We start from the raw sequence: 111578 nt of genomic DNA on the forward strand, positions 1-111578 counted from the left end.
TTGAATTTGCATGTTGTCAGCCCCGTCAAGGCGGGGCTGGATCAGGATATTGAGTTGCGGCGGGAAGGTGGAGAGTATCGAGGAGTGCTTGAAGGCCTGTCAGCCGGTCACTGGAAACTCATTCTTGAAGATCAGGGAGGAACCTGGAAGCTGATCGCAAGCGGCGTTTTTCCGCTGGATTCAGTGCTGGATTTCAAGCCCTGAGCGTCTGTTGAAGCGCTTACGAATGTCCGAGAGGAGGGGCTTCTGATGAGCGAATGGATGAAGAGTCGTTTGATTGTGATTTTGTGGCCATCGTTCCTGATGGCGGGTATTGCTGAAGTTGTGTTTTTCACCTTTATCGATCCCCAGCAGCTCTATCTGCTGGGGAGACCAGTTAATTTTTCCCTGACAGCAACCTACTCGATCGGTTTCATCGCGTTCTGGTTGCTGTGTGCGGCCAGTTCTGCGGCGACCCTGTTCTTCATGCGTAGTAGCGCGGAGATCAATCCTCAGCCGGACTGACCTTCGCGCGAGTCACTCCGCTTGCTTTCAGCGGTAGACCAGTACCGGAATCTGGCTATGGGTAACAACCTTATGGGTTTCCGAGCCGATCAGCAGGCCGGCCAATCCGCGGCGTCCGTGTGAAGCCATGAAGATCAGATCGCAGCCTTCAGTTTCAGCGGTGCTGATGATCTCCTCATACGGAATATCGCTCACCGACGTGCGCGAGACGGCAGCAACACTGGCTTTCGCAGCGATCTCCTCCGCTTGGCCAAGAATGCGTTTGGCCTGCTCCTGGGTACTCTGGGCGAATTCTTCACGGCTCTCTGGAACCAGCATGGCCCCTTCTCCCGCAAGTGGCAGCGGAAACTCTGGCTGGATGTAAAGAAACGTGACTCGCGCATTCAGGCTTTTTGCCAGTGTCACGGCACTTTGAACGGCTCGGTTGGATAGCTCGGAGCCGTCGCTTGGAACGAGCAAGTGCTTGTACATACGAACCTCCTGTCATGAAAATCGGAGCTGCGGTTCCGTGATGGATGGCAGCTTCTACTAAATCTTCCGGCCTGTCCGGGTATCTCTGGCTGTAGGGCAGAGATACCTCGGCTATGTTCAGGGTGGTGGGTTGCCAAGTGCACGTGTGGCGGGCTTTCACCATGATTCGATCAGCCGCAGCCTTGATTCATTTTAGGCTCTTCACGCAGGAGGCAAGCCATGAATTCAGCGTGCCGGAATCTGAATGGGCCCGGCCCATCCTATAGCGATTGGCGGGACAAGATCACTGCGACGATCGATCCGTTAGGGGTGGTTGTACCGCTCATGCACGCCCAGCTTGCATGGGTGTTGCATCCGGAAGAGTTGCTTGAACAGATGCTGTGTTTTTCCAATGATCTGCTGACCGTCGGCAATCATGCGTATCGCCGGGCAATTGGGTTCCCGAGTGAAGATCCGGTGATGCCACAACCGGACGACATCCGCTTCGCTGATCCCGTATGGACCGAGCATGCCAGCTGGGATATTGCCAAGGAATGGTACTTGCTGGTTACCCGGCGTATCCAGGATATGCTTTATGAGACTCCCGGGCTGTCCGACAACGAACGTCGCAGAGCAGCGTTCTGGTGGCGGAAATATCTCAATGCGGTGGCTCCGACTAATTTTTTCTGGAGCAACCCAGTAGCTCAGCGCCTGGCCGCAGAAAGCAATGGCGAGAGTTTGCGTCGGGGGATGGAGAATTTTCTGGCGGATCTGGCTGCTGGTGATATCCGCATGACGAATCCGGACGACTTCAAGGTGGGCGAGAATCTTGCGACTACGGCGGGGGTAGTCGTTGCGCGTAACCGCATGCTGGAAGTCATCCGCTATGCTCCAACCCAGCCACAAGTGCATGCGCGGCCGATGGTTATCGTTACGCCCTGGATCAACAAATTCTATGTACTGGATCTGATTCCGAAGAAAAGCATGGTGCGCTATCTGCTTGATCAGGGCATCGATGTTTACATCACCAGCTGGAAGAATCCGGATTTGTCGATGCATGATGTAGGTTTCGACCACTACATCACCGAAGGCATTGATTTCATTGTCGATACCGCGCGCGAGTTGTCGAACGCCGACAAGGTGAATGCTTCTGGTTACTGCATTGGCGGCACGGCCTTGTCGATCTACATGGCTTGGGCCACGCGCCAGTATCCTGCCGAAAAACATCCGGTCGTCAGCTGGACACTTTTCACCACGCTGACCGATTTCTCTGCCCCAGGGGATATCGAAGTCTTCATCGACGAAGGGAGTGTGCGCTTCCTTACTGATGCGATGCGTCGCAAGGGAGTACTGGAAGGCAAGGAAATGGCTTCAGCTTTCCGCTTGCTGCGCTCCAATAGCCTGATCTGGCATTACTACGTGCACGGTTATTTGTATGGAGAGAAGCCACCTGCTTTTGATGTGCTGTATTGGAACATGGATACCACGCGTATGCCGGCCACCATGCATGCCTGGTATCTCAATGAGCTATATCTGCATAATCGTTTGATCGAGCGTGATGCCTTGACGGTGGGTGGGCAGCTTATCGATCTGGAGCGCATCGAACAGCCCCTGTATTCCGTGGGGGCTGAGGATGATCATATCGCCCCCTGGAAACAGACTTTTCGGATCATGAATTTTGTGCGCGGGCCAAAGCGCTATGTGCTTTCCAGTTCCGGGCACATTCTTGGGATCGTCAATCCAGTGATTACGCCGCCGAAGCGCCGCTTCCGGGCTGATCATGTCCACCGTACCGATTCACCGGAAAAGTGGTTGGCCCGCGCAGAGTGGCAGTCTGGGTCATGGTGGGAGGATTGGGCGGCTTGGCTGGCGCCACACTCCGGAGTCTTGCGTCCGGCTCCGCAGGCCGTGAGTCTTGCACCCAAAAGCCTTGGGGCTGCTCCTGGCCGGTACGTGCTGGAAACCTGAGACGCCAGCGCCTTTGGCAGGCACTGAGAACTCAGCGGTCAGCTCGGAGCGTGGTTCAGGAGTGCCTTGAGGCCATCCGCATTAAGGATGCGGATATGTTTCTGTTGAACACCGATCAGGCCTTCGTCGTGGAACTTTGAGAAGGCACGGCTCACGGTTTCCAGCTTGAGGCCAAGATAGGAGCCGATTTCTTCGCGAGTCATGCGCAGGTGGAATTCCGAGGCGGAATAGCCACGCACACGCATGCGCTGAGAAAGGTTCAGCAGAAAAGCGGCAATACGTTCTTCAGCGCGCATCGACCCCAGCAGGATCATCAGGCTTTGGTCACGTACGATCTCGCGGCTCATGAACTTGTGGAACTGCTGCTGCAACGATTTGATGTCGCGCGTCAGGTCTTCCAGCTGATCGTAGGGCATCACGCAGACTTCACTGTCTTCCAGTGCAGTTGCATTGCAGACGTGATGGTCATTGCTGATCCCATCCATGCCCAAGATCTCGCCGGCCATCTGAAAACCGGTTACTTGTTCGAGACCTTCCTCGGTGAGGATGTCGGTCTTGAAAAATCCGGTACGGATGGCGTACATCGCCTCAAAGGCATCACCGGCACGGTAGAGCTGCTGGCCGCGCTTGAGCTTGCGCTTCACGACCAGTTCGTCGAGCTTGTGCAGATCCGCGTCATCCAGACCGACGGCAAGGCACAACTCGCGCAGGTTGCATTGACTGCAGGCGATGCGCATAGCAGGGGGCAGGGGCTTGGTTACTTTTTGATCCACCCTTGAAGTGTACCCTGCGAATTGATCAGCATCAACGTTTTTGGGGTATAAGTCTGCGATCTTGGCTGATTAACTCAAAAGAAATCGAATCGTGCTCCAGACGATCCAGTTCGACCCCGACATGATCCGCCGGTTTGACGTGCCGGGCCCGCGCTATACCTCATACCCTACGGCAGACCGCTTTCTGGCCGAATTTACGCCGGAAAGCCAGGTTGGGCACCTTGCGCGCCTCTCAACGCCGCAGGGTACTCGCCCGTTGTCGCTGTATTTCCACATCCCCTTCTGTAACACCATCTGCTACTACTGTGCCTGTAACAAGGTGATCACCAAGGATCACTCACGTTCGGCGAAGTACATTGACTATCTTGAACGCGAGATGGCCATGCAGGCAGCCTTGCTGCCGGCTCCTCGGCCGGTGGCCCAGATGCACTGGGGCGGTGGTACTCCTACGTTCCTGCAGCCGGAGGAGATCCTTCGTCTGATGAGCGCGATCCGGCAGCATTTCACGCTGCAGGCAGAAGGGGAGTTCTCCATTGAGGTTGATCCGCGCAAGGTGAGCGCCGAGACCGTGGCCTTGCTCGCGCGTGAAGGCTTTAACCGCATGAGTGTGGGGGTTCAGGACTTCGATCCGAAGGTGCAAGCGGCCGTAAATCGTCGCCAGAGCGTCGAGGAAACCCGGTTGGTGATCGATGCTGCGCGTGCGGAGGGTTTTCGTTCGATCAGTGTGGATCTGATTTATGGTTTGCCACACCAGAGTGTGGAGGGCTTCGGCCGTACCCTGGATACGGTTCTGGCGATGCAGCCGGATCGGCTGGCGCTCTATAACTATGCCCATCTGCCGAGTCGCTTCATGCCGCAGCGAAGGATCAACGAGACGGACCTGCCTGCACCGGACGCCAAGCTGCAGATCCTTGCCCTTGCCATCGAGCGCCTTGGGGCTGCAGGGTATGTATTCATCGGTATGGACCACTTTGCACGGCCAGATGACGAGCTGGCGGTGGCTCAGCGTGAGGGGCGCCTGCAGCGCAACTTTCAGGGGTACTCGACGCATGCCGAATGCGATCTGCTGGCCTTCGGGGTGTCCGCTATTGGCAAGGCGGGCGGGGCTTTCTGCCAGAACCAGCGCGAGCTTGATCCCTACTACGCAGCCCTTGATCGCGGCGAATTGCCCGTGATGCGTGGCTGGGCTTTGGGTGCGGATGACGAGCTGCGCAATGCGGTCATCCAGACCTTGATGTGCGACTTTTCGCTGTCCTTTGAGCTTATGTCCAGCCGGTTCGGGGTTTGCTTTGAGGAGTATTTCGCGGCAGAGCTGAACGACTTGCGTGAACTTGGTGCTGCTGGTTTGCTTAGTATTGATGCGCATGGCGTACAGGTCAGCGCGGCTGGGCGCATGCTGGTACGAATCATCGCCATGGTTTTTGACGCCTACTTGCGTAGCGACCGTGAGAAGCGGCGCTATTCCCGCGTGATCTGATGGTAGGAAGCGCCCTGGCTGACTGGGGCGTATCCCTCGAAGGGCTTGGTGTGTCTGATTTTTCCGCCAGCGGTTTTCTCTCCGTTTTTCTGATTGGCCTGCTGGGTGGAGCTCACTGCATCGGCATGTGTGGTGGCATCGTCAGCGCGCTTTCATCGCCGGTTCCGGGTGCTGCTCCGGTGTGGTCGCGTCAGCTAGCCTATAACTTCGGCCGCATTGCAAGCTATACCCTGATCGGCGGGCTGGTCGGCGCGATCGGTTCGGCGAGCATGCTCTTCAATCGCTTCCTGCCGCTGCAGCTGATGCTCTTCGTTCTGGCCAATCTGATGCTGATCGGCATGGGGCTTTACCTGATGGGCTTCACCCGCGTACTGGCTGGCGTGGAGCGTGGCGGGCAGCTTCTGTGGCGGCGTATCCAGCCGCTGAGCAAGCGTTTCCTGCCGGTGCGAAGCTGGCGCCAGGCCCTGCCAGTAGGCTTCCTGTGGGGATTCCTGCCTTGTGGTTTGACCTACAGCGTACTGTCGCTAGCGCTGGTGAATGGCTCGGCTGTGCGGGGGGCCGGGTTGATGCTGGCTTTCGGGGCAGGCACCCTGCCGAACCTGCTCTTCGCTGGCATTCTCCTCGCACGTTACAGAAATCTGGTGCGCAGCCGTTCTTTCAGATTAGTGGCTGGTCTTGTGGTGCTGTTTTTCGGCATATATGGCCTGATCCGTGCGCCTGAACTCGGTGGGTTGTTGTGGGCTGGTGTGATCTGCGAGGTGTGAGTTTTTGATGGGGACAAGGCTATGAACATCCTGCTGGCTGTCGATGGTTCTGAATACTCCGCACGTGTGGTGGATGCCTTGTTGACCTTTTCTGCTCGTTTGCGCGAGATGCCCAAGGTTCATGTGTTGTATGTGCACCTGCCGATTCCGATTGGTTTTGCGACGCGCCACGTGGCCCGCGAGATAGTTGACGCTTACTACCATGAAGAAGGGCTGGCAGTTGTACAGCCTGTAGCCGAGCGTCTGCGTGCGGCTGGGCTTGATGTCGAGCAGCATGTGCGAGTGGGTTCGCCGGGCGAAACGATTGCCAATGCTGTCAATGATCTGGAGTGCGATGCCGTGTGGATGGGGACGCACGGACGCGGAGCAGTGACTCAGGCTTTGTTGGGTTCAGTGGCTGCGCGGGTGGTGGCGTTGGCACACCGGCCGGTGACTCTGGTGCGCTAGGGACGCATGGGTCGGTAGGACTACTGATAGGCAGGGCAGACGAAAAGCATGACAATTGCGCCCGCCTGAGCGTGAAATGAACACATAACGATAAAACCGGACTACACCAACGAGGGGTTTTGCATGGGCTTCAACAATGTACCGCCGGGAAATGTGCCGGATGACGTCAATGTCATTATCGAAATCCCGGCGCACGCCGATCCGATCAAGTACGAGATTGATAAGGATACCGGCGCGGTCTATGTGGACCGCTTCATGGGCACTTCGATGTCCTATCCCTGCAACTATGGTTACGTGCCGCGATCCATTTCCGGTGATGGCGATCCGGTTGATGTGTTGGTGATGGCTCCGTTTGCGTTGATTCCTGGGGTGGTGATCCGTTGCCGCCCGGTAGGTGTATTGCGCATGATTGACGAGGCAGGTGAAGATGCCAAGGTGCTGGCAGTGCCTGTGCCCAAGATCACATCGCTGTACGACAACATCCGCACCTATCAGGATCTTCCTTATCTGCTGTTGCGCCAGATTGAGCACTTCTTCCAGCACTACAAGGATCTGGAGCAAGGCAAGTGGGTCAAGGTGCTGGGCTGGGATGGTATTGACGCGGCACGTCAGGAAATCTATTCCGGTGTTGCCGCTTTCAATGCCAAGGCTGGGGATGAGACGGATTGAGACGCGATGGGTCGTTTTGAATAACCAGGCCTGCGTGAAGCAGGCTTTGTTTTTTCAGGAACGGGCCAGGCTGGCCAGTGCGCAGACCTGATCGCGTATCGGTTGTGGTACCGGAATCTCGCGATCAAGCATGCGCCGGATCAGCGCCGCATTTTCGCTGACCGAGCAAGCCGCTTCACTGCTTGGATCCAGATCGAACTCAGCTGCGGGAAATAACTCTTCTGGTTGTCCGTCGCAGAAACCAAGCAGGCGTGGACGACGGCGCGGGGCTGCGTAAGCCTCTCCTTCTGTGCCCCGCATCAGTAGTGCAGTGGCTTGCTCTGCTTCAAGTAGTGCCTGCATGGATTCAAGATAGGGTGGATGGGTGACGCCTACTACGCGCACGCTGCGGCCTCGGCATGGGTCCAGCAGTTTGGCCAGGGTGTGACCACTGTTGCGTACGCCGAGCACAAGGCGCAGGCCTAGCAACCAGTCCAGGCCGCGCGCCAGCATGTCCAGGCGCAGGCAGGCGATGTGCCGTGTTGCGAGCGCTGTTGAAGCATCGGGCAGGCTGCGTTCGCACTCAACTCCAAGCGCTGATAGCAGATCAAAGGGACTGACGCGGGATTCGAAATCATGCCGTCCCTGAATCAGTACCGGCACACCTTCGCGCGCCAGCAGCAAGGCTACCAGAGGCATTAGGTTGGGTTGTTTGCGGGCGCCGTTGTAGGTGGGCAGTACGACGCAGCGCAGGCCTAGAGGAACTTCTACCTGGCGAGTGCGCTCATCCAGTGCAGCCTTGAAGCCGAGCAGTTCGTCCGGACTTTCTCCTTTGATGCGTAGGGCAAGCAAGATGGCGCCCAACTCCAGATCTGCTACCTTGCCGTCCAGAATCTGGCCGAACAGTTCCTGAGCCTGCTCGCGCGACATGTCGCGCGCGCCCTTGGTGCCCCGGCCAATTTCCTTGATGATCGCTGCGTAATTCATGCACTGATTATCGCTTGGCAAACGTCGTACGCCAAATCGACAGAAAGGCTACACATGAAAGTCGGTTTTATCGGGCTGGGCCTCGCGGGCAGGCCTGTGGATTTTGATCTAGTTCGTGCAAAGCATGAGCAGGTCGTATGGTCGTGCTTGGTGGAGTCGATGGTGCCTGTGCTGGAGGAACTGAGTGAGGAGGCTGGCGATGCGTAAGTGGCTGTTGTGTCTGCTGGCGCTGGCTGCCTGTGCTCCGGTTTGGCGAAGGCCTCAAGTAGCTTTGATGGATGTGAGAATTTCCGGTGGCACTCTCTTTCAGCAGAAATTGCGCCTGCAGTTGCGGGTGACAAATCCGAATGCGCTGGATATTGGTGTCGAAAGCCTGGTGTTTGATGTGTTGGTTGGCGACAGCCAATTTGCCAGTGGGCGATCGAGTGCTCCGGTGACTATCCCGAAGCGCGGCGAAGGTCTGGTAGATGTTGATGCGGATGCGCAAGTGTTGGGGCTATTGCGTCGCTTGCCGGAGCTGACTGGGAGGGATGGCAAGCTCCACTATCGCCTGAAGGGTGAGGCACAGATCAAGGGATATGGCCGTACGCCCTTCGATCAACCGGGCGAACTGGATGTCAGCAAGCTGCTCGGTGCTGCCGCCAAGCCTGCTCCCGCCGGGAGCGGCGAGCGGATAGGGTTTTAGTAAGAGTGTGCGGTCTGGAAAGCCACGCACGCTGGGGATGCTTTCATCAAGGGGCTGACCTGATCCCGTGCAGGGTGAGAGATTGCAATACCTCTGTCTGAATAGCTCGCCAGATCGTTTTCGCCTGGATGTGGAGAGGCGGACTCGTCGCTTGCATGATCAGGGCTTTAAGCATGGTGCTGATCTTGTTGGGGGTGTCTCCACGAGTTGCGAAATGGCCTTCTCCGATCATTACGCCGGGATACGCTGATGGTCTCGGGAGTCCGTCTGCGGCGCCTGATGGATTTGACCGAGCTGGCCTCCGGGATACACTCGCGGTTCCTGAAACGCTGGAGCAAGCATGCGCAATCTTTTGCTGTTTTTCCTCTTGTTGCTGGCGGTTCACTTCGTGCGCCGCTGGTGGCAACGCTCTGATGTGCCGCAAGAGCGGGGGGCGGAGCGGGCTGCACCTGCGGAACCCGAGCGCATAGTGGAGTGCGCGCATTGCGGCCTGCTGGTTCCAGAGAGTGAGGCGGTCAGTGACGGTGGGCGGGACTTCTGTTCGCCCGAACATGCTCATCTTGGTGTGGGAGGCAGCCGCTGATGACTGCAGTACTGACCGGATTCGAGGCTCCGGATGCACGCGCGGTTTCGATCCGGTACTTCAATCTGTACCGGATAGTGGTGGCGAGTGCCTTTGCGATTTTCGGCGGAGTGCTGAGCTTTGGCCAGAAGGCACCAGATGTGTTCATCGTGGCGGTGGTGGCCTACTGGGTGATGGCCTTCACCTTCTTCCTGCTGCATGCTGGCAGCCCGCATTACGGCGAGCGTACGCTGGGGTTGCAGGCGGCGCTGGACATCATTGTGCTAGCCATGTTCATGTATGCCAGCGGGGGGTATCGCAGCGGCGTGCCCTTCCTGATGATGACCTCTATCGCAGGTTCCGGACTCATTGGCCAGGGGCGCATGGTGCTGGGGGCTGCTTCGCTGGCCACGATTGCTGTGCTGATCGATCAGGCCGCCCGTATGCTGAGTGGAGAGCGAACTACTGAAGATCTGCCACAGGCGGCGATCGTCTGCATTGGTTTTTTTGCGGTGGCCATCGTGGCCCGCATGCTGGCCCGGCGTGCGCTGGCCAATGAAGCGTTGGCGAGGGAGCGCGGACTCGACCTGGCACGCCAGTTGCGCGTCAATGCCCGCATCATCGAGGATATGCAAGAGGGCGTAGTGGTGGTCGATGAGCGTGGTCGGATTCGCCAGGCCAACCCACGTGCGGCCGAGCTGCTCGGAGTGAGGTTGGATGTAGGCTCGGCGCTGAGCGCATGTGTGCCGGCGCTGGAGGCTGGAGCGGTGCTGCACGTCGAGACTGATTTCTGCGTCCACATCCAGAACGAGCAGACTGGCGCATCACTCCAGGTGCGACGGCTGGCGACCGGCGAGGGAGCCGATTTATTGTTCTATGTAGAAGACACCGAGCGGGTTTTGGCGCGTGCGCGGCAGATGAAGCTCGCTGCACTAGGGCGACTTACTGCCAATATTGCGCACGAAATCCGTAATCCGCTCTCCTCAATCTCGCACGCTGGTGAGCTTTTGCTGGAAGAGAAGCGAGGAGAGGTCCAGCAGCGCCTGGTGCGGATCATTCATGACAATACGGCCCGCATCGAGCGCATCGTGCGGGATGTGCTGGAACTTGGCCGGCGTGATCGTCTGACCAGTGAGCGCCTCGAGCTGGGGCAGTTCTGCCGGACCTTTCTGGATGAATATGCCCTGCAGCACGCCGATGTGATGACGCTGGTGGTGCTCGATGTACAGCAGGAGGTGTGGGTGAGTTTTGATCGCGTGCATCTCTATCAGATCCTTTCCAATCTGCTCGGCAATGCGCGTCGTTATTGTTGCGGCCAGCCCGGTAGCATTCATCTGAATGTTCAGCGGATCGACGAAGCACGTGGCCTGCTTACCATTCGTGATGACGGCCCGGGCATTCCGTCAGAGGATCGGAGCAAGGTGTTCGAGCCGTTCTTTACTTCCGACCCCAAGGGGACAGGCCTAGGGTTATACATGGCTCGCGAGCTGGCAGAGGCTAATGCGGCTGATCTGAGTTTGCTGGATGCTGCGGGCGGGGCGGAATTTCATCTGATTGTGAGGAGGCTGCATGAGCAGTGAGAGCATGGAGCGTCGCGGCCGTGTGCGGGGTGCCGACGTACTGGTGGTCGATGACGAGGAAGATATCCGCGAATTGATCGAGCTTTCGCTGGTGCGTATGGGCTTGGGTGTGGACGCTGCTGGATCGGTGAAAGACGCGATCCGTCTGGCCAGTGAGCGTCAGTACCGGTTGTGCCTGACGGATATGCGCCTGCCGGATGGTGAAGGGCTGGATGTTGTGCGCTACATCGCCACTCATTGTGCCGACTTGCCTGTAGCCGTGATTACTGCTCACGGCAGCACGGATAACGCGGTGGCGGCACTCAAGGCCGGCGCTTTCGATTACATCTCCAAGCCCGTGTCGCTCGAGCAGCTACGCACACTGGTCAAATCGGCCCTCGAGATTCCGAAGGCTGAGCAGAAGGCTGGCAAACCAGCCGCGCAGCTCACTGGGGAATCGGCCAGCATGCTGCAGGTGCGCAGCATGATCGAACGCCTCGCTCGCAGCTTGGCTCCGGTCTATATTTCTGGCGAATCCGGCAGTGGCAAGGAACGCGCCGCTCGCCTGATCCACAGTTTCGGCGCGCGCTCGGATAGGCCCTTTGTTGGCGTTAACTGCGGTGCTATTCCGGAGAACCTGATGGAGAGTGAGTTCTTCGGCTATCGCAAAGGTGCTTTCACGGGGGCGGATGCCGATCGGGAAGGTTTCTTCCAGGCGGCCGACGGCGGCACGCTGTTTCTCGACGAGGTAGCTGATTTGCCGCTGGCCATGCAGGTCAAGCTGCTGCGCGCCATCCAGGAAAAGCGCGTGCGGCGTATCGGCGACACACAGGAGCAACCGGTTGATGTGCGCATCATTTCAGCGACTCACCAGAATCTGCGAGAGCGGGTAGAGCAGGGCAAGTTTCGTCAGGATCTCTTTTATCGCCTTAACGTGATCGAACTGAAAATGCCGGCTCTGCGAGAGCGGCGTGACGATATCTTGCCGCTTGCAGAAAACATCCTGGCACGTCTTGCGACGGAAGCCGGTTTACGCACGCCGCAACTTACCGATGCGGCACGGCGGGCTTTGCTGGCTTATGCCTTCCCCGGCAACGTGCGCGAACTTGAAAACATCCTTGAGCGCGCCATGGCACTGGCACTGGGGGACCAGGTTGAAGTCGAGGATCTGCATCTTGAGCCACAGGACTGTGAGGGCTCGCCGGGTGCCCACGGTTGCGCTGAGAGCACCTTGCAGGATTACCTTGACCGGGTTGAACGTGAGGCCATCATCGAGGCCTTGGGCAAGACTTCCGGCAATCGCACGGCGGCTGCGCGCGTGTTGGGTGTAACTTTTCGTTCGCTGCGTTATCGCATGGAGCGTCTGAGCATGAAGGGTGACAAGGGGGGCGAGGCCGAGTGAGCGTCCTGCAACTGGATCATGAGGGTTGGCTTCGTGGTGCTCGCTGGATTCCGTCACCGAATTGCGATGAACGTCCGGTTGGCTGTGTGGCGGAGTTGCTGGTGATACATGCCATCAGTCTGCCGCCGGAGGAGTTTGGTGGCCCCGGCGTCGAAGCACTCTTCACTAATACCCTCGACGCTTCCTCTCATCCCTATTACGCAAAGATCCATCACCTGCGGGTGTCAGCACACTTCTTCATCCGTCGGGATGGTGAGTTGCTGCAATTTGTGTCCACCCGTCAGCGTGCCTGGCATGCCGGCGTCTCCTATTGGGAAGGGCGTGAGCGCTGCAACGATTTCTCCCTCGGCATCGAGCTGGAGGGGAGCGACACACAAGCGTTTGAGGCTGCCCAATATGCGCAGTTGAACAGGCTTGTGGCCTGCCTTGCGGGAAATCATCCATTGCAGGCCATCTGCGGGCACAGTGATATCGCGCCTGGACGCAAGACGGATCCGGGGCCTTTTTTCGACTGGAACCAGTTGTCGTCGAGTGTCCTGCATAGCGGCTTACGCATGCGCTGAACACGGCTACCGCCGATAGTAGCCTTGTGCGGCGAGCTCACCATATCTAGTGTGCGCTGATCGGGCAGAGTGGTGGCGACTCGCAATTTTCCGGAAGCGCATGAATTGCCCTGTAGCCGGGCTTTCCGACGAACGTTGATACTTGTGGTGAGTGGGGTGAAGTCATTTGTCATTTTATTTTGGCTTGCTTGAAAGCCTTGTGGTGCAAGCTTTTCCGGCAAGGATGAAATGTTGTGTGCTCGCGACGAGCGTGCAAGTCTTCGCCTAAAGCAAGAAGAAAAGTCTTGATTCCACAAGTTTTTTGCATTAAACGGTAATGACAAGCTCAACTTTATTCACGACCTGAGCCGGTGCATATACAGAACCAGAACCCGACGTCTGTGCTTACCTACACTGCCTTCGACGCAAGGGCTTTCTGTTCTCCGCAAAAACGTGATGTTCATCGCGTCTGCGTGCCGGAATTTTTCGGACTTCCCTTTCCCATTCTTTGCCATGCTGCCGCGATGTTGAGCAGGGTGGTTGACTGTTTTCCCATCGCCGCGTTATCGCGTGGCTTGATCACCATCCGGATGGCATCCGGGGATGGTGTGTTCGTGCGTAGTAACCAACCTGATCGGTGCTAACAAGGAGGTGTGAAGATGGCAACAACTGAGAAAGTAAAGAAAGCAGCAGAAAAAAAACCGGCGCCCAAAGCGGCCGCCAAGCCCGCAGCTAAAAAGGCGGCTCCCGTCAAAGCTGCTGCTAAACCTGTAGCGAAGAAGGCTGCACCAGCTAAAGCTGCTGCCAAGCCCGTGGCGAAGAAGGCTGCGCCGGCCAAAGCTGCTGCCAAGCCAGTGGCCAAGAAGGCTGTGGCTGCTAAGCCGGTCGCCAAAGCTGCTGCCAAGCCCGTGGCGAAGAAGGCCGCTCCCGCTAAAGCTGCTGCCAAACCCGTAGCAAAGAAGGCTGTTGCTGCCAAGCCGGTCGCGAAAACTGCAGCCAAGAAGGCTGTGCCAGTCAAGGCCGCAGCTAAGCCGGTTGCCAAGAAGGCTGTGGCGAAAGTTGCAGTGAAGAAAGCTGCAGCGACCAAGCCCGCAGTAAAGAAAGCCGTTGCCAAACCAGCAGCCAAGCCGGCAGCTAAGAAGGCTGTACCGGCCAAGGCGGCAGCCAAATCTGTCGCAAAGAAGGCTGTGGCTGCCAAGCCTGCCGCGAAAACTGCGGCCAAGAAGGCCACGCCGGTCAAGGTGGCTGCCAAACCTGCCGCTAAAAAGGCTGCTGCAAAGCCTGTCGCCAAGCCGGCCGCCAAGAAAGCTGCGCCGGCCAAAGCCGCTGCCAAGCCTGTTGCGAAGAAGGCCGCTCCTGCCAAAGTTGCTGCGAAGCCGGTTGCCAAGAAGGCTGCTCCGGCCAAGCCTGAAGCAAAGAAGGTTGTTGTTGCCAAACCTGTAGTGAAGAAGGCTGCTCCGGCGAAGGCTGTCGTGAAGCCTGAACCCAAGAAGGCTGTAGTTGCCAAGCCCGCCGCGGCCAAGAAGCCTGCCGCAAAAAAAGCTGAGCCGGTTGCTGCCCCCGCTGCGGCTGCACCGGCTTCGGTAGTTGCAGCGCCGGCCGCAGTTGCCGAGACATCTCAGGCAACTCCTGCTCCGGCACCCAAGCCCGCAACGCCCTCGACGGCGGCTACTCCGGGTATCAAGTCCTCGTTGGATCCGAAGGCTGGCTGGCCTTTTCCGGGTGGTTCGCGCCCCTGATTATGGCCAGTGCTAGTGTGTGAGAACGGGGTCTGCGGACCCCGTTTTTTTGTGCCTGTAAGTACAGGGGGTGGCGGAATCTACCGTCTGGTGCGGCTTTTGAGTGAATGACAAATGAATTGCCGCGTCAGTACTGGCTTTGTGGGCTGATTGACAAAATTCATTGTAATCAATAGACTGCGAACACCTCTGGAAACAGATGGAAACGCTCTTCCCTTACTTAAGGGTGCTGCATAGCAGAATCGAGCGCTCCGTCACATAGAACTACATGCCCTGATGACCCGTTACGCTGTGGTCGCCGATGCAAGAAGCATCGTGTTGCTGCAGTCCAGTCCGGCACCTCCCGGTTGCGGAGATGCGTTACGCAGGATGGCCCTTCCCACTTGGAAGTTTTCGCCATCTGACACTCGAAGAAAACCGGTATGAACTATCACTCTGCGCTGCGCGCGGAGTGTTGTCCGCGCCACTGCGCTGTGCCGGTTTGACTGAACAGGAGAGCCAGAATGACACCCTTAGTCAGACTGACCCGCTTTGCTCAACATCTGCTGACTTTTTTCCTGCACTTTGCTCACGGTGGTTTCGTGATGGCGGGTGTGATCGTGATGGCCGGCATGACTTATCAGCTGGGCCGTTTCGGTGTGGATGGTCTGAATCCCCGCGAAATGTTTGGCTATGGCCAGCAGATGGTGGAAACGACTGAAGTTGCGATGGTGGATGCTGTATATGAAGAGGCCGTGGCTGAACACTCGCGCGGTATGTCTGCTGGTCACGCACGTGTCGCAGCGGCCATTGCCAAGCGTCATCGGGTCTCTCCGCTGGTGGTTGAGACGCTGGTCAAGGCGGCTCAGCGTGAGGGGCAGGCGAACGGTGTGGACCCGCTGCTGATCCTGGCCGTGATCACTGTTGAGTCCGGCTTCAATCCCTTCGCCGAGAGTAATTTCGGTGCTCAGGGCCTGATGCAGATCATTCCGCGTTTTCACGTTGAAAAGATCACCGCTGAGAAGGGCAGTGTTGCGCTCTTCGACCCGGTTGAGAACATTCGAGTGGGCACCCTGATTCTCAGGGAGTACATCCGTTCCACTGGAAGCGTAGATGCAGCGCTGCAACTTTATGGCGGAGCCAGTGCCGATCCGGAGATGGCCTATTCCAGCCGGGTCATGCAGGAGTTTGAGCGCCTGCGTGGTTTCGTGGCGGCACCCGCCACGCGCACGGCAGCGCGCTCTGCCATTGACAAGGCCAGCTGACTACAGGACGCTGCGGATGCGCTCCAGCGCTTCTGCGATGCGTGTTTCGTCAGCGGTATAGGCTAGCCGCAAATGTGCGGCAGCCTGCCAGTCACCAAAGTCTTTGCCTGGAGTGCAGGCCACTCCGGCCTGATCAAGCAGGCGGTGAGCGAACTCCATGCTGTCAGTCGCGAGCCCTGCGATGTTGGCATAGATGTAGAAGGCGCCAGCAGGTTCGTGTCCGATACCGAAACCGAGCTCACGCAAACCTTTCAGCATGCCGTTGCGGCGCGAGGCAAAAGCCTGGCGTCGGAGCTCCAGGATTTCCAGACATTCTGAACTGAAGGCTGTCAGTGCTGCATGTTGGGCAGGGGTTGAAGCGGCGATGAACAGGTGCTGAGCAAGCATCTCCACTGGGCGCGCAAAACCTTCTGGAACTACCAGCCAGCCCAGGCGCCAACCGGTCATGCCAAAATATTTCGAGAAACTGTTCACCACGAAGATGTCCTGGCGCTGCCCCAGGACGCTGCTGGCGGTTTCGCCATACACCAATCCCTGGTAGATCTCATCAACGATAACCTGCTTGCCGGCGGCTCGCGCATTGGCGCACAGCGCGTTCAGTTCTGTTGGGCTGAGTACGCTGCCTGTTGGGTTGGCAGGGCTGGCAAGAAGCAAGCCCTTGGTATGCGGCCCCCAGGCGGCGCCGAGTTGTTCGGCGGTCGGCTGCCAGGCTGTCGTGGCACTGACCGGCAGAGTGCGTACGCTGCCGTTGAAGGCCTGTACAAACTGACGGTTGCAGGGATAGCCCGGGTCTGTGAGCAGCCATTCGTCACCGGGGTTGGTGAGGGCTGCTACCGCAAGTAGTAGCGCGCCGGAAGCGCCAGCGGTAATGATGATGCGTTCAGGATCAACGTTGGCGCTAAAGCGTTCTGCATAAAAACCGGAGATGGCTTCGCGCAAGGCGGGAAGGCCCACCGCTGGCGTGTAGCGCACCTGTCCCTTGGCGAGAAAGGCTTGGGCTGCCCGGATTACGGGCTCCGGACTGGGGAAGTCCGGCTCTCCAACCTCCAAATGAATGATGTCGTGCCCTTGGGCTTCGAGTGCCTGGGCACGAGCCAGCAACTCCATGACATGGAAAGGAGGAATGCCGCGCAGCCGCGCGGCGAGACTGTCGGGAAGAATGGCGGACATGTGGCTGTGGAAGGGCGGACAAGGGGCGAGCATACGTGATTTGTGCCAACAAGCATGTCCGGATGAACAGCAGGGTGTCAGGTGTGCATTGCGGCTTCTAGAATGAGCGGAACATACAAGAACAATCTTCCCGAATCCTACTCAGAGGCCTTCTCATGGATGAAAGAATCCGTGCTGCCGCACTGGAATACCACGCCTTGCCACGCCCCGGAAAAATTGCCGTGGTGCCGACGAAGGCGCTTACTAATCAGCGGGATCTGTCCCTGGCGTATTCGCCGGGGGTTGCGGCTGCGTGTGACGCCATCGTTGATGATCCGGCGACAGCCAGTTTGTACACCGCACGTGCCAATCTGATCGGTGTCGTTACCAATGGCACGGCTGTGCTTGGGCTTGGCGCGATCGGCCCCTTGGCGGCCAAGCCGGTGATGGAAGGCAAGGGCGTGCTGTTCAAGAAGTTTGCGGGCATTGATGTATTCGACATCGAGATTGCCGAGCGTGACCCGGATAAGTTGGTGGACATCATTGCTTCGCTGGAACCGACCTTTGGCGGGATCAATCTTGAGGATATCAAGGCGCCAGAGTGCTTCTATATCGAGCGCAAGCTGCGCGAGCGCATGAAGATTCCGGTCTTTCATGATGACCAACATGGCACGGCCATCGTGGTCGGAGCGGCCATCCTCAATGGCTTACATCTCTTGGGTAAGCCGCTGGACCAGATCAAGCTGGTAACTTCCGGCGCCGGAGCTGCTGCACTGGCCTGTCTGGACCTGCTGGTGATGTTGGGCATTCCGGTCCGGAATATCTGGGTGACGGACATCAAGGGCGTGGTCTATGAAGGCCGCACCGAAGAGATGGATCCGATCAAGTCGGTGTATGCCAAGTCCACCGGCATGCGGACCCTGACCGAGGTGATCGAGGGGGCGGATGTGTTTTTGGGGCTTTCCGCCGCCGGCGTGCTCAAGCCGGCAATGGTGATGAAGATGGCGGCGAATCCGCTGATCCTGGCGCTTGCCAATCCGGTGCCGGAAATCATGCCGGACGAGGTCAAGGCGGTGCGCCCCGATGCCATCGTGGCAACCGGCCGCTCCGACCATCCGAATCAGGTCAACAACGTTCTGTGTTTTCCCTTTATCTTCCGCGGCGCGCTGGATGTGGGGGCGACTACGATCAGTGACGAGATGCAGCTGGCGGCCGTGCGAGCGATTGCTGAATTGGCGCGGGCCGAGCAGTCGGACGTGGTCGTAGCGGCTTATGGGGAGCAGGTAGCGGGTTTTGGGCGTGAGTACATCATTCCGCGTCCCTTTGATCCGCGTCTGATCGTGCGGATTGCTCCTGCGGTTGCCAAGGCTGCCATGGATTCCGGTGTGGCCACGCGGCCGATCGAGGACTGGGACGCCTATCGTCAGCAACTGAATAATTTCGTGTGGCATTCGGGGTTGGTGATGAAGCCGGTGTTCTCCGCTGCCAAGCGTGAGCCGCGCCGTATCATCTTTGCTGAAGGTGAGTCCGAGCGCGTGCTGCGCGCGGTGCAGACGGTCGTGGATGAAGGAATCGCACAGCCGATCCTGATTGGGCGGCCAGATGTGATCAGCATGTACATCGAGCGCTTTGGGCTGCGCATCCGCCCTGGGGTGGATTTTGAGCTAGTGAATCAGGACTCCGATCCGCGCTATCGCGAATTGTGGTCGCACTATCATCAGCTCATGGAACGACGCGGGGTTTCCGTTGAATATGCCAAGCGCGAGGTGCGCCGACGCTCGACCCTGATCGGTGCCTTGATGCTCAAGTTTGGTTGGGCCGATGGAATGATCTGTGGCACCTATGGTCTGCACAACCACCACCTGCGGTTCATCGAGAGCGTGGTGGGGCGACGATCTGGCGTGAAACACTTTTACGCCATGAATCTTCTTGCCCTACCAGGGCGCACGATCGCTTTGTGCGACACCTACGTCAATTACGATCCGAGTGCCGAGCAGGTTTTCGAAATGACGTGCCTGGCGGCTGAGGAATTGCAGCGTTTTGGCATCACGCCGCGTGTTGCACTCCTATCGCATTCGAGTTTCGGTACGGATGACACGCCAACCGCGCGCAAGATGCGTGAAGCGCTTACGCTGCTGCATGAGCGGCGCCCTGATATCGAAGCGGAGGGCGAGATGCATGGAGATGCGGCCCTGGACGCCTGCATCCGGCAGCAGATTTTCCCGAATGCGCGCATGCGGGATGATGCCAACCTGTTGGTATTCCCGACTCTGGATGCGGCCAACATTGCCTTCAACCTGATCAAGACGACGTCTGGTGATGGCATGACGGTTGGCCCTATTCTGCTTGGCGCTGCGCGCCCGGTGCATATCCTCACGCCGACGGCGACGGTGCGCCGGATCGTCAACATGACCGCCCTGACTGTGGTCGATGCTGCGCAGATTGAACGTCGCGGCTGATCGCAGGTCTTCTTTCCGGATGGCTTGACGCAATTCGGTCGCCATCCGGACAAAACCCGTATACTTCCGCCTGCCTCGGACTGGGGCAGGTTTTTTTGCGAGCTGTCCAAAAGCTGCGAAATTACTTCAAGAAATTCGCCTATCTCTTTAATTTGCAAGAATCATTGCTAGAATCAGCAATGATTCAGTAGTCTGGAGTTGCCCCGATGCGCGTCAGCCAAATCCTGCTTGGCCTCATGAGTGCGGTCTTTCTCGTTGTGACACCGCTTTCTGCAGAAGCTGCCAGCAAGAAGCCGGTTGCCAAAACAAGTACTAAAGCGTCTGCCTCCAGCAAGCTCACCAAGCCGGTGGCCAAGAAAGTGAAGCTGGCACCGAGCAGCGTGCGCAGCAAGCAATTCAAGCCGGTACTGGAGAACGATTTCGACAAGGAAGGCAACCCGCTGATCCGCTCGTCCGCTTTCTTTGTGCAGGACGTGAATACTGGCGAGGTACTGCTTGAGCGCAACGCTTCCGCACCGCAGCCGATCGCTTCGATCACCAAGCTGATGACGGCCATGGTGGTCCTGGATGCCCACCAGAATCTCTCTGAAATCATCGAAGTGAGCGACGACGATGTAGATCGGCTCAAGGGCACCAGCTCGCGCTTGGCCGTAGGCACGCAGTTGAGCCGGGAAGACATGCTGCGTCTGGCCCTGATGGCGTCCGAAAATCGCGCGGCCTCCTCCCTGGCGCGCAGCTACCCGGGCGGGATGAATGCCTTTCTGGAGGCGGTCGCAGTCAAGATCAGCCTCATGGGCCTGCATGACACACGGATTTTTGATGGCACTGGCCTGAATAAGAACAACGTCTCCTCTGCGCGTGATCTGGCAACTTTGGTCGCGAATGCCTCGCGCTATCCGCTGATCCGTGAGTTTTCGACTGCCTCCGAGCATACAGTGGCACTGAAGGGCGGACGCTCGCACACCTTTCACAGCACGAACTCGCTGGTGAAGAGTCCGGACTGGCAGATCGACGTGCAGAAAACCGGTTATATCAGCGAGTCTGGCAAGTGTTTGGTGATGCAGGCCTGGATGGGCAACAAGCCGTTGGCCATCGTGCTGCTGGACTCTTGGGGGCGCTATACACGGGTGGGTGATGCACAGCGCATCCGCAAATGGCTGGAGACTATGGCCATGCATCGCAGCCAGCCCGTGGCCAGTGCCGGGCATCCGGGTCTTTCACACAGCAACTGATTGCTGGCAGAAAAACATAAAGGCCGCATGGATCTGATCCATGCGGCCTTTGTTTTTGCTGCGTCGTGTTTGCGGGATGGCTTAGCCGAAGCGGCGACGCTCCGGGGTACGACGGGCAAGCTGCCACAGGGCGATCAGTGCAACAAGCGTGAAGTTCAGCAGGGCCCATTCAGCGATTGTCAGGCCCAGAAAGGGATCGGCTTTGCTGCAGTCGCCCGTGCCTTGGAAAATCATCGGGAAGGCGTCGCCGAGCGGAAAGGAATTGAGTAGGTAGGCCAGATCGGGGCCACAAACCGTTTCGGCCGGAGGATTGCGTTGCAGCATGATCTGGCGGACTGACACGCTGGCTCCAGCAATTGCGCTGGCTGCGATCAGGAAGGCGTAGAGGCGACGCCCCACACCTTGGGCGTTGTGGATGACAGCGATGAGGGCGATCGCGGAGCAAGCGACGAAGGCATAGCGTTGCATGATGCACATCGGGCAGGGCTCGTAGCCACCAAAGTGCTGCAGGATCAGACCGAAACCGATCAGGCCGGCACACCAAGCAAAGATTGCGGAGAAAACAAGGCGCAGCGGGTAACGGGTGTACATGGCGAGCGACTGGAAGTTAGCGGGCCGGTTTCCGGCGGAGGCTGGATTCTAGCCCGGATTGCGTGTGTGGGCTTGCCGCAGGTGCGGGAGTGAGACGCAAAAGACGGGCTGCCGAGAATCGGCAACCCGCACCACATTGAACGGGTCTAGTTGTGCTGGGGGTCTTGCAGCCGGCTTACCGCATCGCGCACGTTCTGAGTGTCGAATTCCGCTCCGGAATCGCCTAGCAGTGTGCGGATTTCCTTGCATCTGGTTGTGGCTGGAACCTGTTGTTCGGAGAAGCCAAGTTCTCGGTAAAGCTTGCCGAGTTCCACGCTATAGGTTTTTGCAATCTCTTCCAGCGTCATGTAGCCGCGGATGGCTTGCGCATCGAGTCGTCCTTCGCTGCTAAGGGCAGCGCTGATCGAAGCCGGTTGGGTACGCCAGTAGCCGGCGAATTGTGCCGTAGCGATCATGCCCAGGAAGATGACCAGTCCGGCCCAGCCGATGACAGCCGGGCGGATCTGTTTGCCGGCGATTGCGGGCAGCAGGAAGGTTTGGCCCTCATGCTCGGTGCCACGCTTGCCGGTGGGGCAGGTGGTGGTGCAGGTGAGGCAACCGATGCATTCTGCCGAGCGCACGGCTGGCGCCGCCATGATGGGGATCGTGACCGGACAGGTTTTCTCGCACTTGTTGCAGGCGAGACAGCTTTCGCCATTGCGCTTGATGCTGAACAGGCCCAGCTTGCTGACGATGCCGAGAAAGGCGCCGAGCGGGCACAGGTAGCGGCAGAAAACGCGATCAACAAAGAGGCCGATCAGCAGGGACGCAAAGAGAATGCTGCTGCCGACTGCAAACTCGCTCCACATTTCGTTCCAACCCGCGAAGCCGTGGGCGTAGGCGGCCCAGGGGTCATAGGGGCGGATGATCAGGCTGCCTGTCTTCCAGGTGAAGACCAGCGCCCAGGCCAGCACGACGTATTTCAACCAGCGCAGGGGCTTGTCGAGCATGGTGGGAACGCTGAGCTGGACTTTGCGGAACAGTTTCTGGCCGATCTTGCGGGCCAGCTCCTGGAGGGTGCCGAGCGGGCAGATCCAGCCGCAGAAATAGCGCCCGAGCACGAGGGCCAGCGCGACGGTGCCGGCCAGCAGCACAAAGTCAGAGGTATTCAGGCGCTGGATGAATTCGCCGCTGCTGACGAATTTGAACAGAGCTTCGAGCCCGCCGAAAGGGCACAGGGCATCGACGGATGCCGCGCCGTCCGGGCCGCCTCCCAGTTTCTGATGGCGCCAGGCTGCAAAACTGGCGAAGGCCAGAAAACCAAGCTGGGCGATGAGGCGTGCGGGCTGCACCCAGGGACTGTGCTGGTAGTGTTTTTTCATGATTCAACTCCCCCGATGGTATGTGGATCGGTCTCTGCTGGAGTTGCGGGTGCGCGGGCAGCTTCCGGGCTGGGGGCTGCCCGTGATGAGGCTTAGCGGCGCGGGCCGCGGCCGGCTGCTTGCTCTTCGGCCGAGAGCTTGCCGTCCTTGTTGGTGTCGAGCGTGTCGAAGCGGTTCAGGGCCTGGGTGGTGAGGTACTTCTCGGCTTCAGCTCGGGTGATGACGCCGTCTTTGTCGGTGTCGGCGTTGAGCAGCATGCCGCCCTGAGATCCTTGCCCACGGTAGCTTGCCTTGTGCATGCCGCCGCGAGCCCCCATGCCTCCTTGTGCGCCGGAGCTTCGGGCATTGTTGCGGAAGGTCTGGAATTCTTCGGTGGTGATCTTGCCGTCCTGATTGGTGTCCAGCGCGGCGAAACGCTCACCGAGCCCTGGCATGCCCTTGCTGGCTTCGTCTTTGTTCAGGGCGCCGTCCTTGTCGGTATCGGCGGCCTGGAAGCGTTCAAGGGCGCGGCCCTGCATGGTGGCAGTGGCAGGCTGCATGCCTCCGCGGCCGGGGCCGGTCTGGGCAATGGCGCCGGCACTGGCAAAAACGGCGGCGATCAGGCTGGCTAGCGTGAGCAGATTGCGGGTGGTGGTTTTCATGGTGACACTCCTCTTGGGATGATTGAGTGGGCGGGGCGTGTGCTCCGTCCGCACTTGCATCCTAGGCCGGGGTGTCGCGCGAGATGTTTCGCAGCGGAAAGCGTGTGTAAGCGGATGTAACAAGGGCCGTCGGCCGGTCACCGGTGGCGGCCCTCAGAAGCTGTTCCCGATCTTACTGCGAGGCCGTTCATTGATCACTGAGAGGGCGCGCGCGCTGCTCGGAATACTCATTTATCAACATAAACTCCGGTCCCTGCGCTGCTCTTCACCCTGCTGACGCCTTCTCGCTACAGATCGTGAACAGCTTGTCAGAACCCTCGCAGAAGGGCGGCCGGGTTAGCGGGTGATCAGGGTGGCGATGGCCGTGTGGCGCGAAGCGATATCGGTCGAGATGCTTTCTTCAAACATCATCATCGACAGGCCGAACACATGAGTGAAGGTCAGTAGCGCCCGGGTATAGGCTTCTTCGGCGCTGAAACCGGCCAGTTCGAAAAGGCGGGTGGAGTTGCGCAGGCGGGCCTGATCCACGGCTTCCACCGCGGCGGCGACCAACGCGTCGCGACGGGCCCAGTCCCGAATGGCTAGTTCCATGCGCATGCGGATCTGGTTGGGCTGGGTCGCGTATTGGTTGATGACCGCGTGAATCTGCTCACGGGCCTGCTGTGGCGCGATGCTGGCCTGAGCTTCCACTTCGGCGATGCGCAAGTCGCGCCAATGTGCAGCGACGGCATTGAGGAGCGCCTGCCGGTCCTTGAAGTGCCAGTAAAAACTGCCCTTGGTCACATTCAAGCGGCGCGCCAGCACTTCCACACGCAAGCCTTCGAGGCCATCTTCGGCCAGTACTGAGAGGGCGAAGTTGATCCAGGCGTCACGATCGAGTGGCTGACGGGGCTGGGCGGTGCCGGTGGCGGGCGATTTCGTTGTGTTCATGTGGGCGATGCGGTGTTGGGCTGGGTGGCGTCGTATTATCCGGCCTTGGCGTAATTGGACAAGTCGCACCGCAAGGTGCTGACCTGATCGTTCGAGCTTTGCGGGAGTTGGCAGCGTGAAAATCCTGGTTCCGGTGAAACGGGTCGTGGACCATCAGCTCAGGGTGCGAGTGAGGCCCGATGGCAGTGGCCTCGAAACGGAAGGCCTCAAAAGAGTCATCAATGCTTTCGACGAAATAGCCCTTGAAGAGGCGGTGCGTTTGCGCGAAGCGGGGCTGGCAAGCGAGGTGCTGGTGGCAAGTTGTGGTCCGGCCGCCTGCCAGGAGAATCTGCGCAACGCACTGGCGTTGGGGGCGGATCGTGCCGTATTGCTTGAGACCGACGAGTGCCTCCAGCCGCTTGGCGTGGCGAAATTGCTCAAGGCTCTGGCCTTGCGTGAGTCGCCGGATCTGGTGCTGATGGGCAAACAGGCGACGGATGATGATGCGGGCCAGGTCGGTCCGATGCTGGCGGCGATGCTGGGCTGGCCGCAGGCCTGCTTTGCTTCCAAGCTGGTGCTGGGTAAGGCAGCGCTGCAAGTCAGTTGCGAGGTGGAAGGCGGGCTGGAAGTGCTGGAGCTGAGCTTGCCGGCACTGGTGACAGCGGACCTTCGCCTCAATGAGCCGCGTTTCGTGAGCCTGATGAATCTCATGCAGGCCCGCAAGAAACCGGTGGAGGTCTTGCCGGCAACCGGCCTGGGCGTGGACTTCAGTCCGCACCTGAAAACCCTGCATTACGCGGAGCCGCCGGTGCGTGCGGCTGGTCGGCAGGTGGCGAGCGCTGGCGAGTTGGCAGACGCCCTACGTGCGCGCCTCGCGGCAGAGGGAGCTGAGGCATGAGGATTCTGGTCCTGGCTGAACATGACAACATTCGCCTCAAACCGCTGACCGCGCGCCTTTTGGGGGCTGCGCAGCAGTTGGGGGCGGCTGCGGATCTATTGGTGATTGGCACCGCATGCCAAGCCGTTGCCGAGCAGGGCGCCCTGTTGGCAGGGGTTGCGCGGGTGCGCCAGCTCGATGCACCGCACTATGCGCACTTCTCAGTCGAAAACCTGGCCATGGTGTTGGCCCAACTGGCAGGCAGTTATACCCATGTGCTGTTGCCGGCGACGCCCTTTGGCAAGGCCTTGGCGCCAAGGGTAGCGGCGATGCTGGATGTGGCGCCGGTGTCAGGCGTGACGGCGATTGTCGCGGGGGACTGCTTTGTGCGTCCGACGCATGCTGGCAATGTGCTCGAGACGGTGCTGTGTCCTGAACCGGTCAAGGTTCTGACCCTGCGTCCCGCCGCTTTTGCGGCGGCAGGCCAGCAGCTACCGGCGGTGATCGAGAGTCTGGCGCCCGGGCCGGAAATGGGCGTGAGCCGGCAGGTGGCGCAGCAGCGGACGAATAGCGCGCGGCCGGAACTGGCGACGGCGCGGGTAGTGGTGGCCGGTGGGCGTGGTCTGGGCAGTGCAGATGCCTTTCGTGATCTGCTTGAGCCTCTGGCCGATTGCCTCGGTGCTGCGCTGGCGGCAACGCGTGCGGCGGTGGATGCGAACTACGCGTCGAATGATCTGCAAGTCGGGCAGACCGGTTGTGCCGTAGCGCCAGAGCTCTACATTGCGATTGGCATTTCTGGCGCACAGCAGCATTTGGCGGGTATGCGCGATGCGAAATGGATTGTTGCGATCAACACCGATCCGGAAGCGCCGATCTTCAAGGTGGCCGATCTGGCGCTGGTGGGGGATGCCCACGAAATTGTGCCGCAGCTGGTTGCTGCACTACGCGGATGACGGTGTTCGTGTTCGACAGTGAGGCCGCCAGCCTTGCCGTCTGCGCTGATCCGGCAGCGGCCCTGCAGGGGCGTGCTGTGGCGGATTTGCGGGCGCAGCGCTGGTTATTCTTTGGTGTGGATGGCGAGCCTTTGCGGGTCGATTGTCTTGCTGACGGGACGAGCCAGCTGCGCCCATGGGCATCCTGTGCGTCCTGCCGACTGGTTCAGGTGCTGCCGTGGGTGGAGCATTTTGAGACTACATCGGAGTGGCCGGATCTGCAGCGCGTGCGCGAGAGCCTGGGGGAGTGAGCCGGGTAGGCCGGCGCAACGCCGCTTCATCATCTTGCGCACAAGCATTCAGCCTGCGGGTTGGTAGCGGGCCAGTGCGGTGTGCAACTGCTGCTCATCGATCGGTTTAGTGAGGAAGTCGTTCATCCCGGCAGCGAGGTAGTCGTCACGGTCTTCCACGCTGGCGTTGGCGGTCAGTGCGATGATCGGAATCTGTGGCTGGCGTACCGGATGCTCGGGCAGGCCGCCGGCACGAATTGCCCGCGTGGCTTCCGGGCCATCCATTTCGGGCATGCGCCCATCCATCAAGACCAGATCGAATTCTTCGCGGGCCAGGGTGCGGACGGCTTCGAGCCCGTTTTCGGCGAATACCGGGCGATGCCCCATTTCTTCGAGCAGGGCGCGCAGGATCAGACGGTTGGTGCTGGAGTCCTCGGCACAGAGAATGCGCAAGGCCTGCCGGGCCGCAGGCAGCGGCATGCTTGCGGTGGCCTGATCGAAGCCTTGCTGTGGCAGGGTGAGGGGCAGGGTGAAGCGGAAGGTGCTGCCCTCCTGCTCGCGGCTTTCTACGCCGATGCTGCCGCCCATGGCTTCGACGAGTTGGCGGCAGATCGCCAGGCCGAGGCCGGTGCCACCGAATTTGCGCGAGGTGGAGGCATCGGCTTGCTGGAATTTATGGAACAGGCGGCCCAGCGCTTCAGGCGGGATGCCCAGTCCGGTGTCCTTTACGGCGAAAAGCAGGCTGGCCTGTCCGCCCACCTCCTGATCGCAGTCGACCTGGACCGAGATCTTGCCTTGCTGGGTGAACTTGATCGCGTTGCCGATCAGGTTGGTGAGTACCTGACGGATGCGCACCGGGTCGCCGCTGATCCAGCGCGGCACCCGTGGCCCCATGTCGAGGGTGAAGCGCAGCCCTTTGTTCTGCGCGTTGTGGCGCATGATCTGCACGGTGTCGTCGAGAAGCCGGTGAAGATCCAGGGAAACACTTTCGATCTTCAGCTCCCCGGCTTCGATCTTCGAGAAATCGAGGATGTCGTTGATGATGCCGAGGAGCGATTCGGCGCTTGACAGGCCGGTGGCGACGAAATCCCGTACCGGGCCGGTGAGTTGCTTGTCACGCATGGCCAGCCGCAGTGTGCCGATCACGCCGGAGATCGGGGTGCGGATCTCGTGACTCATGTTGGCGAGGAACAGGGATTTGGCCGCGCTGGCGCGCTCGGCCTCTTCCTTGGCCTGCTGCCAGCGGGCTTCAGTCTCGCGCAGGGATGTGATATCCGAGAGCACGCCGATGCGCACCGGCTCACCGTCCGCACCCTTGCCGAGCGTGTCCAGCAGCACGTAATGGTGCAGGCTACCGCCCTGCGGGCGCAGGCTCAGCGGGCGCTGCAGGATCTGCTGTTCCTGGCTGGCGTCAGCCATGCCCGGTACCGGAGGCAGGCCGAAAGCCCGTGGCTGCTGGCCGATCAGGGCCACTGGATCACGTGCGAACATGCGCCCCAGGGCGCGGTTGACCATCACGAAGCTGCCGTTTGCGTCCTCTACAAAAAGCGGAGTAGGCAGGGCATCAAACACTTCCTGGAGGAAGGCCAGCAACTGCGTCTGGCTCTGGAGTGCGATCTGCAGTGCGGCTTCGGCGGTGCGCCAGGGCGTGATGTCGAAATTGGTACCGACGATCACTGCCTGTCCGTCCACGCCGGCGCAGGAAGTTTTCGCAATCATGCGGAAGGCTTCCTTGCCGGTATAGGGATGGGTGATGTGTTCTTCCTTGTGAATCTGGAGGGTGCCTTCCAGTACCTGGCGATCTTCCTCACGGACCAGACTGACGTAGTCCGCCCCGGCCCCCAGCTCGGCCGGCCCACAGCCGATCAGCTCGGCTGCGCTGCGGCCGGAGTCCTTGGCCATGGCCGTATTGACCAGCAGATAGCGGCTGTCGGCATCCTTCACGTACACCGGTTGCGGAATCACGTCGATCAGGCGCTGAGTGAATTCCCGGGTGCGCTGCAGGAGCGCCTGTTCGCGTTCCACCGCCGCCTGCAGGGCGCGTTCGGCGAGCTTCCACTTGGTGATGTAAAAATGCGCGCCGAGTACCAGCACCTTGCCGTCGGCATTCTCCAGACGACGCTTGCGCACGATCCGGAAGCATTCCTCACCCCGTGCGTTGGTCGTGTGCTGTTCCTTGTCGATCTCGCCGCCCGCCAGCACCTGATCATCTTCTTTGGCGGCCAGAGCGGCCGAGCCGGGGTCGCTGGCGAGATCGTAGGAGGTTAGGCCCAGCAATTCCTCGCGTGGCCGGCCACGCTCCTCGGCGAAAGCCTCGTTCACCATCACAAAGTGGCGCTGCTCATCCTTGAGGTAGACCGGATCAGGAATCACGTCGATGAGGCGCTGGATGAAGGCCTGGATGCGTCGGCGACGGGCTTTTTCCTCTTCCAGCGCCTGCTCGCTGCTGCGCCAGCGAGTGATATTGATATTGGCACCGACGATGACGGGTTGGCCGTCGAACCAGTCGATGCGCTCCTTGTTGACGAGTTGGTGGCGCTCCTCTCCGGTGACAGGATGCGGGCCATGCTCGTCCTTGAAGATTTTCTGCCCGGCAAGGATCAAGCCGTCTTCGGTGCGCACCATGGCGCCGTACTCGGTGCCGAAAACTTCCTCTGGGGTGCGGCCGATTACTTGTTCGCGCTCCAATCGGTTGGAACGCAGGAAGGCGCGGTTTATCAGCAGGTAACGGCTCTGCCCATCCTTGATGTAAAAGGGTTCGGGCAGTACGTCGAGCAGGTTCTGGATCAGCGCTTCGAGATTGGCTGGCGGTGCCGCGCTGCGTGGGGACATGGAGGCGAGACTGCCAGTGAGGCAGCCCGCCAGCGCCAGGATGGTCAGGCCAAACCCTTCCTGCCCGAGAGACCATGCCAGCAGCACGCCCAGCAGCGTGCCGAGAGCGGGAAGGACGTGTCGGAATAGGTCTGGTTTCACAGGGCGGGCCACCAATAGGGGACAATCCTCTCCGGCTAACGGCCAGCTACGGCCGCTACTTGATGGCGGACGGGAGGATTGCCCGCAGGTGTGCCGCCGCTGGTGGGATCAAGCCTTCTTGCGGCCCTTGCGGTTTTCGCAGTCGGTTTTGGTGCATTCGGCGTAGAGATACATGGCGTGTTCGCGCACCTTGAATCCCTTTTCGATCGCGATGGCGTTCTGACGCGCCTCGATTTCCGGATCGAAGAACTCCTCGATGCGGCCGCAGTCCATGCACACGATGTGATCGTGATGGTCGCCCTTGTTGAGCTCGAACACGGCCTTGCCGGTTTCAAAGTGATGGCGTTGCAGCAGGCCGGCTTGCTCGAACTGGGTTAGCACGCGGTAGATGGTGGCCAGGCCAACATCCATTTCTTCAGCCAGCAAAAGGCGATAGACGTCTTCGGCGGAGAGATGGCGCTCGCTGGTACGCTGGAACAGGTCGAGGATCTTCAGGCGCGGCAAGGTTGTCTTGAGCCCTGACTCCTTGAGGCTATGGGGTGGCGGCATCGCGGTCTCCGGTCAGTAAGGCCCGTATGATATAGTCCGGGCGGTGTTCTTGGAATCTTCCGGGGCCGGGCCGATGGCCGGGCCTCGTCCCTGTTGATGTCACGAGAGTTTGTCCGAATGATCCTGCGTAGCGGCTTCCTGACCCTTGCTGTCTGCCTGCTGGCAGCCTGTTCCTTCAAGCCGTACCGGATCGATGTACGTCAGGGCAATGCCATCACTCAGGAGATGGTGGCGCGCCTCACGCCCGGCATGAGCCGCGATCAGGTGCGCCTTGTGATGGGCTCGCCGATGCTGGTGGATGTATTCCATGCAGATCGCTGGGACTATGTTTACCAGTTCTCCAGTGGCTACAAGACGCCCGAGCGTCGTAAGCTGACCGTCTTCTTCGAAGGTGACAAGCTCGCGCGCCTCGACGGCGATGTGGTGCCCGCTTCTGGTGAGATGCCGGTGCTACCGGTTACGCCGCGCATGATCGACATCACTGGCCCGGCGCCCGCCGCCAAACCCTGATTTCAATCGCGGCCGCAAATCCTGCGGCCAGCCGCTTTCCCGAGGATCGAACATGACTGTGAAGGTCGCCATTGCCGGGGCTTCCGGCCGTATGGGGCGCATGCTCATTGAAGCCGCCCAGCAGATGCCCGAAGTGCAGTTTGTGGCGGCGCTTGATCGCGCCGACAGCCCTTTCATTGGTCGCGACGCCGGTGAGCTGGTTGGCAACGCCTGTGGCGTTCCGGTCACCAGCGACATCGAGGCGGCACTGACGCTGGCTGATTGCCTGATCGATTTCACCCGCCCCGAAGGTACGCTGGAACACTTGAAGATCGCTCGCCGCGTGAAATGCGCAGTGGTGATCGGCACGACCGGCTTCAAGCCGGAAGAGAAGGCCCAGATCGGTGAAGCAGCCACTGAAATTCCGGTGACTTTTGCGTCCAACATGTCGGTGGGCGTGAATGTCGTGTTCAAGCTGCTTGATGTCGCGGCGCGGCTGCTGGAAACGGGCTATGACGTTGAGGTTTTCGAGGCTCACCATCGTTTCAAGGTCGATGCCCCCTCCGGTACCGCGCTCAGCATGGGAGAAGTGGTGGCCCAGGCGCTTGGGCGTGACCTCAAGGAATGTGCCGTGTATGGCCGTGAAGGTGTGACTGGTGAGCGCAAGCCCGAGACCATCGGTTTTGCCACGGTGCGCGGGGGCGATGTAATCGGTGATCACACCGTGATGTTCTGCGGTCTGGGCGAGCGCGTTGAGATTTCCCACAAGGCCAGCAGTCGCATGCCTTATGCCACCGGTGCCCTGCGTGCTGCGGCTTTCCTGCAAGGCAAGGGCAGTGGCCTGTACGACATGCAGGATGTGCTGGGCCTGAAGTAGTCAGGCACTTCAGCCAGATCAAAGGCCGGGCTTGCCCGGCCTTTTGTTTGCCTGCCTCAAGGGCGGAGGGCTACCTGCCGTAAACCAAGGGAGTCGTTCACCCTTTCCGGAGCAGGCATGGCCCGCCGTCAGCACGAAGAAGAGCATGAGAATCACGAGCGCTGGCTGGTGTCCTATGCGGACTTCATCACCTTGCTGTTCGCCTTTTTCGTCGTGATGTATGCAATCAGCTCGGTGAATGAGGGCAAGTACCGGGTCTTGTCCAGCTCCATGGTGCAGGCCTTTCGCAGTGCGACCAACGAGCAGGCTGCAGCCATCGTGGCGCCGCCGCAGGCGACTGGCACGCCGATCATGCCCGTAGTGACCCGGCAGAGCCGCTCGGATACGCAGGCCGAAGCGCGGCGTACCGAGTATCGGCAGAAGATGCGCAGCATGGCCGAGGAGGTCAAACGGGTGCTTGAGCCCTTGGTGCGCGGAGGTCAGGTGCGGGTCACCGAGGGTGTGAACGGCATTGCCATTGAAATCAATGCCAGCGCTCTCTTCAACCCGGCAGAGGCTCAGTTAGGGCCAGAGGCCGTTCGTGCTTTGCGAGCGGTAGCCGAAGTGATTGCCGTGGGCAGTTTTCCGATCAAGGTCGAAGGGCATACCGACAACCTCCCGATCTCTACCGCGTTGTTCCCTTCCAATTGGGAGCTGTCTGCGGTGCGTGCTTCATCCGTGGTGCGCCTGTTTGTGGCTTCCGGTGTCAGTGCTGAACGCATGACGGCGGCAGGCTATGGAGACCAGAGACCCGTGGCGGACAATTCCACCCCGGACGGGCGGGCCCGCAATCGGCGAGTCACCATCCAGATTGAATCGATGGCGCCCGAAGTGGCTGAAGCACCTGTGACCACGACAGAAGTGCTCGGCGCGCCGCGGCAGCCCGAGGGTGTGCGCCAGGTGCCGGATGCGGATGGCGCGCTGGGAACGCCTGAGAACATACGTCTGGTGCCGGGCGGGAAGGCTCCATGAATGTACTTGGCTCAGAGGCCCGCTGGAATCTGTAAAACGGCATAAAAAAACAGGCGTTGCTGAGGCGGATCTCGCAAAAATGGCAGGCTGGTTCGTCTTCGTATGGCTGCCCTCTGCCGGAAAATGTCGGTGTGCGGTTGAAGCTACTGCTGTAGAGGCGTTCGGCCAGTGCGCGAGCAGATCTGTGCAGGAATGTTTGCTTGAGGTGGCCGGCGTTCAGGCGAGAGGGCGCCCGTTGCTCAGCAGACGTGTCGTTCTGGTGGGGCTGAGCGGGGCCGGGCGAGATGGTCCGGTGAACTTAGTAGCTACCCAGCAGGCGTGAGCCAGGGCGGGTGCGGGCGGCACCGTCCGGCCCATAGACTGTGGGCTGGTCGGAGTGCGCCATAAGAATGGCAAGGGCTTGATGATTGTGGGCGAGGCGCTCGGTGAGCAAGGCACCGTTGGCCTGATTTAGGGCACGGGCCTCGGCGACAGCCTTCAGGTAGTTGTTCCAGACCGGATTGGCTGGATCGCCAAGCAGACTTTCCACGCCGCTCTTGTCATGCTTCAGCGCAGCCTGGCCGAGCAGGCTGGTGCGGGCGTCGGCGCTTTGCTGGAGTAGACGGGCGTAGCGGTTCTTGTGTTCCGAGAGGGCAAACAATGGCTCGACGTCGCGCTCGCCCAGGATCTTTCTTTCCTGTTCGAGAACGGCGACGAAATCCCGTACCTGCTGGGTTTCAGCAATCAGCAGGGCGAGTAGGCGCTGGCGCAGCGCGCTGTGGTCGGCAGCTGGGCTCACGCGCTACGGGGTTGGGCGGCGAGCATCTGGCGCACGCTGTCGAGCAGACCATCGGCGACCTTGTCCGGATTGACCTTGAACTGCCCTTGAGCAATGGCGTTCTTGATCTCGTCGACTTTGCCGCTATCGACAACCGGTGTTTCGGCAATGGCTTGCTCCAGCTTTTGCAGATTGCTGGCAAGGTTGGAAAGTTGCACCTGCGACGGGCTGGCCGAAGCGGAGCTGGTGGAAGATTCGCGGGTAGATCGGGGTTTTGAGGTGCTGACCGATCCTGGCGAAGTGACTGAATTCTCGATTTTCACGGCGTTTCCCTTCGGCTCGAGGCATGTGCGGTGCACTGGCAGGGCACGCAAGCCACTGATTTTTTAACAGGCATTCGTGATGCCATGACTGCCTTATCGGGCCTCTGGGAAAAAACTTTAGATTTTTTTGCAATCCACGGCAAGGGGCTGCCGGCGCTCCGGGGCAGAGCACAGCAGGCCTGACGGCAGGAATCGGGTCAGCGCTGAACTTCGACCAGGCCGGCCTCGCTCGCTATCCCACGCGCGATTTTGCCGTTGGGCAGGCGGACGCGCAGCGTTTCGCCGCGGCCGGCGCTGCTGATGGCAATCCCCTGGTTGCTCACCTGAAGGCTGCCGGCACGGATTTCCACGCGGACTTCCTGACCCGCTTCGATGATGGCTTCGCTGCGCAGCAGGCTGCGTTGCAAGGGCCGGCCGGCGGCGATGCTGGCCCGACTGGTACGCCCGATGGCCTCAGTTGGCGTGCTGAGCACATCTGCGGCCTGGTTGCTCAGCTCTCCTTCGACGAGCTTCATATCGTGCTCGGTGAGCGTTGCGCCGAGCGGAATCTGGCGGGCAGCTACCAGCATCTGGCCTTCCACCTTGATTCGGGAGGGGATGTAAAGGGCTTGTTGGGGCCCGGCCTGGCAGCGGGCCCCAACCGAGATGCGTCCCCAGGGGCGGCTGCCTTCGGGCAGGAGGAGTTCCCAGCGCTGGCAGGCGATGAGTTTCTCGCTCAGTGGATAGCGCCCGATTTCAATCGTGACCTTGCCGGGCAGGCTGGCGCTGCGGGCTTCGAGAAAGCGCTGCAGTGCCGGGCCGAGTTGGTCCTCTGCGTGGGCGACGCAGGGGGTAAAACAACTAAGTAGCAGGAGGAGGCCGGGAAGGAGGGAGCGCATGGTGCCGCCAGATGGGTGATGGCCGATTCAAGCACAGCGCGCGCCAGCTGATGGGTCAAACAGGCGGGTGCTTGCGGGGCTATTCCGGCGAGTTTCAGCCTGCCGGCAAACATTGCCGCAGGCTGGGTGATGGCTGCCGGGAAAGCCGGTGGTTTTGCCGCTTTATCGCCGTCTGCGGACCCTAATACGGGGCTTAGGATGGTTGGCATAGAAGCTGCAATGAGTTCGTCGAGTGGCCGATGTGTGCCGGGAGCGACGGATATGTTTGAAGAGATCATGAACGGAGTTGAAGAGATGAACGTCCAGCTCGATAACGCCCTGCGCTTTCACCAGACCGCCCTCAACCTGCGCGCCGATCGCCAGGAGCTGATAGCAGGCAACATGGCCAACGCGGATACCCCCAACTACAAGGCGCGCGACATCGATTTCGGCTCTGCGCTGAGCGGTGCGCTGCTGGGGCGTGCAGGCAAGCCGATTGCGCTCAGCACGACGGCCAGCCGTCACCTGAATGCGAGTGGCACGAGCACTTTCCCGCAGCAGATGTATCGCACGGAAACGCAATCGAGCGTAGATGGCAATACGGTGAACATGGATGCCGAGCGCGCGGCTTTTGCCGAAAACTCGGTGCAGTACGAGGCCAGCATTACGTTCATCAACGGCTTGTTGCGCACCATGCAGCAGGCCGTGTCGGGCCAGTGAGCAGGGGCTGAATCATGAGCATGTTCAATGTTCTGAATATCGCTAGTTCGGCGCTCAGCGCGCAGTCCCAGCGCCTGAACACCACCGCCAGCAATCTGGCCAATGCCGAGAGCGCGGTGGGGGCCGATGGCAAGCCTTACAAGGCCAAGCAGGTCGTTTTCCAGGCCGTGAATATGGGCCAGAGCGGGCAAGGCGTGAAGGTTCAGCAGGTGGTGGAGAGCGCAGCCCCTGGCCGTATGCTCTACGACCCGAAGAGCCCGCTGGCCGACGAGAAGGGTTACGTCACCATGCCCAATGTGGATGTGGTGGAAGAGATGGTGAACATGATTTCGGCTTCGCGTTCCTACCAGACGAACGCGGAGGTGATGAATACGGCCCGCACGCTGTTGCAGCGCACGTTGGCCATTGGACAGAGCTGAGCAATCGGCGGGTAAGACAGGAGCAGGCACATGACTACCGTCAGCAGCAGCACCAGCGCCAGCGCGCAGGATATTTATTCCTCGCTGAACAAGACGAGCACGACGTCCACGAGCACGGTCGAGGATCAGCAATCGCGCTTTCTGAAGCTGCTGACGACCCAGCTCAAGAATCAGGACCCGCTCAACCCGATGGACAACGCCCAGACCACTTCGCAGCTTGCCCAGATCAGTACCGTGGATGGTATCGAGCGGCTCAATGAAACGCTCAAGACCATGATGGGCAACATGCAGTCCTCCGAAGCACTGCAGGCGGCCAATCTGGTGGGGCACGCGGTGCTGGTGCCGGGCAGCGGCATGATCGTCACCGAAGGCATCGGGATGGGCGGCGTGCAGCTCGATGCGGTGGCGGACAAGGTCACCGTGAGCATCAGCGACAAGAACGGCCTGGAGGTCAAGCGCATGGATCTTGGCGCGCTTGAGGCCGGTGTGCATGACTTCGTGTGGGACGGCAAGAACGATGCCGGCACCGCCGTGGCCGATGGCAGCTATACCGTGAAGGTGACGGCCTACAAGGGCGACGTCAAGGTGGGCGCCACCGCACTCGAACTGGGCACGGTGACCGGCGTGGTCACCAGTGGCAGTGACGTGAAGGTCGATGTGAACAAGTTCGGCGATTCTGCCCAGCTTGGTCGTGTTTCGATGGGCGACATCAAGCTCATTCTGTAATCCGGGAGCAGATCATGGCATTCCAGCAAGGCCTCAGCGGCCTCAACGCATCCTCCAAGGCGCTCGACGTCATCAGCAACAACGTGGCCAACGCCAGCAACGTGGGCTTCAAGCTTTCGGGTACCCAGTTTGCGGATGTGTACGCCTCTGCGCTCAATGGCGCGTCTGCCGGGGTGTCGATCGGGATTGGCACCCAGATTGGCAAGGTGTCCCAGGTTTTCAACCAGGGCAATATTACGCCGACCAACAATCCGCTGGATGTGGCCATCAATGGCGCCGGTTTCTTCCGCATGGATAACGGTGGCTCGGTGGCCTATACCCGCAACGGCCAGTTCCAGATAGACAAGAACGGCTACATCATCAACTCGCAGGGCTACCAGCTCACGGGCTATCCGGCGAGCTCTACTGGCCAGATTTTGCCGGCCAGTCCGAGCAGCATCTATATCGACACTGCCGACCTGATGCCGGCGCAGAGCTCGGAGGTCGCCATGGGGCTAAACCTCGATTCGCGCTCCACTGTGCCGACCAATGCCTGGGTGGCGGGCAGTGCCAGTCCGGATCCGAGCACCTACAACTCGTCGACCTCGGTCACTCTGTACGACAGCCTGGGCAACTCCCACATCATGACGATGTATTTCCGCACGGCGGGCAGCGGTAATTGGGACATGTATACCGCGCTTGATGGTGGTGCGACCGGAGCGGCGACTGCCGTGACCTTTGATACCTCCGGTCAGCTCACCACCGCCATGCCCGTGACCATTGCGGGCCTGGCTGTAACGACTGGCGCTGTCACGCCCTTCAGCGTTGATTTCGATTTGACCGGCAGCACCCAGTACGGCAGTTCATTTGGGGTGAATCGCCAGACTCAGGACGGTTTTGCCTCGGGTCGCCTCTCCGGGATCACCATTGGTGACGATGGTGTGATCCAGGGCCGCTATTCGAATGGCCAGACGCGCAACCTTGGTCAGGTCGTGCTGGCGAATTTCGCCAACCCGCAAGGTCTGCTTTCCCTGGGCAATAACCTGTGGGGCGAATCGCCCACTTCCGGTCAGCCGCTGGTGGGGGCACCCGGCACCGGTAGTCTGGGGCAGCTCACGGCTGGCTCGGTGGAAGAGTCCAACGTCGATCTCACGGCTGAGCTGGTCAACATGATCACAGCTCAGCGCAACTATCAGGCTAACGCCCAGTCGATCAAGACTCAGGATCAGGTGCTGCAGACCCTGGTGAACCTGAGGTAACAGGCGTTTGAGTCTGAGCGAACGATACTGACATGGATAAGCTGATCTATACCGCGATGACCGGGGCCAAGGCCACAATGGGCCAGCAGGCTTCGGTGGCCCACAACCTTGCAAATGCCAGCACGGTTGGCTTTCGCGCTGAATTGCATCGTCTGCGCGCGGTACAGGTGCAGAGCGAGGCTCAGCCCACCCGGGCTTTCGTGGTGGATGCCTCGGTTGGCAGCGATTTTTCGTCTGGCCCGCTCAATCACACCGCTCGTTCACTGGATGCTGCGGTCAATGGTCAGGGCTGGTTTACGGTGCTGCAACCGGATGGTAGCGAAGCCTATACACGGGCGGGTGCTTTCAAGATCGACGACAACGGCGTGCTGCGCACGCAGGGTGGTCTCGAGGTAGCGGGAGATGGTGGCCAGCTCGCGATCCCCCCGGAAAACGCAGTGGAAATTGGGCCTGACGGAACTATTACGGCGGTACCGCTGAATGGCACCTTGGCCGCGACCAATACCGTGGGCCGCCTGAAGCTCGTCAACCCGCCTGAAGAAGAGCTGGTTCGCGGTGATGACGGCCTGTTTCGCCTCAAGAGTGGCCAGCCCGCCAATCAGGACGAGAACGTGCGTGTAAGTGGCGGCTATCTCGAAGGTAGCAATGTGAATCCGGTCGACCAGATGGTGAACATGATTTCGCTGGCGCGCAGTTACGAGACCCAGCTCAAGCTGATCTCCAGCGCACAGGACAATGACAAGAGTGCCAACCAGGTGATCGCTGCCCGTTAAGGGGGGCGGATTGCGGGGTTTTTGATGCGCTGATTGACGGACTGGTCGATGACTGAGCGACCTATCCTCGCAACACAAGGAGAAGCAAAATGATCCGTGCCCTGTGGATTGCCCGTACCGGCCTCGATGCGCAGCAGACGCATCTCGACGTGATTTCCAACAACTTGGCCAACGTCAGCACCAATGGCTACAAGCGTGGGCGTGCGGTGTTCGAGGATCTGCTCTATCAGACGCTGCGCCAGCCCGGTGCCCAGAGCTCGCAGAGCACCCAGATTCCTTCGGGCTTGCAGATCGGTACCGGTGTGCGCACGGTAGCCACCGAGCGCATCCATACCCAGGGGAATTTGCAACAGACCGGCAACTCGCTGGATCTGGCCATTCAGGGGTCGGGTTACTTTCAGGTCCAGATGCCGGACGGCACTTTGGCCTATACCCGAGATGGTGCTTTCCAGAAGGATTCGCAAGGCCAGATGGTGACCTCTAGCGGCTACCCGGTGGAGCCGGCGATCACTATCCCTGCGGATGCGCTGTCGGTCACGGTCGGCAAAGATGGCACGGTTAGCGTGCTGCAGGCGGGGCAGGTCAATCCGGCTCAGATCGGCTCGATCCAGATCGCCAACTTCGTCAATCCGGGCGGCTTGCAGAGCATGGGTGAGAACCTCTTTCTCGAAACCGCTTCCAGCGGCACGCCCACGCCCACCACTCCCGGCACCAATGGCACGGGTGTGATCAATCAGACCTACCTGGAAACGTCCAATGTGAACGTTGCAGAGGAGTTGGTCAGCATGATCGAAACCCAGCGTGCCTATGAACTCAACTCGCGTGCAGTGAGTACGGCGGACCAGATGCTCTCGCGTCTGACCCAGCTCTGATCCGGTTCTGAACGGGGGCTGATCATGTCCATCCGCCTTGTCCTGTTGCTGCTCGTCGGTTTGCTCAGTGGCTGCAGCTTGCTGCAGCAGACCACTGCCGTGCATCAGCCGATGACGGCGCGGCCAATGCCGGCACGCACCGAAACTGCCGGCAGCATCTTCGGCAGCAGTCCGCGTTCGTTGTTCGAAGATCGCCGTGCGCGCTATGTGGGCGACACCCTGACGATCAACATCGTCGAGAAGAATGCCGCCAGCAAATCCTCCAATACCAATGCCACGCGTGCTTCCAGCACCGAAATGGAAGCACCTTTGATCGCCGGGGTGATGGGCAAGAATATCGCGGCCAAGATGAGCGCGTCGGCTGCCGCAGACCAGAGCTTTGCCGGCAAGGGCACGGCGGCGGCCAACAATTCCTTCACCGGTACGGTGACGGTGACGGTGATCGAAGTCTTCCCCAACGGCAACCTGCTGGTTTCCGGCGAAAAGCAGGTGGCGATCAATCAGGGCCAGGAGTTCATCCGTTTCTCCGGCGTAGTGAATCAGAACAACGTGAGCAGCTCGAATACCGTGCAATCCACTCAGGTGGCCGATGCCCGGCTCGAATACAAAGCCAATGGCTATCTCGACGAAGCCCAGACCATGGGCTGGATGCAGCGCATCTTCATGAACGTGCTGCCGTTCTGATCGTCAAGCAGGTGCGGAAAGGTCAGGTGGCATGATGGACAGGACAGGAAAATCTCTCCGGGGAGGGTGGCGTGTGGCGCTCTTGTTGGCGTGCCTGCTGCTTGCAGCTCCGGCGCATGCCGAACGCATCAAGGATCTGGCAAACATTGCCGGCGTGCGCAGCAACCAGCTGGTTGGCTATGGCATCGTGGTCGGCCTGGATGGCACTGGCGACCAGACTTCGCAGGCGCCTTTCACCACCCAGAGCCTGATCAACATGCTGGGCAATCTGGGTATCACGATTCCTCCCGGCACCACCTTGCAGCTCAAGAACGTGGCCGCCGTGATGGTCACCCTGCAATTGCCGGCCTTTGCACAGCCCGGCCAGCAGATCGACGTGACCGTTTCGTCGATGGCCAACGCCAAGAGCCTCAAGGGCGGTACTTTGCTGATGACACCGTTGAAGGGCGCGGACGGGCAGATCTACGCGGTGGCGCAGGGCAATCTGATTGTCGGCGGGGCCGGTGGCTCGGCAGGTGGCACCAAAGTCACGGTGAATCATCTGTCAGCGGGTCGGATCCCCGGCGGGGCTACGGTCGAGCGCTCTGTGCCGACGGCGGTAGGCGGCGCGGACTCGGTGCAGCTCGAGCTGGCCCAGGCCGATTTTGGCACTGCGCAACGTGTGGTGGAGGCCATCAACAAGAGCTTCGGCGAGCAGGTGGCCTGGCCGCTGGATGGGCGCCGGATCCAGGTGCGGGCACCCGAGTCGGCGGCCGAGCGGGTGGGCTTCCTTGGCCGGCTCGAGAATATCGATGTCACACCGATGGCTGGCGCGGCGCGGGTGATCGTCAATTCACGCACCGGCTCGATCGTCATGAACCAGTCTGTGACCTTGCAGGAGTGCGCTGTGGCGCACGGCAACATCACGGTGACGGTGAATACCGAGACCCAGATCAGTCAGCCCAATCCACTCTCCCAGGGGCAGACCGCCGCCGTGCAGAATGCTCAGGTCGACGTCAAACAGGATCAGGCCAGCCTGATGCGTTTCAAGCCTGGTGTGACCCTGACCGAAGTGGTCAAGGCGCTCAATGCGGTGGGCGCCACGCCGCTGGATCTGGTGAACATCTTGCAGGCCATGAAGTCAGCCGGCGCACTGCGGGCCGAGCTGGAAGTTATCTGAGCGGCGCTGAAAAAATGCTGCGCCTATTGCGATCGCATCTGAATGCACCTCGTGCCTTGCCGGGAATGGTCGGGTACGTTCTTGCGACGGTGCCGAATTTTTCGCGCACGCCGAGGCCTTGCCCATGAACAGTGTGCAGCCCAACGTACTCGACCCCTCCAGTCTGGCCGGCCTCAAGCTGCAGACGCGGGAAGGCTCACCCGAGGCCAACAAGGCCGTGGCACAGCAGTTCGAGGCGATGTTCCTGCAGATCGTGCTGAAGACCATGCGCGAATCAATTCCGCAGGACGGGATGCTTGAAAGCGAAGGGACCAAGCTCTTCCAGGGCATGCATGATCAGCAGCTGGCCCAGCTGATGTCCCGCACTGGGGGCATCGGGCTGGCTCAGGTGGTCGAGCGTCAGCTCAATGGCACAAGCATTCCGCGCCTGCCGACCTACGACCTCAAGGGGCCGGCACAAGCGGGGGCTACGGTGGCAAGTGCCGCCGGTGTGGCGCCGCAACTGGGCACACCCTACAGCGGAGCGGCGCAGGGGTTCGTCACGCAGGTCTGGCCACAGGCCCAGCAGGCCGCTGCCAGCCTCGGTGTGCCGCCGCATTTTCTGGTGGCCCAGGCGGCGCTTGAAACTGGCTGGGGTAAATCGGTGATCCAGCGTGCGGATGGCAGCACGAGCTACAACCTCTTCAACATCAAGGCCGGTCGTGACTGGCAGGGCGAGGTGGTGGAGGCACGCACCACCGAGTATGAAAATGGCCGGGCGGTTGAGCGGGTGGAGCGTTTTCGCGCCTACGGCTCATACGCCGAATCCTTTCAGGATTACACCCGCCTGATCGGCCAGAACTCGCGCTATGCCGGCGTACGTGGCCAGAGTGATGGCGACGCCTTTGCACGTGCGCTGCAGCAGGGGGGCTATGCCACTGATCCGGCCTATGCCGACAAGCTCAGCCGCATCATCAATGGCAACACCCTGCGTCAGGGCTTGCAGGCTTCAGCGCGCTGAGGCGGCTCCCGGATCTGCGGGCGCGTCCGTCAGTAAACCGTCGCCCGACAGTCCATGTCGGCCGGGCGGGCCTCCGCCAGCACCCGGTTGCGCCCCTCGTTCTTGGCTACATACAGCGCGCTGTCTGCACGCGCAATGAAAGACTCCAGCCCTTCGCCGATGCGGCGCTGAGCCACTCCGGCACTGAGAGTGATGGCCAGTTGGCGGCCTTCGATCTGCAGCAAGGAGTCACCCACTGCGGCACGCAGGCGTTCGGCGACCTGTACCGCTTCGGCCAGTTCTGTGTGCGGCAGCAGGATGATGAATTCTTCACCCCCCCAGCGGCCGGGGAAATCGGCACGGCGGAGGCCTTCACGCAGGCGGTGAACGGTTTCGACCAGTACCAGATCTCCGGCGTGGTGGCCGTAGAGATCGTTGATCTGTTTGAAGTGGTCCAGATCAATCAGGATCAGTGAGAGGGCTTGCTGGTAGCGCTGGGCAAGATCGATGGCGCGTTCTGCTTCATGATGGAAATGGCGCCGGTTGGCCAGACCGGTGAGGCCGTCTTCCTGTGCGAGTTGCTGCAACTCGCGCTCGGCCACGCGCCAGCGGGTGATGTTGTGGTCGATACCGATCACCACCGGACGACCATCGAAGAACACGCTGCGCCGCTTGCGTACGATGCGGAAGACCTCCTCGCCAGTGCCTTTGCGGATGGTGTGCTCTTCCTTCACGACTTCCTGGCCGCCGAGTACGGCCTGATCTTCCCGTTCGGATTGAGCGCGGGCCGGTGTGGTCGGGCCGTGAACGGGGAAGTCAGGCCCCAGGATGAAGTCACGGTCGAGCTGGCGGTATTCGGCAAAGGCCTCGTTGACCAGCAGGTAGCGGCTATTGGAATCCTTGATGTAGACCGGGTCCGGGATCACGTCGACCAGGCGTTGCAGGAAGGCTTCGGTACGCTGACGCAGGCCGGTTTCGCGTTCCAGGGCCTCCTGCAGGTGGCGCTGGGCCTGGCGCAGTTCGGTGATATCCACATGCGCACCGACGATCACGGTATTGCCGCGTTCGTCTGTACACACGCCTTTGGTGATGATGCGGAATACCTCCGCGCCGGTTCGCGCGTGCGCACGATGCTCTTCCTTGCGCAGCGGCTCACCGCGCAGCACTTTGGCATCCTCAGTCAGCACCTGTGCCAGCCGGTCCGGGTGGACGGGCCCAACGCCGGTACGACCGATCAGTTCAGCCCCTGGCAGCCCCTTGTCCTTCTCGAAGGCCTGATTGACCAGCTGGTAGTGGCTGTCTGCATCCTTGACGTAGATCGGGTAGGGAATCACGTCGATCAGGCGTTGCAGCCAGGCACGGGTTTCGAGCTGTTGGGCCTGCTCGCGCTGGAGTACGGCCTGCAGTGCCTGTTCGGCTTCGCGCCAGTGCGTGATGTCGAAATTGGCGCCCACGATGACGGGCTCGCCCTCAGCATTGAGGCAGGTGCCTTTCATGATCAAGCGATCGCGAGGCTTGCCGCTGAGCGGGTCCGTATCGTGCAGTTCAGCGGTGATGCGCGCACCGCTCAATGCGGCGGCATCTTCCTGACGGGTGTGGGTAATCAGTTCCGGATCGCTGAGAAAGCTGCAGGAATCGCAACCGATCAGCTCGGCCGGTTCGCGGCCCAGGCGGTTGGCGAGGCTCTGGTTGACCATCAGATAGCGGGCCGCAGAATCCTTGACGTAAACCGGCTGTGGAATCACATCGATCAGACGCTGCATGAAGGCCTGTTGGCGCTCGCTTTGAACAGCGTGCTGGCGGCGCAGCTGGGTCAGGCGCAGCAGGGCTGACAGCACGGCAGTGAGCAGCAGCAGAGGCAGGGCCAGCGCAGTGGGCCAGGCGAAAAACAGGGCGAGTGCGACCAGCAGCGCAGGCAGAGCGGCCAGAACTGCGATTTCCCGGATGCTGCTGAGCAGATTCATGCTGGCCGATATTCCGTTGCAATACGCCGGCGTATTCTATCTGTTCACACCCGAGCGCCTGTGTTTTCTGCCTGCGCGGGCAGGATGCGATTGCGGCCGCCTTCCTTGGCAAGGTAGAGCGCGGCATCGGCATGTGAGACAAGCTGATCGAGCGACTCCCCGGCTTGCCATTGAGCCACGCCACCGCTGATCGTGACGGCAATTGCGCCGTTGCCAGTAGTGATCGGGGTGAGCGCCAGCTCCTCGCGCAGGCGTTCGGCGACCTGACAGGCTTCCGCGAGCCGCGTGTGGGGCAGCAGGGCGATGAACTCCTCGCCGCCCCAGCGGGCCAGCAGATCGGTGCTGCGCAGCCCGCCGAGGCAGCGCAGCACGGTTTGTTTGAGTACCTCGTCACCGACGTTGTGGCCTTGCCTGTCGTTGATGTGCTTGAAGTGGTCAATATCCAGCATCAATAGGCTCAGGGCTTCGTCATAACGACTGCTGCGGGCAATCGCGCGTTCGGCTTCGTCGCGGAAGTGGCGGCGGTTGGCCAGGCCGGTCAGGACATCTTCGCGCGCCAGGCGCTGTAGTTCGCGTTCGGCTATCCGCCAGCGGGTGATGTGGTTATCGAAACCGACAATTACTGGGTCGCCGTCGAAATAAGTGCTGCGGCGCTTGCTGATGATGCGGAAGACCTCTTCGCCGCTGGCCTGGCGAATCGTGTGCTCTTCCTTTTCGATTTCGGCGCCCCTCAACACGGCTTCGTCTTCCTGTAGCGAGAGCTTGCGCGTTTCCTCGTTTTCGTAGGGCAGGGCATTCGGAGCCTTGACTACTTCGGCGCGGCAACGCTGGTGGTAGCGCAGGAAGGCTTCATTGACCAGCACATAAAGGCCGCCGGCTTTCTTCACATAGACCGGGTCCGGGATCAAATCCACCAGACGCTGCACGAATTCGAAGGTGTTGCGGCGCAGCTCGGTTTCACGCTCGAGTGCTTCCTTGATCTGCAGTTCGGCCTGGCGCCATTTGGTGATATGGCGATCGATGCCGACCACCACCGGCATGCCATCGATATAGAGGCAGGCGCGTTTGCTTACCACGCGGTACACCTCCTCGCCGGTGGCACGGCGCCGGGTGTGCTCCTCGCGCAGGATCTCGGCGCCATCCAGTACGGCCAGGTCCTCTTCCAGCGAGCGTTGCCGGCTGGCATCGGAGAGATGCGGGAAGTCCTGATCCGGGTCCAGCAACTCGGCCTTGCTGCGGTTCTGGTAATCGGCAAAGGCATCGTTGATGAGGAGGTAGTGGCCGTCCTTCTTCACGTAGACCGGATCTGGAATTACGTCGATGAGGCGTTGCACGAAGGCTTCTGTGCGCTCGCGCAGGGCCGTTTCTCGCTGCAAGGAGGCCTTCAGCTCGCGCTCGGCTACGCGCAGGTCGGTCAGGTCGATGCTGCTGCCGACGATTACCGGCTCGCCCAGGGCGTTGATGCAAGTGCCCTTGGACAGGATGCGGAAAACTTCGCGGCCGGTATGCGGATGCGGCAGTTGCTCCTCGCGCAGGATGCGCTCGCCGGCCAGCACGCTGCCGTCTTCTTCAAAGAGCTGGCGCATGCGCTCGGGGCTGGCACTTTCTTTCAGACCCATATGCTCGATCAGCTCTTCACGGGGCATGAAGGCGTCGCGCGCCATGGCTTCGTTGACCATCAGATAGCGGCTCTGTGCATCCTTCACGTAGACCGGGTAGGGCAAGAGATCCAGCACCCGTTGCACGAATTCGAGCGTGGCATTGTGATGCTCGCGTTCCCGCTGTAGCACCGTAGCCAGCTGGGCTTCGGATTCGCGCAGTACGGTCACGTCGATATTGATGCCAACGATGGCGAGCTCGCCTTCCGGGGCCGGGCAACTGCCCTTGATCACGATCTGATGGCAGCGCTCGCCGGTGATCGGCCGGGTTGCACTCTCTTCCTTCTGTATCCGTTCGCCGGCGAGCACCCGGCTATCTTCTTCAAGCGACGTATGCGATTGCGGGCGATCAGGCATCAGCTCCCGATGGCTGTGCCCCAGAATCTGGTCACGACTCAATTGGTAGCGCTCGATCAGCGCGCTATTCACCCAGCGGTAGCGGCTCTGCGAATCGCGGATGTAGAAGGGGTAGGGGATGACGTCAATCAGGTGCTGAATGAAGTCTCGCGTGCGTTGCGCGACAGCTGTCTGCTCCTCCAGTGCTGCCTGCAGGCGCAGTTCGGCATGGCGTATGCGGGAGATGTCGAAATTCGCGCCGACGATTACGCGCGCGCCCGTCGCATCCAGGCAGGTTCCCTTGGTTACGATGCGAAAGCGCGCCTCGTGGCTGACGGGGTGAAGCACTTCTTCTTCCTTGTAGACCATCAGCCCTTGCAGGACTTCGGCATCTTCGGCGGCGATCAGTGCGGCGGTAGCAGGATCTGGCGCCAGATCACGGGCGGTGCGACCCAGGATGGCTGCACGCGGCTGGCCCCGCTGGAGCGCGAAGGCCTCATTGATCATGATGTAACGGCCGGCAGCATCCTTGACGTAAACCGGCTCTGGGATCACATCGACCAGACGCTGCACGAAGTTCTGTACCTGTTCGTGGCGTTGTTGCTCACGCTCACGCTCGCGCAACAGCCAGAAACCGGGCAGCAACATGCCTGCTGCTGCCGTGAGCCAGACTGCCAGCTCGGCCGGCAAATCGGCAAGCGGGCACAGCAGCGCCACGAGTGGGGCTGCGGCGAGCGTGCCAGCTGTTTTCAGGAGAGTGGAACGCGTCAAAGGGACTCCTTGCTGACTTCCGGTAATAACGGCCTCGACGGCAGGAAGCTTGATGATTCGGCGCAAAAACCTCACCGTCAGGGTGGATAGGTTCTGCTTCTGGCCGGCATACAATCCGCGCATGAATTCCGCAAAAACCTTCGGTATTTCCGGCTGGTCAGGTTCCGGCAAGACGACCCTGATCGAAGCCCTGATTCCGCTCTTCACTGCGCGCGGCCTGCGTGTGTCGCTGATCAAGCATACCCACCACGGCTTTGATATCGACAAGCCCGGCAAGGATTCCTTCCGCTTTCGCGCGGCCGGAGCCAGTGAGGTGATGCTGGCCGGCGAGCAGCGCTGGGCGCTGATGCGTGAGTTGCGTGAGGAGCCGCAAGCCTCGCTGACCGAGTTGCTGGCCCGGCTCTCTCCGTGTGATCTGGTTCTGGTGGAGGGGTTCAAATCCGCCGAGCTGGCCAAGATAGAAGTCCATCGTCCTGCGCTGGGCAAGCCCTTCTTCCACGCCGAATTTCCCGAGGTGGTAGCGATTGCCAGCGATGCGTCGCTCGAAAGCGACTTGCCGGTGCTGGCGCTGAACGATCCACCGGCCATTGCAGAGTGGATCCTGCAGTTCCTGAAACTGGCCTGAATCAAGGCCGCTGCCGGTCTGCGCGTTTCACACTCCCTCGTCTTCCGTCTTCCGTCTTCCTACTACCGAAAATGCTGAGCTACGAACAAGCCCTCCAAACCCTGCTGGCCGCGGCAACTCCAGTCGTCGGGCGCGAAACTGTAGATCTGCTGGCGGCTGCCGGTCGGGTACTGGCTAGCCCGATACGGGCCAGCCTCGATGTACCACCGGCGGATAACTCTGCCATGGATGGCTATGCCTTACGTGTGGAGGATGTGGCGCCTGGCGCCTTGCTTGAGGTGAGTCAGCGCATCCCGGCCGGCAGCGCCCCGGTGGCATTGCGTCCGGGTACGGCTGCCCGCATCTTTACGGGGGCGCCGATTCCGCTTGGTGCCAATGCCGTCGTGATGCAGGAGAAATGCATCGCTGAGGGCGAGGCGGTGCGCGTCGAGCATGCCCCTGGCGTGGGTGAGAACATTCGCCGTGCCGGTGAGGATATTGCCAGCGGCAGCGTCGTGCTTTCCGCCGGTACCCGCCTGGGGGCTGCGCATCTGGGGCTGCTGGCTTCCATTGGTGTGGCGCAGGTTGAGGTGTTTGCCCGTCTGAGGGTTGCGGTGTTCTTCACCGGTGATGAGCTGGTGACGCCGGGCGCACCGCTGCGGTCCGGCCAGATCTATAACTCCAACCGCTACGTGTTGCACGGTCTGCTGGGCGCCCTGGGCTGTGTGGTGACGGATCTGGGCATCGTGCCGGATGATCTGGGGGCGACACGCTCGGCCTTGCGCGAGGCGGCAGTGGGCCACGATCTGGTGCTGACCTGTGGCGGCGTGTCGGTGGGCGAGGAGGATCACGTCAAGGCGGCTGTCATAACTGAAGGCGCGCTGGAGACCTGGAAGATTGCCATCAAGCCCGGCAAGCCTTTCGCGCTGGGGCGTGTGGGCGAGACGCCCTTTATCGGGCTGCCGGGCAACCCGGTGTCGAGCTATGCCACCTTCCTGATGCTGGCGCGACCCTATATCCGTCGCCGCCAGGGCGAAACCGAGGTGCTGCCGCAGGCTGTGCAGGCGCGTGCAGACTTCAGCTGGCCAAAGGCTGGCGCGCTGCGCGAGTTTCTGCGCGTGCGGCGCAATCAGGCGGGCGGGCTGGAGCTGTTTCCGAAGCAGGGCAGTGGCGTGCTCAGCTCCTGCGCCTGGGCCGATGGCCTGGTCAGCAATCCGCCGGGGCAGATTATCCAGCCGGGTGATCTGGTGTCCTACATCCCTCTTGGAGACGGTCTGTGAGTGTGACGATCCTGTATTTTGCGAGCCTGCGCGAGGCGCTCGGCCGCAGCGAGGAACACTTTGATCTGCCGCCGGGCGTGGTGACCGTGGGCGCCCTGCGCGAGAGCTTGTGCGCACGTGGCGGTGACTGGACTGCGCTGGCACCCGGCAAGGCGGTGCGTGCGGCGGTGAATCAGGAGCTTGCGCAGGCCGGCGCGGCGATCAAGGATGGTGACGAGATCGCCTTCTTCCCGCCCGTAACGGGCGGCTGAAAACAGGTGTAGCCCAGATGAAACGTAGTGAAATCAGGGGCTTTGGGGAGCGATCCCGGATTGCGTTTCGCTGCATTCGGGCTACGGAGAAAGCACGATGACAGTCAGCGTTCAAGAGCAGGATTTTGATCTCGGTGCCGAGTGCGTCGCGCTCACCGCCGGGCGCAGCGATGTGGGCGCCGTGGCGACTTTCGTCGGCCATGTGCGCGGCGACGGCGGCCTCGTGGCGATGAGCCTGGAGCATTATCCGGCGATGACCGAGAAGGCGCTGGCCGGCATCGTGGACGAGGCCTGCGCGCGTTGGCCGCTGCTCGGCGTGCGCGTGATCCATCGCGTGGGGCGGCTCTTGCCGGGCGAGCGCATCGTCTTCGTGGGCGTGGCCAGCAGTCACCGCCAGGCGGCTTTCGAGGCCTGTGCGTTCATCATGGATTATCTCAAAACCCGCGCACCCTTCTGGAAGAAGGAGGAAACTCCGGCTGGTAGCCGCTGGGTGGATGCGCGTGAGAGCGATGAAGCGGCGCTGACGCGCTGGGCGTGATGTTTCTCGTTGGAGCGAGGCGCGCCTCGCTCCAACAATAGATAGCGCCGTGCAGACCGGCGCTTACAGCGTCTTCAGCTTGCCGCGCAGCGCTTCGATGCTGCGATAGCCCTTGCGCTCCATGATGGCGCTCAGTTCGCGGTTCAGGCGCGCAAAGATGCGCGGGCTGTCTTCATGCAGGGCCGTGCCGACCTGAACCAACGAAGCGCCGGCCAGCAGATGCATGAATACCTGTTCGCCACTTTTTACACCGCCGCAGCCGATCACCTGCTTGTCGGGGCAGCGTCGGTAGAAGGCATTCACGTTGGCCAGCGCGGTGGGGAGCACGTAATCCCCGCCGATGCCGCCGAAGCCATCCTTGGGCTTGATCACCACGCTCTCGTTCTCGATATCGATCACCAATGCGTTGCCGATCGAGTTGATGCAGGTGACGAAGGCCACCAGCGGGTATTTGTTGAGGATCGCCGCGGCGGCGTCGAAGTGGGCGATATCGAAATAGGGCGGCATCTTCACGCCGAAAGGCAGCGCATATTCAGCGCTTACGGCGGCCAGCATGCGGTCCATGGCTTCGAAATCGTAGGCGATCTGCGGCTTGCCCGGCACGTTGGGGCAGGAGAGATTGAGCTCGACGATGGCCGGGATATAGGCGTCGCGTATGGCTGCCATCATCGTCAGATTGTCTTCCAGGGACAGGCCTGCCACTGAGAAGAACAGCGGCTTGGCAGCGTAGTTGTGGCGCCTGGCGTAGTCGAGGTAGTAGGCATAGCCCTGGTTGGGCAGGCCCATGGAGTTGATGCTGCCCAGCGCTGTAGCGGCGTAGCGTGGCTCGGGGTTGCCCTCGCGCTCGAGCAGGGTGCAGCTTTTTGTGATCAGGCTGCCGGCGGCGCTGGCGGCCAGCGCGTCGAGTTCATCGGTGTAGCGGCAGTGCACGCCGGAGGCGTTGAGGAGCGGATTGGCAAACTTGATGCCAAGCAGTGAGGCAGACAACAGGCTCATGGATTCGGCTTCCAGCTTTTTTTGAGGGGGAAGCCGGATTCTAGACGGTTCGCCGCAAGTGCCTTCTGGGACACATCAAGACTTGCAGAGGCCCGGGGCGAGCCTCTGCTCCGCTGGCTGAGGATTTCAGGCCTGCTTCAGCAGCGTCTGCAGACGCTCTTCGGTGAGGCTGGCGTCCCAGTCGAATTTTGCGCCTTCGGCATAGGCGCGCTGCACCGCCGGGCGAGCCGCCATGCGTTCCAGATAGGCGACGATGTGGGGGAACTGCGTCATATCCATCTGCTGGCGTTCGTGCAGCAGCACCCAGGGGTAGATCGCCATGTCGGCAATCGAGTAGTCGCCCGCCACGTAATCGCGGCCGTCCAGTTGCTTGTTCAGCACGCCGTAGAGGCGCGCGGTCTCATCCGTGTAGCGCTTCATCGCATACGGAATCTTCTCCGGCGCGAACTGGTTGAAGTGATGGTTCTGGCCAGCCATTGGGCCGAGCCCGCCCATCTGCCAGTTGAGCCACTGCAGCACCTGGGCGCGGGCATGGCCCGCGGAGGGCAGAAACTTGCCGTGCGTTTCGGCCAGCACGGTAAGGATGGCGCCGGACTCCATCAGGTTCAGCGGGCCACCGGGGAAGTCAGGGTCACGAATGGCCGGGATGCGGTTATTTGGTGCCGTTGCCAGAAAGCTCGGCAGGAACTGGTCATTCTTGCGGATGTTGATCGGGATGATGCGATACGGCAGGCCCAGCTCCTCGAGCAGGATGGTGATCTTGTGGCCGTTGGGCGTAGGGGCGTAGAACAGGTCGATCATCGGGCGTCTCCGGAGATGAAAAGGCATGCCCGGTCAGGGCCGGGCAGAAGAGGCTGCACCCGGGGCGGGCCCGGGTGCGAAGAAGCGTCATTGCACTGCGAAAAGCGCGCTCAGGCAAGCGGCGCCGGGAGGCGTCCCGTTCAGAACTCCTGCACCGTGGGGCGCAGCACGATCTCGTTGATGTCCACATCCGCCGGCTGCTCGATGGCATACGCAATCGCACGTGCTACGGCGTCGGCCGGGATGGCGATCTTGTAGAAATCCTTCACGAAGGCTGAGCTTTGCTCGTGGGAGCTGCCCAGCTTGAGTTCGGAATCCACCGCGCCCGGCTCGATGGTGGTGGTGCGGATGCTGCCGCCGACTTCATGGCGCAGGCCTTCGGAGATGGCGCGCACGGCGAACTTTGTGCCGCTATACACCGTGCCGCCGGGGCTGAACACCTTGAGGCCGGCCACCGAGGCGACGTTGATGAAATGGCCGCTGCCTTGCTGCTGGAAGACGGGCAGGGCGGCGGCGATGCCGTAGAGCACGCCCTTGATGTTGATGTCGATCATGCGTTCCCACTCGTCGACTTTCAGCTCGGTGAGCGGGGCGATGGACATCAGCCCGGCGTTGTTGATCAGTACGTCCACCCGGCCGAACACCCGTTGCGCGGTGGCGACGAGGGCTTGCAGATCGTCGGCGCGGGTCACGTCGGTGACCACCGCTTCGGCCTTGCCGCCGGCCGCGCGGATCTCGGCGGCGAGGGCTTCGAGCTTGTCGGCCCGGCGGGCGGCGAGCACCACAGCTGCACCGCGCGAGGCGAGGAGGCGAGCGGTGGCCGCGCCGATGCCGGAGCTGGCGCCGGTGATGATGACAACCTTGGATTCGATGTTCTGGCTCATGTTCATGTCCTTTCGGGGGCAGAGGGAAAAGCGGAAGCGATGGAGACAGTATGCAAAGACTCTTTGTGCCGATAAATGGAAACGTTAAGATTTCAGAATTCCATTTTAAGGAATTAAAACCATGCTCAACCGGCTCGAAATGCTGCGCATCTTTGTGGCAGCGGCGGAGGCCACCAGCTTCAAGGACGCGGCGGTGCGCATGGGCATTTCGCCGCAGGTGGTGACCCGGGCGGTGAAGGAGCTGGAAGAGTCGCTGGGCGAGCTGCTGTTTCATCGCAGCACGCGGCAGGTGCGGATCACGGCTTTTGGCGAGGCTTTTGCGGCGCGCGCCTGCGAAGGCGTGCAGCAGGTGGATCAGCTCTTTCCGCAGCGCGGCGAGGCGGCTGAAGGCGAGATCGCGGGCAGAGTGCGGATTGCGGCGCCACTGGCCCTGGGGCGCTTGCGCCTGATGCCGGCGCTGGCGGCACTCTCCGCTGCGCATCCTGGCCTGAGCTTCGATCTGCGCTTGTCGGACCAGGTTGCGGACGTAGTGGACGAGCAGATCGATGTCGGCGTGCGCATCGGTTTCCTGCGCGACAACCGCTTCATCGCGCGACGGGTATCCCGCCTCTCCTTTCATGTGGTGGCTACGCCGGCGCTGATCGCGCGAGTAGGGCGTCCGCTGCGGATCGAGGATCTGCATGCGCTGCCGACCAGCGCGATGCTTGATAAGGGGAGTGGCCGCCCCTGGCCCTGGCTGTTTGCCGGCGGCCAGCAGTTTCATCCGGAGCGCACCGCCTTCATTTGCGACGATGCGGAAACCGAGGCCCAGGCGGTGCTGGCCGGCATGGCTTTCGGTCAGATCCCGGGTTTGCTGGCCGAGCCGCATTTGGTGGCGGGCCGGCTCGAAGAGGTCTTGCTCGAAGTCGCGCCCGAGCCTTGGAACATCTATGTTTATCGGCCCCAGCGCGGGCCGGTGCCGGCGCGCATCCGGCGGGTCTTCGATGTGCTGGTGACGGCTTTGTCCGCGCCGGGCGAGCCTGCCGGACCCGCGGAGGAACGGGTCCGGCAGCCGCTGTGACAGGGCTGGCCGTTGCAGCGGCCAGCCTGAGGACGCTCAGTTGCGCTTGGTGAGCACCGATTTCAGGCCATTGCGTTGCACCCAGGCCGGATATTCCTGTTTGAGCAGCGGTGCGGCCTCGGTGGTGAACCAGTTGTACTTCACGCGGCGCTCGTAGCTCACTTCTTCGAAACGGCTGCGCGGTTTGCTGTCGCGCGCCGAGAACAGCGGCTTGCCCTGTTGCAGGTCGTAGAAGCGGGCCCAGGTCACGTCGTCGCTGTTGCCTTTTTCCATCACGAAGTCAAAGCCGTACTCGAGCGTCCGGTCTTCGCGGCGCGCGCGCTTGAGGCCGCTGAGCTTGGCGCTGTCTAGCCATGCCACCGCATCCTGAACGGCCTGCACGATCTCCGGTGCGGGTTTTTCGACACTCATCAGGAAGCGCACCACATTCACGCTTTCACCACCGCTGATCGAGGGCAGCTCGAAAGCACGCCCCATGGCCGGCTGCAGATTTTCGACGTCGTACTGGGCGCACCAGCCGGTGCGCTTGCTGCCGATGCGGATCTGCGTACGCAGAATTAGCGCAAGGCCTGTGTCATACGCAACGCTGGCGCGCTTGGCCTGTACCGGGCTGACGAAGGCGAAGTCGTCGCGCAACTGGGCGACGTCGCGCAACACTTCGAGCACATTTGCCATTGCGTTGTCATTGAAGGTGATGTGCGACTTGTAGCCTTGCGGTGCCGGCCAGTACTGCTGCCAGCCGCCGCTGGGCTGCTGGGCGGAGAGCAGGTAGTCGAGGCCGCGATCAATGCTGGCTCGGATTACTTCGTCGGGATGGCTGCGGTAGGCCGCCGCCAGCGCCTTGAGTTGCTTGGTGGTGGCGTCGTTATCGATGGTGGATTTGGCTTTGAAGCCACTCAGGGCGGCGCGGTTAACCGGCACCGTGAGGCTGGCATCGCGTTCCAGTTTGGGCCAGCCGCCATCGGCGTTCTGATAGCCGATGATCACGCCGGCCACCTTGCGGCCCTCAGCGCTGGCCCAGAAGGCGGCATCCTGCTTGTCCAGATTGCTTTCGACGACCGGGCCACCCTTGGCCACACCGGCCACCTTGTTGCCGGCGGGCAGGATCAGGGAGGCTGTGTAGCGCTGGCGGGTCTTGTCCCACTTGGAGTAGGCACCGAACTGATCGAAGACCCAGTGCGCGGACACCCACAGATTGGCGTTACGCCACTGTGGAGCGATATCGGCCTGCACATCGGAGTTGCCAACGCGAACAGTCGTCTGCCCCGCCTTGAGCAGCAGCGTCTTGCCGTTGAGGGTGAAGCGGGCGGTCTGTTGCGCAGGATCCAGCTCCGCTTCGCCACCCAGGCCGAGGATGATGGCGTTCAGCGGCGCCAGCATGCGCTCGCCAGGGAGCAGCTCCGGTTGCGAGTAGAGGCCTTCTTCCAGTTCCTCGTAGCCACCATCGATCGAGTAGTTGGGCTCACCCATGATCAGGGCCACGGTCTTCAGCACACTGCCGGCGCGGGCAGGGGCGCTGCCAGTGGGCGGTGCATTGTTGCTGACCGGCGTCTGGGCAAGGCTCGCGGAAATGAACAGCGAGGACAGGATGATGAAACTCGTACGGCGGATGAGGTGCATGCGGCGAGGCTTTCTTGGAGGGTTGGAACGCTGATAGGGGTAAACCCTAGATAATTAGTGTTGAAAGAGGACTAAATCCCGACGAACGGCTGTCGGAATGCCGTTCGTCGCCACTTGCTGCGGGATGAGCGGTTTTTTTGCTGGGCCTCTGTGATCAGCTACGATGGAGCGACTCCCGACTCCCGACTCCCGACTATGAGCATCGAATACCGCGTTGAAGCCCGCAATCCACAAGCCCATTTGTTCAGTGTCACGCTCACGCTGGCCGCGCCTCAGGTAACGGGCGAAATCCTCCGCCTGCCGGCCTGGATTCCCGGCAGCTACATGATTCGCGAGTTCGCCCGCAATATCGTTGAAATCCGGGCCAGTCAGGGCGGCAAGGCTGTGGCACTGGAGAAGCTGGACAAGCATTCCTGGCGCACTGCCAGGCTCGATCCGGATTTGGCGCTGGTGGTCGAGAGCGTGGTTTATGCTTGGGACCTGTCGGTGCGCTGCGCGCACCTGGATCAGAGTCACGGCTTCTTCAACGGCACCCAGCTTTTCCTGCAGGTGGCGGGGCGTGAAAAGCAGCCGCACCGGGTCGACATCCGCCGCCCGGAAGGTGCTGATTTTGAGCGCTGGAAAGTGGCCACTACCTTGCCCGTGGCGACGAAGCGCAGCGTAGATAAAGCCGGTTTCGGCCTGCGTGAAGCACCGGATTACGACACGCTGATCGATCACCCGGTTGAAATGGGGGCCTGGCAGTCGGTGAAGTTCGAAGCGGGGGGCGTGCCGCACGAGATGGTCATTACCGGGCGTGCCGTGTTCGATGCCCAGCGCCTTGCTTCAGACCTCAAGAAGGCTTGTGAAGCCGTGCTGGCCCATTTTGGCAAGCGCCCGCCTTTCAGCCAGTATCTGTTCATGACGCTGGTGGTGGGCGAGGGCTATGGTGGCCTGGAGCATCGCGACAGCACCGCACTGATATGCTCGCGCAATGATCTGCCGGTGCCGGGCGAGCACAACATGAGCGAGGGCTACCGGACTTTCCTGGGACTATGCAGTCATGAGTATTTTCATGCATGGAATGTCAAACGCATCAAGCCGGCGGTCTTTACACCTTACCGTCTGCAGGAAGAGAACTACACCCGCCTGTTGTGGGTGTTCGAGGGGTTTACTTCTTATTACGACGATCTCGCCCTGCTACGCGCGGGGCTGATTACCCCGGCCGAGTATCTGGGGCTGATGGCGAAGAACATCACCGCGGTCGAACGCAATGGCGGGCGTCTCAAACAGAGCGTGGCCGACTCTTCCTTCGATGCCTGGACCAAGTATTACCGCCAGGACGAAAACAGCCCGAACGCCATCGTCAGTTACTACCAGAAGGGTGCGCTGGTCGCTTTTGGCCTGGATCTCACGATCCGCGCCAAGACCGGCGGCGCGAAATCGCTCGACGATGTGATGCGCCATCTGTGGCAGCACTACGGGGCGGACTCGGCCGGCGTGCCCGAGGGGGCCATGCCGGCCATCATCAAGGCTGCGACCGGCGTGGATGTGCGGCGTGAGGTGGCTCGTTGGGCTGAGGGCACGGAGGATGTGCCACTGGCGAAGCTGCTGAAGCCTTTCGGCATCAGCCTGAGCCGCAAGTCTGGTTCGCGCAGTGGCGGGCTGGGCCTGCGCACGCGCACCGAGGGTAATGTGCTGAAACTCGCCAATGTGCTCGATGGTGGCACGGCGCAAGCGGCAGGTCTGTCGGCGGGAGATGAGCTGGTCGCACTGAACGGATTACGGGTGACTGGCAGCAATCTCGAGAGCCTGCTCGCCCGCTGCAGCGTCGGCGACGCACTGGAGATCCTCGTTTTTCGTCGCGATGAGTTGCTGCGCTGTGCTGTGTTGCTGGCCGCGCCGCGCGTCGACGAGTGCCTGTTGGCACTGGCCTCCGGGGCGACGGACAACGCCCTGCTGCAGGGGTGGCTGAAGCGCGCCTGAAGCTGTTCAGGCGCGGCGTTTGAAGTCTTGCAGGCGGAAACCAAGTGCGAACAGGGTGGCGAAATAGGCAAACATGCCGCCCCCCATTACCAGGGCCAGATGGCCCAGCCGCCACAGCGTGCTGTGGGTGAGCCAGTCGCTCTGCGCGCCCATGCCCAGTTGCAGGGTGCCGCCCAGGACCAGCAAGGCTAGTAGCAGCTTGGCACCGAAAACCGGCCAGCCAGCGCTGGGATGGAAGGCTTCACGGCGGCGCAGGCCACGATAGAGCAGAGCTGCGTTCAGTGTGGCGGCAAGGCTGATCGAGAGGGCGAGGCCTGCATGGCGTAAATCCAGTACGAAGATGAAGAGCAGGTTCATCAGCTGGGTAGCCGTCAGCGAGACCAACGCGTACTTGAGTGGAGCGCGGATGTCCTGGCGGGAATAGAAAGCAGGAGCAAGGATCTTCACGCAGATCAGGCCGATCAGGCCCACGCTGTAGGTTAGCAAGGCATCACGCGTCTGCAGGGTGTCTGCGGCTGTGAAGGCGCCGTGCTGGAACAGGGTCGCCGCAAGGGGCACGGCCAGCAGCATCATGCCTACGGCCGCCGGCGCGGTGAGCAACAAGGCAACGCGCAGGCCCCAGTCCAGGGTGGCTGAAAAACCGGCTGCGTCGTTCTGTGCCTTCATTTTCGACAGGCTGGGCAGCAGGATGGTGCCCAGCGCTGCACCAAGCAGGCCCAGCGGGAACTCCATCAGGCGATCAGCGTAATTGAGCCAGGAGACACTGCCGGTCGGCAGCCAGGAAGCGAAGGCTGTATTGATCAGCAAGCTCACCTGTGCCACGGATACGCCCAGCGTGGCAGGCCCCATCAGCTTGAGAATGCGCATTACGCCCGGATCCTTGGTCGATAGAGCGAAGCGCGGCAGCATGCCGATCTTTGCAAGGGCCGGTATCTGTAGCGCGAGTTGCAGGCAACCACCAATGAAGGCCCCCCAGGCCAGCGCCTCTACCGGCTGGTCGAAATGCGGGGCGGCAAAGAGGGCCATGCCGATGAAAGAGAGATTCAGTAGCACCGGCGTGAAGGCCGGGATCGAGAAGCGGCTCCAGGTGTTCAGAACGCCCGCGGAGAGCGCCACCATGGCCATGAAGAAGATATAAGGGAAGGTGATCCGGGTCAGCTCGACCGTCAGCGCAAATTTTTCCGGGTTGCGCGCGAAGCCGCCGGCTGTGGCGTGGATGATCCAGGGCGACGCGATCACGCCGAGAACGGACACCACGAGTACGATCAGCCCGAGCAGGCTGGCGACATGATTGATCAGAGCATGTGTTTCCGCTTCGCCACGCTGGCTGCGGTACTCGGCCAGAATGGGCACGAAAGCCTGCGAAAACGCCCCCTCGGCAAACAGGCGGCGTAGCAGGTTGGGCAGGCGGAAAGCAACATTGAAGGCGTCAGTGAGCATGCCAGCGCCAAAAAGATTGGCGACCAGCATTTCGCGGACCAGGCCGAGGACACGCGAAAGCAGGGTGAGGCCACTGACGGTGGCAAGCGCCTTGAGCAGGTTCATGGCAGGGGAAAGGTCGGCGGGTACAGGCCGGCAGGTGCGCTGGAAGCGGCGAATAATAGCACCGCACCTGCACGCGAGGAGCTCAAGGGGCTTGCAAGGCAAAGAGCTTCCGGCTATAGTCCGCCTTTCCGCGTAATTCTTACCGAAGACAGAACAAATGGCCAATTCCGCTCAAGCCCGCAAGCGCGCACGTCAGGCACTCGTGGCCCGCGCTCACAACGCCAGCCTGCGTTCACGTCTGCGTACCGCTGTGAAGGCCGTGCGCAAGGCTGTGGATGCCGGCGACAAGGCAGCCGCTCAACAAGTGTTCCAGCAGTCTGTCAGCATCATCGACAGCATCGCTGACAAGGACATCGTGCACAAGAACGTAGCTGCTCGTCACAAGAGCCGCCTGTCCGCCGCCATCAAGGCGATGGGCGCTGCTGCCTGATTGTGTCCTGCCACTTCGGTGGCAGGGATCAAAAAGGGGTGTGACGCGAGTCGCGCCCCTTTTTCGTTTGTCTCTCCGTTTCCTGTTTCGCTAGACATTGAGCCCCTGACCCTTTGGCAGCGCCGAGCCCTGCCCGAGAAAGAGCATCATGAACCAAGCGCCCAGACATTTTCTGCAGTTCAAGGACCTCTCCCGCGAAGAAATCGACTACGTCTTTGCCCGCGCCAAGTGGATCAAGGATCGGTTCAAGCGGTACGAGACCTATCACCCGTTGTTCGATCGTACCCTGGTCATGATCTTCGAGAAGGCCAGCACGCGTACGCGCCTGTCTTTCGAGGCCGGCATGTTCCAGCTCGGTGGCTCCGCCATCTATCTGAATACGCGCGACTCCCAGCTGGGGCGTGGCGAGCCGGTGGAGGATGCGGCCCAGGTCATCTCGCGCATGAGCGACGTGGTGATGATCCGCACCTTCGAACAGACCATCGTCGAGCGCTTCGCAGCCAATTCACGCGTGCCGGTGATCAATGGTCTGACCAACGAGTTTCACCCCTGCCAGATCCTCGCCGACATCTTCACCTGGATCGAGCGCAATGGCTCCATTCAGGGCAAGACCGTGGCCTGGATCGGTGACACCAACAACATGTGCAACACCTGGTTGCAGGCAGCCGAGCTGCTGGACTTCAAGGTGCACGTGAGCTCGCCGAAGGGTTACGAGGTGGATCAGGCCAAGGCCAACATCACGGGATCGGCGCACTACGAGCAGTTCGCCGATCCGATGGATGCTGCGCGTGGTGCTCACATCATCACCACTGATGTGTGGACCTCGATGGGCTTTGAAGCCGAGAACGAGGCGCGCCTGCGCGACTTCGCCGACTATCAGGTCGATGGCGACATGATGCGGGTGGCCGACAAGGATGCGGTGTTCATGCACTGTTTGCCGGCGCATCGCGGCGAAGAGGTGACTTCAGAGGTCATCGACGGGCCGCAGAGCGTGGTGTGGGAAGAGGCCGAGAACCGCCTGCATGCACAGAAAGCGCTGCTGGAGTTTCTGGTGGTTGGCCGCGTGCAGGGCTAAACTGGCCTGCCTGAACAACAAGAGACCCGCCTCGGCGGGTTTTTTGTTGCTTGCAAAGAGCCCTTAGGGCTTCATTCCAACTTCCCGCGCGGTCTGCGGACCGATCAGGCATTCGGCGAGAGCGTGCGGCATTTCGAGTTCGGTTTCCGAGATGGGGGTGCGTCCGGCCATGATTTCACACAGGTGCTGCGGATAGCGCGGGTTCGCGTCTGGCTCTGCAAAGCCGGCGGGGTATTGTGGTCGCAGGTCGAATCCGTATTTGTCCGTTGCGCCCATGGTGTGCAGGATTTCGTGGGCGATCACCACGTTGTTGCTGCGTTGCATGGTGCGGGCGGAATGCACGTTGCTGAGGGCAATTTGCCCTTTGGCGAGCCCGTGTGAATCCGGCACCCGGCCACCATTGGCGTCTGAATCCCAGAAGATGACGAAGGCCCGGATGTTGGCGCGTGGCATGCCGTCCGGCTGCTGCCAGGCCCAGTAGCGCAGCTTCAGGCTCCATAGCAACACATCCAGCCCGCTGCGTTGAGCGGGGGCGGAAGGGGGCAGGGCGTTCAGTGCGGGTTGCAGGCTGACCCGCAGCGGGCGTGGGTTGTTCACTCCGTGGGCCTGGGCCTGTTCGGTGAAAAAGCCCTCAATATCCTTGAAGTCGTCTTCCTGCAGACGGGCGATGCGTGCGGCTGCTGCTGGACTGCCATCGCCGTTGAGGGGGAAGATCGAGACTTGCAGGGTCTTGCTCCAGTCACGTGTCTGCTTGTGAGCGCGCCAGGCATTGAGGCCAACCGTGGCAAGAATGAAGAGCAGGATGGCGATACGCAGTTTTTTCCACATAGCGAGACTCTAGCGTGTTCCTGTGCGCTCTGGACGCCCGAAAAGTCTGCTGGCGAAAGGGTTTTTGTTTTGTGTTGAGCCACGTAGCATTCGGGTTTTGCACGGCGAGCGGCAGTCGTGCAGGCCCATAACATGCCGCCGGAAGCCCCGCCAAAATGAATCAAGCAATGATCTTCGGTTTGAGCGAACCAGAATTCGCCGAACTGTGCCTCAAATTCCTGCTCTCTGGCCTGATTGCCTGGATGGTGTTCATCATCTGGAACCTCGCCCGCGAATCTAAAGCTGGCAAATACGGCATGCTATGGATGTTCATGGGCCTGGGGCTTGGCATGTTCGGTTTCATTGCCAAGGAATTGATTATCAAGATGCTGGCGCAGTAATCCGTCTCTCGGCTAGCGCAGGGGCTCCGGCTATAATCCGGAGCCTTTTCTTTTTCCTTTTCGGGAATTCCTGCAATGAGTCAAACCCAGTTCGACGCCGTTTCGGTCGTCACCAAAGCCAATGTGTATTTCGACGGCAAGTGCGTCAGCCACAGCATCGTGCTGGCCGACGGCACCAAAAAGTCGGTCGGTGTGATCCTGCCCGCGAAGCTGACCTTCAACACCGGCGCCGCCGAAATCATGGAAACCGTGGCCGGCTCCTGCCGCGTGCTGCTCAAGGGCGAAACCGAGTGGAAGAGCTATGGTGAAGGCCAGCGCTTCGATGTGCCGGCCAACTCCAGCTTCGAGATCGAAGTCAGCGGCGAGGCCTATCACTACATCTGCCACTTTGCCTGAAATTCCTTGCCGCGCTAGTGCGCGAAGCGCTGGCTGCGTTGGCGTGCTTGACGTACTCGCTGTACGTCTGTGTGCGCCGCTTTGCCAGCGCTCCGCTCGCTATGCGCCTCAAGGAATTCCGAGCTACTGAGATTGGGAGCACAACATGCCTTCATTTGATTTCACTTCCGAAGCCGATATGGTCGCCCTGAAGAACGCGATCGACGTGGCCGCGCGCCAGATCGACAACCGTTACGACTTCAAGGGCACCAGCGCCAAGATCGACTTCAACGAGAAGGACAAGCAGATCACTCTGTTTGGCGACTCGGATTTCCAGCTCGACCAGATCAAGGATATCCTCTTCCCCGCACTGGAGAAGAAGGAAGCCGAGAGTTCCAAGCGCCTTGATGGCGAGAAGATCGAGACGATCTCGGGCAACAAGGTTAAGCAGGTCTTCAAGATCAAGAGTGGCATCGAGAGCGAACTGGCCAAGAAGATCGTGAAGATGATCAAGGATGCCAAGCTCAAGGTTCAGGCGGCGATTCAGGGTGATGCGGTGCGGGTGACTGGCGCCAAGCGCGATGATCTGCAGGAATGCATCGCCTTGATTCGCAAGTCGGTGACGGATTTTCCGGTCAAGGCCGGCAACTTCCGCGACTGAGCTTTCATTGCGGCTCCGCTTGAGCGGAGCCCTTAGCGCTTGGAGCTGTGCTCAGGGAGTAGTTGGGTGGCAAAAATCCTGTATCGGGCGCGAGATGCGGCGGGCAACAAGAAGCAGGGCTATATCGAGGCCGCTACGCTGGAGGCTGCGCGCGAAGCCTTGCTTGCCAAGGGCTTGAGTGATCCGCAGTTTTTCAATGAACCAGGGGTGGCGGCTCTGCGCGAGGATCTTGCCAGCCTTTCGCCGGCTCAGGCGCAGCAACAAGCGGCATTCGAGTTGCGCATCCGTGAGCGGCCGGGCTATTCGACCTTCATTCGCGAGCTGCTGCGGCGCCAGCGCTGGCTTCTGGCCATCGATGCTGTGCTGTTGCTGTGGGGTCTGTGGTCGGGTGATGGCTGGCTGTGTCTGGCGGCTGTACTGTTATTCGCGGGCAGCGTGCTGTGGCCGATCTGGAAATTCCGTGATGTGCAGCGCTACAACGACATGCTGCGCAGTTTCGCACTGGGCGAATGGTCGCGGGCGCTGGCGCTAATCAGCGAACTCAAAGCGGGTGGGGGCAAGCCACTTCTCATGCGCAGTGATTTCGCCTTCCGCGAGGCTTATATCCACATCCGCTCGGGTGAGACGACTCTGGCCCTGGAAACCGAACGGCTGGACCGCCTGCACGCTGAACTCGAGGCGAGCGCTCCCGGCATGTTTGACATGCGCTATGCCTCCCTGTGTGCAGCGGCCAACGATGGTGCCGGGGTGGTGGCGGCCATGCGTCGGGCGCTGCTACTGAACTCGTCGGATTCGTCGCGCCTGGTCGATGTGGCCAACAGCGAGGCGCGCTTCGGTTCAATCGAGCAGGCGGAAGCAGTGCTCAAGAAGGCGCAGGATTGCGTGCAGCAGGAAATGGCTCAGCCCTTCATCGACTGGACCCGTGGCCTGATCGCGCTGCGTCGCAACCAGTCCGAAGCCGAAACCCACCTGGCTGAAGCCATGCGCGGCTTCATGGTGTATGCCGCCAATCCGGCCGTGCTGGGGGCGGTTGGCCTGTGCGGCGGCGCCTACGCGATTGCCCTGGCGCGCAATGGGCGGCGCAAGGAAGCGCGTGATGTGGTGCGCCAGGTGTCGCCGGTGCTCAAGGCGCATGGTGACCATGCCCTGATGACCCTGCTGCGCTTTGAGATGAAGAAGGCTGAGGGCGCAAAGGCAGAGGTCTGAGGTGGTCCTCAACGTCGTCTGGCTGTTCTTCTTTTTCGCGGCTTTCGCGGCCTGCCTCGTGCAATGCGTTTGGTTGGGTGACACCGCCATCTTCTCGCGAGTGCTGCAGGAATCCTTCGTGATGTCGAAGACGGCCTTCGAGATTGGCCTCGGGCTCACCGGCGTGCTCACCTTCTGGCTCGGCATCATGAAGGTTGGCGAGCAAGCAGGCGCGGTGGCGCTGTTGGCACGCCTCGTCGATCCGCTCTTCCGGCGCCTGTTTCCAGGCGTGCCGGCGGGCCATCCTGCGCAAGGGGCGATGCTGCTGAACATCGGCGCCAACATGCTGGGGCTGGACAATGCAGCCACCCCGATGGGCCTCAAGGCCATGCGCGCGCTGCAGGAACTCAATCCTGATCCTGATCGCGCCAGCGATGCGCAGATCCTGTTCATCGTGCTCAACGCCAGCGGGCTGACCCTGATCCCGGTAAGCATCATGACTTACCGTGCCCAGCTCGGCGCAGCCAACCCGGCCGATGTATTCCTGCCGATTTTGCTGGCGACCTTTTTTTCGACCCTCTTCGGCTTGCTGGCGGTGGCTTGGGTGCAGAAGATCCGCCTCGCGCATCCGGTGGTGCTGGCCTGGCTGTTGGGCATGGGCGCGGCGGTGGGCGGCACCCTACTGCATTTCGCGCGCCTGACGGCGGAGCAGATGGCAGCCCAGTCGGCCTTCGTTTCCGGCTTCACGCTGTTTGCGATCATCGTGGCCTTTCTGGGGTTCGCGGCATGGAAGAAGGTGCAGGCCTTCGAGGCTTTCATTGAAGGCGCGAAGGAAGGCTTCAGCACTGCGGTGATGGTGATTCCGTATCTGGTGGCGATCCTCGTCGGCATCGCCGTGTTCCGCGCCAGCGGTGGCATGGACTTCCTGATGCGTGGCATGGCCTGGTTGCTGAGCCTGCTTGGTGTGCCGGAAGACATCGTGCCTGCCTTGCCCACTGCGCTGATGAAGCCGCTCTCTGGTAGCGGTGCGCGCGGCATGATGATTGATGCGATGAAGACTTACGGTGCGGACAGCTTCGCCGGGCGCCTCGCCTGCATGTTCCAGGGCGCGGCGGATACGACTTTCTATGTCGTGGCGGTGTATTTCGGCGCCGTCGGCGTGCGCAATACGCGGCATGCCGTGCCTTGCTGCCTGATCGCGGATCTGGCCGGTGTGGTCGCGGCGGTGCTGCTGGCTTTCCTGTTCTTCCCGGCCTGAACGCCTGTCGTACCCGTGCGCGGTACGGGCGAGGCGGCTAAAGTGGACACATCACAGCAGATTGAGCAGGAGGCCCTATGGCCGTGTCGTCCGTTTCCCCGAATGTGCAGACCCAGGTGCAGATCGAGGTCTTGAAGAAAGCCAACGAGATGCAGGCCCAGCAGACTCGCCAGCTCGTCGAGGCGCAGGTCCAGCAGCAGAAGGAAGCCCAGGCTGAGCCGCCGCCCGAGCCCGGAAAGGCCGGCAGCGTCATCAACACCTACGCCTAGAGCACGGCTCCATTTACTGCGTGGACCAATCCTGAAGCTCCGGTGCTCAGCGTATTCACATAAGCTTCCGCTCCTCGCTTCAGCCTTGACCCGCTCGCTACGATGGCTGCCGCACTCTGCCTTGCACTGAATAAAGTGTTGTTTAGTAAAAACGCCAGCATGTGTGCTGGCGTTTTCTTTTCAGCTTTGTGTGCTTACTTTGCGTGCTCGAAATAGCGCAGCAGGCGCTTGGGCATCCAGTCCAACCGGCCCGGGAAGGGGCCAGTGACGAAGCCGACGTGGCCGCCCTCGGGCGGGAAGTCCAGACGCACATGCGGCGAGATCTCGCGCTGAGAGGGCAGGGCTTCGATGGGCATGAAGGGATCGTTAAGCGCATGCAGCATTAAGGTGGGCACGGCGATGCTTGCCAGCAGCGGGCGCGAGGAGGCGCGCTTCCAGTAGTCTTCAACGCCTTTGAAACCGTGCAGCGGTGCGGTGAAGGCATCGTCGAACTGCGCCAGGTTGCGGGCCTTGATGGCTTTGCTGGCATCGAAACGGCCTGGGAATTGTTCAGCTTTCTGACGCGCGCGCGGGCGCATGGTGGATAGAAAGTAGCGCGTGTAAATCTTGTTGAAGCCCTGGCCGAGGTGATAGCCCGCTGCCAGCATATCCACTGGCGCCGAAACCGAAGCGGCCTTGTTGATCAATCCGCGCGCTTCTTCGCGCCGGCTGCCCAGCCAGCATAGCAAGGCATTGCCACCGAGCGAGACGCCGGCAGCGTAGCGTGGCACTTCCGGATATTTGCGTGCAAAGCGGCGCAGGATCCAGTCCACTTCATTCGCGTCGCCCGAGTGGTAGGCGCGCGGCAGGCGGTTGGGCTCGCCGGAGCAGCCGCGGAAATGCACGACAGCCCCATTCCAGCCGCGCGCATGCACTTCGCGCATCAGGGAGCGGGCATAGTGACTGCGGCTGGAGCCTTCCAGGCCGTGGAACAGGATCACGATCGGCTGGCCTTCACGTGAGGGCAGAAAATCGAGGTCGATGAAATCTTCGTCCGGAGTTTTCCAGCGCTTGCGTCGCAAAGGTGGCAAGTCGCCCTTGATGGCGAGCGGCCAGATCGTCTGCGCGTGCGCGCCGCGCAGCCAGACAGGTGCGGTGTACTTCATGTGCTTCCCCGGATTTATTGCTTGTTTAGGGGAAGTATAGGGGCTGCCTAATGCACCGTGCGCGGCGATTCCTGCATCATCAGACCGCTGGTGTCCGGCGCCGGCGAAGTGTGGTGGACCAACAGTTGCCAGCCACGCGGGCCGCGGGTGTAAACGTTGGTCGTGATCAAGGGAGGGGTCATGGTGTCATCCCCCTCCACGCTGACATGCTGGAGCAGGCTGTGTACCGCTACCAGGGCTGAATGGGTCTTCACCACGCTGCTGGTGCGTACCTGGAATTTCATGCCGGTGTCGAAGAGCTGCTTCCATGATTCGCGGATGGCAGCCAGGCCGGTGAAGCGCGAGCCCCCCGGATGCACGCAGACGGTTTCTTCGTCTTCGCTCCAGACACTCATCATCGCCTCCAGATCGCTGTGCGCGAAGGCGTCGTAGAACGCCTGTTCGGCGTCGTCTGGACTCGGGTAGGTGGAGGTTGGCGCGCTCATGGTCGGGGTGGTCATGGAATGCGCAATCCTACACCGTCAGGGCGACGAACACGCCATCCAGACGAGCGGCGACAGCTCCGTCGCTGAGCACCTCGACCTGCAGGCTCAGCTTGGCCTTGCCGCGCTCGGCGAGCTTCGCCTGGAAACCGGGCCAGTCGGCATCTGCCGGGAAATGCACCCGGGCTGAAAAAGCGCCCGGGATTGGCCGCATGAACTCCATGGTGTTGCGCTGGATAACCAGATGAGGCAAGGGCTCCATGCCATCGAGGCGCACGCGTAGCAGGCTCCAGCCGGCCAGGGTGGCGAGTGTGGCGATGCTGCCGCCGAAGGCGGTGCCGCGATGATTCACGTTGGGCGCGAGCGGCGCATGCAACTCGATGTATTCCGGCGTGGCTTCGCGCACCTCGACCTGCATCGCGGCCGAGAGTGGGATATGGGCGTGCAAGTAGGCCTGCAGTTCGGTGTTGTTCATCGCAGCGTGCTGGCCACGCGCTCGGGCGTGATCTTGTTGAGGCAGTCGAGGTGGCCCAGCGGACATTCGCGCTGGAAGCAGGGACTGCATTCGAGTCTGAGGGAAATGACCTGCGCCTTCTCCGACAGTGGCGGCGTATAGCCGGGGCTGGAAGAGCCGAACAGGGCGGTGAGCGGTGTGCCCAGCGCGGCAGCCACATGCATCAGCCCGGAGTCATTGGTGACGACGTGACGGGCGATCGAGATCAGTTCCACCGCCTCGGCAAGATTGGTGACACCGCACAAATTGCGGGCTGCGCCTGCCGACAGGCGCAGGATCTCCTCGCCGACAGCCGCGTCCTTCTTTGAGCCTAGCAGCCACACCGGGATACCTTGCTCGAACAGGCTGCGGGCCAGTGCGGCGAAGTGTTTTTCAGGCCAGCGCTTGGCCGGACCGAATTCTGCGCCGGGGCAGAACACCACGGGGGCCGGTACCGCGCTCAGATCTAGGCGTTGCAGCGTGGCGGCGACGGAGCCGGCGCGGAGTCGGGGTAAGGGATAGGGGCGGGGCAGGGGCTTGCCCGGCGGCTCGGCGAGGATGGCGTAGCGTTCGACCTGCAGCGGCGTGGTAACGCTATCCAGAGTGTGGCGAACATTGATCAGGCCATAGCGCGACTCGCCGGTGAAACCCACGCGCCGGGGGATTCCGGCAAAGAAGGGGATCAACGCGGATTTAAGCGAGTTGGGCAGTACGTAAGCCGCGTCATGAGCGCGCTGCTTGAGCTCTCGTGCCAGCCTCCAGCGCTCCTTCAGCCGCAATTGACCGTGGGCGAAGGGGTTGTCGATGACCGCGCCATTGATCTCAGGCATGGCACGCAGCACGGCGGCTACCCAGGGCGGCGCCAGCACGTCGATCACTGCGTACTGGTGGTACTCGCGCAGGCGCATGAAGAGGGTCTGGGCGGCGACGGTATCGCCGATCCACGATGGAGCAATGATCAGAATGCGCATGAGGCGATCAAATGAAAACGGGCCCGGAGGCCCGTTATGGTGAAAGCTCAGTGGCCCTTGGGGGCTTCGCCGTGCAGCACGTAATGGGCTCCGCAGTAGGGGCACTTGGCTTCGCCGCTATGTGCCACGTCGAGGAACACGCGCGGATGGCGTGCCCACAGCGGGGCATCCGGTTGCGGGCAGGCGAGTGGCAGGTCTTTCGCTTCGACGGCGATGGGCTGGTCTTTGTGGGTGTTCTCGGCCATGGGAATCTCCTGTAATGGGTCAGGTCCGTAGCCTGGATGAAGGCTGCAAGCTGGAATCCGGGGCGCTCCCGGACTCCGCAGCGCTGCATCCGGGCTACATCACACGTAGTGCAGCCAGTTGTCGTGCTCGGGCAGCTTGCCGCCGACCAGATCGAAGAAGCGGGCCTGCACGGCGGCGGTAACCGGGCCGCGCTTGCCTTCGCCGATGGCGCGGTTGTCCAGCTCGCGCACCGGGGTGATTTCAGCGGCGGTGCCGGTGAAGAAGGCTTCGTCGGCGATGTAGATGTCGTCGCGGGTCATGCGGCGGGTGCGCACTTCGTAGCCGAGTTCGCGGGCCAGGGTGTGTACCGTGTCGCGGGTGATGCCGGTCAGTGCCGAGGCGATCTCGGGTTCGTAGATCACGCCGTTCTTGACGATGAACAGGTTCTCACCGGCGCCTTCGGCCACGAAGCCTTCGGTGTCGAGCAGCAGGGCTTCGTCGTAGCCGTCCTGGGTGGCTTCGAGGTTGGCGAGGATCGAGTTGGCGTAGGTGCTGGCAACCTTGGCGCGGGCCATGGTCACGTTCACGTGGTGGCGGGCGAAGGAGGAGGTCTTGACGCGGATGCCCTTCTCCAGACCTTCAGCGCCCAGGTAGGCGCCCCAGGGCCAGGCGGCGATCGCCACATGCACGGTGGCGCCGCGCGTGGAGATGCCCATCTTTTCGGAGCCGTAGAAAGCGATCGGGCGCAGGTAGCAGGATTCGAGCTTGTTGGCGCGCACCACTTCCTTCTGGGCTTCGTTGATCGTTTCCTTATCAAACGGCATCTTCATCATGTAGATGTGTGCCGAGGTGAACAGGCGGTCGGTGTGTTCCTTGAGGCGGAAGATCGCGGTGCCACGTTCGGTCTTGTAGGCGCGCACACCTTCGAAGACGGACACGCCGTAGTGCAGGGAATGGGTCAGCACGTGGGTGGTGGCGTCGCGCCAGGGCACCAGCTTGCCGTCCATCCAGATGAAGCCATCGCGATCAGCCATCGACATGTCAGGAACTCCGAAAACCGTTGAGGGAAGCGGCGGATTTTAGCTCAAGCCGCTCCTGCTGCCCACCGTTCCCCGGCTGACCCCGCACTGATCCGGGCTACAATCCGGCCTTTGCTGCACTGCATTGGCTGCCATGTCGATCTGGAAACCGCACGTTACCGTAGCCGCCATCGTCGAGCGCGAAGGGCGCTTCCTGCTGGTGGAAGAGCACACCGCTGATGGCGTGCGCCTGAATCAGCCGGCCGGCCATCTGGATGAAGGTGAATCGCTGGAGGCAGCCTGCGTGCGCGAGGCGCTGGAGGAGACGGCCCACCATGTTGCCGTTGACGCGCTGGTGGGCATTTACCAATGGACGCGCCCGAGTGGCGACATCACCTATCTGCGTTTCGCGTTTGCCGCGCGGGCGACCGGTTTCGAAGACGGACGCGAGCTGGACGAAGGCATCATCCGCGCTGTGTGGCTGACGCCCGAGGAACTTGCCGCCCAGCCCGAGCGCTGGCGCAGTCCGCTGGTGATGCAGTGCATTCAGGATTATCTGGCCGGCCAGCGCTATCCGCTGGAAGTGATCCGGCATTACGGTTGAAGGATTGGAATCCATGAAGATCGATGGAGAAGGCATGAAGGTCGTCGTTGGCATGTCCGGCGGCGTGGATTCGGCGGTGGCGGCTTTGTTGCTGAAGCAACAGGGTTACGAAGTGACCGGCCTGTTCATGAAGAACTGGGAGGACGATGACGACGACGAGTATTGCTCGACGCGGCAGGATCTGATCGACGTGGTGTCGGTGTGCGATGTGCTGGGCATCGACCTGGAGGTCGTGAACTTCAGTAAGGAGTACAAGGATCGCGTGTTCGCGGATTTCCTGCGCGAATACGAGGCCGGCCGCACGCCGAATCCGGACATCCTGTGCAACAGCGAAATCAAGTTCAAGGCTTTCCTCGACCACGCTGTGGACCTGGGTGCGGACAAGATCGCCACCGGTCACTATGCCGGCGTGTGCGCTTTCGAGAACGACGGGCGTACCGAGTTCCAGCTCCTGAAGGCGGATGACGGCACCAAGGATCAGAGCTACTTTTTGTATCGCCTGAACCAGGCGCAGCTCTCGAAAGCCATCTTCCCGCTGGGCAACATCTACAAGCGCGAGGTGCGCGAGATCGCTGAGCGTGCTGGCCTGCATGTGGCCACCAAGAAGGATTCCACTGGCATCTGCTTCATCGGCGAGCGCCCCTTCCGCGAATTCCTGATGCGCTATCTGCCGACCAAGCCGGGCGAAATCCGCGCGCTGGATGACAATCGCCTGATCGGCGAGCATCAGGGCCTGATGTATCACACCATTGGCCAGCGCAAGGGCCTCAACATCGGCGGCATCAAGGGCAATGACGTGGCGGGCGAGCACGAGGCCTGGTATGTGGCCGCCAAGGACATGCAGGCCAATGTCCTGTACGCCGTACAGGGCCACGATCACCCTGCGCTGCAGCGCGAGCGCCTGATCGCGGCCGATCTGAACTGGATCTCCGGGCGAGAGCCGCGCACGCAATGGGTGTATGCCGCCAAGCCGCGCTATCGCACCTCGGATCAGCCCTGCAGCATCGATGCGCTGGCCGATGGCCGCGCCGAGATCGGCTTTGCCGCGCCGCAGTGGGCGGTGACGCCGGGCCAGTCGGTGGTCGTGTACGAGAGCCGTGTCTGTCTCGGTGGCGGCATCATTCTCTGACGCTACCGAATAAAGCTGCTGCGCGCCCCGATCTCGCGACTCTGTTACTCGCCGCACTGCAGTACGGCTGCGTTGCTCCTTGTGACCTCGGAGCGCTCACGACGCTTTCTTCCGCAGCGTCGGCCTCGTGAATTCTTTCTGGTGAAAATGCATGAGCACTTCCAGTTTCTTCACCCGCCGCTCCGTCGTTTTCGCGCTCGCGACACTCTGTTGCCTCTTGTGGGGCAGTGCCTATCCGGCGATCAAGAATGGCTACGCTCTGCTGCACATCGCGGCGGATGATATTCCCGGCAAGCTGCTGTTTGCGGGCTGGCGCTTCGTGTGGGCCGGCCTCTTGTTGCTGGTGTTTGCGCATTTCTCGGGCAAGTCGCTGCGCCTTGCTTCCGCCCGCGCGGCGGGCGAGGTGTGTCTGCTGGGGCTGACCCAGACTGCGCTGCAATATGTGTTCTTCTACCTCGGGCTGGCCTACACCACTGGCGTGAAGGGCTCGATCATGAATGCCACCGGCACCTTTTTCTCAGTGCTGCTGGCGCACTTCATCTATCACAACGACAAGCTCAGTGCGCCGCGCATCACCGGCTGCCTGATCGGTTTTGCCGGCGTGCTGGTGGTGAACTTCAGCCCCGCGCTGCTGGACTTCCATTTCAGCCTGCTGGGCGAGGGCAGCGTGGTGCTGGCGGCCTTCATCCTCTCGGCCGCCTCGATCTACGGCAAAAAATTGTCGCAGCGCATCGATTCGGTGGTGCTCACGGGCTGGCAGCTCTTCATTGGCGGGCTGGCTCTGCTGGCGGCGGGCTGGTCTTTCGGCGGGCAGCTCGAAGCGTTTTCGCCGGCTGCACTGGCCCTGATGGCCTACATGGTGCTGCTGTCCTCGGTGGCCTTTGCGTTGTGGACCATCCTGCTCAAGTACAACCGTGTCGGTCTGGTGACGGTGTTCAACTTTCTGGTGCCGATCTTTGGTGCAGGCTTGTCGGCCCTGTTCCTTGACGAGCGAATCCTTGAGTGGAAGAACCTGCTGGCCTTGCTGCTGGTATGCGGCGGGATCTGGCTGGTAACCCGCGAAGCATCAGCCAGCAAGGCTTGATCCGCTGAGGATGATTTGAACGCTGCGGCTAGCCTCACTCGCCAGTAATCAGCGCCACGATGCGGGCCTCTTCAGCCTGCCACCAGGGCAGCACGGCTTCGCCCGGCATCGGCCTGCCGAGCAGAAAGCCTTGCACTTGCTGGCAGGACAGGCTTTGCAGCAGACGGAGCTGCTCCACGGTTTCCACGCCTTCGGCCAGCGTGCTGAGCCCCAGATCCAGGCTCATGCTGATCATCGAGGCGAGGATGGTGCGCAAGCTGGGTTTGCCCGGCGCATCGGCCACGAAGGAGCGGTCGATCTTCAGTTCGGTCAGTGGCAGGCGCGAGAGTTGCTGGGCGGTGGAAAATCCGGTGCCGTAATCGTCCATCGACAGGCGAAATCCCTTCAAACGCAAGCGCCCAAGGGCGCCGAGGCCGGCGCCCAGATCGCTCATCAGGGAGGATTCGGTGATTTCCAGAATCAGGCGATCGGGTGGAATGCCTGCGCTCTGGGTGCGGCGGATCAGGTCATCACAGAAGTAGCGGTCTGCCAGGGAGCGGGTGGAGAGGTTAACCGCTACATGCGGATGGAAGCCTTCTGCCTGCCATTGCTGCATGCGGGTCAGCACGGCATCGAACATCGCCCGGGTGAGGTCATCAATCAGGCCATGCGCTTCGGCCACCGGGATGAAGGCCACCGGTGGAATCGGCCCGAAGTGTGGGCTGGTCCAGCGGGCGAGCGATTCGAAGCCTTCCAGTTTGCCGCTCACGAGATTGAGCTTGGGCTGGAAGTGCGGAAGGATTTCCTGGCGGGCGAGTGCGTCAGCGAGGACTTCTGGTGAAACCTTGAGGCCCGCATCGATCGCCGGATGCTCGCGGATCTCGACCATTCGGCTGAAGCCTTCCAGCCCCTGTTGAAGCTGGATCCGGGTGAGCGGCTTGGAGAAGGCGCCGAGAATCGGCAGGCCCAGTTCCTGGCACATGGTTTCGATCGAGCTGAGCAGGTTCGGCTGCTGGCCGCTGACGATCAGGAAGGGCGGGCGATAGTTCTCGTTGGCCAGTGCCTGCAGCATTTCGATGCCGTCCATGCCGGGCATTTCGAGGTCGACGATGAGAAAGGCGGGGGGTGGCGTCTGGTTGCGGATCAGATCGAGCCCGGCGCGACCATCCGCCGCTTCGAGCACCCGCGGCACTCCTGCGCTCTGCAGCATGTCTACGGCGTTCATGCGCTGCACGCTGCTGTCATCGACAACCAGCGCGCCGTAGAGCTTGATCGGGCGGGGCAGGCCGTTGCGCATGGGGTGTCTTGTTCAGCGTCCGAAAGACTGCATCACGGTGGGCAGGGCTTCGAGGCCCATCACGTCGCGCGCGCCGCCGTGCTTGATGGCTTCCTTGGGCATGCCGAACACCACGCAGCTGGCTTCATCCTGGGCAATGGTACGGGCGCCGGCATCGAACATCTCCTTCAGGCCGCGTGCGCCATCGTCTCCCATACCGGTCATGATGATGCCAAGGGCATTGGCGCCGGCAGATTTGGCGACCGAGCGGAAGAGCACGTCCACTGAGGGGCGGTGGCGCGACACGAGCGGTCCGTCGACGACCTCCACATCGTATTGCGCGCCATTACGCCGCACCACCAGATGCTTGCCGCCCGGGGCGATCAGGGCGTGGCCGGCCAGGATGCGATCACCCGTTTCGGCCTCCTTGATCTTCATCGGCGAGCGTTCGTTGAGCCGGGCCGCGAAGCTCTTGGTGTACATCGGCGGCATGTGCTGCACCACGACGATACCGGGGGTGGTGGCCGGAAGGCAGCCAAAGAGATATTCGAGCGCCTGGGTGCCGCCGGTGGAGGTGCCCACGGCGATGAACTGGTCGGTGGTACGGGCCATGGCGCTGCGCCCGGAGGGCGGTGCCAGTACGGCATCGGCAGTGAGTTTTTCGTTGGCGCGCTCGGCGCTCAGACTGGCCCGCGCAGCCGGGGTGCTGAAAGGCGGCGTGGGCGGCGGCGTGGGGCGACGCAGGGCTTGTGGGCGCAGGCGGGCGCCGGCGGCTTCGCGGATTGCGGTGAGAAACTCGTCCTCGTAATCACGCAGGAATTCGGTGAGTTTCACCGTGGGCTTGGTGATGATGCTCACCGCGCCGGCTTCCATGGCCTGGATGGTGGTTTCGGCCCCGGCTTCGGTGAGCGAGGAGCAGATCACTGTGGGCGTGGGGTGCTCGGCCATGATTTTCTTCAGGAAGGTGATGCCGTCCATGCGTGGCATTTCCACGTCCAGTACGATCACATCGGGCCACTGCGTCTGCATGCGTTGCAGGGCGAAGATGGGGTCAGGCGCGGCGCCGATGACCTGGATGCCGTGATGCTTCTGCAGGATTTCCTGCAGTACCGAGCGGACGACCGCCGAGTCGTCGATGATCATGACTTTGATCACAGTGCTCTCCTCATTTTGTGGGCTGGGTGCGACGGAAGACTGCGGTACCGGTCTGTTGCATGCCGGCTGGCAGGGCGGTAAGGGTTTCGGATTCGCCCAGATAGAGGTAGCCGCCGGGCTGCAGGCGGGCGACGACATGGGCGAGGATGCGGCTACGCCGGGGGGCGTCGAAGTAGATCAGTACGTTGCGCAGAAACACGACATCAAATTCGCCCAGGGCGCTGGCAGGCTCCAGCAGGTTGTGCTGCTGGAAGCGCACGCGCTGGCGCAAGGCGGGGGCGATCAGGAACTGCCCGTGGTAACGCTCCAGACCCTTGCGACACCAACGGTGCAGCGTGTGCTCGGGCATGTTCTGCAGGCGCTCAAGCGGATACAGGCCGCGCGCGGCATGCTCCAGCACCTGGGTGGAAATGTCGCTACCGGTGAGCTCCCAGCCATGCAGGCCGAAGTGCTCAGCCAGCTGCATGGCCAGGCTCCAGGTTTCTTCGCCGCTGGAGCAGGCGGCACTCCACACTTTCACCGGCTTGCGCTTGAAGCCGGGCAGGGCGGTCTGTGCAAAGTGCTCGTGCTGGCGTGGCTCGCGGAAGAAATAGGTTTCGTGGGTGGTGAGTGCGTCGAGCATTTTTTGTCGCTCGGCTTCTTCGGCAGGATCGCGCAGCAGTGCGCAGTAGGCCTCGAAACCCGGCAAGCGACGGGCTTCGAGGCGTTTCTGCAGCCGGCTGATGACCAGCATCTTCTTTTCGGGGCGCAGCCGGATGCCGCTGGCTTGTTCGAAGTAAGCCTGCAGCCAGGCAAAGCTCTGATCGGAGAGCGGGTGGGGAAGCCGGGGCATGTGCATGTCCACGCGCTTCTCCCGCTCAGACGCTGGCAGGCTCGGCTTGCGGGTTCATCTCGGTCTGGTCGATGAGGCGGCGCAACTCGTGCGAGTTGAGCACCTTGTCGATATCCAGCACCACTACGAACTTGCCGTTGCGGTTGATCATGCCAGCCACGAATTCTGTGCGTAGCACGGTGCCGAATTCGGGGCGCGGTTCGACCTGAGAGGGTGCCACATCGAGCACTTCGTGCACCGTGTCGACCATGATGCCGAGAAGCTGATGGAGGCTGTCTTCGCTGCTCGCTTCGAACACGATCACGCAGGTGCGCCAGGTGATCTCCGAGGGGCCGCGGCCGAAGCGCGCGGCGATGTCGATGAGGGGCACCACCGAGCCGCGCAGGTTGATCACGCCGCGCAGGAATTCGGGGGCCAGCGGGATTTCGGTGACGGCCGGATACTCGATGATTTCGCGGATCGGCCCCACCGGCACCGCGAACACCTCCTTGTGTAGCGTGAAGGTGAGGTAGCGGCGCGGACTCTGGTCATTGCTGCTCATGATGCACCTCAGAATCCGGTGAACAGGGATTCATCGACTTCGCCGGGCTTGACTCTCTTGCTGAGGTTCTCGCTGGCGCCGCGCGGAATGTCGATGCTCGACTCCGGTTCGATGAAGCTTGAGGCGTCGTGGCGCAGCTTGAAGAATTTCACCGCCTGCTGCAGCTCGACGGCCTGGCTGCTCATCTCTTCAGCTGTCGAGGAGAGCTGCTCGGAAGCGGCCGCGTTGGCCTGGGTGATCTGGGTGAGCTGGTTCATGGCCATGTTGACCTGAGCCACGCCATTTTGCTGCTCGCCCGAGGCTGCGGAGATTTCCCTGACCAGATCGGAGGTGCGGGCGATCTCGGGCACCATTTCGCCCAGCAGATGGCCGGCGCGTTCAGCGAGGCCGACGCTGTTGCTGGCGAGCGAGCTGATTTCCTCGGCGGCGGCCTGGCTGCGATCAGCCAGCTTGCCGACTTCGGAGGCCACCACGGCGAAGCCCTTGCCATAGTCACCGGCGCGGCCAGCTTCGATGGCGGCGTTCAGCGCCAGCAGATTGGTCTTGTACGCGATGCTGTTGACGATGCTGATCTTCTCGGCGATCTGGCGCATTGCCGCAACGGTATCGGCGACCGCATCGCCACTGAGCTTGGCGCCGTCGGCGGACTTGGCGGCAATGGTGTCGGTGACCTTGGCGTTTTCAGCGTTCTGCGACACGGTGGCAGAGATTTCTTCCATCGAAGCGCTGGTTTCTTCGACGCTGGCGGCCTGGTTGCCGGAGTTCTGTGCCAGCGAGGAGGAGGAGGCTGCCAGCTCTTCGGAAGCCGAAGCCAGGGCGTCAGCCGAGGAGCGTACTTTCTGCATGATCACCGAGAGGCGATCGACCATCAGTTTCATGGCCCCGAGGGCGCTGTTCTTGTTCTTGGCATTGACCTCTACGGCGAGATTGCCTTGGGCCACCTGGCGCGCGATCTCGGCCACATAAGCGGGTTCGCCACCGAGCGAACGGAGGGTGCTGATGGTGACGAAGGCGCCAATGCCGAAAATGGCCAGCAGGCAGATGCCGGTCACCAGGATGGAGATGTTCTGCGCGCTTTCGCGCACTTTGAGCGCTTCGGTGGCCATTTCCTTGCCGGTCTGGGCATTGTCGTTGAAGATTTCGTCAAAGGCCTTGGAGAGCTTGGCGGTGTAGGTGGCGTGCTCCTTCATCAGGGTGACGAGCTTGTCGGTCTTGTTCAGGCTATCGGCATTGGTACTCTTGACCTGTTCAACGACCTTGTTCTTGAAGCCGAAGTATTCGTCGAAGGCATCTTTCAGAGCCTTGTGCAGCCTGGCATCGTTGTCGTTGGAAATGACTTTCTCGTAGTCAGCCAGCGCCTTGTGAATCTGTTTTTCGTTACTGAGCATGTCGCTCTGCAGCTTTTCACGATCCTTGGGATCAGTGGAGATGGCCAGGCGCCACAGCAGTACGCGGTTCTTGGCATAGGGATCGATGGCGTCGTTCAGGATCAGCAGCGAGGGCACCGTGTTTTCGTTGGCGAAGTTGGCGCTCTCGAAGACTTTGGTGGTCTCCTTGCCGGCGAACCAGGCGAGGAAGACGAGGCCTGCAAGGGCCGCGACGACCAGAAGCAACATCTTGTGGATCAGTTTCATGGCAAATCTCCTGGTTCAGGACAGCTGGATGGTGCGGGGGGCGCGCTCGCCACCCTGTTCGGCCAGACGCACGCGGCTGGCTTCGACCTGCGAGGTGCGGTCGAAGAGGGCCGGTACATCGAGAATCAGGGCGACCTTGCCGTCGCCCAGGATGGTGGCGCCTCCGAGTCCGTGAATGCCGGACAGGAGATAGCCCAAAGGTTTGATCACCGCTTGCAGTTCGCCGACGAGGCGGTCGACCAGGATGCCGGCGCGGCGTCGCCCGCTCTGCACGATCAGCATCGAGCGGTATTCGCCGCTGCTGTGTGCAGGAATGCCGAATACATCGGAGAGCTTGACGAAGGGCAGCGGCTCACCGCGCAGGTTGATGATGTCCTGTGCGTCCGGCTCGTCCTCGATCTCGATGCACTCGAGAACCAGTTCCAGCGGAATCACGAAGTTGCGCTCGCCCACCATCACGCGGAAGCAATCGATGATGGCCAGGGTGAGGGGCAGGCGGATGCGGAAAGTGCTGCCCTGGCCGAGCACCGACTCGATCTCGATGGCGCCGTGCAGCTCGTCGATATTGCGGCGCACGACATCCATGCCCACGCCGCGTCCGGAAAGATCGGTGACCTGTTCCGCGGTTGAGAAGCCGGGTTTGAAGATCAGGCCGAAAGTGGCCTGTTCGTCGAGCTGGGCATCGGGTGCAATCAGGCCGTTCTCGATGGCCTTGGCACGGATCCTGGCCGGGTTGAGGCCACGGCCGTCGTCGCGCACCTCGATCACGATGCCGCCCGAATCCTGGAAGGCATTCAGGCTCAGCCGACCCTCGGCAGGCTTGCCGGCTTCGAGGCGCTGCTCAATGGGCTCGATGCCGTGGTCGATGGCATTGCGCACGATGTGCAGCAGCGGATCGGCGAGTTTCTCGATCATGGATTTATCCAGCTCGGCTTCGGCGCCGCTGATCGAGAGCTCAATCTTCTTGCCCAGATCCTTGGAGACGTCGCGCACGATACGCGGGAAGCGCTGGAAAATTTCGCCAATCGGCGTCATGCGTAGATTGAGGCTCTTGTTGCGGATCTGCTCGACGAGCTTTTCGATCTCGCCCATCACTTCACCCACGGCCGAGAACTGCTGCTGGCGCACGAAGAGCTGGCCGCTGGCGGCGGCAATCACCAGCTCGCCGACGGTATTGATGAGTTCATCGAGCTTGCGTGCCTCGACCTTGACGAAGGTCTGCTCGCCAGTGGCACGGCGCGGTGCGCGCGGGGCACTGGCGCCTGGGGCGGCGGGCTGGGCGGTGGTTTCGCTGGAGCCAGGCTGCGGTGCCGGCGCCTCGATGCGCTCGATGCGGATGTCGCTGCCCTCGGCCACGAAATCAAAAGTGGCGGAAATCTCCTGTTGGCTGGCAATCGAATCGAGCAGGATCGAGAAGCTCAGGTAACAGCATTCAGGATCCATGTCGGCAAGTGCCGGCAGGCTGTCGCTGTCGGTATGGATGGCCACGATCTCGCCGAGGCGCGCGAGGTAGTGGATGAAGGACAGCGGGTCCATGCCATCGCGCAGCACTTCGGGGTAGAAACTGAGGCTGATGCGCCAGTGGTGCAGCGCGTTGGCAGTGCTGACCGGGGCGTTGCCGGTGGCCGTGCTGGCGCTGGTGGCCGGTTTGCCGAGGCAGGTGTTGAGGGCTGCGAGCAGATGCGCGCGCTGGGCCGGGTCTGGCTCGCTGTGCTCATGGCCTTGTTCGAGTTCGTCGATCAGGCGGCTGATGTAGCTGCCGCAGTCGAACATCAGCGATAGCAGGGTGGCATCGGCATGCAGCGTGCCCTGGCGGACCTGCACCAGCACGCTTTCCATCACGTGAGTGAAATCCACGATCAGTTCGAGGCCGAAGAGGCCCGCCGAACCCTTGATGGTGTGCGCTGCACGGAATACGGCGTTGATGTCCTCCGGGTCCGGTCCTTCCTGCTCCATGCGCAGGAGTGCCGCATCCATGGCGGCCAGAAGTTCGCGCGATTCTTCGATGAGCGCGGCGCGGGCGCGGTCCAGATCGATCATGCGAGGGCCTCCTGTTGGCAGGCGCTGCGCAGCGGTTCGAGCTGCAGCAGTTCAACGGTCTGCACGAAAGCTTCCGAGGGGGCCGTGATGCGCACCGGATGGGATTCATGCAGCAGGGCGGTGAGGATCTGCAGGCCGGCTACGTCAATGCTCTCCAGGCCGGAGAGATCAAGTTCCAGTTGTTCGGAGGTGGTGAGTGCCAGCGCCAGGGCGTCGCGCAGTTCGGCGGCGTCGGCGATGCTGACTTCGTCGGCCAGCGCGATGCGCCGCTGCGGGCCCGGATCAAGAATCGTGAGTTCCATCGGAGCTTCTCCGGTCAGGGGGCGATCAGTTTGGAGACGGCATCGAGCAGGGCGGGCGGCTGGAAGGGCTTGACCACCCAGGCTCGCACGCCGGCAGCCTTGCCGTCAGCCATTTTGGCCGGATCGCTCTCGGTGGTGAGCATGATGATCGGGGTGAATTTGTAGGCGGGCAGTTGCTTGGCGGCTTTCACGAAGGTGAGGCCGTCCATGTTTGGCATGTTCACGTCGGAAACGATCAGGTTGTATTTGCGACCGTCGAGCTTGGTGAGCGCATCCTTGCCGTCGCAGGCTTCCACCACTTCGTAGCCGGCCCCCTTGAGGGCGATGGCGAGCGTGATGCGCAGGCTGGAGGAGTCGTCGACAATCAGGATGGTTTTGGCCATAAGCAGGGTCCTCAGAAAAATGTGATCGCTGGCGCGGCAGTGGCGGCTGCCGGGCTGGCCTCGCCGCGGTGCACGCGGTGTTGATCGAGCATGGTGTAACTCTTGGAGAGCTCGGCCTGCCACTCCTCCAGCGAAGGCATGTCGACGGCCTGGAATCCGCGTGCGGCGATGTCTTGCGAAACTTCGTCGAAGCGGCTCATATCGATGCACACGTGATCCATCACCTGGTTGATGCGGTCATGCGTCTGCATGCGCACCAGCACTTCTTCAACATGACTGCGCACGGTGTTGCGCTCTTCCTGCAGGGCCTGCATGGAAGCCTGCATGCGTGAGGTGACGGCGTTGAATTCCTCGACGATGTCGTGCGCGGTGGCGGCAGATTCCTTGCGCATCAGCTCTTCCTGGGTCGCGGCCTGTTCGGAGAGCTGCATCGCGGTACTCATGGCATCGTTGATGGTCTGCACGGTGCCGGCAATCGATTTGCCGGTGTCGGCCGATTGGGTCGACAGCTTGCGTACTTCGTCGGCCACCACCGCAAAACCGCGCCCTGCTTCACCCGCGCGTGCGGCTTCGATGGCGGCATTGAGGGCCAGCAGATTGGTCTGGTTGGCAATTGCGCCGACCTGGGCAGCCATCGAGCGCAGGCCTTCCATATGGCTGGCTACGCTGGCGATCTGGTTGATGAGTGCCGTGGTGATTTCGTGTTCACGATCGATGGTGCTGCTGATCTGTCGCAGGCCGCTCTCGGCGCGCTGCACGGCGGCAATCGCCGCCTGGCTGTCGTCTGCACCGCTGACCTGGCCCAGCAATTGGCTGATACCGGAGAACTGGCTGGCGAGCTGGGCGGAGGCTTCATCGAGTTGCTGGCGCACCGACTGGACATGACGCAGCCACAGCGGCACGACACCATGGGCGACGGCGAAATAGCGTTCGCGCACATGCTGCTCGGGCCCGCTGGGTGAGCTGCTGACGAGCGGCTCACTGAAGCTCAGCGGCTGGGCGGGGCTGGTTTGATCGATGCTGGCGAGTAGCCACAGCATCAGTGCGCCCATCACCAGGCCGACAATAAAGCCCACCCACCCGCTGCTGGCAAGCAATGTCAGGGCCAGCAGATTGGTGCCGGCAAGGGCGCGGACGCGCACACTGGCTGTTGGAGCGGACATGCTTTCCCCCGATCAGATCAAGTCCGCACGCGGCAGAAAGAGTCCGCCCGTGCAGGAGCCATAACGGTTTTCCTGCCTTGTGGCTTGATGGGCCATGTACTTTTGGGCAGGGCTTTTGCCTAGCCTGTATCAGTCTTTTACGAAGTGGTGCCCGAAGTGCTTTGTGGCGGCGCAGAAGTGCTTTCTGCAGGGGCAGAAAACATAAGCCGGGCCGGCAGATTTGATCGGGCAGAATCCCGCCTGCCAATGAATGGCAGGGGGAGAGCACTATGAAAAAACTGAATCCACAGCGTGCCTGGCCACGCGTGGTGGCAGGTGTGTTGATCGCCGCCGGAATGGGGGCCGGGGTGGCCTGGGCGGGCGAGGCCCCGGAGCTGGCCGCACAGGTGGCGGCCGGCAAGTTGCCGGCGCTGGCCCAGCGTTTGCCGGAGAAACCGGAAGTGATCAGCCAGGGCAAGCCCGGCCAGTACGGCGGAACGATTCGCTCGGCCCTGCGCGGCAATGGAGATGGCAATGCGATCCTGCGCATGATCGGGGTGCAGGGGCTCGCCCGCTGGAAGCTGGATTTCTCTGGTGTGGTACCGAATCTGGCCGAAAGCTGGAGTACTAACGCCGATGTTTCCGAATACATCTTCAAGTTGCGCCGTGGCCTGCGCTGGTCGGATGGCGCTCCTTTTACCAGCGACGACATCCTGTTCGCGGTGAATGATCTCCTGGCCAACAAGCAGTTTCTCAACGCGATGCCGGCGCAATACCAGATCAACGACAAGCCGATGCAGGTCGACAAAATCGACGAGCAGACCGTGCGCTTCAGGTTTGCCGGCACCTATCGCCAGTTCGTCGAGCAACTGGCAACGCCCTTGGGTCAACATCCGGTGATGTTCCCCAAGCACTACTGCAGCCAGTTCCACCCGAAGTACAACCCGAAGGTGGATGAGCTCATCAAGGCCGCCAGCGCCAAGGATTGGGCCCAGCTCTTGCGCATCAAGTGTGGTGAGCCTGAGGCGCCCACGCGCTGGGGCAATCCCGACAAGCCAACGTTGGACCCGTGGGTGGTGAAGGAGCCCTACAGCGGCGGCGCCACCAAGGTGCTGATGCAGCGAAATCCGTATTTCTGGCAGGTGGACAGCAAGGGCCAGCAACTGCCTTATGTGGACAAGGTCCAGTTCCAGGTGATCTCCGAGATCGAGACCATCGTGCTAGCTGCGATCAATGGCCAGCTGGACTTTCAGGTGCGGCATATCGATGCGATCCAGAATCGGCCGCTGCTTTCCGAAAATGCCGCCAAGGGCAAATACACGATCCTGAATCTGGTGCCCACGCCGACCAATTCGGGTGCCCTGTTCCTGAACTACACGACGAAGAACGCCAAGCTGCGCGAGCTGATCCGTACCAAGGATTTCCGCATCGCCCTGTCGCTCGCACTCAATCGCAAGGAGATCAACGACATCGTCTATCTGGGCCAGGGCGAGCCCTGGCAGATCGGGCCGCTGCGCCAGCATCGGCTCTACAACGAGAAGCTGGCCAAGCAATACACCGACTATGACCCCAAACAGGCCAACGCCCTGCTCGACAAGCTGGGCCTCGCCAAGCGGGATGGCGATGGTTATCGCCAGTATCCGTCGGGCGGCCGGATCAGTCTGTATCACTCGGTGATGGTGTCCTCCAGTCAGGCCATGGAAAACTCGGAGCTGATCCGCAAGCACTTCAAGGATGTGGGCATCGAACTGGTGATCCGCCCGGCCGAGCGCACCCTGCATTACGACCGCGCCAAGACCAATGATTACGATACGGTGATCGAAGGCCTCAACGGCGGCATGGATCCGACGCTGGACCCGCGTGGCTACGTGGCCGTGCATGCCACCGAATCGCGCCAGGGACTGCCCTGGGTGCGCTGGTACGAAACCCATGGCAAGGAAGGCGAAGCGCCGACCGAAAACATGCAGAAGCGCCTCAAGCTTTACGACCAGTGGATCGGTGCCCGATCGGATCGCGAGGCTGACGAGCTGTTCCGCCAGATCCTGGCCCTGTGTCAGGAAGAGTTCGAGATCATCGGCACGGTGCGCAATCCGCCCACCACCGGCATTCGCAACGCGAAGCTGATGAATGTGCCCGAGCGCTTCCCTTACGGTTGGACCTACGCTTCGCCCGGCGCCACCCTGCCGCAGCAGTTCTATTACGTGAAATAGGGCCGGGCTGCGCACATGAAAATGGCGACCCGAGGGTCGCCATTTTTGTCGCTCAGGAGTGCAGGCGCCGAGCAGCTTAGTTCGGCAGATCCGCCAGATACAGCCCCGGTTTGCCTTCGCGGTCGCTGCCGAAGAGCACCTGCTTCTCGTCCGGCGTGAAGGACGGGTGCGGATGGGTGGCCTGGGTGTTGCCCTTGTATTCGGCCCAGGTGCTGTCGTGGCGACAGATCTTGCGGTGGCTGCGACTGGCCATGTCGAAGAGGTGGATGTAAGGATCGGCCTCGAAGGCGTGGCCGTCCTTGTCTGCCACGTCACCGAGCTGGCCGGCGCCGTCGCCCACCAGCAGGCTGCCGTTGAAATTGCTCATCAGGTGCGCGCAGGGCGGCATCGCCATGATGTTCTCATTGACGAGCGTCACCGGGTCCGCTGCGCCGATGAAGCGATCCTGATCGCCCTTGGTGTAGCTCACATACATGAGCCTGGAGCCGTCCGGCACCCAGAATTCGTGCATGCAGGATTCGTGCGGCGCGTGCTCCTTCACCTTGCGTAGGTTCGTGCCGTCGGAATTGATGAACCACATGCGCGCATCGACCAGATCGTGCGGGCCTTCGTGGCAGAAGCCCATGATGCTGTCGTCGAAGGGGCGGAACATCGGGTGCCCCATGTGGCGGCGCTGGTCCAGCACGACGCGGGCTTCGCCGGTGGCGATATCGATATCCATCAGGCGCTGGCGTGGATTGACCTCGAACTGTTTGCGAAAACGCTCCCAGCCACTCACGCCGGTCACCACATCGGCCTGCAGGATTTCCATCGCTGCGATGTGCGTACAGGCGGAATTGGGCACCCAGGTGCCGGCGCCTTTCCACTCTGGCGGCACGGTATAGATGATTTTCTCTTCGAGGGTGGCGAGATCCACCCGGCGATGCTCGCGCCCGCTCTTGGTGTAGAAGAGGTACTGATCGTCGGGCGAGAGATAGGCGCCGTGATAGTTATCGCCCGTGCCCTCAGTGATCTGGCGGGCGAGGCCCGTATCCAGATCCAGCATCCAGATGTTGAACACCCCGTCGAACTCGCCACCGAAGTGCAGTTTGCGGCCATCGTTGGTGAAGCACTTCTGATAGAAGTAGTTGCGCGGGCAGGCTACGTCGGGCGGGGAGAGGCGGGTCACGCGTACGCCGGTGTCGGGGTCGCGGAATTCTTGGAAGTGAAACTGGATGCTGCGGCCTTTAGGCATGAAAGACTTCCTCCAGAGATGAAGGGGGCATTCTACCCTTGTCTGCCTAGGCTGTTTTTGAGCGGGGGCGCTGTGAAATTTCCTGTGCTGGTATGAAAAACGGGCAGTTCTCTGCAAGGAGACCCGCCCGTTTTGAGTGTGTGAAGTGATCGATCTACATCATGCCCAGCGTTTTCGGCAGCCACAATGACAGCGGCGGCCAGTAGGTGACCAATACCAGGAAAGCCAGCATGGTGAAGAGCCAAGGCCCGGTGGCTTTTGTGATTTCGGTGAGCCCCATTTTTGCGATGCCGGAGGCCACGAAGAGGTTCAGCCCTACCGGCGGTGTGCACATGCCGATTTCCATATTCACCACGATCAGGATGCCGAAGTGGACCGGATCGATGCCCAGCTTCACCGCCACAGGGAACAGGATGGGCGCCATGATCAGAACGATGGAGGAGGGTTCCATGAAGTTGCCGGCGAGTAGCAACAGGATATTGACTGCCAAAAGGAACGCGATCGGGCCCAGCCCCATGCTCATCATCCAGTCGGCCAGTTGCTGCGGCACTTGTTCGTTGGTAAGGATGAAACTGAACATCACTGCGTTGGTGATGATGTAGAGCAACATCGCACTCATATTGGCCGACGACAGCAGCACGCCCGGCACGTCCTTGAGGCGCAGATCCTTGTAAACGAATACTGCCACCACGAAGGCATACACCGCGCTCATGGCGGCGGCTTCGGTGGGCGTAAACAGACCCGAATAGATGCCGCCCATCACCACGATGATCAGTAGCAGCCCCCAGATACTGTTCCAGTAGGCGCGCCAGACTTCGAGCGACTCCCACATCAGCTCGAACCTGAAGGTCGGCGCGATCTTCGTGTAGGTTCCACAGGCCTGAATCAGCGTGAGCCAGCCGAGCATCAGTGCGACCGGGATAAAAGCGGCATAAAGCGTGGGCAGATCGCCAAAGGTCTGGATAAGGGCCACGCTGGCTGCGACCGGAACACCGAGTACGATCAGACCTACATAGACAATGCGCGTGACCCATTTGTTTTTCGTCGTCCACGGAGCGAGCGCAAGCCAGAACGTAGCGGCTAGAAACCAGCCGAAGCCTCCTAGCTTGGGCGCCAGCGCGGCAACGAAGCTGCCCAGGATCAACGGCGGCACGACGGTGAACATCAGCGCATAGAACACGCCAAACAAGCTGCCAATGGTGGCTTGCAGACCGTTGCGTTCCGGGAAGGCCATGATGCGCGGCACATTCAGGCTGCGCGCGCGCCACCAGGTCATCAGCCCTAGGAGTAAGGCCAGCACCGCACCGGGAATCACGCCGGCCATGAACAGCGCGCCGACCGAAGCATTGGTGGCCACTGCATACATCACCATCACGATGGAGGGCGGAATCAGAATGCCCAGCCCGCCTGAAACAGTGATCACGCCAGCGCCGAAATTTTTTGGAAAGCCCGCTTTCACCATTGCCGGCATCAGGATCGAACCGATCGCCACCACGGTGGCCGGACTGGAGCCGGAGACCGCTGCGAACAGCGCACAGGCCATCACCCCGGCAAGCCCTAGGCCGCCATGCCAGTGGCCGACCAGCGAGGTGGCGAAGTTGATCATGCGTTTCGCCACGCCGCCGTGAGTCAGGAAGTTGCCGGCGAGGATGAAGAAGGGGATCGCCATGATCTCGAACTTCTCGATGCCGGTGAACAGCTTCATCGCTACCGATTCAATTGGCACCTGGGTCATGGTGTAGAGGAAGGTCAGCACCGTGAGGCCGAGCGAGATCGAGATTGGCATCCCGGTGAGCATCAGGGCCAGCAGCAGTCCGAAAATGATGGCGGCGTTCATGCGCGGCTCCCTTCTGCTTCGTCGTCAAGTCCGGCGACCGCGCCGTGATCGTGATGCGGTAATTCGCCGCTGCGCCAGAAACTCCAGGCCACCTGCAGGAAGCGGAAACACATCAGCGCCGAGCCCAGCGGTACGGCCAGGAACACCGCCCAGGTGGGCCATTCCAGATCCGGCGTGACCGGACCTTCCGGCACGAATTCGGTGCTGCCGATCAGCTGGTTGTATTCGTAGTTCAGCCCGTTGCCCCACACCAGACGCGAGCCGAGCACGCAGATGATCGCGGTGAAGAGCGCGCCGGCGAAGAGGCCGAAGAGGATGAAGCGGTTGCGGATCCGTTCGGGCAGGGCGTTGATCGCCACATCCACGCCGACATGGATGCCGGTGCGCACGCCGTAGGCGGCGCCGAACTTGGCCATCCACACGAACATGATGATCGTGAGCTCTTGGGCCCAGCCAAGATGCAGGCTGAGCAGCCAGTCTTGCAGATAGGGGATTTCGATGCCGGCGAGGTAGCGGTGCACTACGGCGAGGAAGATGATCAGGGTGGCTGCACCGATCAGACTGGCGATCAGCCACTCTTCAAGATGATCGAGGATTTTCATGCGAGGCTCCTGAGCAGGGGCGAAGGGAAAAACACGAAGGGGGCTTGCGCCCCCTTCGTGCTGTGCGGCTTGATCAGGGTTTGGCCGGGTCGAAACCGGTTTCCTTGTAGACTGACTTGATCAGCTCGGTGCCGATGCGCGATTCCTGCTCTTTGTGCACCTTCACCATGACCTTCTTCAGTTCGCTGCGCTCTGCTGGCGAGAGAGCCACGACCTGGGTCTTGCCAGAGGCCTTCACCGCATCAGTGGCGTCGGCGTTTTCCTTCAAGGCAATCGCGTTGGCATAGCGAGTGGATTCATCCATGGCGCTGGAGACGATCTTCTTCAGATCGGGCGAGAGTTCGTCCCAGAACTTCTTGTTGATGATCACCGCGTAGCCCAGGTAGCCGTGGTGCGATTGCACCATGTACTTCTGCACCTCGTGCATCTTCTGGGTGTAGAAGTTCGACGGCGGGTTCTCCGTGCCATCCACCACGCCGGTCTGCAGCGCCTGATAGACCTCGGAGAAAGCCATCACCTGCGGGATCACGCCGAGGCTGCGCATCTGCGATTCGAGCACCTTCGAGGACTGGATGCGCATTTTCAACCCTTTGAAGTCCTCGGGCTTCTTGGTCAGCCTGTTGGCCGAGAAATCCTTGAAGCCGTTGTCCCAATAGGCGAGGCCGACGATGCCCTTGGGCTCTAGCTTCTTGAGCAGACTGGCACCTACCGGGCCGTTGGTGATTCGATGCAGCGCGTTGTAGTCATCGAAGATGAAGGGCAGATCGAAGAGTTCGAACTCGCGTACCCCCAGCGGGCCGAACTTGGCCAGCGACGGAGCCAGCATCTGCACAGCGCCAAGCTGGATGGCGTTCATTTCCTCGCCGTCCTTGTAGAGCTGGCTGTTGGGATAGACCTCGACCTTGAGTTTGCCTGCGGCGCGTTCATTGACGAGCTTGGCGAACTGGTCGGCCGCCTTGCCTTTGGGCGTGTCCTTGGCCACGACGTGGCTGAACTTGATGACGATGGGTTGTTGTGCGAAGGCCAGCGGGCTGGTGGCAAGTGCCATGAGGCCCAGCAACAGGGTGCGGCGGATATTCATGATGCGGTTCTCCTCTGGGGGCAGGCGATGAGCCTTCCCTTGTTTATATGCAATGCGGGCAGACTTGCATAACGCAGCTGCAGCAAGGCCTGCCGTCGGGGGTGACACAAGGCTTGATGGCAAGGATGGCTGCCAGCCCGCTTGTGCGCGGCACTTCGGACGTTGAGCGTACGAATGCGCGCAGTGTGCTCTGTGACAGATGCCGCGTGGCATCGGGGTTTTCCTGACGTGTCCCTGGTGTCACGTACGCGCGCCAGGCGAGGTGGGCGCAGAACTGCCTGTTCAGGCGGAAGAATGAGTGGTAAGCGCACAGGCTGTGCAGGACCCTGGTTGTCCGGCGGGCTGCGGTATGGCTTGGTGACAAAGGGCAGGGGGGCTGAAAGCCTTTCTGTCAGGGCTGTTTGCGCGCTTTTCCGATAGCCTGGAAAGCGATCCTAGATCGAGCGCTGCGCGCGTTTGAAAATGCTTTTGTCCTGAGTGTGGCTGCCCTTCTGGCCCGATTCCGGTGGCCTGTTGCGCGCCGTTTCGGAAGCGGGCGCGAGCCGACTGTGCGTGGGGCTGCAACATTTGTTGACGAATCTTGCCGAGCACGAGTGCGCGTGCAGGATGAGAAGGCTGCCTGCCACACTCCTCGTGAAGGCTGCGGGTGTCTTCTATGCCCTTTCGCCACGAGACGTAGATCGAGGCCTTGCAGGAGGTAATGGTTGAGCGCCGTCTGTAAGACCGACTCTTACGCGCAGCTTCTGGTTTCTCCCCAAGCCGGTGCGTGTATGCACCGTTGAGGGGTGAAAAACGACCATTGGCGGTGTGTAAATCGCCGTCTGGCAAGGTTTGTGGCGTCCGGGCCTGAAATTTGCACTGTCACGGTGCCGGCACAGCTGGCCATAAACGGAGACAGAACAATGCAAACCCCAAAACGCGCCGAGAGCCTTCTCGGCAAGTACCGCGAAATCGTGCTCGCGGTCGCTTTCTTTCTTGTGTTCGACCTCGCAGTCCTGGTCCTCAACTTCTACACCTCCTATCAGATCGCGGCGGATGCCGTGGCCATCAACCTTGCCGGCCGCCAGCGCATGCTTTCGCAACGCATGGCCAAGTCCGCCCTGATGCTGGAGGCCGGGCGTCGCGAGCAGAGCATGGAGGTGGCTGTGGCGCGCGAGCTAGGTGATGCGGTGGCACTCTTCGAGCAGAGCCTGAACGCCTTCGCCGCAGGTGGTGCGGTGAAGGGGGCGGATGGCAAGACGGTGCGCCTTGATAAGGTGAGCGATATCGATGGTCAGCGCATTCTGGGCGAGGCCAGGGCGCTGTGGCAGCCGTATAGCCAGGTGCTGCGCACGGCGGCCGATACCTTGGGCGAGACGAGCGTGATCGCCGCTGCCAGTCAGGCCCGCACCCACAATGCCCGTCTGCTGGGGCTGATGAACGAGCTCACGGTACGCCTCGAAGCCGTGGCTTCGCAGAAGGCCCAGTGGCTGCGTGAGGTGCAGACGGCCGGCATCATCTTGGCCCTGCTCAACTTTGCCTTCATCCTGGTGAAATTCATCCGCCGCCTGCGCGAGAGTGATGCGCGCTCTGCCGCGGCCGAGCGCGAAACCGCTGAAATCCTTGGCACAGTGCGCGAAGGCCTGATCCTGATTGACCGTGAATTCCGCATCGGCGGCCAGTTTTCGGCCTCTGTTTCGGGCCTGCTCGGGCGCACGGTGAGCGAGGGCGATGACTTCCGCATGATCCTGCGCGACATCCTCAGCCTGGATGACCATGAGCAGGCCATTCAGTACGCCCGCCTGCTGCTCGGGGATCGTGTCAAGGAAGCCCTGGTGCGCGAGCTCAATCCGCTGCGTGAAGTGGGCGTGCTCACCGAAAAGGGAGCCCGCTACCTGAACTTTGAATTCACGCGCGTGATGGTCGATGGCAAGCTGATCCATCTGCTCGTGACGGTGGCCGATGTGTCCGAGCTGGTGGCGCTGCGCGGCGAGCTCTCCACCGCGCGCAGCCATGCCAACGAGCAGCTCAATGTGATGCTGCGCCTGGTGCAGATGCAGCCGGCCACCTTGATGGGTTTCATTGCCGAAGCTGAAGGGGGGCTACTCGAGATCAATGATCGCCTTAAAGCCGTCAATGGCGGCCCCGGTGACTATCGCAAGCTCACCGCACAGATTTTCCGCGTGGTGCATTCGATCAAGGGCAATGCCTCGATGCTGGGGCTCGATTTTGTGGTGCGGGATGCCGATCAGTTCGAAGACTTGCTCGCTCGTCTGAGGGGGCGCGACGAGCTGTCTGGTGATGAACTGATCGGCATCTCCGTCGCCCTGCAAAAGCTCTTCGAACGCATGGGCTGGCTGCGCGGCATGGCATCCAAATACGCCGAACAGCCCGAGCAGCCACCGGCCGACTTCTGCGCCACCATCGAGGATCTGTGTAAGCGGGTAGCCAATGATTACAGCAAGGCCGTACAGGCGCGCGTTCATCTTGATCCGCTGGACATGCTGCCTCAGCAGGCGGCCAGCGCGCTGCGCGTGATTGCCGCGCAACTGGTGCGCAACGCGGTGGTGCACGGCATCGAAAGCCCGTCTGAGCGCGCGGGTGCCGGCAAGCCCACCGCCGGTGAGATCCGCATCGAGCTCTCCACCAATGGTTCCGAGCAATTCACCCTCTCGGTGCGTGACGATGGCCGCGGTCTGTGTGCCAAGCGCCTGCGCGAGCAGCTCGAATCCAGCGGCCAGCTATCTTCTGCCGAGCTCGCCGAACTCTCCGACAAGCAGGTCATCATGGCCATCTTCCGGCGCGGTTTTTCTACTGCTGACAAGGTCGATTCGCATGCCGGGCGAGGTGTAGGCCTGGATGTCGTCAATCATGCCGTGCAGCGTATCGGCGGACGCTTGCGCCTGCTCACCCAGCCCGGGCGTTACACCGAGTTCCGTGTGGAGTTCGCAGCATGATGAAACTGCTCGTCGTGGATGATTCTTCGGTGATCCGTAACCGCATCGCCCAACTCGCCACCCATCCGGATCTGCCGCGCCTCGAACTCGTGGGGACGGCCCGCCATGGCGTTGAAGCCCTGGAGCTGGCGCGCAAGCACCTGCCGGACGTGGTCACCATGGATCTGACCATGCCCAATATGGATGGCGTCACCTGCATCAAGGGGCTCGTCAAGCTCTCGCCCGAAATGCGCATCCTCGTCGTGTCTGCCCTGGGGGATCGCAAGACGGCGCTACAGGCCATGACCAACGGTGCGCACGGCTATCTGCACAAACCCTTCACCAGCGAAGAGCTGGTCGAGGGGCTCAAGGAATTGTTAAGGGACTGAACATGCGTGCCATCCAGGAACAGGAACTCAAGGCTTTCGTCGAGTCCGTCGCCCACTACTTCAAGCACTCCACCGGCGACCGCGCCGAGGTGCGCTCAGCCTTTCTGGCGGATACCGATCAGTACCTGCCTTTCTTCGACTATGCCGGCATCGTTGACGTGAGTGGCGACTGGAGTGGCAGCCTGTGCTTTGCCGCCCCGCGCGGCATGCTCTCGCACCTTCTGGTGGCGAGCGGCATGGACACCATCACGGATGCCGATCACCTCGATCTGGTGGGCGAGATTGCCAACATGTTCTCCGGCCGTGCCCGCAAGGAGCTGGGTGAGGGGCTGGAAATCTCGGTGCCGCGCCGTGCGGCCGGTATTGCCTTCAAACCGTCCAGCGAACCGCGTCCTTATGTGGTGCCGCTCTCCTGGCATGGCTTTGACGCCATGGTGGTGGTGGATCTGAAGACCGGGCGGCAATGAGCTGACATCGCCTTAAAGGGCAAGGGTAATCCCGATGCTTTAAAAGCAGCACGGGTGTCCGTTAAAGCAGAAAGGTGCTCCGCCTGAGCGCCTATCTGACAAGGGATCCTTTGATGTCCGATGTGCCACGCGCAAATCCAAGCTCGCCCGTATGGGTCCGTCTGGTGGGTTGCATCGGCCTGATGATCCTGTTCGCTTGGGCTGTGAGCATCTACTGGACGCATGCCGAGCAGCAGGCCATGGCTCAACGGCAAGCCGAAAAATTTGCCGAAAGCGTGCATCAGATGACTATGGCGGCACTCACGGCCATGATGATCACCGGCACCGTGGGGGAGCGTGCGGCTTATCTTGATCAGGTTGCCAATGCCCGAGATGTGAGCCGTTTGCGTGTTATCCGGGCGGATGCGGTGGCCCGGCAGTTCGGGCCCGGCACCGCTACGCCTCTCAAGCCTGACGCAGATGAGGCCGCTGTTCTTGCCAGTGCTCAGCCACTCTACCGGCACGATCCGGTGGCAGAGGAGTTGGTGGCTGTGCTGCCTGCCATTGCTCAGCGTGATTATCTGGGCAAGAACTGCCTGAGCTGTCATGCATTGGCCAAGCAGGGGGAGGTGCTTGGGGTGGTGAGCATGCGTATTTCGCTGAAAGAGGCTGGGCATACCGCGAATCTTTTTACCGCCAAACTGATCGGGCTCGCTCTTTTGCTGGGTATTCCCGTTCTGGGGTTCGTCTATTACTTTGTACGGCGCGTGGTGAGTCTTCCGCTCGCGGCCATGACCCAAGGCCTGAGCACCATCGCCAGTGGGGATGCTGATCTGCGGGCACGCCTGCCGGTAGGGCGAGAAGATGAGATCGGCCGGGCCGCACTGGCTTTCAATCAGCTCATGGAAACTTTTCAGGGTTTGATTCGCTGCACCGGAGAGGTCGCCGGGAAGGTTTCGCAGGCGTCGCGTGACTTGGCCAGCCACGCTTCGGACCTGATGGATGCGGCACATGCCCAGAACGAGCGCTCTCAGGAGGCGGCCAACTCGGTCGAGCAGATCACGACTCAGGTCGAAGTCGTGTCTGCCAGCGCGGACCGTGTGAGGCAGGATTCGTTGGCGAGCCAGTCCGAATCCCGGCAGGGCAATCAGCGGGTCCGTACCCTGGTTCAGGATATTCGTACCGTCGAGCATGCGGTGAGCCAGATAGCCTCTGCCGCAGATGAATTCGTGACCAGTACTGATGCAATCACCCATCTCTCAGGTGAGGTCAAGGAAATTGCCGAGCAGACCAACATGCTCGCCCTCAATGCTGCGATCGAAGCGGCACGCGCCGGGGAGCAGGGGCGTGGCTTTGCCGTGGTGGCCGATGAAGTGCGCAAGCTGGCCGAGAAGTCGGCCCATGCGGCTTTTCAGATCAACAAGGTGGCAGGCGGGATTGCTGAGCGTTCAGGCACGGTGCGTGGTTCCATCCGTGACGGAGGCGCGCGCCTGGCCAGCAGTGTGCAGGCTCTGGATCAGGTGGCTGCGGCGCTGGCTACCGCGAGTGAGGGGGTGGATCGTGTGTGCTCGGGGCTGAACGAGATCTCTGCCGCATCCCATGAACAGCTTGCCGCATCGCAGGCCATCAACCAGGTCATGGATGAGATCGCCTCAAGTGCCCGCAACAACGATCAGTCCATTGTGGATACTCTGCGCGAGACCCGGACACTGGAAGTTCTGGCGGGCCAGCTGCAAGGCGAGATCGGGCGCTTCCGGTTCTGAGCGGTCATCACGAGCTGCTCTGCCGGATCGCCGGGCCGGCCTTCCGGGCTACAATCGGCAGCCTGATTCACCCCCTGCTGCGCTGTGCCATGAGCCTCCCCATCGACCAAGAACCCGACATGTTTGCAGACGAGCCCGTTCAGGCGCCTCATGCTGAGGCCCCGGCCGAGCCCGCCGCACCGCCTCCGCCGCCAGCCTTGCCGACACTTGCCGAGCTGCCGGACGATCACCTGCCGATCGCGGCCTTTGCCGAGCGTGCCTATCTGGCTTACGCCATGAGCGTGGTGCGTGGCCGCGCTCTCCCGCAGGTGGAAGATGGTTTGAAGCCGGTGCAGCGGCGCATCCTCTACACCATGCACCGCATGCGCCTGGCGCCCGGCTCCAAGCCGGTGAAGTCCGCCCGCGTGGTGGGGGATGTGATGGGTAAATTGCATCCGCACGGCGATTCCTCGATCTACGACGCTTCGGTGCGCCTGGCGCAGGATTTCTCGCTGCGCTACCCGCTGATTGATGGCCAGGGTAACTTCGGCTCGCGCGATGGCGATGGCGCGGCAGCGATGCGTTACACCGAAATGCGCCTCACGCCGCTGGCCGAGCTGCTGCTCTCCGAGATCGAGATGGGTACGGTGGATTTCGTGCCCAACTACGATGGCGGCGACGAGGAGCCCAAGCTTCTGCCGGCGCGCCTGCCGATGCTGCTGCTCAATGGCTCCTCCGGCATTGCCGTGGGCATGGCCACTGAGTGCCCGCCGCACAATCTGCGCGAGGTGGCCGCGGCCGCCCAGCTGCTGATCAAGAAACCTGAAGCGACGCTGGACGAGATCCGTGCTGTGCTGCCAGCGCCGGATTTTCCCGGCGGCGGCCAGATCATCTCGCCGGATTCGGTTATCCGCGATGCCTATGAATCCGGTCGCGGCTCGATCCGCATGCGCGCGCGCTGGCGTGTCGAAACCTTGGCGCGTGGCGCCTGGCGCGTGATTGTTGAAGAGCTGCCGCATGGTGTGTCGAGCTCGAAGATCCTGTCCGAGATCGAAGCGGTCACCAATCCGCAGCCCAAGGCTGGCAAGAAGGAAGTCAGTCAGGACGAGAAGAACAACAAGGCGCTGCTGCTCGGTGTGCTCGATGCCGCGCGCGACGAGAGTTCCGATCTCGCCCCGGTGCGCCTCGTGCTGGAGCCGAAGACGCGCACTCAGACGCCCGAGGAAATGATGCGTGTGCTGCTCGCGCATACCAGTCTCGAAGCCTCTGTCTCGATGAACTTCACGGTGATCGGGCTGGATGGCCGCCCGGCGCAGAAGGGGCTGCGCACCCTGATCCGCGAGTGGATCGAGTTCCGCTTCACCACCGTCGAGCGCCGCACGCAACACCGCCTGGGGCAGGTCGAACGTCGCATCCACATCCTTGAAGGCCGCCAGATCGCCTGGCTGCACATCGATGAAGTGATCAAGGTGATCCGCGAAGCGGACGAGCCCAAGGCTGAGCTGATCGCGCGTTTCGGCCTCTCCGAGATGCAGGCCGAGGACATTCTCGAAATCCGCCTGCGTCAGCTCGCCAAGCTCGAATACATCGCCATCGAGAAGGAACTCGCCGGTCTGCGTGATGAAAGCGCCGGTCTGCGCGAGATCCTCGAGAACCGCAGCGTCATGACCCGCCTGATCCTCAAGGAGATCAGCGAGGACACCAAGAAGCATGGCGACGAGCGTCGCACTCTGGTTGAAGCTGCCCTCTCCGTGGCCGCTGTCGAAGCCCCGGTGCTGGATGAGCCGGTCACCGTGCTGTTGTCGAAAAACGGCTGGGTGCGTACCCGTCAGGGTCACGGCATCGATCCGCAGACGCTCTCCTGGAAGAGCGGCGATTCCGCCTTCCTGGTGGCCGAAGCGCGCACCCCCTGGCCCCTGATCCTGATCGACACGACCGGCCGGGCCTATTCCGTGCGCATCAGTGATCTGCCGGGTGGGCGTGGCGACGGTGTGCCGCTCACCACCCTGATCGAGCTCCAGCCTGGTGCCCGTGTGGCCCAGGCGATTGCTGCCGATCCGGCGAGCGACTGGTTCTTTGCCAACTCCGGCAGTTATGGCTTCATTGCCCGGCTTGAAGATCTCGTCACCCGCCAGCGGGCCGGCAAGGCCTTCATGACGCTCGAGGATAAGGAAAGCGTGCTCGTCCCGGCCCGCGTCGAAGGCGACTGGCTGGCCGCAGCTTCCGGCAATGGCCGGCTGCTGTATTTCCCGCGTGCCGAGATGAAGGTGATGCCGCGCGGGCGCGGCATGATCGTGATGGGGCTGGATGAGAAGGAAGAGCTCTGCGCCATTGCTTGCCCGCCGACCGACGCTGTGGTCGTGATCGGCTCCGGTCGCGGCGGCAAGGATGTCGAGCTGCTGGTAAAGGGCGTGGCGCTCGAGGCCTGCCGTGGCAAGCGTGCGAGGAAGGGTGGCACGCTCACGCCGAAGGTCAAACCGGTCGCGCTCAAGAACCCTGCCTGAAGCCGCTTCGCCCGCAGCTGACCGGGTTTGCCGGGCCTGCGGGCGTTGCGGTTTGAGGGTCTGGCAAAGCCCGCTTGCCGGATTTCGGCGATGCGTTCAGAGTCGAACGCTCCTTCGCCTCTTCCTTGCATCACGCCATGACTCTTGCCGTTGCCATCTACCTGTTTCCGGACGCTGAAGTGCTGGACTTCGCCGGGCCATATGAAGTGTTCACGACGGCCAGCCGCGTGCACAAGCGCCGTGTGCCGGAGGCTGAAGAGTTGTTCCGGGTTTTCACGGTGGCGGCCACGCCGGGCCTGGTGCGAGCGCGGGCCGGCATGGAAGTGAAGGCGGATTTTGGGTTCGACACCCATCCGCCGCTGGACCTTCTGATCGTGCCCGGCGGCGTGGTGACGCAGGAGCTGGAGCGCCCCGGCCTCACTGAATGGATCCAGCGCAACCATGCCATGACCCGGATTACTGCCTCGGTGTGTACCGGGGCCTTCCTGCTTGCCCAGGCCGGCTTGCTTGAAGGTTTGCAGGCGACGACGCACTGGGAGGATGTACCTGATTTGCGTGCGATGTTCCCGGCGCTGCAGGTACTGGAAGGGCGGCGCTGGGTGGATCAGGGGCGGGTGGTGACTTCAGCCGGCATTTCGGCGGGTATCGACATGAGCCTGCATCTGGTCGAGCGCCTGGCAGGGCGTGAGCTGGCCCTGGCGACGGCGCGGCAGATGGAGGTGGATTGGTCTCAAAACTGAGTCTTCGGGTTTTACCGGATAACCCGTATGGGTATGGTTCTCGGTAACACCTTCGTGTGGAAAGGCTTTGCCCGACCAGTGGTGCTTATGAACCTGTTGGCTCCCGACGAACTGCGGCTGACAGGCTGATCTGCCTTGCTAGGATGCAGGGCCGCTTTTTCTCCGGGAACGAAGTGGAGGGCGAAGTGGCGCAGCACAACAAGACTGAGCATCAGCTTCCGCATTTCTTCAGGAGACAATCCATGCACGTTTCAAAACTTGCGCTGGGCTTCGCAGCCTTTGCGCTCATCGGTACGGCTTCGGCCGCCAATCGCCCGAGCGGCTATGTCACGATCTGTTCCGAGGGCAAAACCTGTTCCGTGGACGCGACGACAAACGTGGCTTTCGGCCGCGCGGACAAGTTCTTCTACAAATCCATCAGCGGCAGTTTCGCGTGTAACGAGGCCACTTTTGGCGGCCGTATTGCGGGCGGCGTGAATGAGTGCTCGGTGCCCTCCGGCTCCGCCTCCAGTTCGAGCAAGTCGAGCGCAGCTTCGTCAGCCAGCTCCTCTGTCGCTTCCAGTGCGGCCTCTTCGGCCGCTTCGAGCAAGTCCAGCGTCGCTTCGTCGGCGGCCAGTTCCGCCACTTCGAGCAACGCTTCGGTGCCGATCCCGGGCTGGACCGGCCCGGTCAACGTCTGTGAGCCGGGGGCGCTGGTCTACAACACCACCCTGGATTGCGGCGGCAAGCGCATCGGCCTCGCCTGTGCCGGCAGTAGTGAGACTCAGCCGGCGGTGATGACCGTGATCAACGCCACCCTGAAGAATGTGGTGATCCCGGCGGGCGGCGGCTCGGACGGTATTCACTGCGGTTGGGGCAGCCTGGGCAATGGCCGTGGCACCAACGTTCAGGGCGGTACCTGCAATCTCGAGAATGTGGTGTGGGAAGCGGTGTGTGAGGATGCAGCTTCGATCGGCAACGGTCAGAAGGGCACCGTGATGAACATCAAGGGGGGCAGTGCGGCCAATGCGAGCGACAAGGTGTTCCAGAACAATGGCATCAACTCGACGCTGAACGTGGATAACTTCACCACCACCGGATCGATCGGCAAGCTGTCGCGCGCCTGCGGTGATTGCACCGACAACGGTGGCCCACGTTTCTTCAACATCAACAACGTGAAGATGGAGAAGGTCTCCACCGTGATCGGGGTGAACAGCAACTATGGCGACAAGGCCACGCTGCGCAACATCCAGATCAAGGGCTACAAGGTCGGCAGCCCGAAGGTGTGCGTGACCTATGTAGGGGTGCAGAAGGGCAATGGTTCGTCCTCAAGCATCGGTGAAGAGTGGAACAGCGCTTCCTGCGATGTCTCCAAGACCGATGTGACCTCCTACTGAGCCTTGCCGCGTGCGGGTGATCCGCTCACCCGTTTGCAGACAACCCCCGGCTCATGTGAGACGGGGGTTTTTCTTTGAGGGGAAGGCTTGATGATCTGTTTGCGTGGTGTACTGGCCATGTTGATGGGCTGTTTGCTGGCGCCTGGCATTGCGCAGGCCGAAGCCGTCTTCAACAGTCGCCCGGTGCTCAATCCGTCCTTGTTCACCGGCTTGCCGCTGGTGCGGAGTGGCAGCCTGCTGATTGCCGGCAGCGATGGCAGCCTCCTGCGCAGTGCCGATGGTGGTCAGCACTGGCAGGCAGCGCAGCGCCCGCCACTGAGCGAGGCTATCGTCAGGATCGCGCAGGACAAGGCTTCTGCAACCCTGATCGCGGCGGGCGCGGCCAATGGCATGTTGCGCTCGACGGATGATGGTCGCAGCTGGGCTTTGCAAGCGGTGGCGCTGCCGGCGCGCATGCGTGCCCTCGCGCAATCGCCCCGTACCGGAAGCTGGATCGCGGTGGGCGAGGGCGGGGCGATCCGTTCTGCCGATAGCGGCCTCCACTGGCAGCGTCTGCCTTTGCCTCGGCCGGAAAAGCTCGGTGAGGTGCTGGCCCTGCCGGAGGGCAGCTATCTCGCAGGGGGCGAGAACGGAGTGCTGCTGCGCTCGGTAGATGATGGCCTGAACTGGCTGCTGGTGCGGGGGGGAGGTCAGGCGGCGGTGGTGAGCCTGCAGCATGTGCCGGCCTTGCGCACTACCCTGGCCCTGCTGGCCGATGGCAGCGTGCTGCTGAGCCGTGATGGGGGCCGTCGCTGGGCGCAGGCCCGGAGTGGTGTCACCGACTATCTTTCCGGCTTTGCCTGGGATCCCGTCCGCAAGCGTCTGCTGATAGCCACGGCAGCAGGCAGCGTGTTGCGCTCGGACGATGCGGGCCGCACCTGGCAACAGGCGGCGACAGGTGCCGGGCTCTATATCAATCATCTGGTGTATGTGCCGGCCAATGGCGCCTTGCTGGCAAGCGGTGAGGCGGGCGTGCTGCGCCGCTCGGAGGATGGCGGCGTCAGCTGGCAGCAGGTGATGTTGCCGACCCGTGATCGCCTGAGCCACATTCTGGTGGCGGATCAGATCCTGATCGGGCTGGGCGAATTTGGCGCTGTGCTGCGCTCGGCAGATGCCGGGGCCAGCTGGCAGGAACTGCAGCCGCCGCTGCGCATGTATGTGCACGATGTGCAGCGCTCGGCTGATGGCCGTGCCCTGGTGGGGGTTGGCCCGCAAGGCTGGGTCATCCGTTCGGAAGACGATGGGCGCAGCTGGCAGCCCTTGCCGCTGGGGCTGGGGCTGGATGTCTATCTGCTGAGCATGGCGAGGGACCCGGCTTCCGGTGCGCTGATCGCTGGTGGGCCTCCGGGCAGCCTGATCCGTGCCGAGGGTGATGGCCGCGATTGGCTGTCGGTACTGGCCATCAATAGTGCAGCACGCGGCTCTTTTCAGAAGCTGCTGGCCCATCCACAGGATGGCAGCCTGCTGGCGCTGGCCAGCCCCGGCACGGTGATGCGCTCGGCCGATGGCGGGCGCAGCTGGCAGGCGACGGACGCGCGCACCGAACCACATCTGTACGACGTGGCGGCCTCCGCGCTGGATCGCAGTTGGGTGGCCGTGGGGCGTGCCGGCAGCATCCAGTTCAGCCGCGATGGGGGCCAGCATTGGCAGGCAGGGGACAGTGGGGTGAGCACATCACTCTTTGCCGTGGCTTTCGTGGCCGGCCCGCCGGGGCGTGAGGGCGAAGGTTTTTTCCTCGCCGCAGGCGCCGATGGCCGGCTGTTGCGCTCGGCTGATGCGGGCGTCAGCTGGCAGGCGCTGGCTTCAGTCAGCCCGGCTGCGTTGCGTTACATCCTCCACGATCGTGCCCGTGACCTGCTGATCGTGAGTGGGGATCAGGGCACGCTGTTGCGCTCGGCCGATCGTGGTATCACCTGGACACAAATCCCCAGCGGAACCGATCAGGCCTTGCGCCAGCCTGTGCTGGATCGCAGGGGCGCAATCCATGTGCCGGGGCGGGGCGGCGTGCTCTTGAGCTCGGCGGATGCAGGTCTGGGCTGGCGCCGGATTCCGACTTCGACGGCCGCGCATCTGAAGGGCGTATTCGAATTGCCGGGCGGGGAGGGGCTGCTGGTCTATGGTGACCGACTGCTCCGGATCGAACCCTGAGAGGCTGTTCACGATCTGTAGCGAGAGGCCGTCAGCGGGGTGAAGAGCAGCGCAGGGACCGGAGTTTATGTCGATAAATGAGCGCATGAGCCCCGATCACGGCCTCGCAGTAAGATCATGAACAGCCTCTGAGCGCTGCGGGGCGATCTGTCGTCTCATCCCTGGCGGCATGAAAACGCTGGGGCATGAGCGGGTGCTCAGAAGGGCCCGCGTAGGGGGTGTTCGGTCCTGGGAGGCGTATCCAGATGGGCACGCTCCTCGCGGCAAGCCAGTCCGCCCATTTCGTATTCGCGGCACACATCCGGGCGGCGTTCGTAGATCGTGCACAGCAGCGTGTCGCGGTCGAGCGCCACGCACCAGCCATCCTCCAGCCGGCGCATCACTTCGCCCCCCCATTCGTCTTCATGGGTCAGGTGGCGCGGCACGTTGTCATCGCCCATCAGGATGACTTCGAGCTGGCAACAGCAGGCCCGGCAGGTGGCGCAAGTGATTTCCGGCGTGGCATTCATGGCCGGCATTGTCCCACGCAAGGCGAGTCGCCGCCGCGCTGTGGCGGGTGAAACTCAGAAAGGGCTGGCGCAAGGCTGTTTACTGTATAAAATTACAGTTACTCGTCCTTCGCCTGTCTGCCGCCGCCGTCTTTGTGAGGGCGGGATTTGTCGCCATGTCCATGCCCGTTCCGCTCGATGAAGTCCTGCTGCGCCCCGATGTCTGGCGGGGAGATCGCTTTGCGCCCAACGAGGCCGGCGAAGTGGCCAGCGGCTTCGCAGCGCTGGATGCCGAACTTCCAGGCGGGGGCTGGCCGCGCGGCGCGCTCACCGAGTTGTTGCCAGCGCAGCGTGGCATTGGCGAGCTGGCCCTTCTGCAGCCGGCTTTGCGCAGCTGTGCCGAGGACGCGCCGGTGGCGCTGGTGGCGCCCCCCTGGCTGCCGCATGCTCCGGCCTGGGCGGCGGCGCTGCCGCTGGAGCGCTTGCTGCTGGTGGAGGCAAGCGGGCGCGAGGCCGCCTGGGCCGCCGAGGCCTTGCTGGCCAGTGGTGCGCTGGGGGCCTTGCTGCTGTGGCTGCCGGCGCAGGTCGATGCGCGCAGCCTCCGGCGCCTGCAACTGGCGGCGGAAGGCCATCGCGCGCCGGCCTTCGTTTTCCGCCCGCCGGCGCTGGCGCGCACAGCTTCGCCGGCACCACTGCGCCTGACCCTGAGTGCGGCGCCGCAAGGCTTGCGGGTGGAGTTGCTGAAGCGGCGCGGTCCGCCGTGTAGCAAACCGCTGGTGCTTTCGGTGGCACGACCGGTGGCGCCGCGTCCGGTGCCGCAGGCCGAGCCGATTTCATTGCGGCCGCAACGGGTGCGGGTGTGAGCCATGCTGTGGTTGTGTCTGCGTTTCCCCTGCCTCGCGCTGGAGGTCTTCCCTCCCGAGTCTGAACCTGCCGTGGTGGTGGCGCTGCAGCGGGTACAGGCAGTCAACGAGGCCGCTCAGGCAGCCGGCATCCAGCCCGGTCTGCGTCTCGCCTCGGCACTTGCGCTGGCGCCTGGCCTGCAGGTGCATGAGCGCCAGCCGGCGCGCGAAGCGGCGTGGCTGCATATGCTGGCGTGCTGGAGCGAGGCCTTTACGCCGCAGGTGAGCCTGGCGGCGGAGGATGAATTGCTGCTGGAGATTGGTGGCTGCCTGCGCCTCTTCGGTGGCTTGCCGGCCTTGCGCGAACGGGTACGGGCCGGGCTGGTGGAGCAGGGCAGTTTTGCGCTGCAGGGGCTGGCGCCCACGCCGCTCGCAGCGCAGTGGCTGGCGCGGGCCGGCGTGGAAGCGCCATGCCTTGGCGCCGACGAATTGCCGGCGGCGCTGGGGCCGCTGCCGGTACAGGTCATCGACGGTTTCACGCAGGCGCAGCAGCGTACTTTGGCGGCACTGGGCGTGCGCAGTCTGGGCGATCTGCTGGCCTTGCCGGCGGCGGGTCTGCAGCGTCGTTTCGGTGCGGGTCTGCCGCTGCAACTGGCGCAGGCGCTGGGCGAGCGGCCAGACCCGCGCGAGGCCTTCGTCTTTCCTGAGGTTTTTGCCGAGCGCCTGGAGCTGCCGGCCAAGGTCAGTGAGGCCGCCATGCTGCTGTTCGCCCTGCGTCGCCTGCTCGCCGCACTGGCCGGCTGGCTCGCTGCCCGGGCATCGGGCCTGAGCACTTGCCGGATCCTGCTGGAGCATGAGGATGGGTTGACGGCGAGTGAGCTGGCGCTGAGTTTCGCCGAGCCCACGGCGGATCTGGCGCGTTTCGAGCGGGTGCTGCGCGAGCGGCTGGAGCATTACCGGCTGACGGCGCCGGTGTGGCGCGTGCAGCTGCTGGCGGACGAGGCGCAGCCGCTGGCCGGGCGCAGTCTGGGGCTCTTCGGGCAGGAAGCCGCGCAGGCGCTGGCGCCGGTGATCGAGCGCTTGCGTGCACGTCTGGGGGAGGCGGCCGTGCATGGCCTGGCCTGCGTGGCTGATCACCGCCCGGAATGCGCCAGCCGTGCGGTGCCCGAGGCGCAAGCAGGAGGCTCAGCCGTCGCAGCCGGACTCCGGCCACTGTGGTTGCTGCCGCGCCCGCAGGCGCTGGGCGAGCGCGCCGGGGTGCCGCAGCACGAGGGTGCGATTCTGCGTCTGGCCGGCCCGGAGCGCATCGAAAGCGGCTGGTGGTCTGATGCCGGGCAAGGTGGCGATGTGACGCGGGACTATTTCGTGGCCAGCAATCCGCGTGGCGAGTGGTTGTGGGTGTTCCGCGATGCGCAGGGCTGGTGGCTGCACGGGGTGTTTGCGTGAAGCTGCCGGATTACGCCGAGTTGCACTGCCTGACGAACTTCAGCTTCCTGCGCGGTGCGTCGCATCCGGCCGAGCTGATGGCGCAGGCGCGCGCGCGGGGCTATGCGGCGCTGGCGATCACGGATGAATGTTCGGTGGCTGGCGTGGTGCAGGCCTGGCAGGCGATGCGCGAGCTGCAGGCGGAAGATGCGCGTCTGGCGCGGGAAGCGGCAGAGGCCGGCTTGCCCGCGCCGCCCGTGCTGACTATGCCGAAGCTGATCGTGGGCAGCGAGTTCCGCCTCGCCTGTGGTCTGCGTCTGGTGCTGCTGGCGCAGAACCGCGAGGGCTACGGCAATCTGGGCGCGCTGATCACGCTGGCGCGGCGGCGTGCCGAGAAGGGGGCTTATCACCTGACACGCGGCGATCTGGCTGGGCTGACGCCGCACGGCGCCGTGCCGGATTGCCTTGCGCTGTGGCTGCCGGGCGATTCGCCTGAGGAGGCCGATGCGCGCTGGCTGGCCGGGCGTTTTCCGGGGCGTCTGTGGGTTGCCGCCGAGCTGCTGTGCGGCGCGGATGACGCGGCCCGGCTGGCCCGTTTGCAGACCATTGGCGCGGCCTGTGATCTGCCGCTGGTGGCTACGGGCGATGTGCACATGCATGTGCGCGGGCGCCGTCCGCTGCAGGACACGCTGACCGCGATCCGCCTGCGCAGCACTCTGTTTGAGGCCGGGCTGGCCCTGTTCCCGAACGGCGAACGCCATCTGCGCACCCGGATGCGCCTGGCGCGCCTGTATCCCCCCGCGCTGTTGGCCGAGACCCTGCGCGTGGCGGCCTTGTGCCATTTCGAGCTGGGCGAGCTGCGCTATGAATATCCGGACGAGATCGTGCCGCCGGGCCATACGCTGGAGAGCTATCTGCGCCAGGAAACCGAGGCCGGTTTGCTGCGGCGATATCCGGATGGCATTCCGGACAAGGTGCGCGCCGATGTGGAGAAAGAACTCGCCCTGATCGGCGAGAAGGCTTACGAGGCCTTCTTCCTGACCGTCTACGACATCGTGCTGTTTGCGCGCAGTCAGGGCATCCTGTGTCAGGGCCGCGGCTCGGCCGCCAATTCGGTGGTGTGCTATGCCTTGAGCATCACGGCGGTGGATCCGATGCGCGCCAGCCTGCTTTTCGAGCGTTTCCTGTCGCGAGAGCGCGATGAACCGCCGGACATTGATGTCGACTTCGAGCATGAGCGGCGCGAGGAAGTCATCCAGTACATCTACGCCAAGTACGGTCGCAATCGCGCCGCGCTCGCTGCTACGGTAATCCGCTATCGGCGCAGGAGTGCGCTGCGCGACGTGGGCCTGGCGCTGGGCTTTGGCGAAGAGCAGATCACCGCGCTGAGCGCCTCGCTGGCTTGGTGGGATGCGCGCGAAACGCTGCCGGAGCGGCTCGCTGCCATCGGCATGCGGGCAGAGAGCCCGCGGGTGCAGAAATGGCTGGCGCTGGCCGAGGCGATCCACGGTTTTCCGCGCCACCTCTCGCAGCATGTGGGCGGCTTTGTGATCTCGCAGGGGCCGTTGGCGCGCCTGGTGCCGGTAGAGAACGCAGCCATGGCGGAGCGCTCGGTGATCCAGTGGGACAAGGATGACCTCGAAGCGCTGGGGCTCCTGAAGGTTGATGTGCTGGCGCTGGGCATGCTCAGCGTGATTCGCAAGACGCTCGAACTCGTATCGGCACGCCATGGTCGCCTGCTGACGATGAACGACATCCCGCCCAAGGATGCGGCTACTTTCGACATGATCTGCCGGGCCGACACCATCGGCGTGTTCCAGATCGAGTCGCGTGCGCAGATGAGCATGTTGCCGCGCCTCAGACCGCGCGAGTTCTACGATCTGGTGGTGCAGGTGGCCATCGTGCGGCCCGGGCCGATTCAGGGCGGCATGGTCCATCCCTTTCTCAAGGGCCACGCCGAGAAGAGGCCGGTGCAGCAGATCAGCCCCGAGGTGGATGCGGTGCTGGCGCGCACCTGGGGCGTGCCGATCTTTCAGGAACAGGTGATGCAGCTCGCCGTGGTAGCGGCCGGCTTCACGCCGGGCGAGGCGGATCAGCTGCGCCGCGCCATGGCTTCCTGGAAGCAGAAGGGCCACCTGGAGCGCTTCAAGGACAAGCTGCGCGCCGGCATGGCCGCCAAGGGCTTGAGTGCGTTCGCCGAGGCGCTGTGCCGGCAGATCGAGGGCTTTGGCGAGTACGGCTTTCCGGAGTCGCACGCGGCGAGTTTTGCGCTGTTGGCTTATGTGTCGGCCTGGCTCAAATGTCATGAGCCGGAGGCTTTCCTGTGCGCGCTGCTCGATAGCCAGCCGATGGGCTTCTACGCGCCGGCGCAGTTGCTGCAGGACGCGCGCCGGCACGGCGTGGAGGTGTTGCCGGCCGATGTGCAGGCGAGCGAATTGTGCTGCAGCTTGTTGCCGCGCGAGGGCCGAAGGTCGCAGGTGCGGCTCGGCTTGCTGCAGGTAAATGGCCTTTCCGCCGAGGCGGCGGAGGCCGTCGTGGCCGCGCGGGCGCAGGCACCGTTCAGCGATGTGCAGGATCTGGCCGCGCGGGCCGGGTTGGAGAGTACCGTGCTGCGCCGGCTTGCCGAAGCAGATGCCTTGCGTTCGCTGGTCGGACATCGACGCCAGGCGACCTGGCAGGTCAGCGGGGTGCAGCGCGCGCCTGTGGCGGCGAGCCGGCAGGGGCAGGGCGATCTGTTCGCGCAACAGGCCGCACCCGAGGCCGCCGTGCGGCTGGCGGCACCGACGCTGGGTGAGGAGCTGGTGGCTGATTACGCCAGCCTCGGCATGAGCCTGCGCCCGCATCCCCTGAGTCTCTTGCGTGAGCGGCTGGCCGCGCGCCGCTTCCTCAGCGCCGCGGCCATTCGCCGGGCTGGCGACCGGGCGCTGGCTCGTGCGGCTGGCATCGTCATCAGCCGCCAGCGGCCGGGATCGTCCAAGAGCGTGTTTGTGACCCTGGAGGACGAGAGCGGCATGGTGAACGTGATCGTCCACTCGGCACTGGCCGAGCGCCAGCGCCGCGAGCTGCTTGGCGCACGTCTGCTGGGCGTGTATGGCCAGTTGCAGGTGGAAAGCGGGGTGGTGCATCTGATCGCCCAGCGCCTGGTGGATCTTTCCCTCTGGCTGGGGCGGCTGGATACGGTGAGCCGGGATTTTCACTGAGAAATTGCTCGCGATCTGACTGCGAGGCCGCCCATTGATAACTGAGAGGGCTCATGCGCAGCTCGGAATCCTCATTGATCAACATAAACTCCGGTTCCTGTGCAGCGCTTCCCCACGGTTTGCTTTGCACAGCAAACCGGCTGAGGCAGCGCAGAGTAGGCTCTGCTAAACCCTGCCTCGTTCCTGCTGACGGCTTCTCGCTACAGATCGTGAACAGCTTCTGAGTGGATGTTGCATTGCGGCATTCCACCCCGCTTGCACTGTGTCAAACGTCCGTCACGCCCTGCGTGGCATGATCCGACGGCTTTTTTCGGGTTTACCCGGGAAGATTCCCCCTTTGCGGCCAGCCTTTACCTTGATAGTTGGCCGCTATTGCGGGAAAATCGCCGGCTAGCTGGACCACGCGCCGCCATCCCTCTGCGGCGTTTTCATAATTTCTCAGGAGATTTGCAATGGCTGCAAAAGACCGTATGGCCGTTCTGGCCGCGATGATGGACCAGGCTGTGATTCCGGTGTTCTACGATCCGGACGTCGAAGTTTGCAAGAGCGTGATCCAGGCTTGTGCCAACGGTGGCGCCAAGTGCATCGAGTTCACCAACCGCGGCGATTTCGCTTCGCACGTGTTCTTTGAAGTCACCAAGTATTTCGCCAAGGCTGACCCGTCCGTGATCATGGGCGTGGGCTCCATCGTTGAAGCCCCCACCGCTGGCATCTACATCGCCAACGGCGCCAAGTTCATCGTCGGCCCGCTGCTGAACGCCGATGTGGCCAAGGTCTGTAACCGTCGCGGCATCCCCTACAGCCCCGGCTGTGGCTCCGCCACCGAAATCGGTGACGCACAAGAGCTGGGCTGCGAAATCGTCAAGGTGTTCCCGGGTTCCTCCGTGGGCGGCCCCGAGTTCGTCAAGAGCGTCATGGGCCCGATGCCCTGGACGCGCATCATGCCCACCGGCGGTGTCGAGCCGACCGAAGAGTCCCTGCGCAAGTGGTATGGCGCCGGCATCGTAGCTTGCGGTATCGGTAGCAACCTGATCACCAAGAAGCTGCTCGACGCCAAGGATTACAAGGGCATCGAAGAAAACGTTCGCAAGACCGTTCAGCTGGTCAAGACCATCAAGGCCGAACTGGCTGCTAAGTAATCAAGTTTGAATTCTGCCGGGCCGCTCAGCGCAAGCTGTGCGGCCCGCAGTTCAAGAAATCGACTCCATCCACATCCACAGGATTAGAAAATGTCTGAACTGATCATCAAATCCGCCGCCGAGACCAAGTGGGACTGCGTGTCCTTCGGTGAAGTCATGCTGCGTTTCGACCCGGGCTTCGGCCGCGTTCGCAATTCGCGTACCTTCCAGGTGTGGGAAGGCGGCGGTGAGTACAACGTTGCTCGCGCCATGCGCAAGTGCTGGGGCAAGCGCGCCGCTGTCGTCACCGCTCTGCCGAAGAACGATCTGGGCTGGCTGGTTGAAGACTTCATCATGCAGGGCGGCGTGGATATGTCCCACGTCATCTGGCGCGATTTCGACGGTCTGGGTCGTAACACCCGCGTTGGCCTCAACTTCACCGAGAAGGGCTTTGGCCCCCGTCCGGCACTGGGTTGCTCCGACCGTGGCCACTCTGCCGCTTCGCAGATCAAGCCGGGTGAAGTGAACTGGGAAAAGCTGTTTGGTGAAGAAGGCGTGCGCTGGTTCCAGACCGGCGGTATTTTCGCTGCGCTGGCCTCCAACACCGCTGAAGCCGTGCTGGAAGCCGTGGAAGTCGCCCAGAAGTACGGCACCGTCGTGGCTTATGACCTGAACTACCGCGCTTCCCTGTGGAAGAGCCAGGGTGGTAAGGAAGGCGCTCAGAAGATCAACCGCGAAATCGCCAAGTACTGCGACGTGATGATCGGTAACGAAGAAGACTTCACCGCCTGCCTGGGCTTCGAAGTGGAAGGCGCCGACGAGCACCTGACCAACATCGAAACTGACGGTTTCAAGAAGATGATCGAGACCGCCGTTAAGGCCTTCCCGAACTTCAAGGTGGCGGCTACCACTCTGCGTAACGCCAAGACCGCTTCGGTCAATGATTGGTCTGCGCTGGTCTGGTACGACGGCAAGATCTACGAATCGATGAAGCGCGACAACCTGGAAATCTATGACCGCGTTGGCGGTGGTGACGGTTTCGCTTCCGGTCTGGCCTATGGCTTCCTGGAAGGCAAGGGCCCGCAACTGGCCGTCGAGTACGGCGCAGCTCACGGCGCGCTGGCCATGTCGACCCCGGGTGACACCTCCATGGTGCGCGTGGAAGAAGTTGAAGCTGCAATGAAGGGCAAGGGCGCTCGCGTCATTCGCTAAATTTGCGCAGGGTGTTACTGCGCGGGAAAGGCTTGTATCAAGCTCGACCCCGCTCACTACGCGCCCAGCACAAATCTGTTGCTTGAGTAGAGAAAATAAAAAGCCCGCAGGTCGCAAGCCTGCGGGCTTTTTGCTTTTCGGGCCTTGTACGAGTGACACAAAAAAGCCCGCAGCGTTTTCGCTGCGGGCTTGTTCTTACAGGTAGGAGACTCAGAGCGCCTGTTGCTGGAGCAGGTTCTCGACCGGGGCCAGCATTGCCTCGCGCGAGGGCGGGGCGGAGACTCGGCGTGGGATCAGCTCAGCGTCGAGCAGGCGCTCGATGCGGGCAAAAACTTCGTAGCGTGAGAAGGGCTTCTTCATGAAGTCGTCGGCGCCGATGCGGGTACCGAAAAACTGCTCGGTGGCCTGCTCGTTGCCACTGATCATGATCACCGGAATCTCGCGTGTGAGCGGGTCACGCCGCAGGTGGCGCAAGGCGGCGAAGCCGTTCATGCCAGGCAGCACAATATCCAGAAAGATCAGTTCCGGTTTGTCCCGGCGTGCGATATCTAGGCCTTGTTCGGCATCCAGAGCCTCCAGCACCACGTAGCCAGCGGTGCGCAGGATCTTGCGGAACACGGCAACGATAGTCGGTGAGTCATCAATGATCAGCACTTTTGTACCGTCACGGGCATTCACGCGCGGGCGGGTGCGGCGCTCCAGTGGCAGTGGCAGGATCTCGGCGCCGGCGCTGTTGCTTTCGGCATCCGGCGAAGCCGGTGCCGGAGTTTTGGCTAGGATGGATTTGAGGGTGTCGAGAATGCCCATGGTGGTGTTCCGTTTCAGTCTGCAGTCGGTGTCTTGTCCGCGGTCTTCGGGTCGATAACCCGGATGGCCGGAGAACTGTTGCCCACCCCGCGCAGCTCGGGGCGGTACATGTCTTCAGCGAAGCTTGTGGGGACACCGTAAGTGCCCGGTGTCACCACGCGCAACAGGTAGAAGAGCGTCAGCTTGTTGGCGCCCAGCTTCACGGCGGCGACGAAGCGGTCATCGCGGAACTCGCGGTGACGGATGCGCTCGTCGCTCATGGCCTCGGCCACGTTCACGCCGCCCACGCTGAACTCGGAAGCCTGTGGCCCTTGTGACAGGTTCAGGTTCTCTATTTCCAGCCCGGCCGGAATGTGGTCGATGATCATGCCGTCCTCGATCGTCTGCCAGGCCGTGGCGGTGATCCGCGCGATGAGCATGTCACCGGTGCGCAGCGGGCCACCCTTCCAGGCGCTCCCGTCGGTATTGAACCACTCACGGCTGAGCTTGATCTGGTCGTCCTTCGGAGCGGGCGGCTTGAGCGGATAGCCGGCGGCCTCGATTTCGATAAAGAGCGGTGCGCTGCCCTTGTTCTCGATCGCAATGCCTTTGGCCAGCGCGGCGATATCCAGGCTGCGCATCTCGTCGCGCTTCGAGCTGAGGGTGTCCGTGCGCTCGCCTTGCCTGAGCAGCGCAGTCCATTCGCCACTGCCTTCCGCCGTGCCCTGGGACTGGGCAGCGAGGAATAGCGCGAGGCGTTCCTGCGTCGACAAATAAGAACGGCCGCCAAGGCTGTCGGCCAGATCGAAGAGCAGGTTTTCGCGACGTGGATGGGCTACTTTATGGCGCACCAGCAGGGCGTAGCTCAGAGCCAGGTCGCGCGAGCGGCTGCCGTAGTCGCCGAGCCAGGGGCTGTAGTTCTCGGGCTGGATGCCGTAGCGGCGATTCACGGCTTCATCCAGCGCCACCTTGGCCCTTGCGGCGTCACCCATCTGCTGCAGGGCCAGCGCAAGGTGGATCAGGGGCAGGGGGGACTTGGCGCGATCGCGGTACTGGTCGTGCAGGATGCGCAGGGTGGCCAGCGGCGCTTTCTGCTCACGTGCCAGCATGTAGGCTAGATGTGCCATTTCGGCAAAGCGCTGGTGGCTGTTGCGCAAGAGCTCGTAGTCCTGATGCTTGTAGCGGCCGTTCTCGTCCGGCTTGAGCGTGGCAGGCAGGCTCGGGAAGTTGTTCGGTGCGCTTTGCAGGGTGGTGAGCATCCAGTCCTGCGCGTTCTTGAGCATCGCGTCGGGCACCGTGAAGCCCTGAGCGCGGGCGTCCAGCAGGAAGCCGCTGACATAGGCGGTGAGCCAGGTTTCGTAAGGCCCGCTGCCCCACAGGTTGAAGCCGCCCTTGGCGCCCTGCATGCCGGCGATGCGGCCGATGGCGCCCTCGATGAAACGGGCGCGCTCTTCACGGCTGCGCGGCTCGATGCCAAAAGCCTTGCCTGCCACTTCGTCGATGAAGACATGCGGATAGGCCGCACTGGTCGTTTGCTCAAGGCAGCCGTAGGGGTAGTTCAGCAGACCCTTGACGATGCTGTTCACGTTCAGCGGCGGCTTGGCTGAGACGGTGATCGAAAGCGTGCTGGAGCCGCGGAAATACTTCTCGACCAGAGCCGGGTCGAGCTTGAAGTTGCCGTCCGGCTCGATCTTCGCGCGCCGTACTTCGCGCATCAGCGGCAACGGAGGCTGCACCTGCAGGGCGGCTTCACGCACGATGCTGATGGGCTTGGCACCACTGCCCTTTACTTCGAGGCGGATACGGGCGAGCCCGATGGCGTCGGTCGGTTCGGCGGTGAAGCGCAAGGTCTGGCGCTGCTTGTCGCGCAGGCTCAGCTTGCGTTCGCCATCGCGGATCGCCAGTGGGCTGGCGGCGGAAAGGCGGATGCTGATCTCTTGAGCGCTGCCCGAAAGGTTGGTGACATCCAGCGCAATGGTGGCCTGATCGCCCGGTGCAATGAAGCGCGGCATGGCGAGCTCGGCCACGATGGGCGCGGCAACGATCATTTCGCGCTCGGCGGAGCCGTAGTTGTCGGCGGTGGAGGCTACCGCCATCAGGCGCAGGGTTCCGTTGAAGTCCGGAATGTCCAGCGTGATGCTGGCTTCACCCTTGGCATCGAGCAGCACCGGCCCGGAGAAAAGATCCACCAGCTTGACCTTCTTGGGCATGCTCTGGGTGTCGCGCTTGCCGGCGTCACCGCCCCATTTGAGCTTGCCGCGATCGCCATCCATCTTCTCGATCAGCTTGCCGTAGAGGTCCAGCAGATCGGGCGCGTAGCGATGCTTGCCGAAGAAGAAGTCAAAGGGGGCGGGCGTCTTGAAGTTGGTGATGTTGAGGATGCCGACATCCACGGCCGAGAGCGTGACCATGGCCTGCTTGCCGGCGGCGCCCTCGACCTTCACCTTGACCGTTGTCTTCTGCTCGGGCAGTACCT

The 111578-nt window shown here is 62.0% G+C and carries 105 protein-coding genes (2 of these 105 running past the window's edge); 61 read left to right on the plus strand and 44 right to left on the minus strand.

Translation table 11 applies throughout. The annotated features are described in order from the left end of the window. Window positions 1-204, plus strand: partial view of a FixH family protein gene (locus Q3Y64_RS00260; protein WP_303559284.1) — the end only. The gene continues 300 nt to the left of window position 1, outside the view; 204 of the gene's 504 nt are visible here — the last part of the coding sequence; its start codon lies beyond the left edge, outside the window; its stop codon occupies window positions 202-204. A 45-nt stretch (window positions 205-249) separates the two neighbouring features. Further along, the gene (locus tag Q3Y64_RS00265; protein WP_254048219.1) at window positions 250-504 is read left to right on the plus strand and encodes a hypothetical protein; all 255 of its coding nucleotides are present in this window, start codon (window positions 250-252) and stop codon (window positions 502-504) included. A gap of 27 nt (window positions 505-531) precedes the next feature. Here Q3Y64_RS00265 and Q3Y64_RS00270 read toward each other — a convergent pair whose 3' ends face one another. Further along, window positions 532-975, minus strand: a complete 444-nt coding sequence (locus Q3Y64_RS00270; protein WP_303559286.1) for a universal stress protein — start codon at window positions 973-975, stop codon at window positions 532-534. A 219-nt stretch (window positions 976-1194) separates the two neighbouring features. Here Q3Y64_RS00270 and Q3Y64_RS00275 point away from each other — a divergent pair, with 219 nt between their 5' ends. Further along, a complete protein-coding gene (locus tag Q3Y64_RS00275) occupies window positions 1195-2922 on the plus strand; it encodes an alpha/beta hydrolase (RefSeq protein ID WP_303559288.1) in 1728 nt (575 codons plus the stop codon). Window positions 2923-2960: 38 nt separating this feature from the next. Here Q3Y64_RS00275 and fnr read toward each other — a convergent pair whose 3' ends face one another. Beyond that, the gene (gene fnr, locus Q3Y64_RS00280) at window positions 2961-3659 is read right to left on the minus strand and encodes a fumarate/nitrate reduction transcriptional regulator Fnr (protein ID WP_101942282.1); all 699 of its coding nucleotides are present in this window, start codon (window positions 3657-3659) and stop codon (window positions 2961-2963) included. 127 nt (window positions 3660-3786) lie between these two features. On the opposite strand from fnr, the gene hemN reads away from it, so the two are divergent. The 4 genes from hemN to ppa all read left to right on the plus strand — a co-directional run bounded on the left by hemN (window position 3787) and on the right by ppa (window position 7052). After that, window positions 3787-5172 carry an oxygen-independent coproporphyrinogen III oxidase gene (gene hemN, locus Q3Y64_RS00285; protein ID WP_303559290.1) on the plus strand — a complete coding sequence of 462 codons (1386 nt, stop codon included), beginning with the start codon at window positions 3787-3789 and terminating at the stop codon, window positions 5170-5172. After that, window positions 5172-5936, plus strand: coding sequence for a sulfite exporter TauE/SafE family protein (locus Q3Y64_RS00290; protein WP_101942284.1), 765 nt, complete (start codon window positions 5172-5174; stop codon window positions 5934-5936). Before hemN ends, Q3Y64_RS00290 begins: the two co-directional genes overlap by 1 nt. A 21-nt stretch (window positions 5937-5957) precedes the next feature. Continuing rightward, a complete protein-coding gene (locus Q3Y64_RS00295) occupies window positions 5958-6383 on the plus strand; it encodes a universal stress protein (protein ID WP_101942285.1) in 426 nt (141 codons plus the stop codon). A gap of 123 nt (window positions 6384-6506) precedes the next feature. After that, window positions 6507-7052 (plus strand): inorganic diphosphatase, encoded by a 546-nt coding sequence (gene ppa / locus Q3Y64_RS00300; RefSeq protein ID WP_101942286.1) that lies wholly within the window; start codon window positions 6507-6509, stop codon window positions 7050-7052. A gap of 54 nt (window positions 7053-7106) precedes the next feature. Here ppa and ybiB read toward each other — a convergent pair whose 3' ends face one another. Further along, on the minus strand, window positions 7107-8018 hold the full coding sequence (gene ybiB, locus Q3Y64_RS00305) for a DNA-binding protein YbiB (protein ID WP_303559295.1): 912 nt from the start codon (window positions 8016-8018) through the stop codon (window positions 7107-7109). Between the two features lie 199 nt (window positions 8019-8217). Here ybiB and Q3Y64_RS00310 point away from each other — a divergent pair, with 199 nt between their 5' ends. The 5 genes from Q3Y64_RS00310 (at window position 8218) to ampD (ending at window position 12789) form a co-directional block, all read left to right on the plus strand. Then, window positions 8218-8703 carry an LEA type 2 family protein gene (locus Q3Y64_RS00310; protein ID WP_303559297.1) on the plus strand — a complete coding sequence of 162 codons (486 nt, stop codon included), beginning with the start codon at window positions 8218-8220 and terminating at the stop codon, window positions 8701-8703. Between the two features lie 340 nt (window positions 8704-9043). Continuing rightward, a complete protein-coding gene (locus Q3Y64_RS00315; protein ID WP_101942290.1) occupies window positions 9044-9286 on the plus strand; it encodes a PP0621 family protein in 243 nt (80 codons plus the stop codon). Further along, a complete protein-coding gene (locus tag Q3Y64_RS00320) occupies window positions 9286-10845 on the plus strand; it encodes a PAS domain-containing sensor histidine kinase (RefSeq protein WP_101942291.1) in 1560 nt (519 codons plus the stop codon). The genes Q3Y64_RS00315 and Q3Y64_RS00320 overlap by 1 nt, the downstream gene beginning before the upstream one ends. Next, a complete protein-coding gene (locus Q3Y64_RS00325) occupies window positions 10835-12226 on the plus strand; it encodes a sigma-54 dependent transcriptional regulator (protein ID WP_216821716.1) in 1392 nt (463 codons plus the stop codon). The genes Q3Y64_RS00320 and Q3Y64_RS00325 overlap by 11 nt, the downstream gene beginning before the upstream one ends. Continuing rightward, window positions 12223-12789: a 1,6-anhydro-N-acetylmuramyl-L-alanine amidase AmpD gene (gene ampD, locus Q3Y64_RS00330; protein WP_303559305.1), complete on the plus strand. Its 567-nt coding sequence runs from the start codon at window positions 12223-12225 to the stop codon at window positions 12787-12789. The genes Q3Y64_RS00325 and ampD overlap by 4 nt, the downstream gene beginning before the upstream one ends. A gap of 619 nt (window positions 12790-13408) precedes the next feature. On the opposite strand, the gene Q3Y64_RS00335 is transcribed toward ampD, so the two are convergent. Further along, on the minus strand, window positions 13409-14275 hold the full coding sequence (locus Q3Y64_RS00335) for a hypothetical protein (protein ID WP_216821717.1): 867 nt from the start codon (window positions 14273-14275) through the stop codon (window positions 13409-13411). A gap of 735 nt (window positions 14276-15010) precedes the next feature. Between Q3Y64_RS00335 and Q3Y64_RS00340 the strand changes: the two genes are divergently transcribed. Then, the gene (locus Q3Y64_RS00340) at window positions 15011-15751 is read left to right on the plus strand and encodes a transglycosylase SLT domain-containing protein (protein WP_101942293.1); all 741 of its coding nucleotides are present in this window, start codon (window positions 15011-15013) and stop codon (window positions 15749-15751) included. On the opposite strand, the gene Q3Y64_RS00345 is transcribed toward Q3Y64_RS00340, so the two are convergent. Further along, on the minus strand, window positions 15752-16921 hold the full coding sequence (locus Q3Y64_RS00345) for a pyridoxal phosphate-dependent aminotransferase (protein WP_303559310.1): 1170 nt from the start codon (window positions 16919-16921) through the stop codon (window positions 15752-15754). It abuts the gene before it with no gap. A 155-nt stretch (window positions 16922-17076) separates the two neighbouring features. Between Q3Y64_RS00345 and Q3Y64_RS00350 the strand changes: the two genes are divergently transcribed. Together Q3Y64_RS00350 and Q3Y64_RS00355 are read left to right on the plus strand one after the other, a co-directional pair. Further along, window positions 17077-19359 carry an NADP-dependent malic enzyme gene (locus Q3Y64_RS00350; protein ID WP_303559312.1) on the plus strand — a complete coding sequence of 761 codons (2283 nt, stop codon included), beginning with the start codon at window positions 17077-17079 and terminating at the stop codon, window positions 19357-19359. A 206-nt stretch (window positions 19360-19565) separates the two neighbouring features. Then, on the plus strand, window positions 19566-20591 hold the full coding sequence (locus tag Q3Y64_RS00355) for a serine hydrolase (protein ID WP_101942295.1): 1026 nt from the start codon (window positions 19566-19568) through the stop codon (window positions 20589-20591). A gap of 81 nt (window positions 20592-20672) precedes the next feature. Here the strand turns inward: Q3Y64_RS00355 and Q3Y64_RS00360 are convergent, their stop codons facing one another. From Q3Y64_RS00360 to Q3Y64_RS00375, 4 genes are all read right to left on the minus strand, one after another. Further along, window positions 20673-21182 carry a disulfide bond formation protein B gene (locus tag Q3Y64_RS00360; RefSeq protein WP_101942296.1) on the minus strand — a complete coding sequence of 170 codons (510 nt, stop codon included), beginning with the start codon at window positions 21180-21182 and terminating at the stop codon, window positions 20673-20675. A gap of 146 nt (window positions 21183-21328) precedes the next feature. Beyond that, a complete protein-coding gene (locus Q3Y64_RS00365) occupies window positions 21329-22543 on the minus strand; it encodes a 4Fe-4S binding protein (RefSeq protein WP_303559317.1) in 1215 nt (404 codons plus the stop codon). A gap of 92 nt (window positions 22544-22635) precedes the next feature. Next, window positions 22636-23184: an EF-hand domain-containing protein gene (locus Q3Y64_RS00370; RefSeq protein WP_158239206.1), complete on the minus strand. Its 549-nt coding sequence runs from the start codon at window positions 23182-23184 to the stop codon at window positions 22636-22638. A 336-nt stretch (window positions 23185-23520) separates the two neighbouring features. Further along, a complete protein-coding gene (locus Q3Y64_RS00375; RefSeq protein ID WP_101942299.1) occupies window positions 23521-24114 on the minus strand; it encodes a TetR/AcrR family transcriptional regulator in 594 nt (197 codons plus the stop codon). A gap of 115 nt (window positions 24115-24229) precedes the next feature. Here Q3Y64_RS00375 and Q3Y64_RS00380 point away from each other — a divergent pair, with 115 nt between their 5' ends. Genes Q3Y64_RS00380 through Q3Y64_RS00390 form a run of 3 tightly spaced genes read left to right on the plus strand, consistent with a single transcriptional unit; the run spans window position 24230 to window position 26213 of the window. After that, window positions 24230-24991 (plus strand): electron transfer flavoprotein subunit beta/FixA family protein, encoded by a 762-nt coding sequence (locus tag Q3Y64_RS00380; RefSeq protein ID WP_303559322.1) that lies wholly within the window; start codon window positions 24230-24232, stop codon window positions 24989-24991. Continuing rightward, on the plus strand, window positions 24988-25923 hold the full coding sequence (locus tag Q3Y64_RS00385; RefSeq protein WP_303559324.1) for an electron transfer flavoprotein subunit alpha/FixB family protein: 936 nt from the start codon (window positions 24988-24990) through the stop codon (window positions 25921-25923). Before Q3Y64_RS00380 ends, Q3Y64_RS00385 begins: the two co-directional genes overlap by 4 nt. Further along, window positions 25920-26213 carry a hypothetical protein gene (locus Q3Y64_RS00390; RefSeq protein ID WP_303559326.1) on the plus strand — a complete coding sequence of 98 codons (294 nt, stop codon included), beginning with the start codon at window positions 25920-25922 and terminating at the stop codon, window positions 26211-26213. The genes Q3Y64_RS00385 and Q3Y64_RS00390 overlap by 4 nt, the downstream gene beginning before the upstream one ends. Before the next feature lie 48 nt (window positions 26214-26261). On the opposite strand, the gene Q3Y64_RS00395 is transcribed toward Q3Y64_RS00390, so the two are convergent. Next, window positions 26262-29177, minus strand: coding sequence for a PAS domain-containing protein (locus tag Q3Y64_RS00395; protein ID WP_303559328.1), 2916 nt, complete (start codon window positions 29175-29177; stop codon window positions 26262-26264). 96 nt (window positions 29178-29273) lie between these two features. Further along, window positions 29274-29714 (minus strand): ferric iron uptake transcriptional regulator, encoded by a 441-nt coding sequence (gene fur / locus Q3Y64_RS00400; RefSeq protein ID WP_101942304.1) that lies wholly within the window; start codon window positions 29712-29714, stop codon window positions 29274-29276. 117 nt (window positions 29715-29831) lie between these two features. Here fur and Q3Y64_RS00405 point away from each other — a divergent pair, with 117 nt between their 5' ends. From Q3Y64_RS00405 to motD, 3 genes are all read left to right on the plus strand, one after another. Further along, on the plus strand, window positions 29832-30224 hold the full coding sequence (locus Q3Y64_RS00405) for an outer membrane protein assembly factor BamE (protein ID WP_101942305.1): 393 nt from the start codon (window positions 29832-29834) through the stop codon (window positions 30222-30224). Window positions 30225-30276: 52 nt separating this feature from the next. Beyond that, window positions 30277-31080, plus strand: a complete 804-nt coding sequence (gene dapB, locus Q3Y64_RS00410; RefSeq protein WP_101942306.1) for a 4-hydroxy-tetrahydrodipicolinate reductase — start codon at window positions 30277-30279, stop codon at window positions 31078-31080. 117 nt (window positions 31081-31197) lie between these two features. Next, entirely contained in the window at window positions 31198-32091 is an 894-nt protein-coding gene (gene motD / locus Q3Y64_RS00415) for a flagellar motor protein MotD (protein WP_101942307.1), read from the plus strand. Between the two features lie 298 nt (window positions 32092-32389). Here motD and Q3Y64_RS00420 read toward each other — a convergent pair whose 3' ends face one another. From Q3Y64_RS00420 to flgA, 3 genes are all read right to left on the minus strand, one after another. Beyond that, on the minus strand, window positions 32390-32869 hold the full coding sequence (locus tag Q3Y64_RS00420; protein ID WP_170021921.1) for a flagella synthesis protein FlgN: 480 nt from the start codon (window positions 32867-32869) through the stop codon (window positions 32390-32392). Further along, entirely contained in the window at window positions 32866-33171 is a 306-nt protein-coding gene (gene flgM, locus Q3Y64_RS00425; RefSeq protein WP_101942309.1) for a flagellar biosynthesis anti-sigma factor FlgM, read from the minus strand. Before flgM ends, Q3Y64_RS00420 begins: the two co-directional genes overlap by 4 nt. A gap of 197 nt (window positions 33172-33368) precedes the next feature. After that, window positions 33369-34049, minus strand: a complete 681-nt coding sequence (gene flgA, locus Q3Y64_RS00430) for a flagellar basal body P-ring formation chaperone FlgA (protein ID WP_303559337.1) — start codon at window positions 34047-34049, stop codon at window positions 33369-33371. Window positions 34050-34343: 294 nt separating this feature from the next. On the opposite strand from flgA, the gene flgB reads away from it, so the two are divergent. The 9 genes from flgB to flgJ all read left to right on the plus strand — a co-directional run bounded on the left by flgB (window position 34344) and on the right by flgJ (window position 41619). After that, window positions 34344-34748 (plus strand): flagellar basal body rod protein FlgB, encoded by a 405-nt coding sequence (gene flgB, locus Q3Y64_RS00435; RefSeq protein WP_303560363.1) that lies wholly within the window; start codon window positions 34344-34346, stop codon window positions 34746-34748. A 14-nt stretch (window positions 34749-34762) separates the two neighbouring features. Then, window positions 34763-35167 carry a flagellar basal body rod protein FlgC gene (gene flgC, locus Q3Y64_RS00440; protein WP_101942311.1) on the plus strand — a complete coding sequence of 135 codons (405 nt, stop codon included), beginning with the start codon at window positions 34763-34765 and terminating at the stop codon, window positions 35165-35167. A 30-nt stretch (window positions 35168-35197) separates the two neighbouring features. Then, window positions 35198-35893, plus strand: a complete 696-nt coding sequence (locus Q3Y64_RS00445; protein WP_303559339.1) for a flagellar hook assembly protein FlgD — start codon at window positions 35198-35200, stop codon at window positions 35891-35893. A 14-nt stretch (window positions 35894-35907) separates the two neighbouring features. Continuing rightward, window positions 35908-37131 (plus strand): flagellar hook protein FlgE, encoded by a 1224-nt coding sequence (flgE, locus tag Q3Y64_RS00450; protein ID WP_303559341.1) that lies wholly within the window; start codon window positions 35908-35910, stop codon window positions 37129-37131. A 32-nt stretch (window positions 37132-37163) separates the two neighbouring features. Continuing rightward, window positions 37164-37904 carry a flagellar basal-body rod protein FlgF gene (gene flgF / locus Q3Y64_RS00455; RefSeq protein ID WP_101942314.1) on the plus strand — a complete coding sequence of 247 codons (741 nt, stop codon included), beginning with the start codon at window positions 37164-37166 and terminating at the stop codon, window positions 37902-37904. Between the two features lie 89 nt (window positions 37905-37993). Further along, the gene (gene flgG, locus Q3Y64_RS00460; protein WP_101942315.1) at window positions 37994-38776 is read left to right on the plus strand and encodes a flagellar basal-body rod protein FlgG; all 783 of its coding nucleotides are present in this window, start codon (window positions 37994-37996) and stop codon (window positions 38774-38776) included. Window positions 38777-38800: 24 nt separating this feature from the next. Beyond that, window positions 38801-39460: a flagellar basal body L-ring protein FlgH gene (locus Q3Y64_RS00465; protein WP_101942316.1), complete on the plus strand. Its 660-nt coding sequence runs from the start codon at window positions 38801-38803 to the stop codon at window positions 39458-39460. A gap of 34 nt (window positions 39461-39494) precedes the next feature. Beyond that, a complete protein-coding gene (locus Q3Y64_RS00470; protein WP_173893994.1) occupies window positions 39495-40619 on the plus strand; it encodes a flagellar basal body P-ring protein FlgI in 1125 nt (374 codons plus the stop codon). A gap of 124 nt (window positions 40620-40743) precedes the next feature. Then, window positions 40744-41619 carry a flagellar assembly peptidoglycan hydrolase FlgJ gene (gene flgJ / locus Q3Y64_RS00475; protein ID WP_303559346.1) on the plus strand — a complete coding sequence of 292 codons (876 nt, stop codon included), beginning with the start codon at window positions 40744-40746 and terminating at the stop codon, window positions 41617-41619. 29 nt (window positions 41620-41648) lie between these two features. Here flgJ and Q3Y64_RS00480 read toward each other — a convergent pair whose 3' ends face one another. Continuing rightward, window positions 41649-43562 carry a diguanylate cyclase gene (locus tag Q3Y64_RS00480; protein ID WP_303559348.1) on the minus strand — a complete coding sequence of 638 codons (1914 nt, stop codon included), beginning with the start codon at window positions 43560-43562 and terminating at the stop codon, window positions 41649-41651. Window positions 43563-43606: 44 nt separating this feature from the next. Then, window positions 43607-46327, minus strand: coding sequence for a diguanylate cyclase (locus Q3Y64_RS00485; protein WP_303559350.1), 2721 nt, complete (start codon window positions 46325-46327; stop codon window positions 43607-43609). A gap of 121 nt (window positions 46328-46448) precedes the next feature. On the opposite strand from Q3Y64_RS00485, the gene mobB reads away from it, so the two are divergent. The 4 genes from mobB (at window position 46449) to moaE (ending at window position 49000) form a co-directional block, all read left to right on the plus strand. Then, window positions 46449-46952, plus strand: a complete 504-nt coding sequence (gene mobB / locus Q3Y64_RS00490) for a molybdopterin-guanine dinucleotide biosynthesis protein B (RefSeq protein ID WP_101942321.1) — start codon at window positions 46449-46451, stop codon at window positions 46950-46952. A gap of 71 nt (window positions 46953-47023) precedes the next feature. Beyond that, on the plus strand, window positions 47024-48211 hold the full coding sequence (gene glp, locus Q3Y64_RS00495) for a gephyrin-like molybdotransferase Glp (protein ID WP_303559354.1): 1188 nt from the start codon (window positions 47024-47026) through the stop codon (window positions 48209-48211). Continuing rightward, window positions 48208-48462, plus strand: coding sequence for a molybdopterin converting factor subunit 1 (gene moaD / locus Q3Y64_RS00500; RefSeq protein WP_101942323.1), 255 nt, complete (start codon window positions 48208-48210; stop codon window positions 48460-48462). Before glp ends, moaD begins: the two co-directional genes overlap by 4 nt. Before the next feature lie 97 nt (window positions 48463-48559). Next, complete coding sequence (moaE, locus tag Q3Y64_RS00505) at window positions 48560-49000, plus strand: molybdopterin synthase catalytic subunit MoaE (RefSeq protein ID WP_303559357.1); 441 nt, start codon at window positions 48560-48562, stop codon at window positions 48998-49000. Window positions 49001-49063: 63 nt separating this feature from the next. Here the strand turns inward: moaE and Q3Y64_RS00510 are convergent, their stop codons facing one another. From Q3Y64_RS00510 to Q3Y64_RS00520, 3 genes are all read right to left on the minus strand, one after another. Then, the gene (locus tag Q3Y64_RS00510) at window positions 49064-49996 is read right to left on the minus strand and encodes a dihydroorotate oxidase (RefSeq protein ID WP_303559359.1); all 933 of its coding nucleotides are present in this window, start codon (window positions 49994-49996) and stop codon (window positions 49064-49066) included. A 126-nt stretch (window positions 49997-50122) separates the two neighbouring features. Then, a complete protein-coding gene (locus Q3Y64_RS00515) occupies window positions 50123-50797 on the minus strand; it encodes a glutathione binding-like protein (RefSeq protein ID WP_303559361.1) in 675 nt (224 codons plus the stop codon). Window positions 50798-50937: 140 nt separating this feature from the next. Next, window positions 50938-51681 (minus strand): SDR family oxidoreductase, encoded by a 744-nt coding sequence (locus tag Q3Y64_RS00520; protein WP_303559363.1) that lies wholly within the window; start codon window positions 51679-51681, stop codon window positions 50938-50940. A 121-nt stretch (window positions 51682-51802) separates the two neighbouring features. Between Q3Y64_RS00520 and Q3Y64_RS00525 the strand changes: the two genes are divergently transcribed. Beyond that, the gene (locus Q3Y64_RS00525; RefSeq protein ID WP_303559365.1) at window positions 51803-52741 is read left to right on the plus strand and encodes a LysR family transcriptional regulator; all 939 of its coding nucleotides are present in this window, start codon (window positions 51803-51805) and stop codon (window positions 52739-52741) included. Window positions 52742-52777: 36 nt separating this feature from the next. Here Q3Y64_RS00525 and pelA read toward each other — a convergent pair whose 3' ends face one another. After that, window positions 52778-54361, minus strand: a complete 1584-nt coding sequence (gene pelA, locus Q3Y64_RS00530) for a pectate lyase (RefSeq protein ID WP_303559367.1) — start codon at window positions 54359-54361, stop codon at window positions 52778-52780. 195 nt (window positions 54362-54556) lie between these two features. Between pelA and Q3Y64_RS00535 the strand changes: the two genes are divergently transcribed. After that, window positions 54557-56326: a M61 family metallopeptidase gene (locus Q3Y64_RS00535; RefSeq protein WP_303559369.1), complete on the plus strand. Its 1770-nt coding sequence runs from the start codon at window positions 54557-54559 to the stop codon at window positions 56324-56326. Window positions 56327-56332: 6 nt separating this feature from the next. Here the strand turns inward: Q3Y64_RS00535 and murJ are convergent, their stop codons facing one another. Then, window positions 56333-57871, minus strand: coding sequence for a murein biosynthesis integral membrane protein MurJ (murJ, locus tag Q3Y64_RS00540; protein ID WP_303559371.1), 1539 nt, complete (start codon window positions 57869-57871; stop codon window positions 56333-56335). Between the two features lie 157 nt (window positions 57872-58028). On the opposite strand from murJ, the gene rpsT reads away from it, so the two are divergent. Both rpsT and argF read left to right on the plus strand, forming a co-directional pair. After that, complete coding sequence (rpsT, locus tag Q3Y64_RS00545; protein ID WP_101942331.1) at window positions 58029-58301, plus strand: 30S ribosomal protein S20; 273 nt, start codon at window positions 58029-58031, stop codon at window positions 58299-58301. 148 nt (window positions 58302-58449) lie between these two features. Then, a complete protein-coding gene (gene argF, locus Q3Y64_RS00550) occupies window positions 58450-59376 on the plus strand; it encodes an ornithine carbamoyltransferase (RefSeq protein ID WP_303559373.1) in 927 nt (308 codons plus the stop codon). 63 nt (window positions 59377-59439) lie between these two features. Here argF and Q3Y64_RS00555 read toward each other — a convergent pair whose 3' ends face one another. Then, window positions 59440-60204 carry a hypothetical protein gene (locus tag Q3Y64_RS00555; protein WP_303559375.1) on the minus strand — a complete coding sequence of 255 codons (765 nt, stop codon included), beginning with the start codon at window positions 60202-60204 and terminating at the stop codon, window positions 59440-59442. A gap of 155 nt (window positions 60205-60359) precedes the next feature. On the opposite strand from Q3Y64_RS00555, the gene Q3Y64_RS00560 reads away from it, so the two are divergent. The 6 genes from Q3Y64_RS00560 (at window position 60360) to Q3Y64_RS00585 (ending at window position 64332) form a co-directional block, all read left to right on the plus strand. Continuing rightward, the gene (locus Q3Y64_RS00560; RefSeq protein ID WP_101942334.1) at window positions 60360-60584 is read left to right on the plus strand and encodes a DUF2788 domain-containing protein; all 225 of its coding nucleotides are present in this window, start codon (window positions 60360-60362) and stop codon (window positions 60582-60584) included. Between the two features lie 75 nt (window positions 60585-60659). Next, on the plus strand, window positions 60660-60980 hold the full coding sequence (locus Q3Y64_RS00565; RefSeq protein ID WP_170021901.1) for a pyrimidine/purine nucleoside phosphorylase: 321 nt from the start codon (window positions 60660-60662) through the stop codon (window positions 60978-60980). A gap of 145 nt (window positions 60981-61125) precedes the next feature. Further along, on the plus strand, window positions 61126-61620 hold the full coding sequence (locus Q3Y64_RS00570) for a YajQ family cyclic di-GMP-binding protein (RefSeq protein ID WP_101942336.1): 495 nt from the start codon (window positions 61126-61128) through the stop codon (window positions 61618-61620). A 66-nt stretch (window positions 61621-61686) separates the two neighbouring features. Further along, a complete protein-coding gene (locus tag Q3Y64_RS00575; RefSeq protein WP_303559381.1) occupies window positions 61687-62826 on the plus strand; it encodes a hypothetical protein in 1140 nt (379 codons plus the stop codon). A gap of 1 nt (window position 62827) precedes the next feature. After that, window positions 62828-64063 (plus strand): nucleoside recognition domain-containing protein, encoded by a 1236-nt coding sequence (locus Q3Y64_RS00580; protein ID WP_303559383.1) that lies wholly within the window; start codon window positions 62828-62830, stop codon window positions 64061-64063. An 83-nt stretch (window positions 64064-64146) separates the two neighbouring features. Continuing rightward, a complete protein-coding gene (locus Q3Y64_RS00585; protein WP_158239209.1) occupies window positions 64147-64332 on the plus strand; it encodes a putative motility protein in 186 nt (61 codons plus the stop codon). A 194-nt stretch (window positions 64333-64526) separates the two neighbouring features. Here the strand turns inward: Q3Y64_RS00585 and Q3Y64_RS00590 are convergent, their stop codons facing one another. The 6 genes from Q3Y64_RS00590 to Q3Y64_RS00615 all read right to left on the minus strand — a co-directional run bounded on the left by Q3Y64_RS00590 (window position 64527) and on the right by Q3Y64_RS00615 (window position 68688). Next, window positions 64527-65477, minus strand: a complete 951-nt coding sequence (locus tag Q3Y64_RS00590; RefSeq protein WP_101942340.1) for a hydrolase — start codon at window positions 65475-65477, stop codon at window positions 64527-64529. A gap of 47 nt (window positions 65478-65524) precedes the next feature. Further along, window positions 65525-65977, minus strand: a complete 453-nt coding sequence (locus tag Q3Y64_RS00595) for a nuclear transport factor 2 family protein (RefSeq protein ID WP_254048220.1) — start codon at window positions 65975-65977, stop codon at window positions 65525-65527. Between the two features lie 13 nt (window positions 65978-65990). Beyond that, a complete protein-coding gene (locus Q3Y64_RS00600) occupies window positions 65991-66434 on the minus strand; it encodes a YiiD C-terminal domain-containing protein (RefSeq protein ID WP_303559387.1) in 444 nt (147 codons plus the stop codon). Beyond that, window positions 66431-67423 carry a lipopolysaccharide heptosyltransferase II gene (gene waaF / locus Q3Y64_RS00605; protein WP_303559389.1) on the minus strand — a complete coding sequence of 331 codons (993 nt, stop codon included), beginning with the start codon at window positions 67421-67423 and terminating at the stop codon, window positions 66431-66433. The genes Q3Y64_RS00600 and waaF overlap by 4 nt, the downstream gene beginning before the upstream one ends. 47 nt (window positions 67424-67470) lie before the next feature. Further along, window positions 67471-67668, minus strand: coding sequence for a zinc-finger domain-containing protein (locus Q3Y64_RS00610; RefSeq protein ID WP_101942343.1), 198 nt, complete (start codon window positions 67666-67668; stop codon window positions 67471-67473). Between the two features lie 99 nt (window positions 67669-67767). Continuing rightward, window positions 67768-68688, minus strand: a complete 921-nt coding sequence (locus Q3Y64_RS00615) for a branched-chain amino acid transaminase (RefSeq protein WP_101942344.1) — start codon at window positions 68686-68688, stop codon at window positions 67768-67770. Window positions 68689-68821: 133 nt separating this feature from the next. Between Q3Y64_RS00615 and Q3Y64_RS00620 the strand changes: the two genes are divergently transcribed. The 3 genes from Q3Y64_RS00620 to Q3Y64_RS00630 all read left to right on the plus strand — a co-directional run bounded on the left by Q3Y64_RS00620 (window position 68822) and on the right by Q3Y64_RS00630 (window position 71484). After that, window positions 68822-69271 carry an NUDIX hydrolase gene (locus Q3Y64_RS00620; RefSeq protein ID WP_303559393.1) on the plus strand — a complete coding sequence of 150 codons (450 nt, stop codon included), beginning with the start codon at window positions 68822-68824 and terminating at the stop codon, window positions 69269-69271. A 34-nt stretch (window positions 69272-69305) separates the two neighbouring features. Continuing rightward, window positions 69306-70400, plus strand: coding sequence for a tRNA 2-thiouridine(34) synthase MnmA (gene mnmA, locus Q3Y64_RS00625; protein WP_303560364.1), 1095 nt, complete (start codon window positions 69306-69308; stop codon window positions 70398-70400). 151 nt (window positions 70401-70551) lie between these two features. Next, a complete protein-coding gene (locus Q3Y64_RS00630; protein WP_303559395.1) occupies window positions 70552-71484 on the plus strand; it encodes a DMT family transporter in 933 nt (310 codons plus the stop codon). Window positions 71485-71518: 34 nt separating this feature from the next. On the opposite strand, the gene Q3Y64_RS00635 is transcribed toward Q3Y64_RS00630, so the two are convergent. From Q3Y64_RS00635 to Q3Y64_RS00675, 9 genes are read right to left on the minus strand one after another with little or no spacing between them, the layout of a single operon-like run. Further along, window positions 71519-72760: an EAL domain-containing protein gene (locus Q3Y64_RS00635; RefSeq protein WP_101942347.1), complete on the minus strand. Its 1242-nt coding sequence runs from the start codon at window positions 72758-72760 to the stop codon at window positions 71519-71521. Window positions 72761-72772: 12 nt separating this feature from the next. Then, window positions 72773-73882: a chemotaxis response regulator protein-glutamate methylesterase gene (locus tag Q3Y64_RS00640; RefSeq protein WP_101942758.1), complete on the minus strand. Its 1110-nt coding sequence runs from the start codon at window positions 73880-73882 to the stop codon at window positions 72773-72775. Window positions 73883-73904: 22 nt separating this feature from the next. Then, window positions 73905-74726, minus strand: a complete 822-nt coding sequence (locus Q3Y64_RS00645) for a protein-glutamate O-methyltransferase CheR (RefSeq protein WP_101942760.1) — start codon at window positions 74724-74726, stop codon at window positions 73905-73907. 25 nt (window positions 74727-74751) lie between these two features. After that, window positions 74752-75267 (minus strand): chemotaxis protein CheW, encoded by a 516-nt coding sequence (locus Q3Y64_RS00650; RefSeq protein ID WP_303559400.1) that lies wholly within the window; start codon window positions 75265-75267, stop codon window positions 74752-74754. An 8-nt stretch (window positions 75268-75275) separates the two neighbouring features. Further along, window positions 75276-76901: a methyl-accepting chemotaxis protein gene (locus tag Q3Y64_RS00655; RefSeq protein ID WP_303559401.1), complete on the minus strand. Its 1626-nt coding sequence runs from the start codon at window positions 76899-76901 to the stop codon at window positions 75276-75278. Between the two features lie 15 nt (window positions 76902-76916). Beyond that, window positions 76917-78941, minus strand: coding sequence for a chemotaxis protein CheA (locus Q3Y64_RS00660; RefSeq protein ID WP_303559403.1), 2025 nt, complete (start codon window positions 78939-78941; stop codon window positions 76917-76919). Further along, window positions 78938-79243: a lipid asymmetry maintenance protein MlaB gene (locus tag Q3Y64_RS00665; RefSeq protein ID WP_170021887.1), complete on the minus strand. Its 306-nt coding sequence runs from the start codon at window positions 79241-79243 to the stop codon at window positions 78938-78940. The genes Q3Y64_RS00660 and Q3Y64_RS00665 overlap by 4 nt, the downstream gene beginning before the upstream one ends. Before the next feature lie 14 nt (window positions 79244-79257). Next, window positions 79258-79626 carry a response regulator gene (locus Q3Y64_RS00670; RefSeq protein ID WP_170021886.1) on the minus strand — a complete coding sequence of 123 codons (369 nt, stop codon included), beginning with the start codon at window positions 79624-79626 and terminating at the stop codon, window positions 79258-79260. An 11-nt stretch (window positions 79627-79637) separates the two neighbouring features. Further along, complete coding sequence (locus Q3Y64_RS00675) at window positions 79638-80789, minus strand: methyl-accepting chemotaxis protein (protein ID WP_303559410.1); 1152 nt, start codon at window positions 80787-80789, stop codon at window positions 79638-79640. Between the two features lie 269 nt (window positions 80790-81058). Between Q3Y64_RS00675 and Q3Y64_RS00680 the strand changes: the two genes are divergently transcribed. Then, on the plus strand, window positions 81059-82978 hold the full coding sequence (locus Q3Y64_RS00680; protein WP_303559413.1) for an ABC transporter substrate-binding protein: 1920 nt from the start codon (window positions 81059-81061) through the stop codon (window positions 82976-82978). A 76-nt stretch (window positions 82979-83054) separates the two neighbouring features. On the opposite strand, the gene Q3Y64_RS00685 is transcribed toward Q3Y64_RS00680, so the two are convergent. From Q3Y64_RS00685 to Q3Y64_RS00700, 4 genes are all read right to left on the minus strand, one after another. Next, window positions 83055-84212: an oligogalacturonate lyase family protein gene (locus tag Q3Y64_RS00685; RefSeq protein ID WP_303559416.1), complete on the minus strand. Its 1158-nt coding sequence runs from the start codon at window positions 84210-84212 to the stop codon at window positions 83055-83057. A gap of 154 nt (window positions 84213-84366) precedes the next feature. Next, complete coding sequence (locus tag Q3Y64_RS00690) at window positions 84367-86049, minus strand: TRAP transporter large permease (protein ID WP_303559418.1); 1683 nt, start codon at window positions 86047-86049, stop codon at window positions 84367-84369. After that, complete coding sequence (locus Q3Y64_RS00695; RefSeq protein ID WP_101942356.1) at window positions 86046-86651, minus strand: TRAP transporter small permease; 606 nt, start codon at window positions 86649-86651, stop codon at window positions 86046-86048. Before Q3Y64_RS00695 ends, Q3Y64_RS00690 begins: the two co-directional genes overlap by 4 nt. A gap of 73 nt (window positions 86652-86724) precedes the next feature. Beyond that, entirely contained in the window at window positions 86725-87732 is a 1008-nt protein-coding gene (locus tag Q3Y64_RS00700) for a TRAP transporter substrate-binding protein (RefSeq protein ID WP_101942357.1), read from the minus strand. Window positions 87733-88634: 902 nt separating this feature from the next. On the opposite strand from Q3Y64_RS00700, the gene Q3Y64_RS00705 reads away from it, so the two are divergent. The 8 genes from Q3Y64_RS00705 (at window position 88635) to Q3Y64_RS00740 (ending at window position 100031) form a co-directional block, all read left to right on the plus strand. Further along, window positions 88635-90668, plus strand: coding sequence for an ATP-binding protein (locus tag Q3Y64_RS00705; RefSeq protein ID WP_101942358.1), 2034 nt, complete (start codon window positions 88635-88637; stop codon window positions 90666-90668). Next, on the plus strand, window positions 90665-91036 hold the full coding sequence (locus Q3Y64_RS00710) for a response regulator (RefSeq protein WP_101942359.1): 372 nt from the start codon (window positions 90665-90667) through the stop codon (window positions 91034-91036). Before Q3Y64_RS00705 ends, Q3Y64_RS00710 begins: the two co-directional genes overlap by 4 nt. A gap of 2 nt (window positions 91037-91038) precedes the next feature. Next, a complete protein-coding gene (locus Q3Y64_RS00715) occupies window positions 91039-91503 on the plus strand; it encodes a chemotaxis protein CheX (RefSeq protein WP_101942360.1) in 465 nt (154 codons plus the stop codon). A 113-nt stretch (window positions 91504-91616) separates the two neighbouring features. After that, on the plus strand, window positions 91617-93245 hold the full coding sequence (locus tag Q3Y64_RS00720) for a methyl-accepting chemotaxis protein (protein WP_303559425.1): 1629 nt from the start codon (window positions 91617-91619) through the stop codon (window positions 93243-93245). 89 nt (window positions 93246-93334) lie between these two features. After that, the gene (gene parC / locus Q3Y64_RS00725) at window positions 93335-95728 is read left to right on the plus strand and encodes a DNA topoisomerase IV subunit A (RefSeq protein ID WP_101942362.1); all 2394 of its coding nucleotides are present in this window, start codon (window positions 93335-93337) and stop codon (window positions 95726-95728) included. A gap of 137 nt (window positions 95729-95865) precedes the next feature. Then, window positions 95866-96468, plus strand: coding sequence for a DJ-1/PfpI family protein (locus Q3Y64_RS00730; protein WP_101942763.1), 603 nt, complete (start codon window positions 95866-95868; stop codon window positions 96466-96468). 242 nt (window positions 96469-96710) lie between these two features. Beyond that, window positions 96711-97844, plus strand: coding sequence for a pectate lyase (locus Q3Y64_RS00735; protein ID WP_303559429.1), 1134 nt, complete (start codon window positions 96711-96713; stop codon window positions 97842-97844). 90 nt (window positions 97845-97934) lie between these two features. Then, complete coding sequence (locus Q3Y64_RS00740; protein ID WP_303559430.1) at window positions 97935-100031, plus strand: YCF48-related protein; 2097 nt, start codon at window positions 97935-97937, stop codon at window positions 100029-100031. Between the two features lie 197 nt (window positions 100032-100228). Here Q3Y64_RS00740 and Q3Y64_RS00745 read toward each other — a convergent pair whose 3' ends face one another. After that, window positions 100229-100540: a YkgJ family cysteine cluster protein gene (locus Q3Y64_RS00745; protein ID WP_254048222.1), complete on the minus strand. Its 312-nt coding sequence runs from the start codon at window positions 100538-100540 to the stop codon at window positions 100229-100231. Window positions 100541-100695: 155 nt separating this feature from the next. Between Q3Y64_RS00745 and imuA the strand changes: the two genes are divergently transcribed. The 5 genes from imuA to Q3Y64_RS00770 all read left to right on the plus strand — a co-directional run bounded on the left by imuA (window position 100696) and on the right by Q3Y64_RS00770 (window position 108316). After that, window positions 100696-101382: a translesion DNA synthesis-associated protein ImuA gene (gene imuA, locus Q3Y64_RS00750; RefSeq protein ID WP_303559435.1), complete on the plus strand. Its 687-nt coding sequence runs from the start codon at window positions 100696-100698 to the stop codon at window positions 101380-101382. Window positions 101383-101385: 3 nt separating this feature from the next. After that, window positions 101386-102807 carry a DNA polymerase Y family protein gene (locus tag Q3Y64_RS00755; protein WP_303559437.1) on the plus strand — a complete coding sequence of 474 codons (1422 nt, stop codon included), beginning with the start codon at window positions 101386-101388 and terminating at the stop codon, window positions 102805-102807. Next, a complete protein-coding gene (locus tag Q3Y64_RS00760; protein ID WP_303559438.1) occupies window positions 102804-105986 on the plus strand; it encodes an error-prone DNA polymerase in 3183 nt (1060 codons plus the stop codon). Before Q3Y64_RS00755 ends, Q3Y64_RS00760 begins: the two co-directional genes overlap by 4 nt. Window positions 105987-106438: 452 nt before the next feature. Next, on the plus strand, window positions 106439-107125 hold the full coding sequence (locus Q3Y64_RS00765; RefSeq protein ID WP_101942368.1) for a bifunctional 4-hydroxy-2-oxoglutarate aldolase/2-dehydro-3-deoxy-phosphogluconate aldolase: 687 nt from the start codon (window positions 106439-106441) through the stop codon (window positions 107123-107125). Between the two features lie 90 nt (window positions 107126-107215). Beyond that, window positions 107216-108316 carry a sugar kinase gene (locus Q3Y64_RS00770; RefSeq protein ID WP_101942369.1) on the plus strand — a complete coding sequence of 367 codons (1101 nt, stop codon included), beginning with the start codon at window positions 107216-107218 and terminating at the stop codon, window positions 108314-108316. A 210-nt stretch (window positions 108317-108526) separates the two neighbouring features. On the opposite strand, the gene Q3Y64_RS00775 is transcribed toward Q3Y64_RS00770, so the two are convergent. Both Q3Y64_RS00775 and Q3Y64_RS00780 read right to left on the minus strand, forming a co-directional pair. Continuing rightward, window positions 108527-109123, minus strand: a complete 597-nt coding sequence (locus tag Q3Y64_RS00775) for a PleD family two-component system response regulator (RefSeq protein ID WP_303559442.1) — start codon at window positions 109121-109123, stop codon at window positions 108527-108529. 14 nt (window positions 109124-109137) lie between these two features. Then, window positions 109138-111578, minus strand: the 3' end of a protein-coding gene (locus tag Q3Y64_RS00780) for an alpha-2-macroglobulin (protein ID WP_303559444.1). 2680 nt of this gene lie beyond the right edge of the window; the window shows 2441 of its 5121 coding nt (coding positions 2681-5121); its start codon lies off the right edge, out of view; the stop codon is at window positions 109138-109140.

The sequence above is a fragment of the Uliginosibacterium sp. 31-12 genome, assembly GCF_030548425.1.
Classification (GTDB): Bacteria; Pseudomonadota; Gammaproteobacteria; order Burkholderiales; family Rhodocyclaceae; genus Uliginosibacterium; species Uliginosibacterium aquaticum.

Excerpts from the sequence above, each read along its gene's own strand:
- Q3Y64_RS00265 (WP_254048219.1), top strand. The coding sequence starts at position 250 with ATGAGCGAATGGATGAAGAGTCGTTTGATTGTGATTTTGTGGCCATCG.
- Q3Y64_RS00270 (WP_303559286.1), bottom strand. The coding sequence starts at position 975 with ATGTACAAGCACTTGCTCGTTCCAAGCGACGGCTCCGAGCTATCCAAC.
- Q3Y64_RS00275 (WP_303559288.1), top strand. The coding sequence starts at position 1,195 with ATGAATTCAGCGTGCCGGAATCTGAATGGGCCCGGCCCATCCTATAGC.
- fnr (WP_101942282.1), bottom strand. The coding sequence starts at position 3,659 with ATGCGCATCGCCTGCAGTCAATGCAACCTGCGCGAGTTGTGCCTTGCC.
- Q3Y64_RS00290 (WP_101942284.1), top strand. The coding sequence starts at position 5,172 with ATGGTAGGAAGCGCCCTGGCTGACTGGGGCGTATCCCTCGAAGGGCTT.
- Q3Y64_RS00295 (WP_101942285.1), top strand. The coding sequence starts at position 5,958 with ATGAACATCCTGCTGGCTGTCGATGGTTCTGAATACTCCGCACGTGTG.
- ppa (WP_101942286.1), top strand. The coding sequence starts at position 6,507 with ATGGGCTTCAACAATGTACCGCCGGGAAATGTGCCGGATGACGTCAAT.
- ybiB (WP_303559295.1), bottom strand. The coding sequence starts at position 8,018 with ATGAATTACGCAGCGATCATCAAGGAAATTGGCCGGGGCACCAAGGGC.
- Q3Y64_RS00310 (WP_303559297.1), top strand. The coding sequence starts at position 8,218 with ATGCGTAAGTGGCTGTTGTGTCTGCTGGCGCTGGCTGCCTGTGCTCCG.
- Q3Y64_RS00315 (WP_101942290.1), top strand. The coding sequence starts at position 9,044 with ATGCGCAATCTTTTGCTGTTTTTCCTCTTGTTGCTGGCGGTTCACTTC.
- Q3Y64_RS00320 (WP_101942291.1), top strand. The coding sequence starts at position 9,286 with ATGACTGCAGTACTGACCGGATTCGAGGCTCCGGATGCACGCGCGGTT.
- Q3Y64_RS00325 (WP_216821716.1), top strand. The coding sequence starts at position 10,835 with ATGAGCAGTGAGAGCATGGAGCGTCGCGGCCGTGTGCGGGGTGCCGAC.
- Q3Y64_RS00340 (WP_101942293.1), top strand. The coding sequence starts at position 15,011 with ATGACACCCTTAGTCAGACTGACCCGCTTTGCTCAACATCTGCTGACT.
- Q3Y64_RS00345 (WP_303559310.1), bottom strand. The coding sequence starts at position 16,921 with ATGTCCGCCATTCTTCCCGACAGTCTCGCCGCGCGGCTGCGCGGCATT.
- Q3Y64_RS00350 (WP_303559312.1), top strand. The coding sequence starts at position 17,077 with ATGGATGAAAGAATCCGTGCTGCCGCACTGGAATACCACGCCTTGCCA.
- Q3Y64_RS00355 (WP_101942295.1), top strand. The coding sequence starts at position 19,566 with ATGCGCGTCAGCCAAATCCTGCTTGGCCTCATGAGTGCGGTCTTTCTC.
- Q3Y64_RS00360 (WP_101942296.1), bottom strand. The coding sequence starts at position 21,182 with ATGTACACCCGTTACCCGCTGCGCCTTGTTTTCTCCGCAATCTTTGCT.
- Q3Y64_RS00365 (WP_303559317.1), bottom strand. The coding sequence starts at position 22,543 with ATGAAAAAACACTACCAGCACAGTCCCTGGGTGCAGCCCGCACGCCTC.
- Q3Y64_RS00370 (WP_158239206.1), bottom strand. The coding sequence starts at position 23,184 with ATGAAAACCACCACCCGCAATCTGCTCACGCTAGCCAGCCTGATCGCC.
- Q3Y64_RS00375 (WP_101942299.1), bottom strand. The coding sequence starts at position 24,114 with ATGAACACAACGAAATCGCCCGCCACCGGCACCGCCCAGCCCCGTCAG.
- Q3Y64_RS00385 (WP_303559324.1), top strand. The coding sequence starts at position 24,988 with ATGAGGATTCTGGTCCTGGCTGAACATGACAACATTCGCCTCAAACCG.
- Q3Y64_RS00390 (WP_303559326.1), top strand. The coding sequence starts at position 25,920 with ATGACGGTGTTCGTGTTCGACAGTGAGGCCGCCAGCCTTGCCGTCTGC.
- fur (WP_101942304.1), bottom strand. The coding sequence starts at position 29,714 with ATGCCGCCACCCCATAGCCTCAAGGAGTCAGGGCTCAAGACAACCTTG.
- Q3Y64_RS00405 (WP_101942305.1), top strand. The coding sequence starts at position 29,832 with ATGATCCTGCGTAGCGGCTTCCTGACCCTTGCTGTCTGCCTGCTGGCA.
- dapB (WP_101942306.1), top strand. The coding sequence starts at position 30,277 with ATGACTGTGAAGGTCGCCATTGCCGGGGCTTCCGGCCGTATGGGGCGC.
- motD (WP_101942307.1), top strand. The coding sequence starts at position 31,198 with ATGGCCCGCCGTCAGCACGAAGAAGAGCATGAGAATCACGAGCGCTGG.
- flgA (WP_303559337.1), bottom strand. The coding sequence starts at position 34,049 with ATGCGCTCCCTCCTTCCCGGCCTCCTCCTGCTACTTAGTTGTTTTACC.
- flgB (WP_303560363.1), top strand. The coding sequence starts at position 34,344 with ATGAACGTCCAGCTCGATAACGCCCTGCGCTTTCACCAGACCGCCCTC.
- flgC (WP_101942311.1), top strand. The coding sequence starts at position 34,763 with ATGAGCATGTTCAATGTTCTGAATATCGCTAGTTCGGCGCTCAGCGCG.
- Q3Y64_RS00445 (WP_303559339.1), top strand. The coding sequence starts at position 35,198 with ATGACTACCGTCAGCAGCAGCACCAGCGCCAGCGCGCAGGATATTTAT.
- flgE (WP_303559341.1), top strand. The coding sequence starts at position 35,908 with ATGGCATTCCAGCAAGGCCTCAGCGGCCTCAACGCATCCTCCAAGGCG.
- flgF (WP_101942314.1), top strand. The coding sequence starts at position 37,164 with ATGGATAAGCTGATCTATACCGCGATGACCGGGGCCAAGGCCACAATG.
- flgG (WP_101942315.1), top strand. The coding sequence starts at position 37,994 with ATGATCCGTGCCCTGTGGATTGCCCGTACCGGCCTCGATGCGCAGCAG.
- Q3Y64_RS00465 (WP_101942316.1), top strand. The coding sequence starts at position 38,801 with ATGTCCATCCGCCTTGTCCTGTTGCTGCTCGTCGGTTTGCTCAGTGGC.
- Q3Y64_RS00470 (WP_173893994.1), top strand. The coding sequence starts at position 39,495 with ATGGACAGGACAGGAAAATCTCTCCGGGGAGGGTGGCGTGTGGCGCTC.
- flgJ (WP_303559346.1), top strand. The coding sequence starts at position 40,744 with ATGAACAGTGTGCAGCCCAACGTACTCGACCCCTCCAGTCTGGCCGGC.
- Q3Y64_RS00480 (WP_303559348.1), bottom strand. The coding sequence starts at position 43,562 with ATGAATCTGCTCAGCAGCATCCGGGAAATCGCAGTTCTGGCCGCTCTG.
- mobB (WP_101942321.1), top strand. The coding sequence starts at position 46,449 with ATGAATTCCGCAAAAACCTTCGGTATTTCCGGCTGGTCAGGTTCCGGC.
- glp (WP_303559354.1), top strand. The coding sequence starts at position 47,024 with ATGCTGAGCTACGAACAAGCCCTCCAAACCCTGCTGGCCGCGGCAACT.
- moaE (WP_303559357.1), top strand. The coding sequence starts at position 48,560 with ATGACAGTCAGCGTTCAAGAGCAGGATTTTGATCTCGGTGCCGAGTGC.
- Q3Y64_RS00510 (WP_303559359.1), bottom strand. The coding sequence starts at position 49,996 with ATGAGCCTGTTGTCTGCCTCACTGCTTGGCATCAAGTTTGCCAATCCG.
- Q3Y64_RS00515 (WP_303559361.1), bottom strand. The coding sequence starts at position 50,797 with ATGATCGACCTGTTCTACGCCCCTACGCCCAACGGCCACAAGATCACC.
- Q3Y64_RS00520 (WP_303559363.1), bottom strand. The coding sequence starts at position 51,681 with ATGAGCCAGAACATCGAATCCAAGGTTGTCATCATCACCGGCGCCAGC.
- Q3Y64_RS00525 (WP_303559365.1), top strand. The coding sequence starts at position 51,803 with ATGCTCAACCGGCTCGAAATGCTGCGCATCTTTGTGGCAGCGGCGGAG.
- pelA (WP_303559367.1), bottom strand. The coding sequence starts at position 54,361 with ATGCACCTCATCCGCCGTACGAGTTTCATCATCCTGTCCTCGCTGTTC.
- Q3Y64_RS00535 (WP_303559369.1), top strand. The coding sequence starts at position 54,557 with ATGAGCATCGAATACCGCGTTGAAGCCCGCAATCCACAAGCCCATTTG.
- murJ (WP_303559371.1), bottom strand. The coding sequence starts at position 57,871 with ATGAACCTGCTCAAGGCGCTTGCCACCGTCAGTGGCCTCACCCTGCTT.
- rpsT (WP_101942331.1), top strand. The coding sequence starts at position 58,029 with ATGGCCAATTCCGCTCAAGCCCGCAAGCGCGCACGTCAGGCACTCGTG.
- argF (WP_303559373.1), top strand. The coding sequence starts at position 58,450 with ATGAACCAAGCGCCCAGACATTTTCTGCAGTTCAAGGACCTCTCCCGC.
- Q3Y64_RS00555 (WP_303559375.1), bottom strand. The coding sequence starts at position 60,204 with ATGTGGAAAAAACTGCGTATCGCCATCCTGCTCTTCATTCTTGCCACG.
- Q3Y64_RS00560 (WP_101942334.1), top strand. The coding sequence starts at position 60,360 with ATGAATCAAGCAATGATCTTCGGTTTGAGCGAACCAGAATTCGCCGAA.
- Q3Y64_RS00565 (WP_170021901.1), top strand. The coding sequence starts at position 60,660 with ATGAGTCAAACCCAGTTCGACGCCGTTTCGGTCGTCACCAAAGCCAAT.
- Q3Y64_RS00570 (WP_101942336.1), top strand. The coding sequence starts at position 61,126 with ATGCCTTCATTTGATTTCACTTCCGAAGCCGATATGGTCGCCCTGAAG.
- Q3Y64_RS00590 (WP_101942340.1), bottom strand. The coding sequence starts at position 65,477 with ATGAAGTACACCGCACCTGTCTGGCTGCGCGGCGCGCACGCGCAGACG.
- Q3Y64_RS00595 (WP_254048220.1), bottom strand. The coding sequence starts at position 65,977 with ATGACCACCCCGACCATGAGCGCGCCAACCTCCACCTACCCGAGTCCA.
- Q3Y64_RS00600 (WP_303559387.1), bottom strand. The coding sequence starts at position 66,434 with ATGAACAACACCGAACTGCAGGCCTACTTGCACGCCCATATCCCACTC.
- waaF (WP_303559389.1), bottom strand. The coding sequence starts at position 67,423 with ATGCGCATTCTGATCATTGCTCCATCGTGGATCGGCGATACCGTCGCC.
- Q3Y64_RS00610 (WP_101942343.1), bottom strand. The coding sequence starts at position 67,668 with ATGGCCGAGAACACCCACAAAGACCAGCCCATCGCCGTCGAAGCGAAA.
- Q3Y64_RS00615 (WP_101942344.1), bottom strand. The coding sequence starts at position 68,688 with ATGTCGATGGCTGATCGCGATGGCTTCATCTGGATGGACGGCAAGCTG.
- Q3Y64_RS00620 (WP_303559393.1), top strand. The coding sequence starts at position 68,822 with ATGTCGATCTGGAAACCGCACGTTACCGTAGCCGCCATCGTCGAGCGC.
- mnmA (WP_303560364.1), top strand. The coding sequence starts at position 69,306 with ATGAAGGTCGTCGTTGGCATGTCCGGCGGCGTGGATTCGGCGGTGGCG.
- Q3Y64_RS00630 (WP_303559395.1), top strand. The coding sequence starts at position 70,552 with ATGAGCACTTCCAGTTTCTTCACCCGCCGCTCCGTCGTTTTCGCGCTC.
- Q3Y64_RS00635 (WP_101942347.1), bottom strand. The coding sequence starts at position 72,760 with ATGCGCAACGGCCTGCCCCGCCCGATCAAGCTCTACGGCGCGCTGGTT.
- Q3Y64_RS00640 (WP_101942758.1), bottom strand. The coding sequence starts at position 73,882 with ATGATCATCGACGACTCGGCGGTCGTCCGCTCGGTACTGCAGGAAATC.
- Q3Y64_RS00645 (WP_101942760.1), bottom strand. The coding sequence starts at position 74,726 with ATGCCCCGGCTTCCCCACCCGCTCTCCGATCAGAGCTTTGCCTGGCTG.
- Q3Y64_RS00650 (WP_303559400.1), bottom strand. The coding sequence starts at position 75,267 with ATGAGCAGCAATGACCAGAGTCCGCGCCGCTACCTCACCTTCACGCTA.
- Q3Y64_RS00655 (WP_303559401.1), bottom strand. The coding sequence starts at position 76,901 with ATGAAACTGATCCACAAGATGTTGCTTCTGGTCGTCGCGGCCCTTGCA.
- Q3Y64_RS00660 (WP_303559403.1), bottom strand. The coding sequence starts at position 78,941 with ATGATCGATCTGGACCGCGCCCGCGCCGCGCTCATCGAAGAATCGCGC.
- Q3Y64_RS00665 (WP_170021887.1), bottom strand. The coding sequence starts at position 79,243 with ATGGAACTCACGATTCTTGATCCGGGCCCGCAGCGGCGCATCGCGCTG.
- Q3Y64_RS00670 (WP_170021886.1), bottom strand. The coding sequence starts at position 79,626 with ATGGCCAAAACCATCCTGATTGTCGACGACTCCTCCAGCCTGCGCATC.
- Q3Y64_RS00675 (WP_303559410.1), bottom strand. The coding sequence starts at position 80,789 with ATGTCCGCTCCAACAGCCAGTGTGCGCGTCCGCGCCCTTGCCGGCACC.
- Q3Y64_RS00680 (WP_303559413.1), top strand. The coding sequence starts at position 81,059 with ATGAAAAAACTGAATCCACAGCGTGCCTGGCCACGCGTGGTGGCAGGT.
- Q3Y64_RS00685 (WP_303559416.1), bottom strand. The coding sequence starts at position 84,212 with ATGCCTAAAGGCCGCAGCATCCAGTTTCACTTCCAAGAATTCCGCGAC.
- Q3Y64_RS00690 (WP_303559418.1), bottom strand. The coding sequence starts at position 86,049 with ATGAACGCCGCCATCATTTTCGGACTGCTGCTGGCCCTGATGCTCACC.
- Q3Y64_RS00695 (WP_101942356.1), bottom strand. The coding sequence starts at position 86,651 with ATGAAAATCCTCGATCATCTTGAAGAGTGGCTGATCGCCAGTCTGATC.
- Q3Y64_RS00700 (WP_101942357.1), bottom strand. The coding sequence starts at position 87,732 with ATGAATATCCGCCGCACCCTGTTGCTGGGCCTCATGGCACTTGCCACC.
- Q3Y64_RS00705 (WP_101942358.1), top strand. The coding sequence starts at position 88,635 with ATGCAAACCCCAAAACGCGCCGAGAGCCTTCTCGGCAAGTACCGCGAA.
- Q3Y64_RS00710 (WP_101942359.1), top strand. The coding sequence starts at position 90,665 with ATGATGAAACTGCTCGTCGTGGATGATTCTTCGGTGATCCGTAACCGC.
- Q3Y64_RS00715 (WP_101942360.1), top strand. The coding sequence starts at position 91,039 with ATGCGTGCCATCCAGGAACAGGAACTCAAGGCTTTCGTCGAGTCCGTC.
- Q3Y64_RS00720 (WP_303559425.1), top strand. The coding sequence starts at position 91,617 with ATGTCCGATGTGCCACGCGCAAATCCAAGCTCGCCCGTATGGGTCCGT.
- parC (WP_101942362.1), top strand. The coding sequence starts at position 93,335 with ATGAGCCTCCCCATCGACCAAGAACCCGACATGTTTGCAGACGAGCCC.
- Q3Y64_RS00730 (WP_101942763.1), top strand. The coding sequence starts at position 95,866 with ATGACTCTTGCCGTTGCCATCTACCTGTTTCCGGACGCTGAAGTGCTG.
- Q3Y64_RS00735 (WP_303559429.1), top strand. The coding sequence starts at position 96,711 with ATGCACGTTTCAAAACTTGCGCTGGGCTTCGCAGCCTTTGCGCTCATC.
- Q3Y64_RS00740 (WP_303559430.1), top strand. The coding sequence starts at position 97,935 with ATGATCTGTTTGCGTGGTGTACTGGCCATGTTGATGGGCTGTTTGCTG.
- Q3Y64_RS00745 (WP_254048222.1), bottom strand. The coding sequence starts at position 100,540 with ATGAATGCCACGCCGGAAATCACTTGCGCCACCTGCCGGGCCTGCTGT.
- imuA (WP_303559435.1), top strand. The coding sequence starts at position 100,696 with ATGTCCATGCCCGTTCCGCTCGATGAAGTCCTGCTGCGCCCCGATGTC.
- Q3Y64_RS00755 (WP_303559437.1), top strand. The coding sequence starts at position 101,386 with ATGCTGTGGTTGTGTCTGCGTTTCCCCTGCCTCGCGCTGGAGGTCTTC.
- Q3Y64_RS00765 (WP_101942368.1), top strand. The coding sequence starts at position 106,439 with ATGGCTGCAAAAGACCGTATGGCCGTTCTGGCCGCGATGATGGACCAG.
- Q3Y64_RS00770 (WP_101942369.1), top strand. The coding sequence starts at position 107,216 with ATGTCTGAACTGATCATCAAATCCGCCGCCGAGACCAAGTGGGACTGC.
- Q3Y64_RS00775 (WP_303559442.1), bottom strand. The coding sequence starts at position 109,123 with ATGGGCATTCTCGACACCCTCAAATCCATCCTAGCCAAAACTCCGGCA.